The organism is Ardenticatenales bacterium (genome assembly GCA_020634515.1).
In the GTDB taxonomy this organism is placed as follows: domain Bacteria; phylum Chloroflexota; class Anaerolineae; order Promineifilales; family Promineifilaceae; genus JAGVTM01.
This window is the reverse complement of the sequence record JACKBL010000009.1, coordinates 1-115,343: the sequence shown is the minus strand read 5'-3', so window position 1 is coordinate 115,343 and position 115,343 is coordinate 1. Positions and strand designations below refer to the sequence as shown.

Below are 115,343 nucleotides of genomic sequence, written 5' to 3'. Positions count from 1 at the left end.
TGCCCACCCCCCCCGTCGTGTGTACGCCGCAAGCAGCGGAGCTGCCGGACCTGATCCCCTTGTCGATGGCGTATTCATTTGAGAACGCGACCTGTATGGAGCCGGGCGCGACCATGGGGGTGCGATTAACCTTGAAAAATGCGGGGGCGGTTCCCGCCGGCCCCTTTGTGGTCACGGTGAACGGCGTACAGCAAGTGGTCCAGGATGGTTTGGGGAGTGGCGAGTCGATCACTATCTTTGTCCCCGGTTATGCCGACCCCAGCGAGGTGGAAGTGGACAGCACGGCACTGGTGGAGGAGGTGGACGAGACGAACAACGTCCTGCAAATGCAGCTTCCCGTGCCAACGGCCCCGGTTCCCTGTACGCCAACGCCATCCGCCCATTTTCTCCTATCTCGTTTTCACCCCACCTAGTCTCTGCAATCCGTTCTCAATCTGTTCTCTTTCAGTAGCCCTGGCGGCAGGCGCAGGGCTGCTGATTGGTTTTGGTCTTCTCAGCTACCCAAAAGGAGTAAGTATGTTTTCTCGTTTACGTTATGCGGTTTTTGCCGGCATTTTCCTCCTCCTCACCGCCTGTTCCGCCAGCAAAACCCCCACCACCATCACCTTCATGACCTCCGGCGACCCCGCCGAACGCGACGCCTACCTGGAACTCGTCGCCGCCTTCGAGGAAGCCCACCCGGAAATCCACGTCGAAGTCACCCACATCCCCTCCGACAAAGATTACCGCACGCGCCTGGCGACCGACTTCGCTGCCGGCACGCCCATCGACATCACCTTGATGAACTACCGCCGTATCGCCGGTTTCGCCGCCGCCGGGCAGTTGGAGCCACTCGGCCCCTACCTGGACAAGAGCGACATCATCGCCGCGGACCAATTCTACCCCGTGCCCATGGAAGCCTTCACCTGGAACGGCACGCTCATGTGCCTGCCGCAAAATATCTCTAACCTGGTGGTGTATTATAACGAGGACATGTTCGACGCCGCCGGCCTGGCCTACCCCGCCGACGATTGGACCTGGGACGATTTCCTGAAAACGGCGGTGGCCCTGACACAGGACACGGACGGCGATGGCGTCGTTGACCAGTACGGCCTGGGCGTGGAGCCTTCGCTCTATCGCCTGTCGGCGTTCGTCTGGGAAAACGGGGGCGTCATCGTGGACGATACCGACAACCCCACCCGCCTCACGTTGACCCGCTTCCCCTCGCAAGAGGCGCTGCAATGGTTCGTGGACCTGCGCCAGGTGCATGGCGTGACTCCGGACCGCGAGGAAGAGGCCTCAATGGATAGTGAAAGTCGCTTCGTTGCCGGCACAATCGGACTCTTCCTCAACAGCCGCCGCGCCACGCCCACCTTCCGCGAGATCGAATCCTTCTCCTGGGACGTGGCCCCCATGCCCACCGGCAAGGTTGCTGCCAGTATGCTGCACAGCGACGGCTACTGCCTCTCCAGCGCCGCGAAAAACAAAGACGCCGCCTGGACCTTCATCGAATTCGCCAACTCCGTCGCCGGGCAGGCGATCATTGCCCGCACGGGGCGCACCGTTCCGTCGCTCATCTCCGTGGCGGAATCGGATGATTTCCTCAATCCGGGCCAGTCCCCCAGCCGCGGCTATGTCTTCCTGGACCAGGCCGCGATCCTGCGGCGCGTGCCCGTGATCAGCACCTGGGCGGAAATTGAAGGCACGGCGGACGAAGAGATTGAGCGCGCTTTCTACGGAGACATTTCCGTGGCGGATGCGGCGAAACTGGCAGACCAGCGCACGGAGGAGTATTTTCTCACGGGAATTTCCGCCGGCGTCGGGCCGTAGGCCTCATAGCCTGATATGACATTTTTCCGGGCAGCCGATGACGTGTGACACCTGACACGTCTGGCTGCCTGGCTTACGCTTGGGGTATGTTTGCCGGCATTGTCGCAGCCCTCCATGCCGGCAAAAAGCCAAACCATCACACGCCTGCCGTCGTCCGCACCCCCTCAACCGCGACGCGGCAGGCGTCCATCAACCGGTCACCATCCACCGATGGCGACTGCTACTTCGCCCCAAGGAGCTTCCCATGATACCTGATCTGGATAAACGGGCTGACCTGGCCGGTCCGGGCATTGGCAATTATGCCGAACTGGAACACATCCTGCCCCAGAATTATCGTTCTTTGCTCACGCCCAAAGAGACACAGCGCGCCATTTTCGCGGCCAAGAACTACATTGAGGAGCATTTATGCCGGCAGCTTAACCTCATAATGGTCACGGTCCCCCTCATCGTTGATTCCGAAAGCGGCGTCAACGACTACCTCGACCGCGACGGCTCCCGCACCCCCGTGCAGTTCCACATCTCCAACGATTACGACCAACACCCCATTGACGCCGAAGTCGTCCAGGCCGCCACCAAATGGAAGCGCATGGCCTTGCGCCAATTCGACATGCAGCCCGGCGAAGGCCTCTGCACCGACATGCGCGCCGTGCGCAAAGATTATTTCCTGGACCACGACCACAGCGCCTACGTGGACCAATGGGACTGGGAACAAGCCATCACCGAAGACGAGCGCAGCCTGGATTACCTCACCGATGTCGTCCAGCGCATCTGGCGCGTGATCAAAGGGGCGGAAATCTTCCTGCACGAACAGTTCCCCCAACTCAAAACCGACAAATACCCCAACCTCCCCGACGAACTCACCTTCATCCACGCCGAAGACATTCTGGAAATGTATCCCGACCTGCCGCGCAAGCAGCGGGAAACCATGATCCTGCAAGAATATCCCGCCGTCTTCATCTATGGCATTGGTTGGACACTCAAAGATGGCTACCCCCACGAAATGCGCGCCGCCGACTACGACGATTGGGTCACGAAAACCGTTTCCGCCGATGGACGCCCCATGCACGGTCTCAACGGCGACATCCTCGTCTGGAACCCCGTAACGCAGCGTCGCCACGAACTCTCCTCCATGGGCGTTCGCGTCAATTCCCGCTCGCTGGTGCGCCAGTTGGAAATCACCAACCAGCTTCACTTCCTGGGCATGCCCTACCACCAGGCCATCATCAACGGCGAAATCCCCCTCAGCATCGGCGGCGGCATCGGCCAGGCGCGCACGCTCATGCTCCTGCTGCGCAAAGCCCACCTGGGCGAAGTCAGCGTCACCGTCTGGCCCCAAATCCTGAAAGACATGTGCGCGGAGAAGAACATCTTCGTACTGGAATAGGTATTGACTTTCGCCCGGCTTGCGGCTACACTGGTGGCGTTATCGGATATTTTGACGCAATGTAAGGAGGTGCATGTATGTCAGCACAAGTGAGAAATGCTCTTGAATTGTGGAATGCCGGCATGCGTGTACCCACCACCGCCTGACGCTTTTTCTTCCCCCCCCCTTCTGAAAAGCGACCCTGGCCACGGTACATCATGTGCCGTGGCTTTTTTTGTGCCCCCGTCCAGCGCGGCAGCGGTATGATGCCGGCATTCCTCACTCACCACCCACCCCAAACACAAAAACAACCTATCGTTGGCCCCTGCCAACCAGAATGAGGAACCATCCGCAATGGATAAATACGACTACATTGACGAATACGAAGGGTACGAAGACCACTTCCTGCGCCAGAAGCGCGCCACACGACGACAGCGGCCAAACAGCAAACCCAAAGCCGCCAAAACACCCCTCACCGAAGCACCCGAAAGCGCCCTGCCAGAACGCGAACTCGACCCCTTCGCCTTCGATCCCACCTACATGCGCGACAAAAAAGAAGACAACCAGGAACGCATGTGGGTCATTCAACATCTACAAGGCTTCTACGAAGAAGAGTACATCACCGACGTACTCTACGATGTCAAGAGCGGCAAAGAGGCCTCCGTCTACGTCTGCGCCGCCCACGAAACGCTGGGCGTGCCCTACGTCGCCGCCAAAATCTATCGCCCGGCCATCTTCCGCAGCCTGAAAAATGACGCTCCCTACCGCGAAGGCCGCTTCAGCAGCCGCGAAGAAGGTCAGCGCGCCACCAACTTGCTCGACGGACGCACATGGCGCGCCGTAAAAAACCGATCTGGCTTTGGCAAGGACTTCCTCCTCGGCACCTGGATTAGTCACGAGTACCAGATGATGCGCGGGCTATACGAAGCGGGCCTGCACCTTCCCGAACCCATCGGGCACAAAGGCCACGCCATCCTCATGGAATACATGGGAGATGGGCGCACCGCCGCGCCGCCACTGCACTACATCCGCCTGGAAGACGACCAGGCGCAGCCGCTGTTTGACCAATTGTGGCAGGATGTGGTGCTGATGCTGAGCCACGACATCATCCACGGCGACTTCTCCGCCTACAACATTCTCTACTGGGATGGGAAAGCCAAGATCATCGACTTTCCACAGGCGGTCAATCCCTGGTACAACGCCAATGCACAGGCGCTGCTGGAGCGCGACGTGACGCGCCTCTGCCAATACTTCGCCCGTTATCATGTCATGGGGGCAGACGGCGCGCCACCCGACCCCATTTCAATGACGCACGAACTGTGGACGCGCTACATGGACAATGATTTGTAACCGCCATGCAGTGAGACGCACGAGCCTGGCGGGTTGCCCGCGCGGATGCCGTTTGTATGTGCGTCGCAGCGGCTGTCATTTTGTGGAAAAGCTGGGAATAATGCGGTACAGTGGAAGCATTATGCGCAATGGCGGCGCGCCGCGTCATACCGGCTCGCCGCCCCCACCACTGGAGAAAACCGTATGTTTCAGAGCCTGTCCAACAGTTGGCGTCTCGTCAAGGCCAGCGCCGCCGTGCTGCGCGCCGACAAGGAGCTGATTATCTTCCCGCTGATTTCCGCTATCGGCGTCTTGCTCGTGACGGCGACATTCGCCCTGCCCATGTTCTTCGCCGGTCTGTTTGACAGCCTGTTCTCCGGCGGCAGCAACGGCATTCTCTTCTACGTCGTGCTTTTTCTCTACTACGTGGTGCAATACACGGTCATCATCTTCGCCAATGCTGCCCTGGTGGGCGCGGCCATGATCCGGCTGGAAGGGGGCGACCCCACCGTAGGAGATGGCGTGCGCGTGGCGTTGGACCATTTCAGCCAGATCATGGGCTTTGCCGTCTTCTCGGCCACGGTGGGCATCATTTTGCGCGCCCTATCGCAGCGGGATGGCCTGGGGCGTTTCGTGGCCTCGCTGGTGGGCATGGCCTGGAACCTGGCCATCTTCCTGGCCGTGCCGGTGCTGGTGGTAGAAAATGTGGGGCCGTGGGAGGCGATTACGCGCAGCACGGCTTTGTTAAAACGGACATGGGGTGAGCAAATTGCCGGCAATTTCGGCGTCGGCCTAATCTTCATGTTCATCTACATCGCCCTCATCATTCTCGGCATCCTCGCCGTCATGCTCGCCATCCCCACCCAGACCACCCCCCTGATCATCAGCGTCGTCCTCCTCGTCATCTTCGCCTTCGTCCTCGTCGCCCTGGCCCAATCCACCCTCAGCGGCATCTACACCGCCGCCGTCTACCAGTTCGCCGCCACCGGCAAAACGGGCGACTTCTTCGACGAATCCCTGGTCAAAAACGCCTTCAAACAAAAGTGAGCGAACAACAAACAACCGTGAAAACGAACCTTCGCAGCAACTGCTCCGCCAGATTGGACCAATTTTCTCTTGAAATTGGTCCAATCTCCAGAGAGCGTTCGTAGTCACCACCCATTGACTATTCTCCCCATGTCCTGGCGGCGACAAAACAAAGCCCTCTCCCTCCTCCTGCTGGCCTTTATCCTCCTCGGCGCAGCCTACAGCATCGCCAACCCCCTGCACGAAGCCACGGACGAGCTGCGTCATTACCGCTTCGTGCGCACCCTCGTCATCCATGGCGCCCTGCCCATCCAGGGACAGGAGCCGTGCCGCTCCCAGAGCCATCATCCGCCCCTCTTTTACGTGTTGGGCGCCTTGGTCACGGGTTGGGTACAGGCGGACCACGACTTATGCGACACGCCGCCGCAGAATCCATTTTACGCCTATCGCTATTGGGAAGTCGGCGTAGACAACAAGACACAGTATCTACATGGCGCGGATGAGGCATTCCCCTGGCATGGCGACGCCCTGGCCGCGCACCTCATCCGCTTCCTCAACGTCCTCATCGGCGCGGGGACGGTTTGGGTGACGTGGGCGATTGGGCAAACCATCTGGCCGCGCAGACCGGGCATGGCCCTGGGCGGCGCCGCCTTTGTCGCTTTCAATCCCATGTTCCTGTACATGGCGGGCGCTATCAACAACGACGTGATTGCCGCCTTCAGCGGAGGATTGGTACTGCTGGCCTGTGTTCGCCTGCTGCACGACCCGCGCGGTCTCAGCCGGCGCTGGGGCGTCTGGTTGGGCGCGGCCTATGGGCTGGCGCTGATGAGCAAGTTCAGCCTGGCGGCGGCAGGACTGCTCATTGGCCTGACCGTGACCTGGGTCGCGTGGCGACGGCGGCAGTGGCGGCTGTGGTGGCAGGTGGCCGTCATCTCCCTGGGAGTGACGCAGTTGCTGGCGGGCTGGTGGTTCCTGCGCAACCAGCTTCTTTATGGCGACCCGACCGGGTTCCGCGAGTTGACGGAACTGTGGGGGGTGCGCGACCCGCGGCAGAGCTTTGCCCTGGCGGTGCTGGAGCTGCCCAATGCCTGGTCTTCGCTGTGGGGGCGGTTTGGTTTTGGGCAGATTCCGCTCCCGGAAGTGGTGTACACGAGCCTGCGCTGGCTGGTTGGGCTTGGTCTGGCGGGTGCGGCATGGGGGGCGGTACGGCGCAAGGGGCAAGATGCGGTCTGGGTTGGGTTGTTGGGACTGGATGTGGTGCTGTTTTTCCTGGTGCTGTTCAACTATATGCTGGTGAGTCCGGCGGGGGCGATGGGGCGGTTTTTCTTTCCGGGAATGCCGGCACTTTCCCTCCTCATCTTCTACGGTCTGCACACCCTCCTCTCCCTGGCCGCGCCACGATGGGACACGCGCATAGACACCCCCCTGGCCCTCACCGCCAACCTGGGCATGCTACTCCTCTCCCTCGTTGCCCTCGTCGGCTACCTCATCCCCGCCTACGCCCGCCCCCCCACTTTTGCCCCCGACGCCGTTTTGCCGCACCCCCTCTCCGCCCAATTCGACTACTTCGCCCGCCTGCGCGGCTACGACCTTAGCGCCACCGCTCTGGAACCGGGCGCGGCGCTGGACGTCACCCTCTACTGGGAGGTCACGGGGCAGCCTCCGGGCAATTTTCTTTTGTTTGTCCACCTGCTTGAGGAGGCCAACGACACCCTGGTGACGCAGCGGGACACGCATCCTGGCCTGGGCAACTTCCCCACCGGCCAGTGGCGACCCGGCGACCGCTTTGTGGACCACGTACGCCTCTACCTGCCGGAGACGGCCTACGCCCCCGCGCGGGCGACTGTGCGGATCGGCCTTTACGCGCCGGAAGGGTATCGCCTGGGCATCACGGACGGGGAGGGACGCGGATTAGGGGATGCGTTGTCGTTGGGGACGGTGGACATTGTGCCACATGCCGGCACAATGCCTAACGGTCAGGCGCAAAATTTCAACAATCAGGCCCGCCTGGTTGGTTACGACCTGAGTGCGCGCCTTTTGCCCGCTGCCGGCAGCCTCATCGTCACCCTCTACTGGCAACCATTGCCGGACGCGCAGCCGGGCAGTGTGATCCAGGTGCAGTTGTTGGATGAAGGGGGTGTGTCTCGTGGGAGTGGACAGATGCCGGCATTTTGGCAACCAAACCGGCCGTATCAAGTGGACATCACGCTGCCCCTAGACGCCGACATGCACGCGGGCGTCTACCAACCCGACCTGGCCCTGCTAGACGCCGACGGCCGCCGCCAGAATATCCTGGCTCCCGATGGACATTGGATTGACGACCACCTGCCGCTCTCCCGCATTCGCCTGCAAGCTGCTCCATCCGACTCGCCGTAACGCTCTCTGGAGATTGGACCATTATTACGCGCTCAATGGCCATTTTCACCGGAGAAAACGGGGCCAATCTGGCTTAGCCGTTACGCTTGGTGAATGTTTCGTGATGGACGTGCTGCGCGCGTTGACTTTGCGGCTGTTACAGGTATACTAGCGTCCATGAGTGGGAAAAACGACATCCCCAGCATGATGGAATATGCGAACGCACGCCCTGGCCGCGTGCGTTTTTGTTTTCTAACGTAGGAGCAGTCTAATGACTCCTGACCCATTCTTATGCAGAGGAGGCTAAGATATGGATTACGCCATGATTGGAAAGATCGAAAAAGCGAAAATGTATGCTGAGGAACGGGAGCAGCGCATTGACTTTGAATCTTTCCGGGTGCGAATTAACGGTGACAACAGTTCGCACTATGTTGAATACAACAGCGGCAACTGGCATTGTGATTGCGAATTCTTTGCCTCGCGCGGCCATTGCAGCCATACAATGGCCATGGAGCGCGTGCTGGAAAACATGGTCGAATTGGCTTTTTGAGTTCTTTTTACAGCAGGTTTCTTTCAGGATGCCCGGCCCGAGGTCGGGCATCTTTTGTTTTATCACCCGCGCACCCGCTATAATCATGGCTGTTCATCTTCCTGGAAGCGGCCATGACACGAGCCTGGCCGCAAACAGAGATTCCAGGAAGGTTGGCCGGGCCGGTCGGTATTGCGCCCGTCCCCTGAAGGCGAGTAACTATGAGGCGTGTTGTGACCATTGGCGGCGTTGCGTTCGATTTGCGGTTGACTTTCTTGATCATTTTTAGCACGATCGTGCCGATGGTGGACTATTACAATCACCGCATAACGGGCACGAAGGCGTATGACCGGTTCCTGCTGTACTTTGTCCTCTCGTTTTTGGTGGTGGTGCTGCTGCTGCGGGAACCGCCACGGGTGTATGGTTTTCAACTGGGGGATTGGCGCAAGGGTTTGTTTTACACGGTGGTGGGCTGCGTGGGGATGGGGGTGATTCTGTGGTTTGTGGCGCGAAATGCCGGCATGCAAACCTACTACCAGGCCAAAGCACCCGACAATCCCTGGCGGCTGGTTTATCTCACCGGCATAGACCTCTTCGGCTGGGAATTCATCTGGCGCGGCCTCATGCTGTTTGCCCTGGCGCGCTACTTCGGCCCCGGCCCTGCCATCCTGCTGCAGGCCGTCCCCTTCGCCTTCATGCACCTGGGCAAACCAGAAATCGAAACCCTGACAACCATTTTTGGCGGCATCGCCTTCGGGTTCGTCGCCTGGCAATCAGAATCCTTTCTCTACCCCTTTCTCATTCACTGGTTCATTGCCTCCTTCACCCAACTGATCGCTATCGGGAAGTTGTAACAGTTGGCGGAAGAGAGCGAGCCGGCGAATAGGCCCCATGAGATAAAGTCTATGTCTGATACGATCACCCTCACCTTGACCGGAATGGCCCACGGCGGCGCGGCGCTGGGGCGGGAAATGGGCGGCCAAAGTCGTGGCAGCCGCGTCATCTTCGTGCCATATGCCCTTCCTGGCGAGGAAGTGGAAGTGGAACTGGTGATGGTTAAGGAGCGGTATGCCCAGGCGCGGCTACAGAAGGTGCTGCGTCCCTCAGCAGACCGCGTTTCGCCGCCGTGTCCCTATTTTGGCGTTTGCAGCGGCTGCCATTTTCAGCACATTGCCTATCCGCGGCAATTGGCGCTGAAGGAGGAGGTGGTGCGCGATCAGTTGGGGCGAATTGCCGGCATAACGTCCCTCCCCCTCCTCCCCATCATCCCCAACCCGGAGCCATACGGCTACGCCAGCGACCTGACCCTCAGCCCGACCACCACGGGCGGCATGGGACTGTGGGCGGCCAGCGAGCGGCACGTCATTCCCGTGGATGACTGCCTGCTGCCGCGCCCCCCGCTGCGCCAACTATTGCAAGACGTAGACATGGCGCTACCCGATCTGCGCCGTGTGACGTTGCGGATGGGAGACGACGGGGCGCTGCTGGCGGCGTTGGAGGTAGAGGACGTGGAGCCGCCGGAAATTGGCGTGGATTTCCCGGTGTCCGTGGCGCTGGTGCTGCCAGATGGCACGGCGGCTAACCTCATTGGGGACAATTACGTGGTGCAGGCAGTTGGCGGACGCGATTTTCGCGTTAGCGCCGGGGCGTTCTTTTACTCCAGCCCGCCCATGACGGAAAAGCTGGTGCAAACGGTGCTGGCATTCGCAGACTTACGCGGGGGGGAGCAGGTGCTGGAGTTGTACAGCGGCGTGGGAACGTTGACGGCATTTCTGGCGGCGGCGGCGGACGAGGTAACGGCGATTGAAGCCAACGTGGATGCGGTGGCGGATATGGCGGTGAATCTGGAGGATGTGGATAACGTGTCGGTGTATGAGGGGGCGGCGGAAGCGGTTCTGCCCCTGTTGACGGTGCGGCCAGATGTGGTAGTGGTGGATCCGGGGGGAGGGGGAATGCCGGCATCCGTCCTCCAACCCCTCATCCAACTCAACCCCAACCGCCTCATCTACGTCAGTGATGACGTCGCCACCCTCGCCCGCGACGCCAGGCATCTCACCCGCGGCGGCTACCGACTCGCGCAAATCCAACCCCTCGACATGGAGCCACAAACCTTCCACATCCTCACCGTCTCCCTCTGGCAACCGCACGAAGGGTTCGCTCGGAATTAACTTTGGACTTTCCAATACATAAGAACCCTTCCAGCGCATCCGTCAATTCCCGAGCGAAGCCTTTATTAACGGATGCGCCCTCAGTAACCGTCCGAAAATAACTTCACCCTTTTGACGGACGGTTACTGACAAGCTCTCCGTACTCATTCACATCAAAGCTGAACAAAACAATAGCCACAATGTGGTTGACATACTCGGGCAAATCATCAAAACGGAAACGCTATTGGAACCCGCGCGCTTGCCAGGCAGCATAGAGGGCGATAGACCCGGAAACGGCGGCGTTGAGGGATTCCACCTGGCCGCGCATGGGCAGGCGCAGGATCAAGTCGCACTTCTCCCGCACCAGGCGGCGCAACCCCTCTCCTTCGTGCCCCACCACCAACGCCAGCGACATATCCAGATCAAGCTGCCCCAGTTGTTGCGCATCCTCCCCCATATCCAACCCCACCACCCACACGTTCCGCTGCTGTAGCCACTGAATCGTCTGCGCCAGATTGGTTTCGCGGGCAATGAGCAAATGCTCCGTCGCGCCCGCGGCAAAGGCCACCACATGCGGCGTGATGTCCGGGGCGCGCCGCTCCTGTATGATCACGCCGTGGACACCACACGCTTCCGCCGTGCGCAGCAACATCCCGATGTTCTGCGGCCCTTGCACCAGGTCCAGAATGAGCAAAAAGGGACGTTCGCGCCGCCGCGCAGCCAGGTCGAGCATTTCTTCCAGGCTGGCATAAGGGAAGGCGTCAGCTTCCAACACCGCTCCCTGATGGCTACTATCACCCGCCAGGCGCGTGAGCTGTTGTCTGTCGCTGTATTCGATGGGGAGACCACGGCGACGCGCCGCCGCTTCCAGGTCGGACGTCTGCGCTTTGGCCTGTCCCTTTTTCAACCACAACCGGCGTAGTGGCCGCCGCTCGCCGCGCAGGGCTTCCAGTACGGCATTGCGACGGAAAAGATATTCAGGCATAGTGAGGAATCAGTCGCCAAACTGGAGCCGTATGAGAAACTGCTCCGATCTGGACGTTCTCGTAAGTTACCGTCTAAAAACAACGCCCCTTTTCAGATTGGTTCATTCTCCAAGAATGAACCAATCTCGGGGGGAAATAGATTCTGGACGCTCACCAAGGGTGTTCGCCTGGTGGCTCACGCCAGTTTCCAGGTGGAACCATCCGGGCGGTCTTCGACGATCACGCCCAACGCCTTCAAAGAGTCGCGTATCTGGTCAGAGGTGGTCCAATCACGGCGCGCGCGCGCTTCGGTGCGCAACCGCAGCAGCAATTCGATCAGGCCCGCTTCCCGTTCGGCGCTGGCGCTGGCGGCCTCCGCCTGGTCGGGGATGATGCCCAGGACCTGTCCGCCAAGTTCGCGGTAGAGCTTGTCGAGGAGGATGAGGGAGGCGTGGTTTTGCGGCGTGGTTGCGTTCAACAGAATGTTCACCTGCCGCGTCAACTCTTGTAGGACGGCCAATGCGGCGGGGGCATTAAAGTCATCGTCCATCTTCTCAATGAACGCTGACCGCGTCTCCGCGGCCAACGCCACTACCTCCGCCGCCGCTTCGCCCGCCGGCGCAGACCGCATCTGCTGCCGCAGCAGCGAAACCGCCCCCCACAGACGCTGCCACCCCTTATGCGCCGCCTCAACCGCTTCGTTTGAAAAGTCAATAGGACTGCCATAGTGCGCGGAAAGCACAAACGTACGGATCGCCTCGGGCCGCCAGCGTTGCAGCGCTTCACCAATCGTCAGCGTATTGCCCAGGCTCTTGCTCATCTTCACGCCTTCCAGCGTCAACGAGCCGGTCAGCATCCAGTAACGGGCAAAGGGAGCCTCGTTTGCCGCTTCGCTTTGGGCAATCTCGCACTCATTGTGCGGGAAGATGTTGTCAATGCCACCACCGTGGATGTCGAAGGTGACGCCCAAGTATTTTCTGGACATGGCCGAGCACTCAATGTGCCAACCGGGAAACCCTTCTCCCCACGGGCTGTTCCAGCGCAAGAGATGATCCGGTTCGGCCCGCTTCCACAAGGCAAAATCGGCCGGATGACGCTTTTCCTCCAGCACGACCACCCGCGCCCCCTCTTCCAACTCCTCCACCACGCGCCCGCTCAACTTGCCATATTCCGTCGATTTGGATACGTCGAAATAGACGGATCCATTAGTCTCATAAGCATAACCGCGCTCGATCAACTTTTGCACCATTTCGATCTGCTCGGGTACATGGCCGCTGGCGCGTGGGCTGATGTCGGGCCGCCATACGCCCAGAGCATCCATGTTGTCGAAGTAAATTTTGGTGTATTTTTCCACCAATTGCATCGGCTCCACCGAGTCCTGCCGCGCCTTCTTGAGGATGCGGTCTTCGCCCGTGTCCAGCAGATGCCCCACATCCGTCACGTTTTGCACGTACAACACGTCGTAGCCGCGGAAGCGCAGGTAGCGGTTGACTACGTCAAAGTTGACATAGGTTTTGGCGTGACCAATGTGTGAGTAATCGTACACAGTTGGACCGCACACGTACATGTTGACTCTGCCGGCATACAAAGGAACAAACTCCTCTTTTTTGCGCGTCAGAACATTGTAAATCTGTAAGGACATAGCGTGACTTCTCCGCAAATGGAAAACCAATCGTTTATCGTTGCGTCCCCGTCTAAGTGACCATCTAAAAACAACTCCCCATTTTCAGATTGGTTCATTCTCCAAGGACGAACCAATCTGGGGGAGAACTCCATACTGGACGCTCACTAAGCGGAACATTCACCGCGGCGGCGGCGCAAGTGGGACCATTCGCCGCCGCCGACCCGGTTCTGCTGCGCGTTATTGTACCAGATTTAAGACGAGACAATGGAAAACCAATCACGTTCCGGCAGCACGCGATCAGACAACAAGGTGGCGTACTCAGGACGTTTCCAACGATGGCATCGCTTGTTCTTCACTCCTCAGTGAAATGCAAAACGCGCAATGTGTGCCCGTCGCCAATTGCGTCGCGTCAACAGGGACGCGCGAAAATCATGCGCCCCGCCGACGTTTGCAGCGTCTTCGTGACTACCACATCCACCAACTGGTTCAGCCGCGTTTGCCCATCTTCGACAACGACCATCGTGCCGTCGTCCATATACCCTACCCCCTGGCCGATCTCCCGCCCTTCCTGGATAATCTTCACGGCCAGCTCCTCCCCCGGCAGATAGATCGTCTTGATGGCGTTCGCCAGATCATTGATGTTTAACACGGTCACGCCCTGCAATTCGGCGACCCGGTTCAGGTTGTAATCGTTCGTCATGATCGGGCAGTGCAGGTGGCGCGCCAGGGCCACTAGCTTGCTGTCCACCTCGCGCACCTCGCTCACGTCCATATCCGTGACGCGCACGGGAATGGGCGACTCCTTTTGCAAGATATTCAGCAGTTCCAGACCACGCCGCCCGCGATTGCGGCGGATGGGGTCAGGGCTGTCAGCAATGTTCTGTAGCTCTTGCAGGACATACCCGGGAACGAGCAAAACATCGCGGATGAAGCCTGTCTTACTGATGTCCGTGATCCGTCCGTCAATGATCACACTGGTGTCCAACAGGATAACGTGCCCATCTTCTTCTTCCCGATGTTCTTCGCCATCGCGCACACTCATCAGGGGGCGCAGATCACGAATGAATGCCCATAGATCATGTTGTCGCGTGATCATGACGATAATGGCCAGATAACAAAAGAAGATGGCCGCCGCCAATGGGGACAATTGATTGAAGGGCACCGGCAGAGACTTAAGCGGGGCCGTTAGCAGCGCGGCGGCGGCCAATCCCAGGAAGACGCCGACGATGATGGCCGCCAGTCGTTCCGGTGGCATGTTGATGAGCCATTGACGAATGCGGCGCACCGGGCGCGTGGTGAAAGCAGGGGTAAGGATGAGGCCGATCAAAATGCCAATCAGGCCAAAAACGACACCGTAGACATCTTCAGGCGCGCCGAATAGCCGGGCCATCTGCTGGCCCAATAAGCCGACACCGAAGGCCGCCAGGATAGCGCCGATAATGCGAGCAATGAAATCAATACTGAATGATGGCATATTCTTCACACGGAGAAAGAACGCGGAAACCACGCTTCCATCCTTCTGTCAACATTTGGCGGGGCCGCGCATTTCGCCGCGGGCGACAGCCGAAAATTCGCCGCCTGCCGAAGCAGCTACATGCGCCAGATCACTTAGGGGGATGGGGATGAAATGCAAGATGGCCAACAAGTCAAAATAATGATGGCGAAGTGGTACCTGAGTAATAGGAATGAACGAAGAACATAGTAGCACAGTGACGACGAACAAGCAACAGCGCCGCACTTAAATGGTGCGCGGAGTATTCGTTTATACCAATGAGAAATCAGGAAAGTCTGGCGGATTTGTAATTATTAACGTTCTCTGGAGATTGGACCAATTTCACGCGCTCAATAACCATTTTCACCAGAGAAAATGGGTCCAATCTGGCTCAGGACTGACGATGAAATAAAGTACAGAATGGCATCATCAGTTTGAAGGAACGGTAAGGAAACAACTTCGTTGTCTTATTTGATTTCCGTTCCTGTGGGTTCGCTCGAAATTGACTTTGGACTTTCCAATACATAACATAAGAACCCTTCCAGCGCATCCGTCAATTCCCGAGCGAAACCGTTATTAACGGATGCGCCCTCAGCAGTTACGCAGATTTCTGCAATCTGGCCCGTCAACGAAAGTTTCGGACACCCCACACCTAAACGCCCAGACGCAGCAGCCCCAGAGCCACGTTCACGGCGTAGCTGAGAATGGCGATTCGCCCGTCATGCAAAGCGCGACGCAACTCTGGCAGCGAGACCCAATGGATGGCGTACTGCTCCAAGTCGTCGTTGTCGGGAAGGGCGACCTGGCGAGCAGCGCGGGCCAGGTAGAAGTGGCCTGTGCCCACGTAACGATTGGCGTCCACGACGAAGCTGCCCAGATGCTCCCATTCGTCGCTGTAGTACCCGGTTTCTTCAAGCAGTTCTCGCTGCGCTGCCGGCATTGGCGCTTCCCCAGGCTCCAAATATCCCCCCAACACCTGCCAACTTGACCGCCCCAGGCCGTGCTTATAGCCCGTGATCACCAATGCCTCCTCTCGATCATTTAGCACCACGGCATTGACATAATCACGCGCATGCACACGCGGCCAATCAGGAATGATGCGTCCATCCGGTAACAGCACCGTTTCCAGGTCTACGGTAACAAATGGGTGTTGCAAGGCTATCTCACTGCCAAGAATCGGCCATTTTTCATCCATGGAGAGCGTTTCCTTTACAAATCAATTGGGGATGCATTATGGACACAACATCAGGCGGCAAAAACAAGAAAGCCCACCCAATCAACAACACGATCAGGTGGGTGTCCGGGAGCCGCTATATGATATTAGCGAGGTGTGCCCCATAGGGGAATCGAACCCCTGTTTCAGCCTTGAGAGGGCTGCGTCCTGGGCCGCTAGACGAATGGGGCGGCACAACCAATGGCACAATCAGCGATAACTGCTAACTCCCTCGGGGGTTGAGCTTGTCGAAGCCCGTGTCAGCCCCGCGGTGCCCGTGACAGACTCAGGCAACGGGTCAGTCATCACAGCCAGCGCCAGAATTCTAGCATATTGTTCGCTCCGCTGTCAAAAAGGCGCTGAGCCTTTTCCTGGAAGCTGTTTTGACGCCAAATATGTATCTTCTCAATAAAGGGGGCGAAGTTGGTTGAGCCTGTCGAAACCAACGGCCTTCGACAAGCTCAGGCCGCGGTTCCCCCGAAATATCGAGAAGTTATCCAAATACCTTGAATGATGAGACGTTTTGGGCCTGAAATCGAGCTTCCGGAAAGGTTTGCATGCTGGCGCGCAAGCCTATACAACCACATCACGTCGCCGAATGAACAGGCGATAAATGAGAAAGGCGACGGCGGAGAGCGCCAGCCAGCCATGCTGGATGACGACGGCGCGCTGGCTCAAGGGCTGCGTGGTGACGACGGCCCGCCCTTGATAAAAGAAAGTGCCCAGGGCAAACAGAACGACGACGGAGGCGATCACCAGGAAGTCCATAAAAGGCAACGCCTCGAATGCGGGCGCGGGGCGCTTTCGATCCCGGCGCACGCTGAGGATGAACCAGGCCAGGATACCCGCCATCAGCAACAGGACGGCGATGTAGGTGATAGGGCGCACGCCGGCGGCTCCCGCGGCGCGATTGCTGATTTGGGGGATGATGAGCAGGTAGCCGATGGCCAGGGCATAGCCGATAACGCCCATACGCGGGTGGTCCCAATCCCGCGGCACGAGGCGATTGGCCAGGTAGAAGGTGAAAATGCCTTGCAGGAAAGGCCAGGCAAAGAAGAGGATGAAGAGGAATGCGCCCAGGTTGATGCCCAGCAGGGTGCGCCCACCATACGTTTGCGCGTTGATCAGGTTGTTGGTGATGAAGGTGGTGGGGTAGAAACTCCAGAAAAGGGAGAACAGAGCGATTTGCAGGTTGGTGAGTTTGAAACGGACGATCAGGTCTTCGAGGATGGCGTAGTAGCTGGTATAAATGCCGGCCATGAAGAGATAAAAAAGTGGGCGGCTGACGGTATAGGCCAATCCCCTCGCCGAATACTCAAATAGCAGGTTGAACAGGACACAATATAGGACAATACTAAAACGATTGGAGATGATTTTCATTGCATTTTCCTTATGAGATAAAGTTTGGCCCGGCAGGAAGCGCCCACATCATAACAGAATTGCGCAGGGGCCACAATCCCGCCACGCCCCCGTTTCGTGATTGTGCTTTCACGGCTATAATGATACTGGCTGATGACAGGGTCTTCACTGGCATTCACGTTTGCGGCTGGTGAGCTGGTTTGGTTGTGCCGGCATAACCAACTCACCCACTTACCCATGACCGCACTTCTCAACCCGGAGGCACATCTTGACCGACATTCGCTTCGACACCTATTATCGTTACGATGCCATCACCCGCTTCTTACAGGAATGGGCAGCCCAGTATCCGCGGCTTTGCCATCTGGAAAGCCTGGGGCAGAGCTACGAAGGGCGGGACATCTGGTTATTGGCGATCACCAACTTCGACACAGGCGCGGACACCGACAAACCCGCCTATTGGGTAGACGCCAACATTCACGCCACGGAAGTGGCCCCCTCATCAGCCGCCCTGTACCTGATACATAAGTTGCTGACAGAATATGGTACAGACGAGAAAATCACCTATGCTCTGGACAGCCGCACCTTTTACGTCGTCCCCCGCGTCAACCCGGACGGCGCGGAGTGGGCGCTGGCGGACAAGCCCAAATACATTCGCAGCAGCACGCGCCCCTATCCGCGCACGGATGCCCTGGACGGTTTTTACCAGGAGGACGTGGACGGGGATGGCCGCATTTTGCAAATGCGGATCAGGGACCCCCACGGCTCCTGGAAACCGCATCCTGACGAACCGCGCCTGCTGATTCGGCGCGAGCCGGACGATTTACCCGGCGGCGATTACTATCGCCTGCTGCCTGAGGGGGCAGTGCGCAACTTCGATGGCGTCACAATCAAATATGCGCCACCGGTGGAAGGATTGGACCTGAACCGTCAGTTCCCCGTGAACTGGACCCCGGCACAGTCCGGCGCGGGCGACTATCCGGGCAGCGAGCCGGAGACACAGGCGCTAATGCGATTTATCGCCGCTCATCCCAACATCACTGGCTCCGTCAGCTTCCATACCTTCAGCGGCGTGCATTTGCGCCCGCCAACCAAAGGCCCTGACAGCGAACTGCCGACGCAAGACCTGTACACGTACAAAACGATTGGCGACAAGGGAAAACAATTGACGGGGTATCCGGCCATTTCCGTGTTCCACGAATTCCAGTACGATCCCAAAGATTACATTAAGGGCACGTTTGACGATTGGATGTACGAGGTGCTGGGCGTGTATGCCTGGACAACGGAGATCTGGAGCGTGCAGCACCAGGCGGGGATCAAGGATTACAAATACATTGATTGGTTCCGTGACCATCCCGTGGAAGATGACCTGGCCGTGCTCAAATGGGCGGACGAGGTGCTGAAGGGAGAGGGGTACGTCAACTGGTATCCTTTTACACATCCGCAGTTGGGGGATGTCGAACTGGGTGGCTGGCACAGTTTCATCACCTGGCGCAATCCGCCGCCGCACCTGCTGGAGCAAGAGATCGCGCCCCTGGCTGATTTTTGCATCTTTAACTGCCTGGTATCGCCGAAGCTGGAACTTTTCCAGGTGGAGGCGGAATCACAAGGCGATATGCACCGGATTCGGCTGGTGGTACACAATACGGGTTGGCTGCCGACGAATGTATCGGAGCAGGCGTTGAAAATGAAGGTAGTGCGCCCGCTGGAGGTGGATATCAAGCTGCCTGAGGGGGCGCGGCTGGTGATGGGGGAGGCGAAGACAATGTTAGGACAACTGCGAGGGCGGGACCACAAGATGGCGGCGAGTTTCTGGAACAATGACGCAACGCAGGAGCGGGCGAAGGTGGAGTGGGTGGTGCAGGCGTCGGCGGGTACGGAGGTGGAATTGGTAGCGGGGCATCAACGTGCCGGCATTGTTCGCGCCACCATCACCCTCGGTCACACACAACCATGAGCTTACTTCACGGCCTCAACCAACCCCAATACCTCGCCGTCACCGCCCCCGATGGCCCCATCCTCGTCCTCGCCGGACCGGGCAGCGGCAAAACCCGCGTCCTCACCCAACGCATCGCCTACCTTATCCAGGAAAAGCGTATCCCCCCCTGGCGCATCCTCGCCGTCACCTTCACCAACAAAGCCGCGCGCGAAATGCGCCACCGCATCGAGGCCCTGCTGGGCGAACCACCGCGCGGCCTCACCATGGGCACATTCCACGCCACCTGCGCCCAAATTTTGCGCCGCGAAGCCCTCCACCTCCCCCACCACACCAACGACTTCGTCATCTTCGACACCGACGACCAGCGGCAGGTCATCAAACAAGCCCTACGTAAACTGAACCTCGACGACAAGAAGTTCCCCCCGGCCAAAATGCTCAACTACATCAGCGCCGCCAAGAACGAATTTATCACAGCGGACGAATACGCCGCCACCAACTACGTCTCCGAGGTTGTGCGGCGCGTTTATGCCTGCTACCAGGAGTTGTTGCAGGCCAACAACGCCATGGACTTCGACGATCTGCTCATGAATACGCTCCTCCTCTTTGACAACCAGCCAGACGTGCTGGCGAAATACCAGGAGCGTTATCTGCACATCCTCGTTGATGAGTTCCAGGACACCAACACAACCCAGTACGGATTGCTGCATCGCCTGGCCCTGGGGCATGGAAACATCTTCGTCGTTGGCGACGCGGACCAATCCATCTACAAATGGCGCGGCGCGGACGTGCGTAACATCAACCGCTTCCGTGAGCAATACCCCAACGCGCAGACGATCTTATTGGAGCAAAACTACCGTTCCACGCAGATCATTCTGGACGCCGCCAAGTCCGTCATCCAACACAACCGGGATAGGGTTCACAAGGATTTGTTCACGGACCGCGAGGGCGGCGCGAAAATCATTATCCGCGAAGCCTACGACGAACGGGAAGAAGCCGTCATTGTGGTGGATACCATTGCCAACCTGGTGCTGGAGGGATACGAGCCGGGCGATGTCGCCATCATGTATCGCACCAACGCGCAGTCGCGCGCGTTGGAAGAAGCGTTTTTGATGCGCAAACTGCCCTATAAACTCGTTGGAGCCACTCGTTTCTACGGACGGCGCGAGATCAAAGACATTATTGCCTATTTGCGCCTGGTGCATAACCCCGCGGACGCGATCAGTTTTAACCGGGTCATCAACACGCCGCCGCGCAGCATTGGCAAGAAGACGCAAGAACAGTTGCAAGACTGGGCGACGGCCAATGGCTGGCAGCCGGGTCAGGCGCTGGTGCGGTTGGTGACCGACCCTGATTTGCAGTATCCGTTCAATGGGCGCGCGTTGAAGGGGCTGCTGTCGTTTGCCACGATGCTGTACGAATGGACCATGCTCAGTGATGGCGCGGGCGTGGGAGAGATCATGGACCTGATTTTGCGCGATGTGGGGTATCGCGGCTATATTGACGATGATACGGAGGAGGGGGAGGATCGTTGGGGCAACGTGATGGAGTTGCGCGCGGTGGCGAATATAGACGAGGAGATTACGCTGCCGGCATTTCTCGAACAGATCGCCCTGGTTTCTGACGCAGACACCGTCGAGGAAACAACCAATGCCCCCACCCTCCTCACCCTCCACGCCGCCAAAGGACTGGAATTCCCCATCGTCTTCATCACCGGCCTGGAAGAAGGCATTTTGCCGCACGCCCGCGCCTTTGAAGATGGCGAGGAACTGGCCGAAGAGCGCCGCCTCTTCTACGTCGGTCTGACACGAGCCAAAGACCGACTCTATCTGCTGCATGCCTTCCGCCGCACCTCCTACGGCATGACGGAAACCGCGCAGCGTTCCGCTTTTCTGCACGAGATTCCCGGCGATTTGGTCGAAGGCGGGAACGGCGGCAGCCGCCCCACGCGCCGCGCCACCAGCCGCGATTGGCAATGGAACCGCCCCACACCCGCCGCTCCGGCGCGTCCTAGTCCTATCGCGTCATCGTCCAGAGAAAATAAAGAGCCGTCATTCAGCAAAACCACCACACGCTCCTGGAAGCGACCATCCAACCCAGTCACCTCTCGTGAACCCCGTCCGCAGCCGCCACCAGAACCCCAACGGCGTACCTACCGCACGGGGCAGCGCGTGCGTCACGCTCGCTTTGGCGAGGGTTTTGTGATTGAGACAAAGCGCACGGGAGACGACGAAGAGGTTGTAATCGCGTTTTCCAATGAGGGAATCAAGCGACTGGCCGCAAGCATGGCCAACCTTGAGCTGATCGAATAACCCTTTTGTGCCACAGCTCAAATTGCAAACGATACGGCACAAGCGCTTTCCTGATTCCGAATATTTGTGATGAACTACTTAATTGATGGTCATAACCTGATTGCGAAAATGCCCGGTCTGTCGCTGCAAGACGCGGACGATGAGGAAGCGTTGGTGCGACAGATACAGACGTGGGCCGCGGCGCGACGCAAGCGATATGTGTTGATTGTGTTCGATCAGGGGATAATTGCCGGCAAATCCGCACGTCTCTCCAATAATCGGGTACAAGTCTTCTTTGCCCCTGCCGGGCAAACGGCGGACAGTTTATTGGTGCGCCGCATTAACCAGGTGCAAAATCCACCAGAGCATACGCTGGTCAGCAGCGACCGCGCCATCATTTCCGCGGCAGCGGAACGGGGGATGCCCTACATCTTCGCCGAAGTGTTTGCCGCGCAAATGGAGGAAGAACGCCAGCCGCCACCACCGGAACCGGAGCAGCCAACGTTGAGTGACGCCGAGGTTGCCCAATGGATGGCCCTTTTTGGTCCCGTGCCCGAGCGTCCGCCACGCCCACCGCGCCGACGGCGACCAGAACCAGAAGCGCCCCCGGACGCTCCACCACCACCGCCCCGCGCCTATTCCGCGGCGGAATACAAGGCGGGGACGGCGGACATGAGCGCGGACGAACTGGCGGAATGGCTCGCTCTGTTTGGTCCGGAGCCAGAACCGGCATTAGACAAGCATCCGCGGGCGAAAAAGACGCCGCCGCATTCCGCTGCCGATACGAGTGCGCCCGGCGGTAGCCTGCATGTGGATGACGAAAAAAAGGAAGGACGCGCGCGCCTGACGCCAGAGGAAATGGAAATGTGGCTGAATGAATTTGGCGGCGAAGACCCGCGCCAAAAGCGTTGAGGCGGTCTGGCGTAACGGGCATGACGGCTTCTAATCCGCCTCTAAACTCCTGCCCATGAACGGTTTATTTTCTCACTCTATACTTCGTACAATTCTGGTTGGGTAATAGAGGAACTCCTCCCCCCCTAAACTGGCACGAGAGAAACGCGACTGGAACAACCCCCAACCAGAACCAGGCAATGCCTGCCCCTCCCTCGAATTGGGCGTTGACCGAAAAAGTTCAGGTACTCCCCTCCTGGTATCTGGACGCGAAAGAAACCGCCTCTGCGCCCTGCAGGGGTGGTTTTTTTTTGCTTGGGACGGGACGGATGCCGAATCGGTTGGGGCAATCTCTGAGATAGCGCCGATCTGGAAGTTGCATGATGGTCTCTTTCGTAGTCGCGCAATAATTTTGGAAGATTTTTGCAATTTTCCATCCGTGTGCTATACTGTATTCAGTTTCCTCAGCATTTTCTAACATTCGGCCTCCCATTGCTGTTTTGATCTCTCCTTTGGCCGGAAAACTTACGAAGAATCACAAGCAAATGAAGTGTGAAGATGGCAAGCAATGCCGGCATTTTCGCTTGGCTTATATGCGGGCTTTCGCATCGAGTTGACATCTTACTCTGTTCTTCACGCTTTAAGTTGGCGACTTGTCAGTTCACAAAGAACAATGAGGAGGTGGTGGTTCTATTCCCAAAATGATCTGAACCCTCAATTCCACTATCTTTGTTTCCCCTGAAATCTCACTGCCAGGTGAATATTCAGGCAAATGCTGTGCAAAACGTTCCTCGTCCACTGTAAACCATAGAAAGGAGAATAGCAACGTATGTTTAGCAAACGTGTATCATTGCTCGTACTGCTCGTGATGGTATTGGGCTTTGCCGCCTTTGCCTCGCACCAGGTTCGCGCCGACGCCGTCACCGCGACGGCCAATGCTGCCAAGAGTGGCGGGGCCGAATTCGGCGCCATGCCCACCGGTGGCTTGATTTGGGACTACGGTCCGACGACGGGCAGCCAGGGTGGCTGCTGGTCCAACTACACTGCCAGCCAGAACTTCGCCGAGGATGTCAATTTCGCCTCGGCCACCACCATCAACACCATCGTCATTTACACCTGTATCGCCCCGGTGCAGGGTTCAACCCTACACATCAAAGTGCGTAACGACGACGGCGCGGGCAACCCCAGCAATACCCTGCTCTACGATGCCGACGTGACCCCCCTCTCCTGGGTGGCCGATCCCGTCACCGGTGGCTATGCCGTCACCGCCGACCTGCCCGGTGGTTTTGCGGCCGCGGCCGGCGTAACCTACTGGATCGGTATGTCTGGCAACGGTTTTGAACTGGGGCAGTACTCCGTCCTCACCCCCGATGATGGCACAATGGCCCAATTCTCTGGCCCCACCTTCAGCTTCCACACCTCTGTCGGCGACCAGATGTTCCAACTCTACGGCGGCGGCGGCTGCGCTCCCGTCAGCACGAACGTTGGCCTGAACCCGAACCTCTCCTTGAGCGTCTCCACGGGTGACACCAACAAATACTGGCTGGTGCGCTTCTACTTCGCCAATGGCACAAGCAACACCGTACTGCAAACGGGTCTGCCCGGCTGCTTCAACCAGACCTTCAATACGCAATACGTGCCCACCAACCCGCCCATCACCTCCATCTGCTCCTTCGTCTATGACCCGGCCGTGCCCGGCGTCGTGGCCCAAAATTGCAAGCCCGTACCGTAATTGTGATTAGACCAATTTGCTCCGGTGAAATTGGTCCAATCGCCAAAGCGCTAACGGAAGAAGCGCCGACCATTTGGTCTCTCGGTCGGCGCTTTTTATCCCCCTTTGTTTTTTGCGAGATTGCCAGCGTAACGAAAATGCCGGCACGCGCTAGTATCCACAGCGATCTCTATACAACTGTCGTGCGTTTCCGAAATCCTGGCGTCTCGTTTTGTCTCTACTCACAGAAAGGAGAACAATAAGGTATGTTTAACAAGCGTGTTTCACTTCTCGTACTGCTCGTGATGGTATTGGGCTTTGCCGCCTTTGCCTCGCACCAGGTTCGCGCCGACGCCGTCACCGCGACGGCCAATGCTGCCAAGAGTGGCGGGGCCGAATTTGGCGCCATGCCCACCGGTGGCTTGATTTGGGACTACGGCCCAACCACGGGCAGTCAGGCCGGCTGCTGGTCCAACTACACGGAGAGCCAGAACTTCGCCGAGGACGTCAACTTCGCTACCGCCACGACCATCAACACCATCGTCATTTACACTTGTATCGCCCCGGTACAGGGTTCAACCCTACATATCAAAGTCCGCGATGACGCCGGCGGCGTGCCCAGCAACACCCTGCTCTACGATGCTGACGTGACCCCCCTCTCCTGGGTAGCCGATCCCGTCACCGGTGGCTATGCCGTCACCGCCGACCTGCCCGGTGGTTTTGCGGCCGCGGCCGGCGTAACCTACTGGATCGGTATGTCTGGCAATGGCTTTGAATTAGGGCAGTACTCCGTGCAGACCCCTGACAATGGCCAGATGGCGCAGTTCTCTGGCGCAACCTACGGCGGCATGACCGGCGTGGGCGACCAGATGTTCCAACTCTACGGTGGCGGCGGTGGTTGTGGTCCGGCGGCAACCAGTGTCTCACTGAACCCGAACCTCTCCTTGAGCGTGACGACGGGCAACAACAATTTGTATTGGCTGGTTCGCCTCTACTTCGCCAACGGCACGAGCCAGACCGCGGTGCAGACGGGCCTACCCTCCTGCTTCAGCAACACCTTCAACACCAATTACGTGCCGACGAATCCGCCGGTCACTTCGATTTGCTCCTTCCTCTATGATCCGTCGGTACCCGGCGTCGTGGCCCAAAACTGCGCGGCCGTACCGTAGTCCATGAGCGAACATTAGCGGGCGGATGTCTGGCGTTGGTGTAATCAAAACGATACGCCATCCCTTCTACAGACCAGACTCATTCGCCGCCGAACAGACATAAAGAAACGCACCTGCCAGATAACATTCTGTCGGGTGCGTTTTTCTTAGAGCAACTTCCGTTTCCCCTACATCAATAGGAGATACCAGATCATCATGTTTAGTAAACGTGTTTCACTGCTGTTGATCTTGTTCATCATGGTTCTGGCGGCAGCCGTCACCTCGCGGCACGTTCGCGCCGATGCGGCCACCACGGCGGTAGCCGCCGGCGACTTGCGCGGCGCGGATGCCGCGTTCGGAACCATGCCCAACGGCGGCCTAATCTGGGACTACGGCCCCACGACGGGCAACCAGGCGGGTTGCTGGTCTAATTACACCGCCGGCCAGAATTTCGCGGAAGACGTTAGCTTCCCCACCAACACAACCATCAACACGATTGTCATTTTTACCTGCATTGCTCCGCAGCAAGGCCAGACCCTACACATCAAGGTGCGGAATGATGACCACGCCGGCAATCCCAGCAACACGTTGTTATATGATGCCGACGTCGCCCCGACTTCCTGGGTAGCCGACCCCGTCACGGGGGGCTACGCGGTCACGGCCGACCTGCCTGGAGGGTTTGAGGCATTCGCCAACGCCATCTACTGGATTGGACTGTCCGGCAATGGCTTTGAACTAGGGCAGTATTCGGTGCAAACGCCCGATGACGGCCATATGGCCCAATTCGCCGGCCCCAACTTCAGTTTCCACACCGCCGTCGGCGACCAGATGTTCCAGTTATATGGCAGCGCCGGATGCGCACCGATTGATACGCAGGTGACGATTAACCCCAACCTCTCCCTCACCGTCTCCACGGGGAATACCAACAAGGTTTGGCTGGTGCGTTTCTACTTCGCCAACGGCACAAGCAACACCGTGCTGCAAACCGGGCTGCCCGGCTGCTTCAACCAAACCTTCAACACGCAATACGTGCCCACCAACCCACCCATCACCTCCATCTGCTCCTTCCTCTACGACCCGACCGTGCCCGGCATTGTGGCGCAGCACTGCGCTCCCGTGCCGTAGGGTAGCTATTTAGCCCGTTGCCTGCGCCTGCCGGAGGCAATATGGGCTGCGCCAGGCTCAGCCTACGAGAGGGTTAGCAGACACGTCGGCGGAATACACAGGTGGTGCGCCAGACCAGACACAAAGGCCACCGGCTACGGAGCCTGGTTCCGGTGTTGGCTGCCCCCTTTTTCCCAGCAAGACGTGAACCTGAAAGAGCCTGCCGGGCCTACGGTCTGGCAGGCTCTTTTTGCCGGCCCCGGCGTTTTGCGGCGTTTGTTTGGAACCGCGCCGCGTCTGCGTTAGACTATCGCGTGTGCAAGAAAAGAATGCCCACTCACTGACACTACCTGTTTTAGCCCTGACGCTGGGGCGCTGGTGCTTGAATACGGGCACGCGCATGGTTTATCCGTTTTTGCCGGCATTTTCCCGCGCCCTCAACATCTCCCTCCTGCAAGCCTCTCGCCTGGTCGCCGTCCGCAGCTTTGCCGGCATCCTCAGCCCCCTCTTCGGCCCCCTATCCGAACAACATGGCCGCCGCCCCATCCTCATCCTCTGCCTCATCGCCCTCAATGCCAGCAGCCTCCTCGTCCTCGTCGCCCCTGGTCCCGCCGCCTTCGGCATCGCCCTTATCCTCATCGCCCTCATCAAAGTCATCTACGACCCCACCCTGCAAGCCTACATCGGCGACGCCGTGCCCTATGCCAGCCGCGGGCGCATCATCTCCATCACCGAAATCTCCTGGTCCGCCGCCCTGCTCGTGGGCGCGCCCCTCGTCGGCTGGCTCATCGGGTGGCTTGGCTGGCAGGCCCCCTTTGTCGGACTGGGGCTGGGCGGACTGCTTGCCGGCATCATCCTCTGGCGCGTCATGCCGCCCACACCACCACGCACGACAGCAGCGCCGCGCCTGAGCGACGTGGGCCGTGTCGTGCGCCGCCATCCCGTCATCCTCGCCGCCGCCGCCTACACCCTCCTCCTCATGCTCGCCAACGACATCATCTTCATCGTCTATGGCGACTGGATGGAACGCGCCTTTGGCCTCAGCCTGGGCACGCTGGGCCTCGCCTCCGGCATCATCGGCGGCTCCGAAATCCTGGGCGAACTCAGCGCGGGTTGGGCCGTGGACCGCTTCGGCAAGCGCCCCGTCGTCATTAGCGCGGGCGTGGCCGGGGCGCTCGTGTACGCCCTTCTGCCCCTGCTCGGCGTTTCCCTCACCACCGCCCTGGTCATGCTGGCCCTCACCTTCTACTTTTTTGAAGTCACCGTGGTCGGCGGCATCCCCCTGCTAACCGAACTCGTGCCCCAGGCACGCGGCATCGTCATGTCCACCATCATGGCCGCCGCCGCCGTCGGGCGCGCGCTGGGAGCGTGGCTGGGGCCGCAAATATGGCTGCGCGGCGACCTGCGCGCCAACGGCATCACCAGCGCCGCGCTGGCGCTGCTGGCGATCCTGGTGCTGGCGCGCTGGGTGCGCGAAGCGCCGGACAACAGCCACGATTCACAAACATCTTCCCGGAAGCTGTTTTGAGACCAAGTGACTTGAACGGCGAGCTTCCGGGAAGGTCGTCAACGATTCACAACCATCTTCCCGGAAGCTGTCCTGAAGTTACGTGACTCGAACGGCGAGCTTCCGGGAAAGTCATCAACCACTTCTCAAGGAAATACCATGCCTGAATCTATTGACATGCTCATTCACGCGGCGGCGCAGGTGTGCGTCGTGCCCGCGCCCGATGGCCCGCAGCGCGGCCACGCCCTGGGGACACTCGGCGTCATTGAAGATGGCGCGGTGGCCGTCCACGCCGGACGCATCCGAGAGACCGGCGACAGCGCCACACTGCGCGCGCGCTACGCGGCGGAGATGACTATTGACGCCGGCGGGCGCTGCGTGCTGCCCGGCTTTGTCGATCCGCACACGCACATTCCCTGGATGGGGGACCGGGCAAACGAGTTTGAACAGCGGCTGGCGGGCGCGACATACATGGAGATTATGGCGGCTGGCGGCGGCATTATGTCTACCGTGCGCCGCACGCGCGCGGCCAGCCTGGCGGAACTGGTGGCGGATAATCTGCCCCGCTTGCGGCGGATGCTGGCGTATGGGACGACGAGCGCGGAGGCGAAGACGGGGTATGGGCTGGCGCTGGAGGCGGAGTTGAAGCAGTTGGCGGCGATGGCGGCCCTGAATCAGCAGCAGCCGGTGGAGTTGTCCATGACGTTTTTGCCGGCACACGCTATCCCCGCCGAATTCCATAACAACACCGACGCCTACGTCACCCACGTCATTGAGGAGATGCTGCCCGCCGCCGCCACCTGGGCCGCCGCCCAGCATGTCACCCTATTTTGCGACGTTTTTTGCGAGCAGGGCGTCTTCGATGTGCCCCAGACGCGCCGCATCTTCGCGCGCGCGCAGGAACTCGGCTTCCGCCTCAAAGTCCACGCCGACGAGTTCGTGGGGTTGGGCGGGACCGCCCTGGCCGTGGAAATGGGGGCCACCTCCGCCGACCACCTGGTACACACGCCCGCCGCGGACATTGCCGCCCTCGGCAGCAGTAATACAGTCGCCGTGGGGCTGCCGGGGACGCCTTTTGGCCTGGCGGAACGGGACTACACGCCGGCCAAAGCGATCCTGGCAGCGGGCGGGGCACTGGCGCTGGCCACCGACTACAATCCGGGGACCTGCTGGTGCGAATCCATGCAAATGGTCATCGCCCTTGCCTGCCGCTACATGGGATTGACGCAGGCGCAAGCCATCGCCGCGGCCACGGTCAACGCGGCCTACGCCATTGGGCGCGGAGAGGAGATTGGCAGCCTGGAGCCGGGCAAACAGGCAGACATTCTTATCCTCAACGTGCCCGACTATCGTCAGCTTGGCTATCGCTTCGGCGCAAATCTGGCGCAGACGGTCATCAAACAGGGCCGCGTTGTCGTTAGCAATATCCTGGACCTTTCTGGAAGCTGAGAGCTTCCAGGAAGGTGGTTGCCCCACCTTTTGCCGTGAGTATAATCCCCAAGAGCGGCGTGGGCGGGCAACTTGCGCTTTTGTCTATGTTGACCGGGTGACACGGATTGGGAATGGATCGGTCAGGATACCGGCAGCATCCCCCACAAAACGCGCGTCTGTAAATTCTACATCCACCAATGGATGCGTCACAAGGAAGCAATACGCATGAAATGGCAGCGATACATCGTCGGAATTTTGCTGATCGGGCTGTTGGCGGCCTGTGGCGACAAGAATAGCGCGGAAGACCCCACAACAGCCGTCGCTGTCGCCACCTCCAGCAGCGCCGCGGACATCACCCTTCCGCCGCCCGCCACCACCGTGCCTCCCAGCCCAACCTCTATTCCCCCTACGCCCACCCCCATGGAGCCGTTGGCCGCCGTGGTGAACGGGCAGCCCATTTTCCTGGCCTTTTTCGAGAAAGAATTGGCGCGCTATGAGCAAGGGCAGATTGCGCTGGGGTTGGCGCCGACGGCGGACACAGCGGCGGACCGCGCCACCGTGCTGCATACGCTCATTGAGCAAACGCTGATCGCGCAGGCGGCGGCGGCGCGGAATATCGCCATCACCCCGGACATGGTGACGCAGAAACTGGCGGAGTTGAAAGCGTCCGCCGTGGACGAGGCCAGTTTCCAGGCGTGGTTGCAGGCGAATCAATGGACCGAAGAGGAGTTCCGGGACGCGCTGGCCGTGGATATGCTCACGGAGCGGATGAAGACGGAACTCACCGCCGACGTGCCTTACGCCGTGCCGCAAGTACATGCCCGCTACATCCAGGTGAATGATGCCGCTTTGGCCCAATCGCTGCTGGAGCAGATTCGCGCCGGCGGCGATTTTGCGGACCTGGCACGGCAGTATTCGCTCGACCGACACACGGGCGAAAACGGCGGCGATCTGGATTTCTTCCCGGCGGGGACGCTGCTCGTGCCGGCAGTGGATCAGGCGGCCCAATCGCTGGAAGTAGACCAGGTAAGCGAGGTGATCGTGGCCGTGGGCAGCGATGGCAGCGAGACGTACTACATCATTCAGGTATTGGAAAAGGACCCGCAGCGGGCGCTGACGCCACAGCAGCGCGCGGTAATGCTGCAAGAGACGTTTGAGCAGTGGCTGGATGGCTTATGGGCCAACGCGGATATTACGCGATACGTGGATGCGGGTGGATAGCGAAGATGGCGAAATCAAGGCAATCTCGACAAACGAGAAGGCGGCGCGGCATTAGCTGCTTGAATGTGCTTTCGGTAATGGTGTTGGCGCTGACGGTGTTGGTAGCTGCCGGCATTTTCGCGTTCCTCACGCTCTCCGGCGGCCAACTGGACCTATCGCAACTCATCCCCACCCGCGAACAGCCGGCGCTGCCCACCGTGGGCGCGCTGGCAGCCTTGCCCACGACCATGCCTGGCCCCACCGCGGAGCGATTGCAGCCCACCTGGACCCCCTCTCCCTTGCAACCCACCGACACCCTCCCGCCATCTCCCACGCGCCGTCCCACGCTGGAGCCGTCCATCACCCCCACGCTGCCGCCGCCCACCCCCACGCGCACGCCTACACCCACGCCCACAGAGACCCCCACGGAAACCCCCACCGGTCCCACGCCCACGGCCACCAACACGCGCTCCCCGTTCCCCTTCACCAAATCTATTGACACCCCTACCTATCTGCGAAATTATGCGAATACCGCCGGCTGTAACTGGCTGGGCATTGCGGGCGAGGTTGTTGATTTGAGCGGAAATCCCGTTTCCGCCGGCAGCTACCAGGTACACGTCTGGGAAAGTGGCATTGACGCCCGCGTCGCCGTGGGCACGGCTCCTGCCTACGGGCCATCCGGATGGGAACAATTCGTCTTCGATTCCCCCATCATCCGCACCTACAACGTGCAGTTGGAAAGCTCCGCCGGCACACCGGTTTCGCAGGTCTACCAGGTGCAAACGCGCGCCAGTTGCAACGAAAATCTCCTGTTCATAATCTTCGTGCAGAATCATTGATGACTGGAGTCTGGCGAAGTCCATATGCGGTGGTCGGAGTCGCGGCTTTCGCCGGGTCAAACCGCCATATGTGGGCCGGCTGAGCCTCCACGCCAAAAACGCCAGTGTCCAGTTGATTTTTAGCATCTGCCACCTTCCCGGAAGTTGTCTTGATGCTATATGACTTGAATGACGAGAGGTTTGTGGCCTGTAGTTGCGCTTTCGGGAAGGTTCGATGACGCTTTATCTGGTTGGCACGCCGATTGGCAATTTGGAAGATATTACGCTGCGGGCGCTGCGCGTGCTGCGCGAGGTGTCGTTGATTGCCGCGGAAGATACGCGGCATACGGCGCGGTTGTTGCGGCATTACGACATTACGACGCCGATGCTCAGTTATCATGAGTATAGTTCGGCGCAGCGGTTGGCGGGGTTGGTGGCCCGTTTGCAGGAGGAGGATGTGGCGTTGGTGTCGGATGCCGGCATGCCCGGCCTCTCAGACCCTGGTTATCGGTTGGTGCGGGCGGCGTTGGATGCCGGCATTTCCGTCATCCCCATCCCCGGAGCCAGCGCCGCCACCACCGCCCTCATCGCCAGCGGCCTGCCCACCGACAGCTTCCTCTTCCTCGGCTTCCTTCCCCGCCGCCGTGCCGCGCGCCAATCCGCCCTCGCCGCCATCGCCACCTTGCCGCACACCCTCATCCTGTACGAAGCCCCGCACCGCCTGCGCGACGTGCTGCAAGATGTGCTGCACGTGCTGGGCGACCGCGCGCTGTGCGTAGGACGCGAGCTAACGAAAATGTACGAAGAAATCTGGCGCGGCAGCGTCAGCGCGGCGCTGCAAACGTTCACGGCGGAAGCCATTCGCGGGGAGTTTACGCTGGTGGTCGCCGGGGCCACGGCACGGGAAGAGGCTTGGGACGAGGCGGCAGTACGGGAGGCACTGGCGCGCGAATTGGCGGCCGGTTTTAGCCACAAGGAAGCGGCGGCCATCGTCGCTGCCGCCGCCGGCTGGCGCAAGCGAGACGTATACGCGCTGAAACACGAGACCGGCGCAGTCTGACAGCGCCAGTCTGGCTCCCGCTCTTATTGCACGCGATTCAATGTGAGCTGATATGGTCCGCCTTCGTCGAAAAACTCCTTGACGACGATGGTCCAGTCGCCGCTGCTGGTGAGGTTGAAGCCGCGTAGTTGCTCCGCTTCGCCGGCCAGGTTCAGATCCACGCGCGCCTGCTCTATTTCTTGTGGGTCGCGCAGGATGAGAACCAGGTCTCCTTTGCTGTCCGTGGGGGTGAGGTTCAGGCTGATTTCGGTGTCGGCAATGCCGGCAAAATGCCATACCGCCCCCTTTCCCGGCAAGAGCGTCCCCGTCACCGTCTGCCCATAGGAAATGCTCCCCACATCCTCCAGATTGTCATACCCCTTGGCCGTAATCGAAATCTCATATTCCCCGGCCTCGCCAAAGAACTCCCGCACCATGACGGCATACAGACCATCCGCCGGCAGCACCATCTCAATCATCTCCGTTTCGCCCGACAGATTTTCATCCTTTTGCGCCAGACGATGCACCTGTGGGTCCAGCAGCCAGATGTCCATATCCAGATTATCACCCAACGGCGACACCAGCACCGTCACCTCATCCCCCGCGCGTCCCTCAAAGAACCAGGCGTGCGCCTCGTTTTCGCGCAGCATCTCCCGTTTCACGTTGCCATAAACCAGGTCCCCCGCGTCATAAAAATTCGACGTGCTTTCGCCGCCCTCATCCAGCGCCAGCGTATAGCTGCCCCCTTTATCGGAGAAACTGCGAATCTGGAGCCGATAGGCGCCGGTCAGCGGCAGTTCCAAACCAACCAGGACTTCCGGGTCTCCGGCGAAGGTTTCGTCCTTTGTTGCCAGGGGTTGCCCATCCGGCCCCAGCAGTTCGAAGATCAGGTCAAGCTGGTTACTCAACGGCGTGAGCACGATGGAAATCAGTTGCCCCGCGTCGCCGTGGAATGTCCATACGGGGCGCGCCGCATCCGTCAATTCCCCGGTAATCACCTGCCCCAGCGCGATATCGCCGCCTTCGCTATATTCCGGCGTGGCGCTGAGCGACAGGGAGAGGGCGTAGCGCCCCGTCTCGCCGAAAAACTCGGTTACTTCGATGCGGTATTCGCCCGTTTCCGGGAGGGGAATGTCAAACATGACCTCCGCTTCCCCCGGCAGGCCGAAGTCGGCGCGGTCCAGGATGCCGCCGGCAGGCGTGAGCAGCAAGAGCGTGAGGTCAATGTTCGGGTTGTTGGGCAGGGCGGTGAGGGTGGCGTAGCCGCCGCTTTCGCCGCGGAAGAGCCAGATGTCCGTCTGGTCGTTGCTGAGCAACCCGGAGACCTCGGCTCCCGGTTGAATCTCGCCCTGGACGATGCGGCTGCCGCGATTGGGCACGGGGCCGGGCTGCCAGTCGGCTGTTGCCAGGATTTGGTCAAATGTGGGGGCGTAGGTGGGCCAGTTTTCCGCTTCCGCACCCAGGAGGAGGAGCAAGGGGGTGACAGCGTCGGGCGGGTAGACGAGGATGAGGCGCAGGTGGGCGTTTTCTTCTTTGCGGGCAAAGAGCGCCAGTGGATCGCGGGGAAGGTCGGCATAGGCAGCGGGGAGGCCGTTGAGGGTGGTGCTGTGGACGTTGAGGAGGATTTCGCCGCGCAGGGCAAGCAGGCGCAGGAGTTGGGCCAGGGCTTCGCCGGGGTCGGGGGGGAGTTTGGGGGTGGTGGCTGCCGGCATTGCCAGCAGAAACGCGCCCTGTCCAATCACCTCTTGCTCCAGGAGGCGGGTTCCCGTGTCCTTGCTATCCGCCAGCAGCAGGCTGTCCGCGCCCAACCGCGTCAACCACGGCTGTTGCCGTCCGCTGTCCAGCGCGACCCAGCCAGGCGGGCGCGTCAGGCGCAGGCTGGCGGTGGGCAGGTTTATTTGCACCTGGTTTGCCAGGTCCGTGACTGCGGTATCTTCGAGGGGGACGGTGGGGATGGGAGTGGGGGTAGCGGGAGCGGGAGATGCCGGCAAAAACGCAACCGCGGGCGTCGCTGTCGGGGTGGGGGCGCTTGCCGTCGGTGTGGAAGAGGGCGTGGCTGATTTAGTTGATGGCGCAGGGATGGCGCGACATGCCGAAACGGCAAGCAGCGCGACACCTGCCAGCAGACCTGCGCGGACTCGTTTACGCATGGCGTATTGGGACTGGCCCATCCAACGAGCGTGCCGTTGAAATGGACTGGCGGCAGCACACAATCCCGCGGTCCGCGGGTGATTGGAAAAGTGTCACGAACTCGCTGCGCTCTTTCGTCCGCATTCTGTGTACAGCGTGCGTACGTTAGGCACAAATGCCGGCACGCAAACAGCTTCCTTAGTAACCGCCCGAAAACAACTTCACACTTTTTACGGGCGGTTACTGACAAGCTGCCCGCACATTTCCGCTAATTTAATTGCGGGCAGCCACTTACTTCAGACCAGGAGTCGCTTCTGGCCCCGCCGGGGATGATGGCCTGCTTCTAAAGCAGACCACCAACGATAAGCAGGGTGGCGGCTGGTCAGGAACCTGGTTGCTGACGGTTTTACGGCTGTGGCAAATTCCAATCACCTCCCAAAATCACCAGAACATCATAATCACCCTCCGCTTCCGTGCCAGTGCTGACATTGAGCGGCGGCAACGACATGAGTTGTGTCAGATATTGTGTCGTGTGGGGGTGAAAGCCGAAGTCAATGATTTGGGTAGTGCGGTAGTCCGCTGAATCAGCGTTGCCAATCTCGGTAACGTTTATGTTAAACGATTGTAGATAGGCTTGCGTTTTGCCCGCCAGTCCAAACTGTGTTGTGCCATTCAACAGCGACACCCGCGCCTGTTCCTGCGCCATCAGCGCGGGCAGGTTTTCAATCACAGGCGTGGGAACAGCCGGCGGGACAAACAAACGATCACGCAGGTCGCGGATATTGTCACGAATCGGAACCAACACCTGTTGTCCATCAGGAGTCGTTTCCGGGTAAACGTAATTGTAATCAATTACGGCGGTTTGCAAACTATCGGGAGGAATGTTTTGTATCAACAGTGCCAGTTGAATCGCTTCATCCGGCGACATGTTGGTGCGCACGTTTTGCTGGAAGGTTTGCCACAAGCGCGGCGTCTGGGGAATAAGCTGCGGCAGCATATTCAGTTGCAGCACTTTGTTCCGCACGGCCAGCACGACTTCCTGCTGCCGCGCGGCGCGGTCAATGTCGCCCTGGGCCGTCGCGCGCGTGCGCGCATATTTCAAAGCCATCTGACCGTCGAGATGATGTTCGCCCGCGGTGAGGAAAAACGGGTCGTAGCCATAGCAACGGTCGGGATAGGTCTCATCCTCAATGTTTTCCGGTGGATGAACGTCCACGCCGCCGATCAGGTCAACAATCTCCACGAAGGCGTCGAAGTTGACCGTGACGTAGAAGTCCACGTTGATGCCTAAAGTGGCCTCAACGGTTTCCACAGCCAGGGCTGGCCCGCCGCCGGGATATTCGTAGATTTCCCCCAGGTAGTAGGCCTGGTTAATGCGGTCCACCTCAAACCCGGGGATTTCTACCCACAGGTCGCGCGGCAGGGAGAGCGTGGCGGCGGAGAGTCCCACGGGGTCCACGGTCAGCAGCATCATGGTGTCGGTGCGCGTCGGTCCGGTGTCGTCACACCGTTGATCGATGCCCAGGAGCAAAATGGTGACGCGCTCGTGGCCGGACCATGGTTTCTGGGAATCGATGTTCACGACGGGGAGGGCGGGGTCTGATTCGGTGATGCCTGGCGGGGGGAGGTTGCCATCGGGGGGGGATTGAATGCCGGCATTTCCCCCATCCACCACAAACTCAGGTTCGGTCACATCCCACGACGCCGCCATACCCTGCACCGTGCGATACAACCAGGCGGCGCTACCAAACAGGAGCGCAATGCCCAGCAAAACAAGCAACGCCAATCCCCACAGCGGGAGGCGGATACGGGGTGGCGGTCTTCTCGAACTTCTTGGGGCCATACGCAAATCGTCTGTCGTCCAGCTACAGGCTCACATGTGCGCGGAACTGCCTTCAACGGAACGGATGGAGCAAACCTGCCGGTTATTCTTTCATTGCCAAAACGTCACTGCTAACCCTCTCGTGGGCTGAGCTTTTATTGTAGCCCATATTGCCTTCGGCAGGCTCAGGCAAGGGGTTAAGCAGCCCAAAACACAAATGCCGCGTGTACCCGGCTCACGCTAGTATAACATGGGCAAAAGGCTTGACAAGCGAGACGAACTTTTTATAATGAGCCATACAAGAATATAAGCGAAAGCGTCAGACACACCACGTAAAAATGGTGCGTCTGGGCCGGGCCAGCGAGTCCATCGTGGCCCGGTCAGATCGGGACGAGTAGCTGTTGGGCCTGTTACAGAGCGTGGTGGTCAGAGGCTGAGAGCCACCACAACAAAGACAGCGGCCAAAACCCCCCGTGAGCGGTTTTCGGAACGCCTGCCGGCAAGTATGAAAATCCGGGTTGCTCCGTTAACGGCACACCAATAAGGGTCGTTCGCCTGTGTGGACGACTGAAAGTTGGGTGGAACCGCGAGGTAATTTGCACGCCAGCGCCCCAACACGGGCGGTGGCGTTTTTATTTTTACCGCCGGAGCCAATGTCAGGGAACTGGCCCGGTTTGCGTTCCGACCACTGTCCATCAACATTGTTTCCCCTGTTCTAATTTTGGAGGTTTGATGATGTCGGAAATGAACGAAGTTCCTTATGAGCAATCTGATCTGTACAGAATTCGCCATTCGGCGGCGCACGTGATGGCCGAGGCGGTGCTGTCCTACTTCCCGGAAGCGCGGTTGGCGATTGGCCCGCCCATTGAGGATGGATTCTACTATGATTTTGACCTGGGCAAGGATGAGAATGGGAAGCCGATTACGTTCTCGCCGGAGGACCTGGAGAAAATCGAACAGCGGATGAAGGAATTGCTGAAAAGCAATGCGTCGTTTGAGCAGTCTTCCAAGTCTGTGGCGGAGGCGGAGGCGTTTTTTGCCGACCAGCCGTATAAGCTGGAGCTTATTCATGAGTTGGCTGCCGGCAAAGTGGATGAAAACGGCAATCCCATCTCCGCGCCGGTGGAGCAGGTGGGCATTTATCAGCATCGCAACTTTGTGGACCTGTGTCGGGGACCGCATATGCCGGCAACGCGCTTCATCAAAGCCAACGCCGTCAAAATCCTGCGCACGAGCGGGGCCTACTGGCGCGGCGACGAAAACCGCCCCCAATTGCAACGCATCTATGGCACGGCCTGGCATAACAAAGTCGAACTGGATGACTACCTGCGCCGCCTGGAAGAAGCAAGACAACGCGACCACCGCCGCCTGGGCAAGCAGCTAGGGCTGTTTCACATCTCGGCGCTGGTGGGTTCTGGCCTGCCGCTGTGGCTGCCAAAAGGGACGATTCTGCGCGAATCGCTGGAGAGCTTCCTCCGCCGCGCCCAGGTGGAACGCGGCTATCTGCCCGTGATGACGCCGCACATCGGCAAGCTGGACCTGTACGTCACGAGCGGGCACTATCCCTACTACAAGGACAGCCAGTATACGCCTATTGATGTGGATGGGGAGGCGTTCCTGCTGAAGCCGATGAACTGCCCGCACCACATTGAGATTTACAAGAGTGAGCCGCGCAGCTACCGGGACCTGCCGCTGCGGTTGGCGGAGTTTGGTGCGGTGTATCGGTACGAAAAGAGCGGCGAACTGACGGGGCTGACGCGCGTGCGCGGCTTCACGGTGGACGATTCGCACCTGTTTGTGACGCCGGACCAGTTGGAAGATGAGTTTATTGAGGTGGTGCACCTGATTCAGTATGTGTTCCAGACGATGGGATTCTCTGATTTCCGCGCGCGCCTGGGCACGAACGACCCGAACAGCGACAAATATGCCGGCATGCCCGAAATGTGGGAGCGCGGCATCAACGCCATCAAAAAAGCCGCCGACAAAGTCGGCATCAACTACAGCGTCGAAGCCGGCGAAGCCGCCTTCTACGGCCCCAAACTCGATTTCATCTTCCGCGACGTCTTAAAGCGCGAATGGCAGCTCGGCACGGTCCAGGTAGACTTCCTCCTCCCAGAACGCTTCGAGCTGGAATACACGGGCGCGGATGGGCAGAAACATCGTCCCGTGATGATTCATCGCGCCCCGTTTGGCAGTATGGAGCGATTCGTGGGTATCCTCATCGAACACTTCAACGGCGCATTTCCCCTCTGGCTGGCCCCCGTGCAGGCCGTGATGATCCCCATCACGGACGACCACGTTCCCTACGCGCGCCAGGTGGCCGCGGAACTGCGCGGCATAGGGTTGCGCGTGGAAGTGGACGACAGCAACGCGCGCATGAACGCCAAAATCCGCGCGGCGCAGTTGCAAAAAGTGCCCTACATGCTCGTCGTCGGCGATAAGGAAATGGAACAAGGCGCGGTGGCCGTGCGTACGCGCAACAACGACAACCTCGGCCCCATGCCGCTGGCCCAGTTCAAAGAGCGCGCCGGGCAAATCCTGGCGCAGCGCGCCGGCGACCTGTAAATCATGGCCGGACGCGGACGAGCGCCAGGTGCGTGGAAACGACAAGAATCCGCGTACGCCCTGTTCGTCCGCGTCCTCCCTTTCACCTGATTCCGCCGATGAACGATGATAGTATCAGTCGTGTGACCCGCTCCAGAGCCGCGGCCCAGGCCAGCTATGATCGCCTGAGCCGTTGGTATGATTTGCTGGCGGCCAGCGAACATCGGCACATGATGGCGGGGCTGCGTTTGCTGCGCGTGCAGCCTGGGGAGCAGGCGTTGGAAATGGGCGCGGGCACAGGGCGTGGGCTGTTGGCGCTGACGCGGGCGGTGGGTGGCTCCGGCCATGTGTGGGGTATTGACCTTTCGCCGGGAATGATAGCCATAGCCCGACGACGACTGGGAGCGGCGGGGATGGCGGCGCGCGTGACGTTGGAAACAGGAGATGCGGCGCATCTGCCGTTTGCCGCCGAATCCTTCGACCTGGTTTTCATGAGCTTCACGCTGGAGTTGTTCGATACGCCGGAGATTCCCCAGGTGTTGGCGGAGTGCGCCCGCGTGCTGCGCCCGGGCGGGCGCTTGGGCGTGGTGGCGCTGGATTTGCCCGCGCGCCCTGGCCGGCTGGCGCGGACCGCCCTGCGCGGCTACGAATGGGCGCACCGGCGGCTGCCCACGCTCGTGGATTGTCGCCCTATCCCCACGCGACAACTGTTGGCACAGGCCAACTTCCACGTCACGCAATCACGGCAAAACCAGATGTGGGGCCTGCCCGTGGCTCTTGTTGTCGCGCACGCTCCGCCCCCTCCGGCAGATTCCTCCCTGTTTGCCGATTAAGGTTGGAGGGTCGGCGTGGAGGTGATGGGCAGGGTGACGGTGAGGGGGATGGTGGGCGTGGGGGTGTAGGTGGGTGTGGGGGTGGGGGTAGGGACGAAGGTGAAGTTGGCGGCGACGACGACGAAGTTGGTGCGTCCGGGGAGAACGTCCAGAGTGCGGCGGTAGGACGTGCCTTCAAACGAAAGGGTGAGCGTGTAGCGTCCTGCCGGCAAATCCCCCACCACAAAATTCTCTCGCCACACCTCATCCGGGTCCACACCCTCCTGGTACGTGCGCGTGCGCCGCGTCGTCGTATCCGCATCCACGGGATACAACGTAATATCCGCCCCCGGAATCATCACCCCCCGATTGTCCACAAAACGTCCCGCCAGCGTCCCCCAACCCTCATACGGCGCGAGCCACAGCAGCGGATTGCGCGTGTCATAATAGTTGTTATTTCCAATGCGCACTTCCAGGTGTAAATGCGGCCCGGACACCTCGCCCGACGCCCCCACCCCGGCAATCAACTCCCCCTGTGCCACGTGTTCGCCCACTTCGACGAACAGCTCCAGCGTGTGCGCATACAGCGTGAATACGTCCTGACCGCGCCACTGCCAGTCGTGCCGGATAATGACGGTGTTGCCGTAGTAGTTGATGCCGCTCCGCGGGTTGGGCAGCGACCCGGCCCAGATGACCTCCCCGCTGGCGGCGGCCAAAATCGGCGTACCGCTGGGATTGGGGAAATCCAGCCCGTGATGAATACGATAGGGTGCGTATTGCGCCAGCAGCACGTCGCTGCCGTAGGGGTAGTATTCGAGGTCGTAGTTGCGCGTGCCGGAGGGCAGGGGGCGGATGAGCCAGTAATGGTCGTCTGGGTGTAACGACAGGGGGACTTCGTAGGGGGGCGGACGCCAATCAGACGGGGGCGCGGGACCGGTATCTGGCGGCCACCGGAGTTGTGCTTGATCGGCGCGAATGCCGGCACTTAACCGGGTAGGCGTGGGCGTCAAGGGAGAAATCGTCGCCGCGAGGGCGCTGTCCGACGGCGGCGCATCGGAGAGCGGATGGGCGTCCTGGACCGTCGCGCGCAGGGGTTGGCCCGCCGCCAGAGTCATCGTTTGCGTGAGCGGGGGCGCGGCGCTGGTGGATAGCAGGCGGGGTGTGGTTGGCGTGCTGCCGGCGCAAGATACCATCACCGTGGCCGCGACAAGAAGGAGCAAACGGCCCATCCACTTCATTTATGGCACATCACCAAAACGCTCTTCCAGTTCCGCCGCGTCGTACAACTCCGCCATCGCCGCTTCCCAGGTAAGCCCCTCTTGCTTCTCGAAGTGCCAGAAGCGAATGCTGGGGAAATAGGTGCGCCAGGCGGTATCCGCCGGCACGCGCTGCCAGCCATAATCAGCCGCCAGCGTGGTCAAGTCTACATAATACCCCGCCGGAATGGCATCCTTCCACTTTCCCCCCTCGTCGTAGTAGCGGGCATCCTGCCCATAGCGCGCGCGAAAATCCCAAGGTAAGTCCCGCAGCGGCTCCCCTTGCGTGCCATCCTGCACCGCCGCCCGCAACATCACGCGCCAGAAAACCTGATAGCCGCGATCCTGCCGCAAAACTTCCACCTGCGGATCAAACGCCAGCACCGGACGATAACTGAGGTCAAACGCGCGCCCCGCTTTATTCCAGGTGCGCGGACTCTGTCCCGGCAGTGGCTGCCTGTCCAGCGGCTCAAACATACTGTCCAGTTGGGCTAAAAAGTCGAGTCCAGTTTCCTGCTGCGCGCGCGTGCGCAAGGCGGCGAAGGAATCGTCCACGCGGTCGCTCAGGTAGGGCGCCGGCGCGCGCACGGGGAGCGATTGCAGCAGATATGGGGGGCCAGCCGCGGCGGGGGGATCGACGATTTCCGTGTAGAGGGGGGCGAGCGGCGCTTCGTCGGGAAGGCGGGCGGCCAGTTCCGCCGGCAGGCGGTAGGGGGACCAGACGGGGTCTTCGATGAAGCCTTCGCCGGCAAAGGCTTGCGGGGCAATATTCCAGGCGGTGGTATTGCCGGCAATCAAATAAGTCCGCCCATTCCCCTCATGCACATACAAGATGGCCTCCCCATCGGGCGACCACGCCGGCTGCCGCCCCTGCCCCAGGCTCACCGGTTCGCCCGTCGGCGCATAATCCGCCAGCGCCGCCTCATACACCAGGTCAAACCCGCTGCTGTCGTCATCAAACGCGAGGAACCGACCATCGGGGCTGAAGCGTGGGTGGTCTTCGTGCCGGTCGGGGGAATGCGACACGTTGATGGCCGCCGCATCTTGCGCCGCGTCCAGGGGCATGATGAAGATGTCCTTGTTGCCCGTGCGCCAGCTTGTGAAGGCGACATGGCGACCGCCGGGCGACCAGACCGGCGAAAAATCAGGCGCGGGATCGCGCGTCAACTGGATGGGTTGGCCGGAGCCATCGGCGCGGGTGATGTAGATGTCCAGGTTGTCGCCGCGATAGGACTCGTACACCAGCCACTCCCCGTCGGGGGACCAGTTGGGGCCGCCGTCAAAGGCGACGTCATCGGTGAGGCGGCGCAGGCTGCCCTGGCGCAAGTCGAGGATGTAGATGTCCCAGTTGCCATCCCGGTGGGAGGCGAAGGCGATCTGGCTGCCGTCGGGACTCCAGGCGGGGTCGCGGTCGGCGGCGGAGTGGCTGGTGAGGCGCAGCGGGCGGGATTGGCCCACGGTGAGGGCGTATAGGTCGCTGTTGCCATCCTGCCGCATGGTGAAGAGGAGGCTGCCGCCGCTGAGGAGGTCGGGGGTGGGCCAGGGGGAGAGGGCGATGGTGGGCGCGGGGCGCGGGGTGTTGGTGGCGGTAGGCGTGGGGGGAACGGGCGTGGCGGTGGGTAGTAGGGGTGTAGGGAGGAGGGTTTGTGCCGGCATTCCACTTGCCAGCGAACGAGGCGGTTCCCGCGTGATCATGGAACCAAGCCCCACAAACACCAGATTCAGCGCAATCAGCCCGGAAGCCAGACGCAGCAAACGCAGCCGCCCGCGACGTCGCTGCCTTTCCCGCGTGGCCACATAGCTAAGCCCCGTATTCGCATCCGCCACAAAAACCGCATCGGCGGGTGGCCGCCGACGGCGCAGCCACAGCCGCCAGCGCGCGCGCAAAAGCGCTTGCCGCGATACCCAGCGCCGCCGCCACCGCTGGCGCGTGGGCGCGCCCGACTGCCAGCGTCCGCGCACCCAACCACGCAGCCCTCGTCCCAGCGGGGCCAGCAAAAAACGCCACAACGGGCGTAGGAGCAGCGGCAGCAGCAGGTAGCGAAAGAGCCAGCGGAGGGGGGTGGAAAGAAAAAAGAGGGGGGTCCAAATGAACCAGCGCAGCAGGTTACGCAGCGCCAATCCCATGCGCCCCACTAAACGCCAGATGGCGCGGGCGGCGGCCAGAAAGGGGCGCAGCAGCCACGCCAGGGGGCGCCACAGCAGGCGCAGCGGCGGACCCAGCACGCGCCAGGCAAAGCGCGGCAACGCCGCCCACTGGCCCGCCGAAAATCGGCGCGCCAGAAAGCGACGGGGACGCTGTACCGCTTTGTGGAGCCAACGAGGGGACATGTTTTACCCGCTGCCGTGCGCGCTTGTCCTGTCACCGATGAGAGGATGGATTTCGTTGCCTGACACACTTTCCCGGCAGCGCCAATCCCAACCAGAATCGTCTCATCATTTGAGCCATTCAACGTCGATGCAGCTTCCGGGAAGATGAATACTCATCATAATAGGTGGACAAGACGTAACTGCTAAGCCAGATTGGACCAATTTTCTCAGGTGAAATTGGTCCAATCTGCAGAGAGCGTTAGTAGTTACGACAAGACAAGATGATGTCGGTGCATGTTTTGTCAGTGTAGCATGGGGGTAGGCGTCGTCAAGGGAGTTGGGCGGGCGGGGTATGGTAAGTATGGACTATTGCCGGCACGCAGCGGCCGCGCCGGAGTGTTTTCACAAGGTCTTCACAGCGAAAAGGCGGCGTCTATGATATATCTGTGACCATTGTTCCGTTTGCGTATGCAGGGGCAATCAAGCCGTGCCAGATGCGAGCACCCTGACGCATGTATTTGAAAAAAGTTGGTAACTATATCCGGAGCCAGGTTTCTTGAGAAACAACACCGAAACGGATTAAACCTGGCAGGTCTTGCTTGAAAAACGGAATAGTCACAACAGTTGTTCGTTTTGGGCAGGTGCGTGACGATGGCGGCAAAAATACTGGTGATCGATGATGACGCGCACATGTTGCGCGTGTTGGACAGGATGCTGCGGATTTCCGGTTTTCAGGTGTTGCTGGCGAATACGGGGGAGGCCGGGCTGGCACTGGCGCTGGCGGATAGGCCAGACCTGGTGTTGTCGGATGTGACGATGCCGGGGATGACGGGGTATGAAGTGTGCCGGCATTTACGCGCCCACCCCGACCTCAACACCACGCGCTTCATCCTCTTTTCCGGCCTGACCGGGGGGCAAGAGCGCGCCGCCGGATTCGCCGCCGGCGCGGACGAATACCTCTACAAGCCCATTGCCCCCTCGGACCTGGTGCGCAAGATCCGCGAAGTCCTCGCCCGCCCCTGATTGGCCGGCGCTCAGGCAAATCTCCGCGCCATCTTCCGAATCGTGCTGATATTGCGCACCGTTGCCGCCGTGGCCAGCGCCTTCTCAATACGCGCCCCGGAAAACGCCGATTCCCCCAAATAACGCCGCCGCAACCAGAACACATGGTTCCCCGCGACGTGGAATAGGTCCACCTCGTTGGCCTGCGCCAACAGTTCCGCCTGGCGCGCCGCCGGCGGTTTCGCCCGCACAAAGGCCACGTATAACGTTACATCCTTCCCCTCCGCCGTATGTGGAAACGGCCAGGCATCGGCCAGCGCCCGCAGTTCGTCCGTCGTGCGCAGGAAGGTCGGCACGGCGTAGCCCAGCGCCTCCTGCAAATGGGCTTCGATGAGCTGCGCCAACGCGGCGGCATCCGCATCATCCACGTCAAAAACCACGTTGCCCGATTGGATGTACGTTTGCACGTTGGCAAAGAGGAGGTCGGCGAAAATCTGGCGCAGGGCCTCCATTTTCACGGTGCGTCCGCCGACGTTGATGGCGCGTAAAAAAGCAGCGTATCGGGTCAAAGAATTGACGACTCCTTTCCGTTTCGAGACGGTTCATGGAAGCTGCCGGGCTGTTTTTCCCGTTATTTGGCGAGGGTGGGGTGGTTAAATGCCGGCAGCATAGCATCCCAGAAAGCATTGTTTGTCCAGATTGCCGGCAATTTCAATTATAGCGATTTCGTGGGTTAAGCCCATTCTGCTCCTTCGAAAATGTAGGCTGATTTTCCAAATCGCCCGCCCGATTTGGAAAATCGGGCTACGACGGCACACCATTTTCATTCATGGTGGTCGGTGGCAGCCGGTGCAGTCTCCTGTGTAAATAGCTTGTAGGGCGGGTGGGCAACCCGCCCGTGGTGCGCCGCGGTGCGTGTCGTCTTCTCTGGAACAAGCCATGCCAAGCCCCTCTTCTGACGAGCCAGGGCGTTTTGCCAGGGATTTCGCCGCAAAAGCAATTCATATGGGGAATTGCCGGTTTTGAAGAGGGCGAGTTTCCAACTCGCCCTCCATGGTGTTTTCGAGAGTGGTTAGCGCGCCGTATAGGGCAGGTAGAGATGGTGGATGGTGACGACAAAGGTGGCGGCGGCGGTGTTGTTGTCGGTGTTTGCTTCGATGTCGTCCGGGTCGAGAGAAGTCACTTCTACCTGATTGACCAATACGGCGTCCCAGGGCGCATTATCCGCAACCTGCGCGACGATATCAAACTGCCACATGCCGCCGCCCCACATCGTGCCCCAATTCCATTGTAGCACGTTGCCCGGCAGAACGGTGGGTATCCACAGGTTGTTCCGGTTCCAGGGCGCGGTGGCTTTGATGAAGGTCAATTCTGCCGGCATTGTATCCCGCAAAACCGTCTCTGGACCACTGTCCCAGGGCCACGCGCTCATATTGCCAAAGCGGACCGTAAACGTGATGATCGCGCCCGGTCGCGGTTCGCCGGCGGATAGCCACTTCTCCACGTACAGGTCTGGTCCCGTGGTTGCCGTCAGCGAAGCAGCATTATCGGCCAGATGCACATCATCGGCCACGGGCGCATCCGCCATGTTAGTGAAACTCAGACCAGGGACGCCAATCAGGTCAGGACTGACATTGACGCGATAGTTGATGCGCGCCGCCTCGCCCGGATGCAGTTCGTCCAGCCAGAAGAGGAGCTGCTGCTCTCCCGTATGGTGCGTGACCGTGATCTGCGGACCATAATCCACCCACCAGTCGCCGTTCCAACTGACGCCCGCCGGATAATTATCCGTCACCCAGACGTTGCGCAGCGGGCGCGTGCCCACGTTTTGCAGCAGCAGGGCAAAGTCTAACCGGCTTTGCGACTCCCACCAATACGCCTTGTTCAGGCGCAGGTTGGGGCCGAGCGTCTGCGCGACGTCCGTGACGCAGGCGTGGTTATTGAACAGCACACTCTCCGGTCCGTCGGTGTACAGGTCGGCGCAGTTGGTTAGTTCTGTGCCGGCATTTACGCCCGCGCCAATCGCCAGCCGCAAATCAATGTCCACGTGGTCCGCCGGCTGCATCATCCCCAGATTCCAGGTGAGCGTTCCAGCATCCACGCTGTCCGGCGGGAAGAGCACATAATCCGGCCCCACCCAGGCCCAGGCATCCTTGAAAGTCGTGTTGGCGGGCAGCGTATCCACGAGCGTGGAAACGGCAGCCATGTTCCCTTCGTTCCATACATGCAGGTTGAACCCAATCTCACCGCCGGCGGTCAGCGTTCCCCAACCCCAATCTTGCGTAACGCTGCCATCCCAGCGTGGCTGACCAACCTGGCCCCAATGATGCAGGTAGGCGTTATTGTCCAGGTCGGCATCCACCGGAGCCGTGATCTCCACGACATTGGTCAACGGCGTGCCCGATTGCGCGCTATTGTCCAACAGCAAGCGCAGAATAATCCGGTCACTCCAATAGCCAGGGAGGGTTGGCGCTTGCAGGACGAGTTGACTCGCTGTGCTATTGTCCTGCCACAGGCCGTATTCGTTGGCGGAATACCAGGAGACGATGGTTGTGTGCGGCGGCAATGTGTCCACAATCGTGGCTGTGCCGCTGGGCACGGGGCCATTATTGCCATACCAGAGTTCGTAGGTAAAACTCTGGCCGGGGACGGGATCGCCCGGAATGATATACTTGACGATATGCAAGTCGGGCGTGCCCGTGGCGACCGTCACCTGCGCTTCGGCATGGTTGTTGGTCGCGTTAAAATCGTTGGGCGCGGCAATGTCCGCTTGATTTGTAACGACCGCGCCGGTGGGATTCATGTTTGTCAGCACCACCTCAAATGTGTCGTTCGCGCCCATCGCCACCGGGCCAAGCTGCCAGACGACCTGGTTCCCGACGACGGTGGGAACGACGCCGCTGCTGTCGGTGACGTAGCTGGTGTTGGCGGGCAGGGTGTCCGTGAGCCAGACGGTCGTGGCGGTGGCGTCACCGTCGTTGGTGTAGGTCAGTTGGAAGACCATGAGACCGCCCGGAGCGACCCTGTTGTTGCCATCCGCCCACTTTTCCACACGCATATCGGCAGCGGGCGCGTGGAAGACGTTAACCACCAGGTCGCCATCCGGTTCCCGGTAGTAGACGCCCACTTCTTGCCCCGGCTGGATGTCCCACTGGCCGGAGAAGTCACAGACGTAGCTCCCGCCAGCGGCGGGCACGTTGGGAATGGTCATGCCGGGGCCGCCTTCTTGCCAGACGGCGCAGGTGACGGGTAGATTGTCTGGCGCAAACCAGGGGGCGGAGATTGTGCCGGCAATTTTATCCGCGGTGACGTTCACATTTCCGGTAATTGTGCCCACGGGATCGACCGCCGCCGTCATGCCTGCCGACTCGGCAAAGACGCTATCTTGCGGGATAATGTCGATGGGCATAGGCTCCCACGGCCATGCAAACGAATAGAAATAACCATCGCCATCCGCCTGACCGGTGACGGTGGCGCGAAAGCCGCCGCTGTTGGTCACGGTGATGAGGACGGTGGCCCACGGGGAGGTTTCCACATAGGCCCAGTCATGACCGTAATTTACTTCCAGGTGCAGGGTTGTGAGAATGCCGGCATCTGCTTCAGCCAAAGCGGCGCTACGATCAAATGCCGCCGCCGGCCACGTCATCACCATTAGCGCCAACATAAGACCCGCGAGAACGCAGGCCAATCCCCAGAAAAGAATAGAAGGACGTCGCATCGTACACCTCTGAGGGCTGAGGATTAAAATTGAAGCGGGTTGGTCGTTGGTGGTTGATGGCCCGGTCGCCAGCGGGCCACGGAGCAGGTATCCACACGGACACCATGACAAACGCGATGGTCAGGCGCCGGCCTGGGGTATAAATGGGCCAGAAATTCGCCTGCTTGACATGGCAGCAATGAGGGTGGCAGAAGGCTCGTGGCGAGTCAGTAGGGCCTGACTGAAACTCCCGGGCGTATGCAAGGCATTACCCCACAAATACATTAGGCTTGCCCGGCGAGGGGGTGGAAGTGATCTTCGGCATGATTTTGGCCTGACGAATGTCACCCAATACCATTGAGTGGCGAGTGGCGAGTGGCGAGTGGCGAGTGGCGAGTGGCGAGTGGTTAGTGGCGAGTGGCGAGTGGCGAGTGGTTAGTGGCGAGTGGCGAGTGGCGAGTGGTTAGTGGCGCGCTTTCTCGTAGACCCGCAAACTCGCCCCTCCCGGACTCTCAAGGAGATGCTCAAGATGAGTGACTATGATCTGGTCTTGAAAAATGGTCTGGTGGTGATGGGAGAGGCGGTGGTGGCGGCGGATGTGGGGGTGATGGGGGGGAAGATTGCCGGCATTGCCCACCACCTCCACGGCACCGAAGAAATCGACTGCCAGGGACACATCGTCACCCCCGGCGCCGTGGACGTCCACGTCCACCTGCAATACCCCATCGGCCCCCTCACCACCGGCGACGACTTCTTCACCGGAACCCGCGCCGCCGCCCTCGGCGGAACCACCACCATCATCGACTTCGTCGAAGCCCGCCCCCAGCAACCCCTCCTAGACGCCCTCCACGAACGGCACATGCTGGCCGCCGAACGCGCCGTCATCGACTACGGCTTCCACATGACCATCACCCCCACGGACATCCCCAAACTGGACCAGGTCCCCGCCGTCGTCGCCGCCGGCTGCCCCAGCTTCAAACATTACATGGCCTACAGCTTCCGCCTCCACGATGGCGAACTCCTGCAATCCTTCCAGGCCATCCGCCGCGCCGGTGGCCTGCCCATCGTCCACGCGGAAAACTGGGACGTCATCCAAGCCCTGGTGCGGCAAAATCTGGCCGCCGGGCGCACCGAACCGCGCTGGCATCCCCGCAGCCGCCCGGCACTCATGGAAGGGGAAGCCGCCGGGCGCGTTATCAATCTGGCCGCTCTCGCGGAAACCCCCGTCTACATCTTTCACGTCTCCTGCCAGGCCGTCGTGGAACGCATCGCCGCCGCCCGCGCCCAGGGGCAGCCCGTCTACGGCGAAACCTGCCCCCAATACCTGCTGCTGGACGACAGCCTGTTTGAGCAGCCAGGCGTAGCCGGTGCGCTGCCCATTTGCTCGCCGCCGCTGCGCCCGCGCTCAGAGCAGGCACATCTGTGGGCGGCGCTGGCGCGTGGGGATTTGCAGGTCATCTCCACCGACCACTGCCCTTTCTGGCTGGCGGACAAAGCGGCGGCGTTGGAAGACTTCAGCCGCATCCCTGGCGGGGTTCCCTCCATTGAAAGCCGCTTTGCTCTCGCCTACACGTTTGGCGTCGGCGCGGGGCGTTTGTCACTATCCCAATGGGTGGCCCGTTGCTGCACAACGCCCGCGCAGTTGATGGGATTGACCCACAAAGGGCAGATTGCCGTCGGTTATGATGCCGATCTGGTCGTTTTCGACCCGCAATGGCCGGTAACGCTCTCCACGGAGACGCTGCACGAGAATGTGGACTGGACGCTTTACGCGGGTCGCCAACTCACCGGCTGGCCCCGGCACACGCTCAGCCGGGGGCGGTGGCTGGTGCGAGATGGCGCGTTTGTGGGGCGGCCGGGTCAGGGGCAGTTTGTGTGCCGGCATTTCTAATCCGCTATGTAACTACTAACGCTCACTGAAGATTGGACCAATTTCACGCGCTCAATGACCATTTTCACCAGAAAAATGGGGCCAATCTGGCTTAGCAGTTACTCCCCTATTGTCAATCTTAAAGGGTTCACCCAAAATCAACTTCGGACTATCCGACGAGCAAAAACCCTTCCGGCGCATCCATCGTTTCCAATCTTACATAAGGAGCGGTAAGGAAATGGCTTCGTCATCTGATTTGATTTCCGCTCCGTATGAAACGGAAATGCCGGCATTAAGCGCCTCCAGGTGGCCGTCCGCAATTAAGATAGCGGCTATCCATGATAGCGGCTGCTTGTCAGTAACCGTCCGTAGAAAGAGTGGCGTTATTTTCGGACGGTCAAAAGGTATGCTCCACTCCTTCCTGATTTCATCCTCCTGGGGCAAGTCCACCCCCAAAATCCCCACATCACGCTGTTTGTATCCGTCCGTGAAAAAGGTTACAATGCACTGCATGGCAAACGAACCTCTAACGAAAGATTTAGGCGGGGCAAAGGCGATTTCGCTACGCCAGGATTGGCGCGCGTTTTTGCACATGATTGTCGTCTTGTTCAAGCTACGCGTCGTGTCGCTGCTGCTGATGGCCGCCGTGGGCGGTGCATTTCTGGGCGCGGGGGGCTGGCCTGGATTATGGCATCTCATGTTGGTGTTAGGGGCCGGGGGTCTGGCGGCGTCCGGGGCCGCCTCCCTGAACCAATACCTGGAGCGGCACAAAGACGGGGCCATGGGGCGCACGCACAAACGCCCACTGGTGAATGGGGACATTCCCAATCCTCAATGGGTACTCTACGTTGGCACGCTCATGATCATCCTCCCCGTCCTGGCGACGTGGATGTTTAATCCTCCCCTGGCGTTTTTCTTACTCCTGGGGGCCATCATTTACGTGGGTGTCTACACCATCTGGCTGAAGCCGCGCACGCTGCTGAATATCATCATCGGCGGGGCAGCGGGTAGCGCGGCGGTGATGACGGGGGGGGCGGCTGTTGGAGCGTGGCGCGATCCTGGGGTGATTGTGCTGGCGCTGCTAATTTTTTTGTGGACGCCGACGCATTTTTGGAGCCTGGCGATCCTGTATCGGGATGATTATGTACGCGCGGATGTGCCGATGTTGCCGGCAAAAGTGACTGCGCACGAAGCCTCATGGTGGGTACTCTCACACACCCTGCCCACCGGCCTCGCCGCCATCGGCCTGGGTCTCGTCCCCGCCCTCGGCTGGCTCTATTTCATCCCCACGGCCCTGCTGACCATTGACCTGCTCTGGCGCAACATTCGCCTCATTCGCCAGACCACGCCACGAAACGCCAAATCCCTCTTCCTGGCCTCCAACATTTACCTCACCATTCTCCTTTTCCTCATCTTTGCCGACACACTGCTGCGCGGCATCTAACTCGTTTCCCATGTCGTTTTGGTCAGGCAAACGAGTCCTCATCACGGGAGCCACGGGCTTCATCGGCGGCGCACTGGCGCGGCGGTTGGCCGACGCGGGCGCGCATGTCACCGGCCTGGGCCGCAATCTGGCCGCCGCCACCCATTTGCGAGAGGCCAGCGTGATGCTACGGCAAGCGGACCTGCTGGATGCGGCAGCTATGCACGACGCCGTGGCCGGTCAGGATGTGTTGTTCCACGTGGCCGCCTGGCTCAGCCGCCGCCACGGTCAGGAATCGGAGGCGTATCGGCTGAATGTGACGGCCACGTTGGAATTGGTGCGCATGGCGAGAAATGCCGGCATTTCCCGATTCATCCACGTCAGTTCCGTCGCCACTTATGGACCACCCCGCGACGGTTCCATCAGCGAACAACAGCCCCTGAGCACCACACAACGCGACATCTACGGACGCACAAAGGCAATAGGCGAAACAGAAGCCCGTCGCCTGGCCCAGGAGATCAATCTCCCCCTCACTGTTGTCCGTCCCGGCATGGTCTACGGACCTCGCGCCCGCGCCTGGACCGTAAACATGCTCACGCTGGTGCAAAAGCGCACCCCCGTCATTCTCGGACGCGGTGATGGCTATGCCTGTCCCGTATACATTGACAACCTGCTGGATGGCATGTTGCTCGCGGGTTCCCAGACTGCCGCTGCCGGCAACGCCTTCAACTTCTGCGATCCCCCCATCACCTGGCGGCAATTCTTCACCTACTACGGCGACATGTGCGGCCGCCGCCCCGTCTCGCTGCCCCTGTTCCTCGTCAAACCCGTCATCCGCTACGTCCGCCCCGGCGGCATCACACCCGACCTGCTCGCCTTCTACACCGCCAAAGCCATCTACCCCACCACCAAAGCGGAACAACTCCTGGGCTACCGGCCGCGCGTGTCCATTGCCGAGGGCATGCGCCGCGCCGAACAATGGCTGCGGCAGCAAGGCTATCTTCCGCCCACCTGACGCCCCCCCCAAAAACGTCGGCCACCCCCATGCTTTTCCTCTATCTTCTCTTTGTTCTTCTGGTCGGCCTCCTCCTCTTTCTCCTTTTCTACTGGCTCATCATTGACACGGAAGGCGCCTTCCTGGGGCGGCGCGTCGTGGTCTGGCTTTACGATCTGACAGCTCACCGATACGATGCCATCAAGGAATTTGACACCGCGGACGAAGAACACCTGGTCGTCCGCCCCCTGATGGCAGCGCTGGCGGATTGTCCCGCGCCCGTGATTTTGGACGTAGCCACAGGCACGGGGCGGGTTCCCTTTGACCTGCTGCAACAACCCACATTCACGGGCACGCTCGTGGCCGTGGATGCCTCATCCCGCATGTTGGCCCAGGCGCGGCGGAAACTGGCGCCCTATGGCACGCGCTGTCAGCTCCGGCGGCACGCCGCCACGCCACTCCCTTTCCCTGACGCCCAGTTCGACGCCGTCACTTGCCTGGAGGCGCTGGAATTTCTGCCCTCCGACGAAGACGCCCTGCGCGAAATGACCCGCGTTTTGCGTCCGGGCGGCGTGTTGATGACAACGCGGCGCAAAGGAAGCGAAGCCCATCTGTTCCTACATCGCCACCGCTCCGAAACCCAGATGGTGCGCCTGCTGCAAGAGATGGGGCTGACGCAGGTTCATTGCCAATTGTGGCAAATCAACTATGATCTAATCATGGCGCGTAAATCACCAACCTGACGCACGTCTTGTCAACTACAATGTGATGGATTCCCAACACTTCCTGGAAACTGTATATGAGACGACTCTCGCCTGAGAATCAGCTTCCAGGAAGGTTCGCAACCAGATACAACCTCGATGAAGGAGTTTCCCTCATGCCCCGTTCGCACCCTGTCCACTGGTTTCACCTACTTCTGTTGCTCAGTCTGCTCGTCGTGGGAACGGCCCTGGCAGACGATACCCCGACCATAACGCCCCAACCGTTCCCCGCTCCCCAACTCCAACCCGTTGGCTGGCGCACGGAAACCGTGCCGCGCACGGGCGGCGGCTCTTACGTCCTCCTCATCATTTATCCAGCCACGGCTGCCGGCTACAACACACCCTTTGATCCCAGCCAGGGACCCTACCCCGCCGTTTCCTTTGGGCACGGCTTCTTCCAGCACCCAGACCGGTATCAGCCCACGCTGGAAGACCTGGCGGGGCATGGCTACATCGTGGTGGCGCCGGAATCAGAGTTGGGGCTGTTCCCAAACCACGCCCAGTTTGCCCAAGACCTCAGCGACGCCCTGACCTGGCTGGAAAATGAAAACAGCAATGCCGCCTCGCCTTTCTACCAGAGTGTGGACACCGCCCATTTTGGCCTCTCCGGGCACTCCATGGGTGGCGGAGCCAGCATCCTGGCCGCCGCCGCGGACAACCGCGTGAAGGCGGTGTTAAACATGGCCGCGGCGGAAACGAATCCTTCCGCCAAAGCAGCAATGGCCGACGTACACGTGCCCATCAGCCTGCTTTCCGGCAGCGATGATGCCATTGTGCCTTACGAGACGAACGGGCAGGAGATGTACAACAACGGCCACGCGCCGCGCTTGCTGCCCCTGCTGATCGGCGGCTATCATTGTGGCTTCCAGGATAATCCTTTCCCGCTCTTTTGCGACAGCGGCGCCATGGACGCGCAGACGCAGCTTGCCCTGACGCGGCAAAATCTGGTGGCTTTCTTTGGCCTCTACCTGAAGGGGGACCAAAGCTACTGGCCTTATGTATGGGGACCGTTTACGCTAAATAATCCGTTGGTTTCCGTGGAATCGGACCCGGGGATGATGCTGGCTCCGTTCGCGCAAACGCAGCAGGGGAATCCGGGCGTGACGCTCTCGTATACGGTGACGCTCACCAATGATGGAGAAGTGGCGGATAGTTATGGCATCTTCAAGGTGGGCAATCAATGGCCGACCGTGATCACGCCCAACCATACGCCATTGTTGAATCCGGGCGAGAGTGTGACGATTGGGGTGGCGGTGATTGTGCCGGCATCTGGCGGCAACCGCGACCTCCTCATCCTCAGCGCCCGCTCCGACAACGACGGCCTCACCCGCCAGGACGCCTACATCGTCAGCCGTCGCCCCTAACCTCACAAGGAACCCGCCATGAACGAACAAGACCGGGAAATCTGGGACTTCCTCCAACGACACCTGCACAGCATCTTCACCCGCGACAGCCAGACCTACCGCGAGACCACCGCCGCGGACCTCTCCCTCTACGAATGGTTCATCGTCCCCCACCGCCAGGACGGACTCGACTTCCACCTCTTCATGATCGACAACAGTTGGTCTGGCAAAACGGACAGCTACCGCTTCGATCTGCTGGAGCCATGCCTGCAACGATACGGCGACGCCGCCATCGTCAGCTACACCTTCATGCTCAGCACCGTCGTCGATGGCGCGATCACCCATCGCGCCCACAACGAAAGCCGCGTCCTGGTCAAATTCCCCGACGGCTGGAAGGTTGTTCACGTCCACAAGTCGCCCGCGGAAAAAAGTCCCATACAAAACCAGGAATAACATATGCTGGAGGAAAGATTTGCCGCAATCGAACTCGGCCCCATCGTCCGCCTGCAAATACAGACGCAGCCCTTACGAGTTGGCGACGGCGATGATCGCTGGTACGACATTCGCTGGCTTGCCGCCCTACCCGCGCTCCGCCTCACCACGGAAGGCATCATCGGCCTGGCGGATGGTCAGGAACAACTCGACGTCCACCATGTGGCCCATCCGCGGTCCCGTAGCGGACGCCCACGCGGCAAAGAAAACAGCATCTCCTTCAACGTTACCGCCCACTACACCCAGATAACGCGGCAGTATGGCGACCACATGTGGCCGGGAAGTGGCGGCGAAAACATCCTCATCGAAACCAACACCCCCGTTAGCCCCGCCGACTTCCAACGCGGCTTGCTCATACAGACGGCGGGCGGCCTCATCCATCTGACGCACGTCAACGCCGCCGTGCCCTGCGTGCCCTTTGCTCGTTTTGCCCTGCACAAGCCGCACCGCCCCGCCGTGGAGTTGGTGAAGAACGCGCTGGTTTTCCTGGGGGACGGCATGCGCGGTTTCTATGCGGCCTACGATGGCGCGCCGGTGGAAGTGCGCGTGGGAGACTGGGCGTATCTACTGTGAAAAACCGGGTTTTCGCGGAAAACCCGGTTTTTGAGGTTGTTTTTATCATGAGCGAGTCGGATTATGATTTGCACCGCCTGGAAGTATTGCGTTATGAGGTCCTGCCCCGGTTAAATGCCGGCAGTCCCGGCTATACCGGCGTGCGTCTTATTCTGCCTGAACAGGCTTCCGGCCACCAACTGCAAACCGTTATCCTCACCGTCGTTGACTGGCAAGGGCAGCCGTGCGCGATCTGCCGCATTCACGCGGAAACCGCCCCCACGGAAACACAACGCCTTGCGCCTGGACATATCTATGTCCGCGGGCGTAAAGAACAAGAAGGCGCGTTCTACGTGTTTGGGGGGACATTGGACACGGCGCGGTTGCCGGGCGAGGTGATCATCACCATCCACTCCGACGCGCCCGTGTTGGAATTAGCGCCCAGGCAGGAAACGCTGGCAAATCTGCTGGCGGCGGAGGCGGAAGGGTTGCTAGGCCAGGTGGAAGCGGCGCGGGGATGGCGGCGGGAGCAACTGCTGGAACGGCTGGCGGCGGCGGGAGCGCGGACTGTCTACCTGGCGGCCCTGCAATCGCTGCTGGCGCGCTACGAAACAGCCAAAGCCCTCAGCCCCCTGCACGCCGGCCTAATCGCCTTGCTGCATAGCGAAAAACAATGGTATCTGCAATCAGGGCAGTGGGGGACGCCCCAGCCAGACCTGGGTGCGCTGGTAACCATGCTATGACAACTTGGCGTATACTTCGTTGAGGGCGGGCGAGAGAATGAGTCGTGAATTGCATCGCCAGTTTGAAGGAGCGGTAAGGAGCCAACTTTGTTGCCTTATTCAATTTCCGCTCCGATGATTCTCTTCAGAGAGAATCTACATGGAACCCCATTCGGCGTAGGGGCGGGACGGCGCGGAAACTCCTTTGTCCAGGCAGGCAACCTATTCTCCGCGCCGTCTCGCCCTTATACCACCAGCTATCCAGATGATGCCCCGCCGTTCCGCCCCTGATTCCAGTGTGGGAAACGTGTTGTTCTTGATATTTTTGGACATCGGCTTTTTGGGGAGCGCTGTATCTGAGCGTGGTGCGTATCACGCGATAACTGGTGAGTCATATTTACTGGTTGAATTGGAGAAATGAGAATGCATCAACAAAAGAAGGTTTACAACGTAGGTATTGCCTTAATCTTTATGCTGCTAGGAGGAATTGTATTTGGAGGTGTGTATAGTGGTCAGTTCGGGGTCTGGTTGGACGCCTTGCCGGTGGAGAAATTGGGAATTTTCCGGCAACCATCGGCTGAGAATATCGTCTACATACCCTTGACGCAGGAGAGCATCCCCCTGACTTTCGCACATTCTGGACGGTACCGGATTATTTCGGAGGCCAGCAACGTCATTGCCGGCGATTTACACATTTATGATAACTCAACCGGGCAGGAAACCCCGCGTGTTATTGTTGATCGAATCAAGAACGATCCGTATGACACTGATCTGCTACGCGGCAACATCTTACTTGACTTTCAGATAGAAGCTCCTGGAACTTACGAGTTGCGGTTTGAAGGGAGAAAGCTGCCGGCAAATGATCCGTCGTTGGTACTATTCCCAGATTATACGCTCGTAAACCGCCAGCGCCTCATTCTGCTGTTGTTGTTGCCTATCTTCCTCATTGTAATTCTGCGGGGGCGGCTCTGGTCCAGGCTCCGGGATTCGTCCAAGTCTAAGGTGGAACAAGCAGCTAAACAAAACAAATGGGAGATGTTTACGGAAGACGATTCTGATTCGTGAGCAGCGTGGGCTTCAGAGGAAATTTCATGCGCGGCGATGCACCACCATAAATGACAATATCTTCCCGGAAGCTGCTCCCCAGGGCCATCATCCGTGACCAAGCTTCCGGGAAGATTATTTTCGTAGGAGAGAAGCGGCTAAACCTGACGCCGTCGCAGATGTTGCAATGGCATTAGTCAAAGCGACTGTTTCCAAGTCGAATTGCGATGAAAGACAGAAAGCGCATGTGGCGAGCCGTAGCTACTTCAAGTCTTCAAGCGTGAGATCTAGCGCCTGGGCGACGCGGGTTAGGGTTTCCATGGAACCCCGGCGCGCGCCTGATTCTAATTGAGACAGGTAGGCGGGGGAAATGCCGGCATTCTCCGCTAACACCCGCTGCGTCATTTGACGATAATTGCGCCACACCTTGATCGGATTCTCCCCCGCCAACAGCGCATCCACCACCACAGCCGGGACCAACTCCTCCCCCTCAGCCAAAGCCTGTTTCGCCGCATCATATTCACGAATATCCGCCAACATCTCCGCATCTTCTATCAGTTGCGTATAAGCATCGTAAGGGATCACTGCCCACTCTGGTTGACCGTCTCGCAAAATAATCTGCACGCTCATTGATACACCTCACCACGCGGGGCTATTCTCAAAACGAGAATGACCAACCGGTCATCTTGAATCTCATAAATCACGCGCCAATCGCCAATGCGCGCGCGATAACCTGGACGTCCCTGCAATTTTGTGACACTGCTATGAAAGCCATAAGGGTCCGCGGCTATCTGAGCAAGTTGTTTGCGAATGCGCTGCGATAAAACGGCCGGCGCTTTACGCAATGCTTTGGTCGCCTGTTTGCTGAAGACAAGGTCGTACATGCAAGAATTGTAGCAAATCGCAAATTCCATGCAAAACGATCAGTTGCAAAAAGCAAACAACTAACGTGAAAGACCGAAAAACCGGGTTTTTTGCAAAAACCCGGTTTTTACGACTATCGGCGGCGGCGGAGCAGGCCCGCGCCCAGGAGGAGGAGTGGGGCGATGAAGGCGGCGGTGCAGGGTCCGCTTTTGCCGGCAGGCGTTGTCGTAGAAGTGGTCTGGACAGATGGCGGCGTGGCGCTGGCGGCAGGTTCGCCGCTGGCCGTCGTCGGCTGCGGCGTGATGGGGGCAACATCCGCGTCGGGCATGATCTGATACGCCGTTTGCTCGTGTACCACCAGCACTTGCGCGCCCAATGCCAGGTACTGTCCCAGTTCGGGGAGGGTGTTGAGCAGGTCGAAATAAGCGTCGCTGGCGAAGGGCACGGGCTGGGGCGGCATCGTGTCCGCGTCAAAAGTGGTGTCCGTCCAGACACCGCCGCGGTAGACGAACGTTTTGCTGCCCACCAGCCGCACCATCTGCCGCGCGGCGACCGCTTCGCCATCGCCGGTGTTCAGGCCGGGCGCGGGTTGCGGTGCTTCCGCTTCGGAAAGCGCGCCGGCCATGGCGGCGGCATCTACCGCCGCGGAGCCGCTGGCTTCTTTGGGCGCGGCGAAGTCGGCGGCGGCTTCCTCCATCACCGACTCCCGTCCAAGCTGGCTGAAGATGTCGTTTTCCTCGATCAAGTAGCTGGTGTAGGGGGTGATGATGCCGTAGCGGATGCTCAGGTTGACCACGCTTTGCACCAGTTCCGCGTTCTCGCCATGCAGGCGGATTTCGTTGAGCAGGTGGCCGATGGCGCGGGTGGCCCAAAGGCGGGGAATAAAGTCGTCACCGCCGCTGTCGCGGAAGCGGTTGTCGCTGTAGGTGAAGGTTTGCGGCTGGCCGTTGACCTGGCCACTGAGGGTGATGGTGGCCGGGCCGCCCGCGCGATAACGACCGGCGATGATGAGTTGCGTGCCGGCAAAAAGATCAGGCAGCGTCGGCGGATACAACTGCTCCACCGTCACCCCATCCACTGTCAGTTGCACATCCGCCAGCACCGGCGTACTTACCTTGGCGTAGAAACCGCTCACCGCCTCGTCCACCGCCTGATTGGGGCGCACATAAGTCGTCGCCCCGCGATGATCCGCCGCCAGACTGTCCAGCAGGATCGTGTCCACGTCGTCCCCCACGCCAAAGGCAAACAGGCGCGCACTGCTGGGAGCCGCCTGGTCAACCGCATTGAGAAGCTGGGGCGTGTCTGTGATCCCTTCGGTCGCCAGCCCATCCGTGAGGAAAAGGATGGTCAGCGGGCGTTCCGCGTCACCCTGCCCCATTGCTTCCAGCAGGGCCAGGCTGATATTCGTGCCGCCCACCGCTTCCAGGTTATCAATGAAGCCGGCGTAATCCACGCGGCTGGTGGCGGGCGTCAGATCGGGCATGAAGGAACGCGCGCCCGTGCTGAAGGCGACGATGTTGTAGCGATCTTCCGCATTCAGATGGTCAATCACGTAGCGCGCGGCCACTTTCGCCTGCGCCAACTTTTGCCCTTCCATGCTGCCCGACGTGTCCAGCACGATGACGACATCTTTGGCGACGACTTCGTTCGGGTCCACCTCAATGCGCGGAGCCACCAACATGAGGAAAAAGCCATCTTGCCCCGCTTCTTTGTAGCTGAGGAGGTTGAGGCCGATATTTTCGGGGGAGACGGTGTAGTATAGCTCGAAATCCTGCTCCGGCGTGACGCGGCTGGCTTCGTAACCGACAAGAGCGTGGAATTCACCGTCGCGGTCCATGGAAACGGGATGGCTGGGAGAGTAGATGGCGCGAATGGCCTGCTGAGAGGTGAGGTCCACGTGGATGCTCTGTTCGTCCAGGGGGGTGTTGGTGTAAAGGTGGGTGGATTGGGGGTAGGTGAAGTGGAGGAGGCCGTTGTCGGCGGGCAAAATCTGGCTGTATTCGATCTCAATCCGTCGCTCGGCGCGGGCGGGGATGGGGAACACATTCGCCTGGATGGCGCTGCTGCCCACATACTCCAGCAGCGCGGGGTCGCGCAATTGGCGCACAATCTGGTCGTAGATGGCGCGCGCCTCATCTTTTTGCAGGATTTTGGCTTCGATGGGCGTGCCGTCTACCCACATGGTTAATTGGGAAACGGTTGCGCCAGGGGGCAGGGGAAAGAGGTAGGTTCCTTCCAGCATCCAGTCGTTGTCGTTGACGAATAGCTGGTCAATGTGGGTGGTGGCGACCTGGTCGGCGATGGTGACGTTGACGCGCTGGTAGGCGATACGCAGGCCGTCGAAATGCCAGATGGGGGGTTCGGGGGGGACAATGGGGACGGGTTCTTGGGCGGATGCCGGCATCACCCACCCCAACAAGCACAATAGCACAAACCACAACTTCTTCATCACTTTTTGCTCCTTTGATTGATGTGTAAATCTGTGAATCAGACGCCGGGGAGAAACGGAAAGTTCCCCCGCTCCTCCCCTTGTTACCCGGCCGCGGGTTCGGCAAAACTCGTAAAAATAGGAGGAATAAGGTACAATTCTATGGGTGAAATGCCACCCCTTTTTTGGTGGCATTTTTTTATTTTCCCGGATGCGTAGGAACGGAATTTAAGCAAGACAACGGAGTTGTTTCCTTACCGTTCCTTCAAACTGACGATGCAATTACGTACTTTATTTCATCGTCAGTCCTTATCCGGGGAAAAAGGCCCGGTTTTACTGGCCTGATAGCGAACGTGGAGGTTGCCTTGAACATCGGTACAGTCAGCAGCGTAGACATTAACAAGGAGATGCGGAACGCTTATCTCGATTACGCCATGAGCGTGATCGTGGCCCGCGCCTTGCCCGATGCCTGCGACGGCCTCAAGCCTGTGCATCGGCGCATTTTGTACGCCATGAACAGCATGGGCGTGCGCCCCAACTCCCCACACCGCAAGAGCGCCCGTATCGTGGGCGAGGTGCTGGGCAAATATCACCCGCACAGCGACGCGGCGGTCTATGATGCCATGGTGCGCATGGCGCAGGATTTCTCGCTGCGCTACCCACTGGTGGATGGGCAGGGCAACTTTGGCAGCATTGATGGGGATGGGGCGGCGGCCATGCGTTACACAGAAGCCCGCCTCAGCCGCATTGCCATGGAGCTGCTGCAGGATATTGACCAAAATACGGTTGATTTTGGCGAGAATTTTGATGGCAGCGAGAAGGAACCGTTGGTTTTGCCGGCACGTCTGCCAAACCTCCTCATCAATGGTTCCTCCGGCATCGCCGTGGGCATGGCAACCAACGTGCCGCCGCACAATCTGAGCGAAGTCTGCGACGCCATCTGCTACCTGCTGGACAACCAGGAAACCCAGGACGACATCACCGTTGAAGATTTGATGCAGTTCGTCAAGGGGCCGGACTTCCCCACGGCGGGCCTGATCGTGGGCACAGAAGGGATTCGCTCCGCCTATGCCACGGGACGCGGGCGCATTGTCATGCGCGCCAGGGCAACAATTGAGGATATGCCCGGAAAGTCGGAGCGGCAGCGCATCAACGTCACGGAAATCCCCTTCCAGGTGAACAAGTCGGGGTTGATTGAGAAAATCGCGGAGCTGGCCCGTGCCGGCAAACTTCCCGACATTTCCGACCTGCGCGACGAATCCGACCGGGACGGCATCTCCATCATCATCGAACTAAAACGAGGCACGCAACCCCTCAAAGTCCTCAACCAACTCTACAAACACACCGCCCTGCAAAGCACCTTCGGCGTCCAAATGTTGGCCCTGGTAGACCGCAACCCCCGCCTCCTCTCCCTGAAGCGGGCACTGCAAATCTACATCGACCACCGCGCCGTCGTCATCACCCGCCGCACCCAGTTTGAACTGGACAAAGCACGCAAACGGCAGCACATCCTGGAAGGCCTGCTCAAGGCCATCGAGTACCTGGATGCCGTTATTGAAACCATCCGCCGCGCCCCCGACGCCGACATGGCCAAAGAGCGCCTCATGGAGCGTTTTGGCCTCACCGAGCCGCAAGCCACGGCCATCCTGGACATGCAACTGCGCCGTCTGGCCGCCCTGGAGCAGCGCAAAATCGAAGATGAGTACAACGAAATCACCGCCCGCATCTCCTACCTGGAAGAACTGCTGGCCGACCGCGACAGAATTCTGGCCCTCGTCCGCGAAGACGTGATTGACCTGAAAGAAAAATATGGCGACGCCCGCCGCACGCAAATCGCTCCTGGCCTGGATGCGGAACTGCGCATGGAGGACCTGATCCAGGATGAGGATGTTCTGATCTCCATCACCCAGCGCGGCTACGTGAAGCGCACGCCGGTGGCCGCGTATCGTTTGCAGCAGCGCGGCGGCAAGGGGTTGATTGGGGCCGGACGGCGCGAAGAAGATGAACTGGCACACCTGTTTGCTGCCGGCACGCTCAACACCATTCTCTACTTCTCCAACAAGGGCAAAGTGTACGCGGAAAAAGCGTACCAGATTCCCGAACTGGACCGCACCGCCAAGGGCACGTCTCTCATGAACATCTTGCCCCTGGAACAAGACGAGCGCATCACCGTGGCCTTGCCCGTGCATAACTTCGACGACGCCGAATATCTGACGATGGTCACGCGCAAGGGGCGCATCAAGCGCACGGAAGTCGGCGCCTTCAGCAATGTCCGCTCCACAGGCCTGATCGCCATCAACCTGGAGGACGATGACGAGTTAGGCTGGGTGAAGATGACGCAAGGGGAGCAAGACCTGATCCTGGTCAGTGAACAGGGGAAGGGGATTCGCTTCTATGAAGGCGACGTGCGCGCCATGGGGCGCACCGCACAGGGCGTCTACGCCATGAAGCTGACGGACAACGATCTCATTGCCGCCGCGGATGTGGTGTTGGATCAGTCTGATTTGCTCTTGATCACGGAAAACGGCTATGGCAAACGCACCGACCTGGACGAATTTCGCACGCAAGGGCGCTACGGCCAGGGCGTGACGGTCATGAATCTGACGGATCGCCGGGATCGAATCGTGGGCGCGCGGGTGGTGCTGGAGGATGATGAGGTGACGTGCATTTCCGGTAACGGCATTATCTTGCGCACGCCGGTAAACACGATTTCCCGCCAGGGACGCTACGCCCAGGGCGTGCGCGTGATGGACATGAATGATGGCGATACCGTCGCTTCGGTGGCCGTTATCCGCGAAGGCCGGCTCTCCCGCGTGAATGATAGCGAGGAATAAGGTCAAAGGTGGGTATCCAGGTGCTCCCACCGTAAGCTCAGGCCACGAGTGGGGTAGCCGTTGCCTTGCGGGAAAACAGGTTGATACATTTGTGATGAAGTCGGAAAGCAGAAGGGCGTGTGGGCGGATAATGCCGCCCACACGCCCTTTTTTGTTGGCGGAAACGCGCGTCGGCGCTGTCATACCAATGTCTTATACGAATTGTGGGGGGTCCGGCTCATAATAAAGCGGAAGTTTGCCCGGTATGCCAAATCCGGCGATAGTTTTCATTTGCCCGATTTTCCTGTTTGCACGAGGAGTGTCCCTTTGTTACCCGATAACGTTACCCTGAAACAAGTGATCGGTCGCCCAGCTTCCATGGCGGAGTTGGGTATCCCGTCCGTAATCGTAACAGACCTGATTTATCGCCTGCTGTTTAGCGAGGGAGAGGTAACGGTAGCCCGCTTCGTCGAAGTGATAAAGATTCACGCCCAGCTTTTGGACGAGTTTCTGACGCGCATGAAGCAGGAACACCTGGTAGAAATTGCGCGGACGGGATCGTTGGGACGGCTCAGTTATGCGTATCGCCTGACGGATGAGGGGGGGGAACGGGCGCGAGATGCAATTGCCCGTTCACAATACATGGACGCGGCCCCGGTGGATATTGATTCGTATAATCGGGCGATCCAGCTTCAAACGCAGGAGTGGGCGCACGTGCGTCCGGCGGATGTGAAACGGGCGTTGCAGCATCTAATCTTGCCGGATACATTTCACCGACGCATTGGTCCAGCGGTAAATGCCGGCACTTCCCTCTTCCTCTACGGTCCCTCTGGTAACGGCAAAACCACCATTGCCCAGGCCATCGCCCGGCTTATTGCCGGCAGCACCCCCATCTGGCTCCCCTACGCCGTCACCGTCGGCGGCCACATCGTGAAGATATTCGACCCCCTCTACCACGAACCCGTGCCCCAGGACGAATTCACCAACGCCGAATTTGGGCGCGTAGATGCTCGCTGGGGCCTCTTCCAACGCCCCGCCGTCATGGTCGGCGGTGAACTGATCATGGAAGCCCTGGAAGTGCGCTTTGAGCCAATCGCCAAATTCTACGAGGCCCCCCTCCAACTCAAAGCCAACGGCGGCATGTTCCTCATCGACGACTTTGGGCGGCAGCAACTCAGCCCACAGCAACTTCTCAACCGCTGGATTGTCCCCCTGGAGAACCGCATTGACTTCTTGCGCTTGCAGTCAGGGCAGGTCCTGGAATACCCATTTCGCCAACTAATCGTCTTTTCCACTAACCTGGACCCCGGCGAATTAGTGGACAACGCCTTCCTGCGCCGTATTCAGATGAAAGTAGAAGTAACCGCCCCTGATGAGCGGCTCTTCTACCAGATTTTCAATAGCGCCTGCCAGCAGTATCGCGTACCTTTTGATAAGGATGGATTCCTCCACCTGCTCAACAAATGGTATCGTGAGCCGCGGCGGGAGTTGCAGGCGGTGCATCCCCGCGATATTTTGAAGACGCTGGTCTCCATCTGCAACTATGAAAGTACGCCCCCCCGCCTGACGCCCGATCTGATTGACGAGGCGTGCCAGAGCTACTTCGTGGAGATGCACCCTCACACTGCCTGATCGCGCCGCGACTACGGCTCAAACAGGTTGCTCAAGCCACGAATCACGGAGCCTTCGCCCTGGGTCTTGCCGCCCGCCGTCTGTGGAGCGAACGCCAGAATGCGGTCCGCCAGGCGGGAGAAGGGCAGCGATTGCAGCCAGACGCGCCCCGTGCCTTGCAGCGTCGCCAGGAAAATCCCTTCACCGCCGAACAACATGGACTTGAGATTGCCGGCACGTTGAATGTCATAATCAATCGTCGCCTCAAACGCCACAATACACCCCGTATCCACCCGCAGCCGCTCCCCACTCAGGCGGCGCTCTACAATCGTGCCCCCCGCGTGGATAAACACATTGCCATCACCGCGCAACCGCTGCAAGATGAACCCCTCACCGCCAAACAGCCCCACCCCCAACTTACGGTTAAACGCCACGCTCAACTCCGTGCCCAACGCCGCGCACAAGAACGAGTCCTTCTGGCAGATCAACTCCCCTTGCGCCTCGTCCAGATCAATGGCAATGATCTTCCCCGGATAAGGCGCGCCAAAAGCCACATGCTGCTTCCCCTGCCCCGCGTTGGTGAAGTGCGTAATAAACAGGCTTTCGCCCGTAATCGCCCGCCGCCCCACCGCCGCCAGCTTACCCATCAATCCCTGATCCGGGCGCGAGCCATCCCCCATTTTTGTCTCAAACGTAATTCCCTCCTCCATGTACATCATCGCTCCCGCTTCAGCAATCACCGTCTCCCCCGGGTCCAGTTCGATCTCCACAAACTGCAAATCATCACCCCAAACCTGATAATCCACTTCGTGACTCTTCATGTCATGCTCCTTGTGTGCGCCCACGGGACGAGATTGGACCATTTTCACCAGAGAAAGTGGGGCCAATCGGGCTTAAGGCACATCCGTTAATAGAGGCTTCGTTCGGGAATTGACGGATGCGCTGGAAGGGTTCTTGCTTGATGGATAGTCCAAAGTTGATTTTGGGCGAACCCTTCGCCGTTACTTAGTAATCGTCCGAAAATAACTTCACACTTTTTACGGATGGTTACTGACAAGCTGTCCGCACATTTCCCCTAACTTGATTGCGGACAGCCACTTAGTCTTTATGATACCGCAAATACGGCCAGTTGGGACCGCTTGCCCGGCAAAAGTAGCTTATCACCCTCCCGTCGCATACAATCAACGGTAGTTTAACGTTCTTCTCCTATCATGCCAGATAACAACACCCAAAACCCCGGTTTCTTCTTCCTCGGTCCCCAAACCGGGTTTTTCAGTATTCAGGAGAAACAGCCATGATTGCGCCCCTCAAAAGTTTACTCGATCCCATCTGGCAGCGCCGTTGGCAAACGCTTGATGACCGACTGCAATACGCCAGACAGCTTGCCCCCACCAGCGCGGATCCGCAGCTACTCGCACTCGCCGCGCTCCTCAACCGGCTGCATATCTTCGCCACCGGCCAGTTTCGCTTTTTCGTGGACGGCTTCACCACCGGGCGTTTCAACAACCTCACCCCGTTGCCTGGCTACCCCCTGGATTACGTCTTTCGCGGCGTGATCAACCAATCCTTCAACGACCTCCAGGTCATCGAATGGGCTATCGACCAGCGGCGCAACGGCTCCGACGCGATGCGCGACACCCTGGCCATCGCCGATCAGCTTGCCTTCGCTGCCTTGCAGCCCGCCATCCAGAGCGACCTGGTTCCCGCGGAAACGGCCGTCATCACCTATTTCGAGAAGTTCGCCTCCATTCGCATCATCCCTTACGCCAACGTAGCCCTCATCGGCATCCCCTTTAGCTGCGTGAGTACGCCTGAGGATTTCCTGGCGATTCCGCACGAAGTCGGCCATTACGTTTTTGGTCGCGCCAGTCGCGCCAATGGCAATGTACGCAAACTGCTCAACGACGACTATGGTCGGCAGCGACCAGACTACGTGAAAGCCTGGATTGAGGAAATCGCCGCCGATGTCTATGGCTGCCTCATTGCCGGTCCGGTGATCGCGCTCGATTTTCAAGATTTGCAACTCGAGAAGCGGCCCCAGAAGTTCAACGTGGATGATGGCGAACACCCCACGCCCATACTGCGGCCCCAGGTCTATCACAAAGTGCTGCATCACCGGCAATCGCCGTGGTCCGGCCCCCTGGACGCGGCCTGGACCTTCCGGCGGGAGCAGTTCAAGGTGCGGCATCAGGACAAAATCAAGGACCCGAATAAGTTCCAACCGGCAACGATGCCGGGCACGCTGCGCCCCGAGCAGGCATTGTCTGACGGCGTGGCGTTGAATTCGCAAGCACCGGTGGATTGGGTCATCAACGCTGTCTTGCAGCGGCTGGCATTGCGGATGGGGAATGATAACTGGTGGCAAGCGTTCCGTGATCTGCCCCTGGGCGATGTGCCGCCGGACCTGGATGCGACGCAAGTCAATGCGCATACCCTGGCGGCGATCAAGCGCACGATTTATGCCCCCGTCCTGGAACGCCTCACACCCGTTCCCCGACGACAAGCCCTTCCCAACAGCCCTCTGCCATCCATTCCGCCCCAAGATTGGCAATACATGCTCGACAACCTGGATGAGTATCTGCCCACATGGCCGGAACCTTTCTTCAAAGTTGAGCGCGGCCCGGACGATTGGTGGGTGAATGTCTGGATCGCCCGCGGCTGGAACACCTTTGGCAACGGGCAGTGGATTCAATAACCCAGGCGCGACGCTCTTCTGAGGAACGTCGCGCCTGGCGCGCCACATAGGGGTCGCTCGGAATTAACTTTGGCGGTTCTGATACAGAAGAACCCGGCAAGCGCATCCGTCAATTCCTGAGCGAAGCCCTCATAAACGGATGCACCCTTATGTTTGCGCCAGGCGCGCTTGCAGCGATGGCGTTAGCGGATGGTCGCGGTCGGCGGCCAGCGTGAGCGCCTGCCGCCAATAGGTCCACGCGGGCTTGACTTGCCCTATCGCCTGCCGCAAATCCCCCAACTGCGCCAACAAGAAGACTTGCCCCCACACGTCCCCTAACGCTTCGCACAACGCCAGGCTGCGCTCCGCCTTTGTCAGCGCTGCCGCATAATCCCCCAAGTCGGCATCAAGCTGGCACAGCGTGCGCAGCACCTGCGCCTGCGCCCGCCTGTCCCCCATCGCCTCAAAATAGTTCAATGCTTCCTCCGCGTGCCGGCGCGCCTGCGCCGGATCGTCGCCCCGTCGCTGATACACGGTTGCCAGATTGTAGAGAATAAACGCCAATCCGCGCTGATCACCCAATGCTTCGCACAAGGCCATTGCGCCGCGGCAGTGTGCCTCTGCTTGATCATATTCGCGCAAGGTGATGGCAATGGCCGCCAGCAATTGCAGCGCCTTCACGCGCCACGGCTGGTCTCCTAGCGCCTCGCAGATTGCCAACGCCCGGCGCGCCGCCTGCCGCGCCGTCTCGTGTCGGCCCGCCGCGTAATCAATGTCCGCCAGTTTGTAGAGTATGGCCGCCAGTTCCACCGTTTCCGCTTCCGCGTCCTGCCAGACGCGCAGGCTCTCCTGCGTGAGGGCGCGTGCGCGGGGCAGGTCCCCTTGCTCGCGGGCAATGTCCGCCAACTCATATTGAGCCAGAGACGCGCTGTGGATGTCTCCGCCGGCGACGAACCGGGCGCAGCCACGTTCCAGGTGGCTCTGGGCTTCGTCATAATCTCCCTGGCGCAGGCAGGCCCGCCCCCATTGGAGCCAGATGCGGGCGGCGGTGGCTTCGTCCGCTAAATGGGCGGTGGCTTCGTCCGCCCAGTGATATGCCTGGCGTGCCTCGTAGAAACGGCCGCGGGCAAACCAGGCAGGCGTGAGCGCCTCCGTGAGCGCCACTACCTGGGTCCATAGCGCTTGTTGATGTGCCAGCCGGACCGCGGCCAGCAGATTTTCCCATTCGGGTTGCAGGGCGGCAAAAGTCCGATGCTGCGTCTGGGCGAATGTCAGGTAATAGTTGACCAGCCGCGCGGCTCGGTGTTTGTTTTGTTCCATGCCGGCATTTAACTTCTCCCGCGCAAAATCAGCCAACAGCGGATGCATGCGGTAGCGGTCCGCCCCCTCTTCGGTGACGAGCGAAAGCGCGGCCAACGAGAACAGAGCATCTTCGGCGGTGGGCAGGTCGCTGTCTATGAGGGCGGCCACGGCGGCGGCGGTGAACGTGCGCCCACCAAAGAGGCCCAATCCGGCAAACGTGGCGCGCAAGGGGGCTTCTAGCGTATCCCAACTGACGTCGAAAGAGGCGCGCACGGCACGGTCAATGATTTGCAGCCCGAGGCGGTTTTGCGCGTCGCGCAGGCGGGCGGCCATGCTGAGCAGGGATTGACGCGAGCGGGAAGCGAGGCGTTGTGCGGCGATTTCCACGGCCAGGGGGAGTTGCTGCAAAAGGGCGCAGATTTCGTCGGCGGCTTCGACTTCCTGCAGGACTCGTTTTTCGCCGAGGATGCGGGCGAGGAGTTGCCGGCAATTTGCCGGATGCAGCACGTCGAGGGTAAGGACCGTGCCGGCAAGCGCGCGGGCGACCTCCATGTTGCGCGTGGTGAGGAGGACGGCGCAGGCGCCATCACCGGGGAAGAGGCTGTCCACCTGCGTTGTCTGCACGTTGTCAAGGACGATGAGGGCGTTTTTTTGCGCCAGGAGGCCACGCAGCGCGGCGGCGCGGCTGTCATGGTCGCTGAAGCGGGTGAGGTCCGCGCCATAGGCCTGTGCCCAACTTTCCATGATCGCCAGAGGGTTGCTCGTGCCGGCATTTGCCCACAGCACCCCATCCACAAAATCCTCCCGCAACTCGTGCGCCACCTGCACCGCCAGCGCCGTCTTCCCCACGCCCCCCATGCCCACCAACGCCACCACCCGCGGCCCCTCCACCCGCCGGCGCGTCGTCGTCAGCAATGCCGGCAGCAGCGACTGCTCCTGCTGCCGCCCCACAAAATGCGCCACCTGGCGCGGAGCCTGGAACGGCGCCGCGGGCGGCGAGGGCGTAATTGGCAGCACCGCCCCCGAGTCCGCTTCCGGCTCCAGTTCCCCCGCCAGAATCCGCGCATACAACGCCGCCGTCTCCGCGCCCGGCTCCACACCCAACTCCGCCGCCAACATCTCCTGGCACAGTTCATACTGCGCCAGCGCCAGGCTACGCTGCCCCGTAAGCGCCAGCAAGCGCATCAACTCGCGGTGGGCCTCCTCCAACCACGGCTCCAGCGCCAGCAGCCGGCGCAGGTGCTTGATGCCCGCCTGATACTCCCGCTGCTGCGCGTGATGCGTCGCCAGGCGATAGAGGGCGCGCAAAGCCATCTGATGCAGCCGTTCCCGCTGCGCCACCATCCACTCCTCAAACAGCAGCGCGTCGCGCAGGTGGAAATCCTCCAGAAACTCCCCCCGATACAGCGCCGCCGCTTCCGTCAACTGGGCCACGGTTGGCTGCGGGCGCTGCAAGCAATCCTGGAAATGGGTCACGTCCAGCACGCAATCGCTCTCGTGGTTGAAGGCCAGGCTGTGCCGCCGCACCAGCAGGAAATCGTCCGCCAGTGGGCGCAGCTTGGTGAGGGCTACGCGCAGGTTTCGCCGCGCCCGCTCCTCATCCATCTCCCCCCAGAGGAGACCCGCCAGCCGTTGGCGCGAGTGGGACTGCGCCGTCACGGCCAGGTAGAAGAGGAGCGCCTGCGCCTTGTTGGACACCAGGTCCGGCACGGGCAGGCCGTCCAGGGTGATGGTGGGTTTCCCCAACAGGGCCAGTTCGAGCATTGCCATAAAGCTTTTGAATCAATTAATCCGTAATTGCTATTCCCCGTTTCTGTTTTAACGATAGATCAGCGATAGCCAAACGATGGGGCGATAAGATGAGGACAGTTAAGTGAGCGTCCTGAAATCAGTTCTCCCCAAGATTGGTTTGTTCTCCAAGAATGAACCAATCCGCAGAGATGATGGAATCGGACAGAAAGCGCAACCTTCTCATTCCATTATAAGGAGGGCGGTCACAATGTCCAGCAACTCCTGCCCTATCAACTGACAACATCCAACTGACAACTGTTTTTCTCAGAGGTTTCTATGAACAGTCAATCTCTCACTTATCGGTCTTTTGTGCTGCGCATTTGGAAGGAGCGCGGCGGACCAAGCCAGGCGGCGTCCGTGCTTCGTTTTAGTTTGGAAGATGCCGGCACAAACGTGCGCCACGGATTCCAAAACCTGGACCAGTTGATTTCCTATCTGCAAAACGAACAAGGAGGACAAATGCTCAGCGATGATGCCCAGTAAGAACCTTTTCCGCTTCCCCTATTTCCCGTTGTTCGTCATCTGTTTATTGTTGATTGTCACCATTACTGAGGAGTAAAAACATCATGGGTTACTGCATGTTTGGTTTTCACGCAGGCGCAGGCGGCAACCGCCAGGGCATCGGCGACTATTTTCAGCAGTTGGACACGGCGGGGCGGCCTGCCGTGCTGAAGTCGGTAGACGACTATGGCGTCTGCCGCGAACTGGCGGCGCTACGGCAGCAAAGCGGCGTGCCGCACGTGATCGTCTTTCGGCGCAGCGGCGGCGCGTTTGAGCTGCCCAACTACAATTTGTCTCCGGCGCAGGCCGCCGCCGAGCATTGGCAGCGAATTGTGGACGCCCTACCGCCGGAATTCGTGGCAAACAATGACAAGGAACACGTCTGGCTGGAGGTGATTAACGAGCCGGACAAGAATCGGGCCGATTGGATCGGCCAGTTTATGACGGCGATTGCCCAGTTGGCGCTGGCGAATGGCTACAAGGTGGCCGGTCCGGGTTGGTCCACGGGCGAGCCAGAGCCGACCGACTGGCAGACGCCCGGCTGGCAGGCTTACTTGCAGCTTTGCGCACAGCATCCGGATCAGGTGGCCGTGGCGCTGCATGAGTATAGCCTGGATGCCGGCAACATCCTCGCGGGCAACGGGTCACTCATCGGGCGCTTCCAGCAGTTGTTCGACGTGTGCGACCAGGCCAACATCGCCCGCCCGTGCGTCCTGATCACCGAATGGGGCTGGGTGTACAACCATGTTCCCACCCCCGAACTGGCGATGGCGCACTTGAAGGAAGCGGCCAAAATCTACCAGCCGCATCCGCAGGTGTTGGGCGCGGCTATCTGGTACCTGGGGCACGGCTACAGCGACATCGCCAACAAGGCACAGAAGTTGATCGCGCCGCTGACGGGTTATGCCCTCAGCGACAGGTGGGATGATGTGCCGCCCGCGGTTTGCTCCGGCCAGCCACGTCTGCAATATGCGCGCACCTACCAGATATTGCACGACAGCCTCACGCCCGCCCAGGCGCGCGCCGTTTTCCAGGCCAGCCTGGGGGATAAGCGGACGGTGGGTTGGAGTTTTGATGATGCCGGCATTGGCGACCTGGATGACCGCCGCGTAGAAATCTTCGGCGCGCCCCAGGCCGACTGGCAAGAGATAGTGGACTGGTACGAAACCCACTATCCCGGCGTCACCGTCACCTTCCGTCCCGTTCCCGGCGAAGTGGGCATGGCCGTCACCTTCTCCACCTCGCCCCAGCCCTCCGATTGTCGCGGTCGGCCTCGCGTGCAATACACGCGCACCTACCAACTGCTACACGACAGCGTCAGCAATGACCAGGCGCTGCAAGTGTTTGAGATGGGGATGGTGCAGCGGCGGACGACGGGTTGGAGTATGGACGATGCCGGCATTGGTGACCTCACCCGCCGCACCATCGAAGTATACGGCTGCCCGCCCGCCGAGCAGGCCAACTTCATCCAGTTCTACCGGCAAAACTACCCCGGCAGCGTCGTCACCTTCAAGGAAATCGCCAATCTCGTCGAAGAATTCTGGCTGGCCCTACCCGTAGATCGCGCCCTCTTCGTCACCTCCCGCTTCAACGACCCCCGCGATTACGACAAGGACGGCATCTTCGACGACCGGCACGAAGGCGTAGACCTGGCAGCCACCGTCGGCGGCCAGCCCGTCAACGTCCTCGCCGCCCAGAGCGGCATCGTCACCCGCGTAGAACGGCGCAACACCGGCTACGGTCACTTCATCGTCATCCGACACGACTGGCCCAACGGTCAGACCTACTTCACCTGGTACGGCCATCTTTCCGAGATTGACGTGAACGTAGGGCAAACCGTGGCCATCGGGCAGCCCATTGGCGTTGCCGGCACAACGGGCAACTCCACCGGCATCCATCTGCACCTGAACTTGCAGCATATCGGCCACGGGCTACCCGGCTACGTCGAACCGGACGTGGTGGACCCACTGCCTTTCATTCGTGAAGGGCGGCGCGTGGGCGCGGGCGCGATTGTACAGCCCGTGAACGGCCAGGCGCTGTTTGGCCTGCACGCCACCGCCGACCCGCGCATCGCCCCCGGTGAGGCGGACGTGTTCAGTACGGCGCGCGTGGACCTGGTGAAGATCCTTTCCAATCTGGACCCACAAAGCATCCGCGACCTGATGGCGGCGCGACCCGCGGCCCGCTGGATCGTGCGCGCATTCCTCGACTTCGGCGGTCGGAACATCTCCCCACAGCAGTTCGTGACTGACACGCTCCCCGATACACGCCGCGCATTGGACGTGCTTGCCGGCAAAAATGCAGTCGTCGAGTTGCACAACGAACCCAACCTCTTCATCGAAGGGCTGGGCAGCACCTGGACCGACGGGCAGGCGTTCGCCGCCTGGTTCCTCGACGTCCTCAACCGCTACCGCGCCGCGCTGCCCGGCGTGCGCTTCCTTTATCCAGGGCTGTCGCCCGGCGGCACGGTGAACAACGTGCGCCGCAACGCCACCTCCTTCCTGGAGGAAAGCCGCGCCGCCGTGCAGGCCGCCGATGGCTTCGCCGCGCACATCTACTGGGCTATGGACTACCCCATGGACACGGCCCTCACCGTGCTGGATGGTTACCTCAGCTACCTCTCCACGCACAACATGGCGCAAAAACTCGTCTGGGTGACGGAGGCTTCCAACAACAAAAACACCGTCACGCTCCCCGCCAAAGCCGCCGAGTACGTCAACTTCTGGCAACAACTGCGGCAGCGGCCTACCGTGCAGGGCGTCACCTACTTCGTGGCCTCCGCCAGCAACCCGCAGTTCGCGGATGAGGTCTGGGTGGCAAACGGCCAAAGCCGGGGCATCGCCGAAGTCGTCGGTGCGCGCTAATACGTCAAGAAGAAACCGGGTTTTTGACAAAAACCCGGTTTCTTCGCAGTCCTACCCCTATCCCCCCTGGAGAAACCTGATGAACATTGACACGACCAAAATCGAATCCGCCAACAATGCGTTGATTGACTATCTTTTTGGCAATTTGCAGGATGGCCGCAACGAGGTGCGGCGGCTGCGCGTGAAGTTTGGCATCACTTACTACACGATTGTGGTGCTGTCGGTGATGATGTTTGTGGTGGGCGTGGGGTTGCTGAGCGTGCCGGCATTAAGCGCCTACCGCGGCCAGATCACCGAAATGAAATCCATCATCGCCGCCGGCTTTGGCATTGGGGACATCTTCCTCCTCTTCCTCCTCCGCCCCGTCTCCCGCCTGCAAAACCTCATGGGCGATATGGGCCAGATCACCATCGCTTTCAACAGCTTCCAGGCGCAAATGGCCCTGCGACTACTGCAAACGGACGCCGACCGGCGTGAGACCATCGGCGACGCCGCCAAAAGCATCAACACCGCCGCCCAAAACAGCATCAAGCTGATCGAAACCTACTTCGAGCTGGCCGAAACGGAAAAGCCCCCCCAACTTGCCCCCGCCTGAACAACCCGTAACCAAGAAACCGGGTTTTTGATAAAAACCCGGTTTCTCCGGTTTCTCCGCTTACAAGCCGCTCAACACATCCAGCATCTGCTGCTGGATGCGCCCATTGCTCATCACCACGGACATCGGCCCATCCGCCAGCGCAAACGGGCGGCCATCCATCATCATGGCCGCGCCGCCCGCCTCCCGCACCAGCAGCGCCCCCGCCGCCACATCCCAACTGTGCAGCTTAAACTCCCAGTACCCATCCAGCCGCCCGGCGGCCACGTAGGCCGTATCCAGCGCCGCCGCCCCCGCGCGCCGCACGCCGTGCGCCCGTTTCAGGAACGCCCGCGTCTGCTCCACATTGTCTAACGCGCTTGTCTGCCGGTCGTAAGGAAAGCCCGTCGCCAGCAGGCTGCGCCCCAGCGCCGTCTCCGCCGTCACCGCCAGACGGCGCGCGTTGTCGCCCTGCGTCAAAAACGCGCCTTGCCCGGCGATGGCCGTAAAGCATTCGTCCCGCGTGGGGTCGTAGATGACGCCCAGCACAGGCTGGTCCCCGCGCGCCAGCGCCAGCGAGACGCAGAAATGGGGGAAGCTGTGGGCATAGTTGACGGTGCCGTCCAGCGGGTCAACGTACCAGTGATAGTCGCCGCGCGTGGCGTGGTCGTTCCCTTCTTCGGCTACGATGCCGTGATCGGGAAAAGCACGCCGCAGCCGCGCCACAATCATCGTTTCGGCGGTGGTGTCATATTCCGTCACCCAATCGACGCCGCTGGTTTTGGTCTGGACCTGCTTCGGCTGTAGGAAGCCCGTGAGCAAATAGGCTCCCGCCTCGCGGGCAATCTCCACGGCTACGGCAAGTATTTCTTGTGCATCCATAAACGGCGGTTTCCTCCAATAGCGTGCGAAATGGCATTCCTGCAAGGAACGCCATTCCTGGAATCTCCAACCGCCATAGCTTAACACATTTGCTCATCGCCCCATAAATTGGGGCGGGCGCTTTTCCAGGAAAGCCTGCATCCCTTCGTGGGCGTCCGCGGTGGCCCACAGCGCGTAATATGTGCGTCGCTCAAACAGAAGTCCTTCGCGTAAACCTGACTCCAGGGCGCGTTCCACGGCTTCGCGGGCAAAGATGGCCGCCGTTTTACCGTAGGCGGCAATCGTTTGCGCCGCCGCCAGCGTCTCGTCCAGCAATTTGTCGGCGGGGATGACGCGGGCCACCAGCCCGGCGCGCTCCGCTTCCTCCGCCCCCATCATGCGCCCCGTGAGCAGCATGTCCATGGCCTTCGCCTTGCCCACCAGTTTCGTCAGCCGCTGCGAGCCGCCCATGCCGGGTATAAGACCCAGTTTGATTTCCGGCTGACCGAATTTGGCCGTGTCCGCCGCGTAAATCATGTCGCACATCATGGCCAGCTCGCAGCCGCCCCCCAGGGCGTAGCCGGCTACAGCGGCGATCTTCGGCGTGCGCAGGGTGGTGAAGGCGTCCCAGCCGGCGAAGAAATCTTCGTGGAACATCTCCATGTAGGATTTGGCGGCCAGTTCTTTGATGTCCGCGCCGGCGGCGAAAGCGCGTTCGTTGCCGGTGATGACGAAGCAGCCCACCTCCGGGTCGCGGTCCAGCGGCTGCATGGCGGCGACCATTTCCCGCATCACTTCCGCGTTCAGCGCGTTCAATACCTGGGGCCGATTCAACCGCACGATTACAACGCGCCCCTGGCGTTCGATCTGAATAGTCATAGTTTCCTCCTGGAACAGGGGTCAATAGATAGTTGAGGACGTGAAACTACCCCTCAATCAGCGTCATCCGCGTCAACTGTGATAAGTTTTGTCCTCGTTCTGAAACAAGGGTCAGTAGATAGTTAGGGGACATGAGACTATCCCTCAATCTGCGTCATCTGCGTCATCTGTGATAAGCCATCAAGAGTCCCAGATAGCCCCGTAGGCGGGAATGCCGCGGCTTTCCAGGCCGTAGACGACTTGCCAGGTGAGTTTCTTGTTGGAGATGCAGATGACGGCTTCGGCGTCGAATGCTTTGTAGGCGTCGTAGGCGAGTTTGACGAGGTCGGGGCGGCCATGCTCGTTGGTGTCCCAGATGAGGGCGTCGGGTTGTGCGGAGAGGATTTCGTCTACGAGGGCGTCGCCATAGGTTTCCCGGGGTGTGCGCGTTGACCAGACGAGAGATGCCGGCACTTCTCCGGCCAACAAGTGCGGTAAACAAGGACCAATGCCGCTGCCCGTCGCCACCCACACCACCCGCTTAAATAACCGATCGATATTTCCCACGCCCGCCGTCGGAATCCCCTTCACCCACACATGCGAAGGCACATCATCTATCAAATCCCCCGTCCAATCCCCGGCGCGGGAGATAGTGAGGCGGAATCCTTCCTGGCCCGGTGCCGGCACATTGGCAAAAGCGTGCCACTCCTTAAGCGGACTACGGCTAATGGTCGTAGACGACCCCGCGAACGGCGTCACGCCGTAGTTGAAGCGCGCCAGCGCCACATGGGAAGAGGGCGTTTCCATCTGTACGGGAACCTTACGCAGCCGCAGCCACGGGAGCGCAATGCTCACCGTGAGGACGAGGAGCATCCAGAAAGTCGGCGAGACGAGCAGGGCGCTGCCGAAGGAGACCGCCCCGCGCTGATCATTGATGAACAGGAGGCTCTGCGTCCAGAAAAGCGCCAGAGCCGTCCAGCCGCCCAACCGGTGCGAGAGTTCAAACTGATTGTGGTAACGGGCGCGAATGGAAGGCATCGCCATCACCACCATCAGCACCAACACCAGCAGCAGCCCGTACGTCACCACCACCGTCACCGGCGACACGCCGGGCAGCCCCCGCGCCAACGCCACCGTCAGCGCCCCCACAAATCCCGCAAACCAGAGCGTCCCCACCACGGCACCACCGACATGCAGGCCGCCAAAATGGTACACCTTGCCCAAAATCCAGCGAATTGACAACGGCCAGTGCGTGGGCGCGCTCGTCGCCAGCTTGAACAGCAGATTGATCACGACCTGCTGCCGGATGAGAATGGCCAGCGAGAGATTTGCCAGCACCAGGTTGGACAACATCCGCAAGGGCAACTGCCCGCTTGCCCACCAGCCGCCTCGGACCAGCCCCAATCCCAGGACGGTCAGATTGACCAGGGCGACCAGGGCAATCAGGCGATTGTAGTGCATCAACTCAGGACGCCGGCTGATACGGTTCCACAAGCCCTGCCGCGGCGGGAGACCTTTCTCCTCCGCTTGCGCGGGAATGGGTGTTTTCATCCGTTGACGGGGGAATTCCACATTCGTTGCCGTTTTTAGCATGGCGTCACCTCCAGCCATTCTTCTTGTTCTTGCATCGCTTCATCATACGCGGCGGCCAACCGCATCAGTGCCCGCTTGTCAATTTTGCCCCGGCTGGTGAGGGGGAGTTCATCCAGCGCCAGCACAAATTTGGGCGTGCAGTAGTAAGGCAGTGTAGCGGCCACCGCCTGGCGCGCGGCCTCCACGTCCACCGTGCGCGGAGATACGAACCCTACCAGGTTGCGGTTGTCCAGTTTCAGCGTCGCCGCCCGCTTGCAGGAGGGGACGGATTCGAGGGCAGCGGACACGGAATCCAGTTCTACGCGAAAACCGCGAATTTTCACCTGATCATCCGTGCGCCCCAGGTGTTCCAGTTCTCCATCGGGCGTCCAGCGGCCCAGGTCGCGCGTGCGGAACATGACGTGACCGTCGCCGAGAAACGGGTCTGGCCGGTATCGCGCGCGGGTCAATTCCTCGTTGCCGATGTAGCCGGCGGAGACGCACGCGCCGCCCGCCCACATCTCGCCCACTTCGCCGATGGGGCAAGGTTTCATGTTTTCGTCGAGGATGTAGACGGTATTGTTCGGGGTGGGTTTGCCGATCGTCAGCCGCTCGTTCCATGGTTGATAATCCTGCATGGTGTTCACGATGGTTGTTTCCGTGGGACCGCAGGCGTTGTAGAAGGTGCAGAACGAGGTCCATTTGTCGGCCAGCGGACGCGGGCACGGTTCGCCGGCTACGGCTACGACTTTGACGTTGGTGCATTGGTCGGCGTCGAAGGTGCTGAGGATGGAGGGGGTGGAGATAATTACGTCTACTTGCCGGGCTGTTTCCATGAAGTCTTGGCCGCGAATGATGAGGGTGGCGCCGTTGGAAAGGCTGCCGAGGATTTCCCAGGCGGCCATGTCGAAGGCGATGCTCAGGATTTGTCCTACTTTGACGCCGGGACGCATGCCCAGGTTTCCCGGTGCGGTGAGGAGGATGTTGCCGGCATTTCCATGTGTCACCCGCACGCCATTCGGCATTCCCGTTGTCCCTGACGTGAAGATGATGAAACACGTATGGTCGCGGCTGGGAGGAAATGCCGGCACAAATGGAGCCACATACGCCCGATCATCCACAAACGGCTCTTGCATCATCTCATCTACCGCCAGGCAAACACACCCCTCCGGCACCGGAATCAGATGGCGCAAATGGGAAAGCGTCAGAATCACCTTGATCCCCGCCGTCGCCAACACATAGCTAAGATGCGACTCCGGCGCCACGCCCACATGCTGCGGCGCATAAGCCGCGCCCGCCTTCAAGGTCGCCATGATGCCCACCACCATGGGGAGAGAACGCTGCAAGAACAGGGCCACATTGTCCCCCGGACGCACGCCAAGCTGCGCCAGCCGCGCCGCCAACCGGTTCGCCTGGCGGTCCAACTCCCCATAGGTGATGGTTTCCTCCAGGTGCTGCACGGCCACGGCGTGCGGGTCCGCGCCGGCGTGGGCCTCGAAGGCATGATGGATGCAATCATACGGCAGGGGCACAATCGCTCCCTGCCCAAAACGCTCAAACAGCACCTGATCAATCGGAGACAGGCCGTTGATGGCATTTTTTACGAAGGTTAAGCGATGGGGGGATGTATTCGGGCGCAACGGCAGGCGTTGGCGCGGCGTTTGAGGCGCGTATGCAGACCAGGTATCATAAAGAGGCTGAGGCACAACAAACATGATAATTCTCCTTGCTTGGGAGGCGCGCCGCACCAATGGTGCGTCTGCGCGCATACAGACTGCTTTGTTTGATAGCAGTAGTCTGCCCAAGACACCTTGCAGTCGGCTTAAGGGAAAATTACGGAGATATTACCCGTTGTCGGCACTCTGTTTTCTATTGTTGAGAATTGGCTCAGCGGAGGAAACAAAAAAGGCTGACCCTATGCGGGGCCAGCCTTCATCAAACACAGGTAAGGAGGTGTTTCGTCAGGCCATGAGGCCGGTGGGGCGGAATTTATAACCGTAAACAATCATTCCTTCGGGGCCATCTTCGGTCAGTTTGCGCGTCACCATTTCCACGGGCATGCCCATCTGCACATCCTCTGGGGCAATATCCGTCAATTGCGCCGTCACCAGCGGCCCTTCCGCCAGTTTCACCAGGGCAACTGTGTAGGGGGCGTAGCGCTCAAAGCCCGCGGGAGCATCGTAAATGGTCGTGTAAGAGAAGACCTCGCCGAGACCCGTAAAGGTAAACAGCTCTTTGGCGGGCGCTTCGCATTCCAGGCAAACATCGCGCGGGGGGAAGAGCTTGACCCCACAGCTAGGGCAGACTTCGCCCACCAGGCTGTATCGTTGTGTTTTTAGACGCCAATGACGTGAAACTTCCATTGTTTGATTACTCCTGAATCTACTGATGACCAGAATCAGATGATGTTCTGCTGCATCCTACATGGTTGTATTATGCACATCCATCCTTTCAGAAACTTTCATCACCGCAAAAAGACTCTCAAAAACTATCAGAGAAGATGATTTGCGCGGCGATCGGCCATTTTGGGAATGAGACAGGGGAATGGGGGAAGCAGTGTGTCAGTCAATGGTGAAGACGTGGGTGACGGCAGTGGCGCCGCTGCCGCCCAGGTTTTGCGTCAGGCCAACACGGGCGTGGGGAACCTGGCAATCGCCTGCCTGCCCGCGCAGTTGCAGGGCCGCTTCTACCGCCTGGTAGACGCCGGTGGCCCCGCCGGCATGACCACGCGCCTTCAGGCCACCAAAGGTGCTGATGGGCAGCACGCCATCGCGGGCGATCTGGCCGTCGCGGGCCAACTGCCAGCCCTGGCCGCGCGAGGCGAATCCGCATGATTCCAGGGCAAGGACGGAGAGGATGGTGTAGGCGTCGTGCAGTTCAAAGAAGTCTACATCGGCGGGGGTCAGGTTGGCTTTGGCCAATGCTTTTTCGGCGCTGCGCTGCGCGGCGGAGAGCCAGAGGATGTCGCGGCGGTCGTGGAGGGCGAGGGTGTCGGTGGCGAGGGCGCTGCCGGCAATTTTCACAGGTTGCGGGACCATATCCATCGCCCGCTCCTGGTTGGTTAGAATGACGGCGGCGGCTCCGTCCGCCAGGGGTGCCTGGTCAAAGAGGGTCACAGGCGAGGCCACCAATGGCCCGGAGGCGAATCGCTCCGCCTCAAGCTGGTTTCGGAAGAGGGCGCGCGGGTTGCTCGCTCCATTCCTGTGCGCGTTGACGCTGAAACCGGCAAAATCGGCCACATCCACGCCATAGGTGTGCATGTAGCGGCGCATCATGAGGGCGGCGAGGGCGGCGGGGGTGGCTCCCTGGGTAGCTTCGTAATCCTGGTCCAGGGTGGTTGCCAGGGCTTTGCCCACGGCGCTGCCCGTCTGGTCGGTCATTTTTTCCACGCCGACGACAAGAGCGGTGCGGATGAGGCCGCTTTCCACGGCCAGGACGGCCTGGCGCAATGCCGCCGCGCCGGAGGCGTCCGCTGCTTCTATGGTGATGGCTTCGCGCCCGCGCATGCCGGCAAAATCCGCAATCAACGCCCCCAAATGCTCCTGCCCACTCAGGCTGCCCGACAGCATATTGCCCACATAAATCGCGTCAATATCCGTCGTCGCCGCATCATCCAGCGCCGCCTCAATCGCATACCACGCCAGATGGCGCAGCGACGTGTCCCAATGCTCGCGCACGTCTGTTTGTCCAATACCGATAATGGATACGTTGCTCATAGTGGTTCGTCAGTTGATGGTTGATAGTTGGCGGTTGGTCCGATGTGGTGCGCTGCGTCGGGGAAACGGCTCTACGCCATTTTTAGCTTGTCACGATAGCGCGTGTAGGTAGCGTAATCAATGATCTGGCGGCGGGCAATGTAATCTTCCGTCTTGGGGGCACGGTCGCGCATCTCCAGGATGCGGTCCGTGACGCGGAAGGAAAAGGCATCGGAGCCGGCCCCGGAACCATAGCTGACCATCAAGATCAGGTCGCCCGGCTGGGCCACGTCCAGGGTAGCCGTGAGACCGATAACGGCGGAACCGGCATAGGTATTGCCGATGCGCGGGCTGAGCAGGCCAGGCTTGATTTGTTCTTGGCTAAAGCCAAGCATCTCCGCCACGCGCTCCGGGAATTTGGCGTTTGGCTGATGGAAAACGGCCCACTGGTAATCGTCGGACTTGCGCTCCAGGCCCTCCAGCAGCGCTTCCGCCGCGCCCATAATGTGCTTGAAGTAAGCGGGTTCGCCCGTGAAGCGGTCGCCGTGGGAAGGATAGTTGGCGTGCGCCCGCCGCCAGAAGTCCGGGGTATCCGTGACGAAGGAGTAGGAGCCTTCAATGATGGCCGCCGCTTCATCGGCGGGTCCAATGAGCATGGCCGCGCCGCCCGCCGCCGCCGTATACTCCAGCGCGTCTCCGGGGCGACCCTGCGCGGTGTCCATGCCAATGCTCAGGGCGTAGCGAGCCATGCCGGAGCCAACGAAACCGATGGCGGCCTGCATCGCTTCCGTGCCCGCTTTGCAGGCAAATTCCCAATCCGCCGCCTGCGTGTGGGGCACGGCCCCAATCGCCTCGGCGACGATAGTGCTGGTCGGTTTGACGGCGTAGGGGTGGCTCTCGCTGCCGACCCAGACGGCGCGGATGAGCTGCGGATCAATTTGCGCCCGGTTGAGGGCGTTGCGCGCCGCTTCGATGGACATGCTGACGACATCTTCATCCAGGCCGTTGACGGCTTTTTCCTTGATGGGAACGCCGCCCGTGCCGCCTGTCCACATCTTGCTCACTTCAGATGCCGGCAACCGGAAACGCGGCACATACGCACCATACCCCACAATCCCCACCGGCTTATCCGTCTTCATCAAACCTTTATCTAAGTCACTCATTGTATTTTCCTGTTACGCCAAGGCCTTCACGCCATTAGCCGAGGTGGCAACCATTTCATGCAAAATTTCTTTCGCCCGCCGCGCACGGATATTTCCCTCGCGCACCAATCGTTCCGCGATGGGCATTACCAGTTCACCAGGCGCGCCCACCGCCAGCGCCACCTGCCGCGCGTGCAGCCGCATGTGGCCGTGTTGGATGCCCGTGGTCGCCAGAGCGCGGATAGCCGCCAGGTTTTGCGCCAGCCCGACGCAGGCCATCACCTGCGCCAGTTCGGCGGCGGAGGCCACGTTCAGAATCTTCATGGCCACCTGGGCCGTTGGGTGGACCTTTGTGGCCCCGCCGACAATGCCCACAGCCAGCGGAATCGTCATTTCGCCATAGAGGTCGCCATCCTCGGTGGCGTGCCAATCCGTAAGAGCGCGATATTGACCGTTGCGGGCGGCGTAGGCGTGCGCGCCGGCCTCTATGGCGCGCCAGTCGTTGCCCGTGGCAATGCACACGGCGTCAATGCCGTTCATGATACCTTTGTTGTGGGTGGTGGCGCGGTAGGGGTCAACAATAGCGAAGGCGTTGGCCTCTTCCACCAGGCGGGCGACGATGGAGCCATCCTGCCCATCTTTGGTTGTGAGGGCGTCGGCGGGAATGAGGCAGCGGGCGGTTGCCAGCCGCCGATCCGTCAGGTTGGAGAGGATGCGTAAATGGGTGCGCCCGCCGCTGAGGTCGGCCACCAGCGGGGCCAATGTCTCCACGGCGGTGTTGATAGCGTTCGCGCCCATGGCGTCCAGGGTGTCGTAGAGGAGGTGTACCACCAGCATGGGTCCGACGGGCGTTTGTGGGAAAAGGTGCACTTCCACGTCTCGCGCGCCGCCGCCGCGGCGGACGATGCTTTCGCTGCTCTCGTTGGCGCACGCCATCAGGGCTTCTTTTTGCGCCAGAATACGGCGGCGGGCGGCTTCCAGGTCGGGTACGTCCAGTACCTGAATCTGGCCGATCATGATGGATTCCGTGGCCGTGGTATGGAAGCCGCCGCCCTGGCGGATCAGGTTGGCAGCATAGCTGACGGCGGCCAGCACGCTGGGTTCTTCCACGGCCATGGGAACCAGGTAGTCCCGCCCATTGATGCGAAAGTTGACGGCCACGCCCAGCGGCAGAGCGTGCATGCCGATGGTGTTTTCGATCATGTGGCTGGCCTGCTCGTTTGTCAGTCCTTGCTCCAGTAGAACTGTTTTGTCGGCGTCGCTGAGGCCGGCCCAGTCGGCGACGATATTCACCCGCTGTTCCAGCGAAAGTTTGTAGAAACCGGATAGGCGCGATGATTTTTTCACAGTGACTATTATCTCCTTCACCTCTCTGTTGTCTTTAGCGTGTATGCAACCCGGCTGCCTGACAAAAAAGAACACCGTGCGGTCAGGCACGGTGTTCTTTATAGTCGCTTTTTTCTGTCAAAATCTATCTAAATAGGCGATGTCTGGGGGGAATGGGTCAGGGGCGTTGTCCGTTGATGGTCATTGTGCCGGCATCTAGCCGCACATCCGTCAACTGTAAACCATCCGGCAGGCTGCTGATCAACTCCGTAATCGTCTCCCGCACCGACCCCGCCGCCAGGTCCAGCAACGGCTTGGGCACTTCTACATCGTTAATCGTCGCCGCCAGAATCTCAAACTGAAACGTCCCATCCGCGATATACGGGCGAAAAGAGGCCGTGAGCGGGCCTTGAATCGGACTGACGACGTTGCCCGTGAGGTCAATGCGGTCGGGGTAGAAGGTAAAAACAATGTCTTGCGTGGCGGGCGGGTCGTTGGCGGCAATGCGCGCTTCCTGGCGGGCCATGAGGGCGGCGTTCCATTCCTGGTCGGTGATGGTCACGCTGAAGGTCCCGTTTTCGTCAAGTTGCACATCGGCAAAGCGCGCCTTCAGCTCGTCCATGGTCACGCCCGCGGGCATGCCGGCAATAATCGTACTCACGGCGGCGGCCTGCGCTTCCAGCGTGGGAGCGGCGTCTTCCAATTGGGCCATGATGGTGGGGATGCTGGTGGCAGCGTTTTCCACGATCTCTTGCGCGGAGGCTTGCAGGGTGGGGGCGGCAGTGGCAACCTGGGCGGCGGCTGTGCCGGCAATGTCGCCCAACTGCTGCGCACCGGCAGCGGCGGTAGCGGCAGCCGTATCAAGTTTCTCCGTCGTATCGGGGGAGAGGGTAGAGATTTTCGCGCTGCTGGAACCACAGGCCAATGCCGGCAGCAACAACAACCCCATCAGCGCCAGAATCAGGAACTTAGACTTCTGCAACGTCATCTTCTTGCCTCGTTACCAGCAGCCATTCACTTCAAGCGATACGCAGCACTTTCAGCGAAAGCGCGCCCGTGGGACTGTTCACCCGCACCGTCTGCCCCACCTTCGCGCCCAATAGCGCCCGCCCAAACGGGGACTCGTTAGAAATGCACCCTTTCGTCGGGTCCGCTTCGTGAACGCCCACAATGTGGTACGTTTCTTCCTCGTCGTACCCCAATTCCATGATCGTCACGCGGCTGCCCACGCGCACTTTGTCGGACGGCCCCGAAGCCTCAATCACCTGTGCCCGGCGCAGCGTATCTTCCAGGTCACGGATGCGCCCTTCCATAAAGGCCTGGTCTTCCTTCGCCGCATGATAGTCCGCATTTTCGCTCAAGTCGCCCATGGCGATAGCCTTATGCAGGCGGTCGGAAATCTCCGCCCGTTTCTCGTCTTTCAAATAAGCCAACTCTTTGCGGATGGCCTCTAACCCTTTGGCCGTCAGGAAAACGACACCTTCATCTCTCATATCCACGCTCCGTATTTTCTTGATCACATCTCAGGCCCGGTCAGTCGGCCACAAACGCCTGAAGTTTACCAGATAGGTTTCCATGTCAACAAGTCGCCGCCCGTTATTTTCGCCAACTTCTCACCTGGGCGCAAAGTCAGCCGCCGGAAGACGTCATAGAATGGTCCCTTGCACGAACCGTTGTTTCGATTCCCGTATTCTCGCGCCTGCCGCCTGCCCGCCTGCCGGCATTCTCTTGCCATGCAACTCCTAAGCGCGTACAATGTTCGCAAAGCCACATAAACTTGAACAATCAATCGGGAGAGCGTTGCGGCAAATAGCATCCGCCTCCCTGGCAGCCGTTAAAGCGCCGCCAGGGGCGTGTCTTTTCGCTACCTGCCAGGCAACCGCCGAAGGGGCAAGCCGCCGTGGCGCGGTGAATCTCTCAGGCAAAAGGACCGTTTGGTTGGGCACTTCTGGAAAGCTGCCAGGCAGCGCCGAAGGGGCAAACCGCTGTGGCGGCGGTGAATCTCTCAGGCCCGGGAATAATGCGATGTGCCTTTGCGGTAGCCGATGGCTACCTTGCCCGCTCCCTCCCCGAACGACAGAGGACGCCAGCAACGTGTTTCTGGTTGCTTGCGTCCTTTTTATTTGCCATAGGCTCGTGTTGTGGGAACGAACAACCTGAGACTGGTTCCTTCTCCAAGCTGAACAGGCACCAACACGACCAACAACCAACTCTCAACCGCCAACTATTTTCAAAGGAGATCCCCATGACCAAAATACTCCCCGACCTGCTCTACACGGAAGATGACGAATGGGTCCGCGTTGACGGCAGCACCGGCGTTATCGGCATCACCGACTTCGCCCAGGACGCCCTCTCCGACATCGTCTACCTGGAACTCCCCGCCGAGGGGGATACGTTCGCGGCCGGCGATGCCTTCGGCGTCGTAGAATCGGTGAAAGCGGCATCGGATTTATACATGCCCATTGCCGGCACAATCACCGCCGTCAACGAAGACCTGATCGACGCCCCCGAAAAACTCAACGCAGACCCCTATGGCGCCTGGCTGGTTCAAATTGACATCAGCGATCCCGGCGAACTGGACGGCCTCATGGACGCCACCGCCTACCAGGCTCACTGCGACGCCCGCCATTAGAGGAGCGCGGGGCAAGTGGCAAATCGCCTCGCAAACCCGCCACCCGCAAACCGGAGAACCACACATGGCTACCCATTCCCCACTGGAAGCAACCGGCAACCGCGACCTCCTGCCGCCGCTTGACCATTTCATGTCCCGCCATCTCGGCCCCAGGTCCGCCGACGTAGACCACATGCTGGCGCGCCTGCACCTGGACACCCTGGATACGTTGGTGAACCAGGCCGTCCCCGCCACCATCCGCATGACGGGCGCGCTCGACCTGCCCGCTCCCCGCTCCGAATCCGAAATCCTCGCCGATCTGCGCCAACTCGCCAATCGCAACCAGGTTTTCCGCTCCTTCATCGGCCTCGGCTACTACAACACCCTCACCCCCCCCGTCGTCCTGCGCAATATCCTGGAAAACCCCGGCTGGTACACGCAGTACACCCCCTACCAGCCAGAAATCGCCCAGGGACGCCTGGAAGCCCTCCTCAACTTCCAGACCATGATCACCGACCTAACGGGGTTGGAAATCGCCAATGCCTCCCTGCTGGACGAAGCCACCGCCGCCGCCGAAGCGATGACCCTCTGCCTGCGCGCCCGCCCACGCAAATCCACCGCCAACGTCTTCTTCGTTTCCGACCGCTGCCACCCACAAACCATCGCCGTCGTGCAGACCCGCGCCGTCCCCCTGGACATTGAGGTGGTCGTCGGCGACCACGAGACGTACGATTTCACCCAACCCACCTTCGGCGCGCTCGTCCAGTACCCCACCAGCGACGGGGACATACTCGATTACGCCGATTTTTGCGCCCAGGCGCACGCGCACGACGCCCTCGTCGTGGTCGCCGCCGACCTGTTGGCGCTGACGCTGCTGCGCCCGCCCGGAGAGTTTGGCGCGGATGTGGTCGTGGGCAGCAGCCAGCGTTTTGGCGTGCCCATGGGATATGGCGGCCCGCACGCGGCCTTCATGTCCACCAGGGAAAACTACCAACGCCTCATGCCCGGTCGCCTCGTCGGCGTCTCCGTAGACGCCCAGGGCAAGCCCGCCCTGCGCCTCGCGCTGCAAACGCGCGAGCAGCACATCCGCCGCGACAAGGCCACCAGCAACATCTGCACGGCACAGGTGCTGCTGGCGGTGATGGCCTCCATGTATGCCGTCTATCATGGTCCGCAGGGGTTGACGCGCATTGCCCGCCGTGTTCACTTACTTGCCGGCATTCTCGCCCAACAACTGCGCCAACTCGGCTACACCCTCAACCACGCCCCCATCTTCGACACCCTCACCATCACCAACGGCCCCCGCCACCAGGATGCCATCGCCGCCGCCGCCCTCGCCCACCGCATCAACCTCGCCCTCCACGAAGACGGCCGCGTCGGCATTTCCGTGGACGAAACGACGACCACAGCAGATTTGCGCGACCTGCTGGCCGTCTTTGGCGCGGACGCCGCCGCCATTGACCTGGAAGCCGCCGCCGACAGCGTGGACATCGACTACGCGGCCCCCTTCCAACGCCAGACCGACTTCCTCACGCACCCCGTCTTCAACACCTATCACTCCGAGACGGAAATGGTGCGCTACATCCATCAGTTGCAAGCCCGCGACCTCTCCCTGGTGCATTCCATGATCCCCCTCGGCTCCTGCACCATGAAGCTGAACGCCACCACGGAGATGATCCCCGTCACCTGGCCAGAATTCGGCCAACTGCACCCCTTCGCGCCCGTGGATCAGACGGAAGGCTACCAGATACTGTTTAAGCAGCTAGAAGCGGCGCTGTGCGAAATCACCGGTTTTGCCGCCGTTTCCTTGCAACCCAACGCCGGTTCACAGGGCGAATACACCGGCTTGCTCACCATTCGCGCCTACCACCACGCCCACGGCGACGACCATCGTCACATTTGCCTCATCCCCAGTTCCGCGCACGGCACCAACCCCGCCAGCGCCGTCATGGCCGGCATGGATGTGGTCGTCGTCGCCTGCGATGATCATGGCAACATCGACGTGGACGACCTGCGCCAGAAGGCAGCGCGGCACCGCGACCACCTCGCGGCCCTTATGGTCACATATCCCTCCACGCATGGCGTCTTCGAGGCAGCCATCAAGGAAATCTGCCAGGTCGTACATGACAACGGCGGCCTTGTGTACATGGATGGCGCCAACATGAACGCGCTCGTCGGCCTCTGCCGCCCCGCCGAGTTTGGCGCGGACGTCTGCCACCTCAACCTGCACAAGACATTTTCTATCCCGCATGGCGGCGGCGGACCGGGGATGGGTCCCATCTGCGTCACGGAACACCTGGCCCCCTTCCTCCCCGGCCATCCACTGGTCAAAGGCGTAGGCGGCAGCCGCGCGATTGGTCCTGTTTCCGCCGCGCCGTGGGGCAGTGCCGGCATTCTCCTCATCTCCCACGCCTACATCACCATGATGGGCAGCGCAGGATTGACCCAAGCCACCCAAATCGCCATCCTCAACGCCAACTACATCGCCCACCGCCTCGACCCCTACTTCCCCGTCCTCTACAAAGGAGACAGCGGCTACGTCGCCCACGAATGCATTCTCGATCTGCGCCACCTGAAGGAATTCGCCACCGTGGACGACGTCGCCAAACGACTGATGGACTTCGGCTTCCACGCCCCCACCATGTCCTTCCCCGTGCCCGGCACATTGATGATTGAGCCAACCGAAAGCGAACCACTGGCCGAACTAGACCGCTTCTGCGAAGCAATGATCGCCATTCGCGCCGAGATGCGCGCCGTGGAAAACGGCGACCTAGACGCGAAGAACAACCCACTCACCGGCGCGCCACACACGGCGGAAGTCGTCGCCGGCGACGCCTGGGACCGCCCCTACTCGCGGGAGCAGGCCGCATTCCCCGCGCCCTGGGTGCGCGCACACAAATTCTGGCCCGCCGTCAGCCGCATTGACAACGTCTATGGCGACCGCAACCTCTTCTGTGTCTGCATCCCCATGGAAGAATACGCCTGATATTCCCCCAGGCGCGGCGCGCTTTAGCCGTTGCGCGCCGCGCCTGCCCCCCGACAACTGATTTTCGTCATGGGTTAGAGGTTACAATCGTAACTTTGCGCCCCTTCTCCCCTGATTTACCTTGTAAAGTGTACGAGGAACAACGTTCCTTCTCCAAGAATGAACCAATCTTGGGGAAAACTTGTCAGCGCCTGGTTGTTGGCCTCCTCCCCCTGGCCGTGGCCATCCAGACACACCCCATCCCTCCCTCATCCCCCCTAACCCAGCCCTCCCCAGACTCCCGGCGCCGGCTTCAGCCAGCAGCCCACTGAAGTGACGCCACCAACCCTTTACAAGGAGCCGATCATGCAAACCAAACGTGTTGTCATCTACGTATCCGCGCCGGAAATCCCGCGGCGGCAGCAGGTAGAGCGGCTCGTCAGCCGCGTCCTGGCCACCTATGACGATTTCCTCCTCGCGGAAGTCACCGAAAACCAGTTACTCACCTTGCAAAACCAGGGCTTCATCGTTGAGGAACAGCCACAGGCCTCCCAGATTCGCCTGCGCGCCGTGGAATTCGACACAGCGGAAGCCGCCGCCCAGCCCGCGACCCGCGCCGCCCTCACCGCCACCAACGGCGCGCGCGGCAACTACTGGCTGGTGCAGTTCGTCGGTCCCGTGAAGCCGGAATGGGGCGCGGCCATTCGTGACCTCGGTGGCGTACTGCACGACTACGTGCCCGAAAACGCCTACCTGGTGGAAATGAACGCCACCGTCAAAGACGCCGTGGCTCAACTCCCCTACGTCAACTGGGTTGGCCCCTACCAGCCCGCCTACAAGATCAGCCCGCTGCTGCGAGGCCGCCGCCGCCGCGCCGCCGCGCACGAGCTGGACACATTGGCCGTGGCCGTGGACACGTTCACCCCCACCCCGGAGGGCAACGTCTCCATTGTGCTGCATCACGCCAAAGATCGGGCCAAAATCCGCCGCGCCATCGCCCGCTTTGGCGGCGTGGTGGTCGAAGAAACGGCCACCACCCTCCGCGCCTCGCTCGACCTGGCTTTCGTAGACCAGTTGGCGCACATGCCGGAAATCAAATGGATTGAGCCGTACAGCCAACCCGTCCTCACCAACAACATCGCTGCGCAGATCATCAGCGTGCAGGAAGTGTGGGACGAACACGGGCTGGATGGCGAAGGGCAAATCGTGGGCGTGTCCGACAGCGGCCTGGACACCGGCGTCAATGACGCCACCATGCACGACGACTTCCAGGGGCGCATTGTAAACATCTACGACCGCGTGGGAGACGGCGCGCATGACGTGGCCTCCGGGCACGGCACGCACACCTCCGGGTCCGTGCTGGGCAATGGCACGTCCTCCAACGGCCTGATTCGGGGCATGGCGCCGGCGGCGCGGCTGGTGTTCCAGGCGATTGGCAACCAGTTCGACAGCCTCACCGGCATCCCCGCCGACCTGAACCAGTTGTTCCAGCAAGCGTACAACGATGGGGCGCGCATCCACAGCAATAGCTGGGGCAACCACCTGCACGGCCAGTACACGGTTGAGTCGGAGGACATTGACGAGTTCGTCTGGAATCACAAGGATATGGTCATCCTCTACTCCGTGGGGAACGACGGCGAGGATGCAAACAGCAACGGCGTGATTGACGCCGACTCGCTCAGCTCCCAATCCAGCGCCAAGAACTGCATCTCCGTGGGGGCGACGGAAAACAACCGCGCCACCGGCGGCTACCAGGGAACCTATCACGACTACTGGCCGTTTGACTTCCCCACCAACCCGATTCGGAACGACAACCTGTCGGACGACCCGCAGGGGATGGTCGCCTTCAGCAGCCGCGGCCCCACGGACGATGGCCGCCCCAAGCCGGACGTGGTCGCGCCGGGGACCAACATCCTCTCCGTGCGCTCCAGCGCTGCTTCCGGCAACGGCTGGGGCCTGCTGCCCGCCAGTGACCCCAACCGTCCCTTCTACATGTACATGGGCGGAACCAGCATGTCCACGCCCATCACGGCGGGCACGGTGACGCTCATCCGCCAGTTCCTGGCCCGCGTCCACCTGATGAATAACCCCTCGGCGGCGCTGATCAAGGCGCTGCTGCTGCACGGCGCCATGCCCATCACGGGGCAGTACACGCCGGCGGAAGTGGGCGCGGTTCCCGACAACAGCCAGGGGTGGGGGCGGGTGCATCTGTGCAACGCCCTCTTCCCGCCGTATCCCGTGCATTACCAGTTCTTCGATGATCCCGCGCTGGCGGTGGGCACGGGGCAGCAGCGCAACTTCACCTTCCAGGTGGTAGACAGCAGCATCCCCTTCCGCGCCACGCTGGTGTGGAGCGACCATCCCAGCAATCCGGCGGTCGGCGGCGGGCTGGTGAATCAGTTGCGCCTGGCCGTGATCGCCCCCAACGGGACGACCACGCAGGGCGCGCCGGCAAACAACAACGTGCAGCGGGTGCAAATCACCAACCCGCAGACGGGCGCGTACACCGTGCGCGTGACGGGCATCAACGTGGCCACGCAGGTGACGACGGGCGATTTGCAGGATTTCGCCGTCGTGGTCAGCGCCGGGCTGGTGTTTACCGACCTGTATATCCGCGACAACAACGCGGACACGGGGATGGAGCCGTCGCTGGGCACGCTCTACCTGTCGCCCGACATCTGGGTGAGCCTGACTAATGACCCGGCCACGTCGGTTCCTAATCCGGAGTATGGGCAGACGAACTACGTGTTTGTGCGCGTCCACAATCGCGGCTCGCAGGCGGCGAACAACGCCCAGGTGAAGTTGTACTGGGCCAAGGCGGGCACGAACCTGAGCCAGCCATACTGGAAGACGGATGGGATTAAGGTGAATGGGGTGGTGAGCCATGTGCGCACGATTAACGTCCCCGCGCACAGCGCCGCGGGAGATGGTGCGTTTGTCACCGTCTTTGAGTGGGAGCCGCCCAATCCTGCCAACTACACGGTTGATCCGGGGCACTTCTGCCTCTTTGCCACTGTGGAGCATCCCGACGACCCGCTGCGGCAGCAGGATGTGTCCGCCGTGCGCTGGGAGGATAACCTGGCGTGGAAGAATGTGAACGTGCAGGACGTAATGGTGAACGGGGAAACGAGCCTGGAGTTTTATGTGGCCGGGCTGCCGCACGCCTCCGCCGTGGCCGACCTGCATATTGACCGGCGCGAACTCCGCGGCGGCGTGGTGAAGCTAAAGCTGCCCACCCGCTATCTGGACGAGGGCGCGCCCACGAATTTGGAGCGGGTGTGGCTGTCGGACGGCGGGCGCGTCTGCGAGGTGCAGGTGACGGCGGCGACGACGGCGGACTTGCGCCAGATTCCCATGAAGCCGGGGGAAAACGCGCTGGTGCGGCTGGAGGCGAGTCTGCCGCAGGATGCGCCGGATGGAGAGGTGTTCCCCATCTTCGTGGAGCAGCGCATCAACGGGGCCGTCACGGGGCGGGTGACGTTGGTGGCGCGCAGCGTGGGCACGCCGGCCTACATCGGCAACCGGCGTAGCGCGGAATTGCACCTGGCGGATTGTGAATGGGTGCGGAATATGTCGCCGCGCAACAAGGTTCCGTACAATGACCTGGAGATGGCGCTGCGGCGTGGCTACAATGGCTGCCGCTTCTGCCTGCCGGAGTATGATCGCGGCTAATCAGAGAAACCGGGTTTTTTTCAAAAACCCGGTTTCTGTCGCCGTGCCGCCCGTCACCTGCGCCCATGCTGGCGACGCGGGCAGGCATCCCGCGCGGGATCGATATTCCGGTCGTGGGGATCGGTACTCTGGTGGCGGGGATCGGTGTTCCGGCGGCGGGGATCGGTGTTCCGGTGGCGCAAAAACCCGGTTTTTACGAAAAACCGGGTTTTTCAGTTCAGGTTGCCAGCTTTTGCCGCACGCGCTCCAGGGCCTGGCGGTCCTGGTTGGCGGAGGGGGAGCCGATGCGTTTTTGAATTTCCCATGACTGTTGCAGCAGGGGCAGGGCCTCGGCCAGCCGCGCCTGTTTTTCCAGCAGCAGCGCCAGGTTGAACAGGTGGATGCTCAGGTCGGCCACGTTGCCGACTGCGCGGGCAGTGTCAATCGCCTCCCGATAGAGGCGCTCCGCTTCCGCTTCGTTCCCTTCGGCTTTTTCCAGGATGGCCAACTGTCCCAGGGTGGTGGCAATGCCGGCACGATTCCCCAATTCCCGCTCAATCGCCAGGCTCTCCTCATACCGCCGCCGCGCCAGGTCCATCTCCCCCGTGGCCTGGGCTAAGATGCCTAGCTGGTGCAGGGAGGAGGCAATGCCGGCACGATTCCCCAATTCCCGCATCATCGCCAGGCTCTCCTCATACCGCCGCCGTGCCAGGTCCATCTCCCCCGTGTTTTGCGCTACGATAGCCAGGTTATGCACAAACGCCGCCACCTCCCTCTTGTCCCCCTCCGCTTCCGCCGCCACCACCGCCTGCTCCAGCCGCCGCCGGTTGCAGCCGCCGCAGCGTCTCCCGCGTTTCTTCCAACTGTGCCGCCGTCACTGCCCAACCCCCTGGCAATTCCCCCAACAATTGCAGGAACATCATGTTCAGGTCTTGCCTCTCCGCGGGCAGTTCCCCCCAGGCCAACACCGCCGCCAGCCGCTCCCCATCCACCGCCGCCGCCGCAAACGCCCCCAGCCAGCGGAACGCCCGCGCCGCGTCCGCGTCCGTCGCCGCCAGCCGCTCGTAGCTGAGGTCAAACGTGAGGGCCACGCTCTCCTCCTTCCCCGCCGCTCCCTCGTGCGCCAGCGTCCGCAACCGCCGCCCGTCCCGCAGGCGCGGCAGCAGCCAACCTGCCCCCTCCATGTCCGCCAGCGCCCCCGCCAGTTGCAGCGCCAGCGGCCAATATCCGCACAACTGCGCCACTTCCGCCGCCTGCGCCGCCGTCAAGCTCTGTGGCGCCAGTTCGAGCAGCAGTTTCTCCGCCGCCGCTTCCTCCAGCACGTCCAGCCGCGTCGTCGTCGCCCCCAACCGCCGCGCCACCGGCTCCTCCCGCGTCGTCAGCAGCAGCGCCGCTGCCGGTGGCCGCGCCGCTTGCAGCACCCGCGCCCCGTCCATCCACTCCGGGCGGGCGTCATCCAACACCAGCAGCAGCGGTCCCTTTGCCTCCTGCCGCGCCGCCAGCAGCCCACGCACCTGCGCCGCGCGCGCCCGCCGCCGCCGCCAATCCCCCCTCATCCTGCCCGCACAGCCGCGCCCACCCCGCCAGCAGCGGCAGCGGGTCCCCGCCCGCCCCCGCCAAATCCGCCCAAAACACCCCGCCGCGAAAATGGTCCTGCAACTGCGCCGCCAGCATCTGCGCCAGCGCCGTCTTCCCAATCCCCCCGCTCCCCTGCAACGCCGTAATCGCCTGCGGCCGCTCCGCCCGCGTCAACGCCCCCGCCAACCGCGCCAACTCCCCCTCCCGCCCCACAAAATGCTCTGGCGGCGCGGGCGCGGTGGGCAGCGTCTCCGTCAACTGCCGCCTCAAAATCTGCTGCAGTAGCACCTCCAATTTCTGCAAATAGGCGGCCTGTACCTCCGCGCGCGCCATCGCTCTATCGTCCAATGCGGCGGCAATGTGCTTCAGCATGTCACGGTTGGGCAGTTCGCGCAGCAAGTCATACTTCAAGTCCACCTGCGACAGCGCCAGTTCCAGGTTGTGCTTTTTCAATTCCCGCGCCAACAGCGCTTGAATATCTTCCGCCGTCAACGTTTTGTAGCCGGCTATTTGCGCCAACCACCCCGCCAACAAATCTACCCCGACCGCTTCCACCAGGCGCAGGAAAACGGGCGGTAGCAGAGCCAGCGCCGCGGCGCTGCCGCCGAAAATCTGGAAAAGCACGGCAGCGATGCTCGCATAAACAATCGCCTGCCCGCCTGTTTGCATGGCTCCCAACAGCCGCTCAACAACATCGGTATCGGCCTGCCTCCTCGTGACTTCCTCCACGATACTTCCTCCTCTCCGACGGCTGGCGTCATATCCCGCTGTAGGGCAATTCGCCGAATTGCCCGGACAAAACAACGTCCTGTCTTCTATCAAACGTGGAAATATGTGGCTATTATACCCAATACATTTGTCGAAAACGCCCCTCTCACGGTAGCAGATTACAAAAATCTCGAAGATTTTTGTAATCTTGGCCGGCAGCGTAATCCCGGTCGGGTAGCGTAGGGCAATTCGCCGAATTGCCCAGGACAAGACAGCGTCTTGTCCTACGACGGCAAGCGCCGCGCGGTCGCAGATTACAAAAATCTCGAAGATTTTTGTAATCTTGGCCGAACGGCTCATCGCATCACCCAGCGCAGGGCGCAATACGCCAGCCGTAGTCCGATTTTCCAAATCGGACCCCACCCCCGCGTAATCGCGGATTACAAGAATCTTGGAGATTTTTGTAATCTTGGTTAAACGGCTCATAACATTAACCAGTGCAAGGTGCGGTACGCCAACAGTAGTCCGATTTTCCAAATCGGACCGTACCGCCGCGTAATCGCGGATTGCAAAAATCTCGAAGATCTCTGTAATCTTTAGGTTCCGCCAGACCTTCCAGGTTGCCAAGTCCCGAAAGGTCGGCGTGGGGCGCTTCGGGGAAGGGGTTGGTACGGCAAGGGGTGTCCGATTTGGAAAATCGGACTACGCAATGGGTGGCCCCAGACCTTTCCGGTTTGCAAAACCTGAAAGGTCTGGGGGGATTATTGAGAGGGTCGGTGGCGGGGTTAGTTGTCTACCAGCAGTTTGTCAACGGCGGCGGAGAGTTGGGCCAGGTTGCGGGCGGGGTAGACGCGGTCGCAGTGGGGTTCGTAGAGGAGCATGTCGCTGTCGCCTGTGCCCCACTGGCGCGGCGATTCGGGGTTGAGCCAGATGAGGCGTTTGGCGCGCCGCTGCAGGTCTTGAATCAAGTCTACGCGCGGGGCGTTCCAACTGTTGCGCCCGTCGCCGAGGATGATCACGGTGGTGCGCCCGTCCACGGCGTCCAGGTGTTTCTTGAAGAAGGTCTCCAGGCTGTTGCCGAGGTCGGTGCGCCAGGGGCCGCCGGGGATGGCGTCACGGGCGTCCTGGATGGCCTTTTCCACGCGGCTGGCGTCCATCGCTCCCGTGATTTCCGCCAGGTCGCCGTAGAAGGCGAAGCTGCGGGCGCGGGAGACCTGGTCCTGGAGTTCGTAAACGAGGCGGAGCATGAATTCCACGGCAGCGCGCATGGAGTTGGAAACGTCGCAGATAAGGACGAGACTGGGCTTGAGTTTGTTCTTCTTAAAGCGGAGTTCAAAGGGGATGCCATCGTACCGCTGGTTGGCGCGTATCGTTGATTTGGCGTCAAACTTCCCTTGCGCGCCCCGCTTGCGGCGCAGCGCGGCACGGCTGCGCAACTGCGTCACCAGCCGCTGCACCTCCTTGCGTAGCAGATTCGCCTCCTCCGCACTCAACGCCTCAAATGATTTGTGCATCAAGTCCGGGCCATGAAGGCCATCGGGGCGGCGGTCCTGCTGCTCCGCCAACTGCTCCCCGATCTGCCGCCCCACCTGCTGCGCGATCTGCTCCGCCAGCGCCTCCCGATTGGCCTGCACCACGCCCGTGAGGCGCTCAATGGCCTCCTGGCTCATGCCCATGGCCTGCAACTGCGCCATCAACTGCTGCATCATCTCTTCCAACTGGGCAAACCCCATTTGGCGCAACATGCGGCGGGTGATCCACTTTCCTTCCTGTGGATTTTGCGCCCACTGCGCTCCGGCGCGGCGGGCTATGTCCTCCAGTTCCTCTTTTGTCGGTCCCTGGCCGCCGGTGAGCCAGTCCAACAACTGCTGCAAGCGTCCGCTCAAGGCCGACAGCGCCGCCTTGAGCATCTCCTGCTCGTCCGCGCTCATGTCCTCCAGGGCGTTTTGCAGCGGCGGGCCGCCGCTGCCGAAGTAGAGCGGGAACAGTTCATTGAAGGCGGTGAAGTCGTCCGCTTCCTTAATGAGGGTCGCCCGCAGTGATTCGCGGAAGAGGGTTTTGCTGCGCACGCCGAGGACGTCCATCGCCCGCAGCGCGTCTTGCGATTCCGCCAGGGAGACGCGCACGCCCGCCGCCCGCAGCCCATGAATGAATTCGATTACGCGATTGTCCATGAGGGGTGTCCTTTGGGGAGGAGAGTAGGGAGTTGATAGTTGGTAGTAACGGCCAACCGTCACCCTCAGTTGCTTCTGCCCATCATGCGGCGGGCTTTGGCGACGTCGGCTTCGTATTTGAGGAGGACGGTGATGGTGTTACGCAGGGTGGGGGGATCGATGCTATCGGCGTTGAGGGTGACGAGGGCGCGCGCCCAGTCGAGCGTTTCGCTGATGCTGGGGATTTTGCGCAGGTCGAGGTTGCGCAACTGCTGCACGATTTCCACGGCCTGCTGCGCCAGGTCGGGGCGCAGGTCGGGCACTTTCAGGCGCACGATTTCCAACTCTGTGCCCAGGCCGGGGTAGTCCACGTAGAGGAAGAGGCAGCGCCGCTTCAGCGCCTCGCTCAGTTCGCGCGTGTTGTTGCTGGTGAGGAGGACCATGGGTTCGTGCAGGGCGCTGATAGTGCCCAATTCAGGGATGCTGACCTGGAAATCGCTGAGGACTTCCAGGAGGAAGGCTTCAAATTCGACATCGGCGCGGTCGATTTCGTCAATGAGGAGGACGACGGGTTCGTGCGCGGTGAGGGCGGTGAGGAGGGGGCGGGGGAGGAGGAAGTTTTCGGAGAAGAAGACGTCTTCTTCTTGCGCCAGGCGGCGGGCGGCGTCGGCGAGGCTGCTGGCTCCGCCGACGATTTCGCCGATGCTGTCGCGCAATAATTGTGTGTATAGCATTTGTTTAGCGTACTCCCACTCGTAGAGCGCTTTGCTTTCGTCCAGCCCTTCGTAGCATTGCAGGCGAATGAGGGGACGGCCCAAGGCTTTGGCCCATACTTTGGCGAGTTCCGTTTTGCCGACGCCGGCGGGGCCTTCGGCGAGGATGGGTTTGCCGAGGGATTGGGCGAGGTAGACGACGGTGGCGATTTCCTCGGTGGCGATGTAGTGCTGCTGACCGAAGCGGGTCAGAACGTCGTTGATGTCGGTGAACATGTTTTTCTCCATGAGGCTGATCGGGATTGGATGAGGGAGGCGTGTCGGGGGACAAGTTGGGAACTCGTCCTACAAGTTTGCAAGGCGTTTTCCGCGTTTGTTTGATTGTAAAGCGGAAACCGCAAACGGCAAGTGCATGTGGGGGGATTTCACTGACTCCTCAGTAATGGGGCGGGTTTTGCCTGGCGATGGCTGCTCTTTGTCAGCCCTGGCGATTTGTTGGGGGGGGAAGAGGGTCACAGATTTCGCGGATTTTGTGGATTTTGTGGATTGGCGATTTGTTGGGGGAAGAGGACCACAGATTTTGCGGATTTTCGTGGCCAAGCGTGTGTGAATTTGCGTTTTTCTGCGTTGACTCCATGTCCTGAAGAGAGGCGGATTGACTTCTCTGACGGCCTGCTAGGTGGGCGCGGTGGCGCGTGTGAGGTAGAAGAGGCGGGATGCGGGGCGAAAGCCTAGCGAGCGGTACAGGTGGGTGGCGGCGGCGTTGGCGTCCCAGGCGGCAATGCGGGTGGCGCGGATGCCTTGCGCGTATAGCCGGTTGAGGGCCAGGAGTAGGAGTGCGCGCCCTAATCCACGGCGTTGATGTGCCGGCATTATACCCACCGGCTCAATCTCTCCTTCATCGAATGGCAACCGTCGCAGCCAGGCCACGCCGACCGGCTGCGCCTCATATTGGAGAAAGAGGAAGTCGGCAGCCGTCGCGCCCACGTGGTCCATCTCTGCGCGTACGTCGGCGTCCTCCGGGTAGGGCTGATGCCAGGGATGGGGGGCAAAGCTGGCGTCGTAGAGAGCGCGGAAATGGGGGATGACGGACCTCTCGGAGAGCGTGGCGACGGTGTAGCCGGGGGGGAGGGTGGGCGGGGGCAGGGCGTCCAGGGGCGAGAGGCGGAACTGGGTCTCGCTGTGTTCGAGGTGGAAGTGGTGGTGGGTGAGGAAGTGGGCGGCGGGTGTGTCGAGGGAGGGGACGGCGTGGTTGAGGTGGGAAATGCCGGCATTCCACGCCCGCCGCAACACAAATCGAAGCAATTGACTGCCCGCCCCCCCTCGCTGCCAACGCGGGGCAATAAACCCGTCAAGATCGGCAACGCCGGGCAGACCGGGCACGAGCGCAAAGCCGGCACAACCAATGATCTCCCCCTGGCGCAGCAGCACCCAGGTAGTGCGGCGCGACGTGGCCGGCAGCGGCGCGGCTGGGGAAAAGGTTTGGGCGAGCCGGCGCAGGACCGCCGCGTCGCCGGTGGTGTAAGGGCGAATCATCGTCATCATCAATCGCACCTTCGGACAACATGGGCGGCGCGTTGTTGACCATCAACCACCCATCGCCACCTATTCTATCCACTTTCCCCCATCCACCGACCCCTATTTTCTGGAGTTGTTGCCCCTTTTGCCACCTTCATTTAAGATCGGGGCCATGCATCCGCTCCTGGGCCGGTTTGGCCCATTTTTTCTGTACACTTACCAGTATGTGTGGGGACTGGGGATTTTGGGCGGATTGGCGCTGGCCTATGCCCTGACTCCGCGGCCACGACGAGCGGCGGATTGGTTTGATCCGCTGCTGCTGGGGTTAATGGCCGGCATTTTCGGCGGGCGCGTGGCCACGGTTGCGGTCCATTGGGATTACTACCGGGTGACGCCGGGCGAAATCTGGCTGGTTTGGCGCGGCGGTCTCAGTTATCATGGGGCACTGCTGGCGGCACTGGCGGGCATGTGGCTGTGGGATCGGTGGCGCGGTGGGAATTGGATGTGGAATGCCGGCATTCTCCCCCTCCTCCTCCCCCTCCTACACCTCACCGGCTGGTTCGCCTGCTACTGGCAAGGGTGTGGCTACGGTAAACTGGCCCTCCCCGGCCTGCTGGCTGCCGATTTGCCCGACAACTATGGCGTTTTTGACCTGCGCTACCAAACCCAACTACTGGGCATGGGTCTCAGCCTGCTCGTTCTGCTCCTGTCCATCTACGCCCGGCGGCGAAAAATGCCCCCGCGCAACTCGTTCTGGCTCACGCTGCCGCTGCTGGCGGGAACCAACCTGCTCCTCTGGCCCTGGCGTGGCGATCAAATCACCATCGTCGGTTTCTGGGTAGACGCCGCCCTGGTCATTGGCTCCTTGCTCGCGCTGCTTTTGGGCGGAAATGCCGGCAGCAAACAATCATAAAACCACGTCCCACTCCCCACGAAAAACCATTATGAACCTGAAAGTCGGACTCGCCCAAATCAACCCCAGGCTCGGAGACATCCAGGCCAACCTGGCCCTCCATCTAAAAACCATCGAACAGGCCGCCGACCAGGGCGTCGAACTCCTCATCTTCCCAGAGCTATCCCTCACCGGCTACCGACTACGTGACCTGGCCTTCGACGTTGCCCTCAAACCAGACTGGAAAAGCCCCATCTTCGCCCCCTTGCTAGAAGCCAGTCGGGACATTGACCTCGTGGTGGGCTTTGTCGAAGCCGACCGGCGGCAAAAATTCTTCATTTCCGCCGCCTACCTCTCCCGTGGCGAACTCCTACACATCCACCGCAAGGTATACCTGCCCACCTACGGCATGTTTGACGAAGGGCGGTACTTCGCCTGGGGCGACCAGATTCGCGCCTTCGATACCCGATTTGGGCGCGTGGGCATCCTCATCTGCGAAGATTTCTGGCACATGAGTCCTCCCTACCTCCTCTGGCTGGACGGTGCGGACATCCTCATCCTCACCTCCGCCTCCCCAGGACGCGGCGTGGCCACGGAGCAGAAAATCGACAGCGCCCGCTGGGTGGAACACATCAACCAGGCATATGCCAGCATCTTCACCAACTTCGTGCTACATTGCAATCGCACCGGCTTTGAAGATGGCGTCACGTTTTGGGGCGGGGCCACCGTCTATGACCCAGAAGGCAATCTTGTTTGCCAGGGGCCATATTACGAAGAGACCATTGTCACGGCGCGGTTGGACCTGAACCAGCTACGGCGCACGCGCGTGCGCCTGCCGCTGCTGCGCGATGAACGCACCGGGCTGACGCTGCGCGAACTGACCCGCATCACGAACAACGGCGGGTGAAATCGAGAAGTTGTTCGCATATCGGCGGCAACAGTCGGAACCCTCACGTCCAAAAGGGACGACAAACCTCTTCGTAACCCGCAACTCGTAATTGGGTACGCTTACCATGCACATCGCCATCAACACCGCTTCCCTCAACCCCGCCACGCCCGCGGCCTTACGCCAGGCAAAAGTCCTGGGTTTCGATTATGTGGAGATCAATCTGCAAAATGCGGAATTTGGCTACGATTTTCGCCGCAAGCCCGGCGCACGTTTCTATCGCCAGTTGCGGGCGCAGGTGGAGGAACTGGGATTATCCGTCTGGTCCACGACGGCTGTGCCGCTGACGCAGCCGCAGATGTTTTTTGAGCGGGCGCGTAGGGATATTTTGCTGGGTGGGGCGGTGGCTGCCGGCATTCTCGGCAGCCGCGTTTTTGTCACCCAACCCGCCGACCTGTTCACCGGCGAAATCGCCTTCAACATCTACATGAACGAAAACACCGCGCCGCCCACCATCGAAGGATACGACGAAGCGTGGGTGCAATGCGTCAACCGGCGCGTGAATCCGGCCCTTGTCAACGCGGACTACTGGCTGGGCATCCCGCTGACGAACCAGATTGAGCGGATGGCGCGGATCACCACGGACCTGGCGATTGGTTGGGCGATGGATGTGCCCCAGGCGCTGCATCGGCGTCCGTTGGGCGATTGGCTGGCGGCGCTGGACGAACGGCTGGCGGTGGCGTACATTTATGATCTGGATGAAGCGGGGCGCGTGGTGGCTCCGGTCGCGGCTGGTTGGGCGGATTGGCTGCCCCGGCTGGCGCAAACGCGGTTGAAGTGTGTGGTGATGCGTGCCGGCATTCACCAAACAGCAGCGGAAATTGCCGGCAGCCTGGACATAGTACGTCGGGCTTTTTGAGGTATGAGGTGTGAGGTATGAAGTATGAAGAGGGGTCGGTGGACCCGCTACTTCCTGATGAGGAAAGTCTGCCCGAAGGGCATAAATCAGGTTTTGTCACAGTGGTGGGGCTGCCCAATGTGGGCAAGAGTACGCTGCTGAATACGCTGCTGGCGCAGAAGATCGCCATTGTCACGCCGCGCCCACAGACGACGCGCGCGCGCCAGTTGGGGATTCTGACGATGCCCACGTATCAGATTGTCTTCGTGGATACGCCGGGCTTGATCAAGGCGCCGCGGCATAAGTTGGATGAGTTTATGCTGGAGGCGGCTACGGAGACGTTGACGGATGCGGATGTGATTTTGTGGGTGGTCGATGCCGGCACACCCCCTGGCGCGGGGGATCGAGCCATCGCCGCCGAACTGGCCCCCCTTGCGACCAACACCCCCGTCATCCAGGCCCTCAACAAGAGCGATCTACTCGCCCCGGAACAGGTCATCCCCACCTGCGAAGCGTATCACGCGCTGCTCCCCGACGCCCGCTGGATTCTCATCTCCGCCGCAAACAATCGCGGCTGCGACGAACTGCTACAGATGCTGGTTGACGCCCTCCCCTCTGGTCCGCGCTACTATCCCGCCGACCAGGTGACGGATACCTATCTGCGAGACATCGCCGCCGAAATGATCCGCGAGCAAGTGCTGCTGCAAGTGCGCGACGAAATCCCCTACGGCGTTGCCGTGCAGATTGAAGCGTTCAAGGAGCGGGAGAATGACGTCACCTACATCTCCGCCAACATTTTCGTCGAGCGAGACAGCCACAAGAAAATCGTGATTGGCGCGAAGGGGGCGCAGTTACGGCAAATTGGCGCCGCCGCGCGCCGCCAGATTGAGCAGATGATAGAGGGCAAGGTTTTTCTGGAGCTTTGGGTTAAAGTGGAACCAAAATGGCGGCGCAGCGAACAGGCGCTGCGAAAATTCGGGTATAGCAAGAAGAATTGAAAGCTTCCCAGTAACTACTAACGCTCTCTGGAGATTGGACCAATTTCACGTGCTCAATGGCCATTTTCGCCAGAGAAAATGGGTCCGATCTGGCTTAGCGGTTACGCTTTCCAGGTCCATATGCAGTACAAGAGAGCCTTTTTTGCCGTGTAATAGACGCGCAGAGGGCACTTTGCCAGAGCGGCTACATGATGAAACAAATCTACCGAACCCGTATTTACCTGATAGCAGTTGTGTTGGCGTTGGTTTTGGCGGGATGCCGGCAGGAACCGGAACAAGCCGCGCCCACAACCAGCCCCACCGAACCCGCCCCCGCGACGCCGACGGTAGATGCCGGCATTCTTTCCCCCACCGCCGCCACACCGCCCTCCTTCGTCACCATCGCCATCGACGCCCCCTTCCCCCCTTTTGAAAACATCGACGAATTTGGCTCCATCGTCGGCTTTGACGCGGACGTGATGGCCAACATCGCGCCCCAAGCCGACTTCGACTACGAATTCGTGATCACCAGCTACGACCAGGGCTTCCTGCGCAGCGTCGCCAACGGCGAATTCGACGCCGCCATGTCCGCCCTCGTCATCCCCGACACCCCCCCAGAAGGCATCACTTTCACCACACCTTACCTGGAACTGGGGCAGGTCCTGGTAGTGCGCGCCAACGAAACCACCCTCCAGAGCGCGGCGGACATCCAGCCGGGCACGCCCATCGGCGTCGAGGAGAACAGCAGCGGCGCGGAAACCGCCCAGGCGCTGGGTATCACCGCCGCCGACCTGCACGTCTACGACACCATACCCGCCGCCCTCCAAGCCCTGATCGATGGCGACGTGGACGGGGCCATCATCGACAGCGACGACGCCGACCACTTCACCACCACCTACTACCAGCAGTTGAAAATCGCCGGCGGCAGCGGGCGCGATGCCTGGATCAGCAGCAAAGCGTACGGCATCGCCGTGGCCGACGGCAACGAGGCGCTGCGGGAATCCCTCAACGAAGCCATCACCCAGGTGCGCGACGACGGCACGATAGACCGCCTGGCGCGCGCCTGGCTGATCGAAGATGATACCATCCGCGCCGGCGAATCCCTCATCGGCACACCCGCCAACGAACTGGTCATCGGCATCAGCGGCGCGCTCAACAGCCTCGATCCGGGCGACTTGCAGCCCGACCTGATTAGCTGGGAAATTAAGAGCAATACCATGGGTGGGCTGTTCTGGAATACGGGAGAGAACGAGTTAGTGCCCTTGTTGTTTGACAATCTAACGCTATCGGAAGACAAGAAGGAGTACACCTTCCGCCTGCGCGATGGCCTCATCTTCCCCGATGGCAGCAACCTGACCGCCGACGACGTGCGCTGGTCGGTGCTGCGGTCGGCGCGCCTGGGCAACTGGCTGGTCAACGCCTTCCTCAAGGACGAGAATGGGGATGGCTTTGCCGACGAAGACGCCGTGACCGTGGTCGATCCGCTCACCGTCAAGTTCGTGCTGGCCGCGCCTATCTCCTACTTCCCCAGCCTGCTGGCGACGCCCCCATACTTCGTGATCAGCGACGAATGCTTCTCGCCCAACACCGACCCCGCCAGTACGTGCGGCGGCATCGGCCCCTACACAATTCAAGAGTGGATTTCCGAGGAGAAGTTGCAACTCAAGGCCAATCCGCAGTGGCCCGGTCCCGCGCCCGCTTTTGAGAACATCCAGGTGCGCTTCTATCCTTCCGCGCAGCGGATGCGCGAATCGCTGGCGATAGGGGCCATTGACGTGGCCTGGACGGGGCTGTCGGATACAGACCTGCTGGACCTGCGCCCGGTGGCGGACTATCGCTTTTGGAGCGGACCATCCGACTTCAAGAGTTACCTGATTTTTGTGCAGGACAAAGCGCCGTGGAACGTGCCGCAAGTGCGGCAGGCGGTGGCCTACGCCGTAGACAGGCAGACGCTGGCGACGGAGGTGTTCCAGGAAACGCGCACGCCGCTCTACAGTCCCATTCCCGATGGCGTGCCCGGGCACGCGCCGACGCAGCCGGCGCGCAATCTGGACGAGGCGCGCCGCCTGCTGGCCTTCGCCGGCTACACGCCCGACCGTCCGCTGCCCATTACCATCTGGTACATCAGTGATGGGCGGTACACGGATCGGGAGGAGGCGTACGCGAATGCGATCAAGAGCCAGTTGGAGGAAACGGGCGTCTTTCAAGTAACGCTGCAAGGCGCGCCGTGGGATGTGTTCCGCAACGAGAAGGCGGCGTGCAATTATCCGGCGTACCTGATGGGCTGGCCATCACCGAATCAGCCGGTGGCTTATTCCGATGCGATGAGCTGGCTTTACTATTTCCTGCGCAACACGGATACGGTTTGCTCGAATTACCAGAATCCGGAGATGGACAGATTGTTGGGTGAGTTGGAGGGGCTGGACCCGCTGCAAGTGGATTTGCGGCTGGCGAAGTATGGGGAGATTCAGGCGTTGTGGGCGACGGATTTGCCGGCATTGGACCTCACCCAAGCGCCACGCACCGCCGTCGCCCTGCCTGCCGTCAAGAACGTTGTCATCGACGACCTGGGCCTGATGCATTACGAGGTGTTGACCAAAGGAGGCGGGTAATCTTACTCGTCTTCTTTGGTCAGTCGTTTGGCGCGGGGGCCAACGATGCGCTCCGTGCCGTCGAGTAGCCGTTTGATATTCGGACGCAGCGCCCAAAGCACGACCAACAGCGAGGCAATGCCGGCAACCAGGTAAGCCGCCGTCGAATCCACCCCGGTCGCGTAGCGCACGCCAAACACCACGGGAATAATCACGGCCATCGCCATCGAAGCCACGGACGCGATCCCTAATCCCCGCAGCAAGCCCACCATCACGGCCATGCTAATCGGCAGCATCGGCCACCAGAGCGCAGCCGACCATCCCACGTTCGGCCCCGTGCCCGCGCCCCCGGCCCATTTGATATAAATGGACCAGTTGTGCCCGATTACGGTAAACAAGCCGGCCACCGCCTGCGCCCAGGGGAGCCATATCTGGCTGTTAAACAGGGCGCTGACGATCCAGACGGCCGTCACGCCCTTGAGAACGTCGCTGAGCGATGTGAGGATGCCCGCCCCCAGGCCCGCCGCGCGGAAGGAGTTGGTTCCCCCGGTACGTCCACTGCCAACCTGGCGCACGTCCACGCCGCGAAACAGTTTCACGTACAGATAGCCGAAGGGAATGGCGCCCAGCAAGTAGCCGACCAGGGCGGAAGTGGAGAAATATAACACGTTCGTCATCAGACATTACCTCGTTTCAAGGCTGGCGCAGTTCCCAAGACTGCTCCGGTCCAGGGTGCGTGTCACTCATCATTTTTGTCACGTTCAGCCGCCAGCGGCCTTGCGCGCATAAAGGCCGCATGGGGAAAGCGTATCGCAACCTCTACGCTTTACTAAAACACGCGCTGCCGCATATGGTTACACCATATACCAGGTTACTTCGGTCACGTTCATGTGGCGCCAGGCGAAGACGCGCACCTGGGGCTGCGCGGCTTGCGGCCAGGCAATGATCACGTGCAGGATGTCTCCTGCGGGCAGTTGCGCCAGGTCGGTGGGGGAAAGGGCGGCGGGACCGTGGGGATGGGAGTGGTAGATGGCCAGGGGTTCTTCGGCGGCGGCGGCGATGGCGTACAGGGCGTCGATTTGCGCTTGTGGCTCCATGCGGAAGCAGTGTGGGTTGGGGGAAACGTTGGGGATGGGAAAATGCCGGCACGCCACACCCTCCCGACCACTAAGAAAGCCACACGCTTCTGCCGGCATCGCCGCCGCCACGTGCGCCATCATCTCCGCAAAAACCTCCGCGCAAATTCGTAAATCCATCGCGCAAAAAAGAGGTCGCATGACGCGACCTCTTCACACAATCAACATGCAACAGAAAACGTGAGCAGGCCTCCTACTTGTGGATGCCGCCCTCCGTCAGCTTACGTACATCCAGGATGCGGTCCGCCTCCTCCGCCGTCAAATACCCCTTCTCCAGCACCACCTCGCGCACCGTGCGACTAGAGGCCATTGCCTCCTTCGCCACCTCCGCGCCCTTCAGGTAGCCAATGACCGGATTCAGCGCCGTCACCAGGATAGCATTCTTTGCCAGCCAGCCCGTCGCCTTCTCCGGGTTGGCGCGCAGACCACGCACACATTTGTCCGTAAAGGCGCGCACGCTGTTGATGATCACATCCATGCTCTGGAACAGGTTATAAGCGATAATGGGCATCATCACATTCAACTCAAGCTGCCCCGCCTGTCCCCCCATCGTCACCGTCAGGTCATTGCCCATCACCTGGAACATCGCCATGTTCAACATCTCCGCCAGCACCGGATTAACCTTGCCCGGCATGATGGACGAGCCGGGCTGCACGGCGGGCAGGCGGATTTCGTCCAAACCCGTGCTGGGGCCGGAGGACAGCAGCCGGAAATCGTTGGCAATACGAATCAGGTCTTGCGCCAGGGTGCGCATCGCGCCGCTGAAATGCACCATGTCGCCCATGCTCTGCATCGACTCAAACAGGTCGTCCGATTCCGTCAGCGCCAGCCCGGAAAGACGGCTGAGCGTCGCCACCATGCGGCTGTGATATTCGGGATGGGCGTTCAGCCCCGTGCCCGTGGCCGTGCCGCCAATACCCAGGCGGCGCAGTCCATCCGCCGCCGCCGCGATTTTGTCCCGATCTCGCCGCACCGCCCGCGCATATGCGCCAAACTCCTGCCCCAATCGCACGGGCACGGCGTCTTGCAAGTGGGTGCGCCCGCTTTTCACCACGGCATCGAATTCCTGCGCCTTCTCCGCCAGCGCCGCCGCCAGGTCGTCCAGCGTTTGCAGCATCTCGTCCAGCCGCCAGAGGCAGCCGAGGCGAATGGAGGTGGGGATGGTGTCGTTGGTGGATTGGGCCATGTTCACGTGATCATTGGGATGCACGGGCTTAGGGGCGGCGTCGAGGCCAAAGCCGAGGATTTCGTTGGCGCGGTTGGCAATGACCTCGTTGATGTTCATGTTATGGCTGGTTCCCGCGCCGGCCTGGATGGGGTCTACAACAAACTGTTCGCTCCACTGGCCGTCCAGCACTTCATCGGTGGCGACCATGATCGCCTGGGCAATGGCGTCGCCGGTGATGGTTTGCTCCCCTATCACGCGGTCATTGAAAAGTCCGAGGCCGGCATTGACTTCGGCGGCGGATCGTTTGATGATGGTCATGCCCCAGACAAAGGCGGGGTATGGTTTAAGCCCGGTGATGGGGAAGTTGTGGATGGCTCGTTGTGTTTGCGCACCCCAGTAGGCGGATGCCGGCACTTTCACCTCCCCCAACGAGTCTTTCTCAATGCGAAATGCTTGATCTGCACACATGACTAATTTTGCTCCTACCAGGCAGCCTGTCATAGATTGCCTGAAAAATGGTCTCAAAAAAACGTAACGGCCAAGAAGCGGAAATTATATAAGACAACGAAGTTGTTTCCTTACCGCTTCTTCAAACTGGCGCTGCAATTCGAGTCTTATTTCAGCGCCAGTCCTAACCCGCTTGTGGGCTGAGCGTGTCGAAGCCCATGTTCAACCCGAAGAGCGTGAAAAACTCCAAAAGCTCATCAGGCGGGCTTGTGGGCTGAGCGTGTCGAAACCCATGTTCAACCCCACATAGTCGACGACTGGCTCAGGCAACGGGTTCGTCATCACCTAAACCAGGCAAATGAAAAAAGCCGAATTAGCTAACGGATTTCGCCAGCTAATTCGGCTTTTAAGAGAGCCGACCACAATCACAACAGTCGGCTACCAGATTGCACCTGTGGCAAACATCAATTATCCAACGCGCCGTAACCCGGCCCCATGGAGTAAAAATCGTAGTTGGCAGGAATATCTTCCGTCAGGTCCAAGATTTCGCCACCGGCCAACTGCTTGGCATTCATGACGTTTACTTCGTGCCCCTCGATTTCACCTTTCAACGGCACCCCATCAGGGAGCAGTTCCTTCGTATTGGCAATCCACTGCCCGGGCTGCGCCTTGTAATCAAAGGGCACATCTTCTTCGGGGAAGATCGCCTCGTAGGGGCATTCGGGCACGCACGCGCCGCAGTCAATGCACGTGTCGGGATCAATGTACAGCCAGGGCCATTCTGCTTCCGGCTTGCCCAGAACCATACACTCTACCGGGCACACATCGACGCAAGCCGTATCGCGCAGGCACAGTCTGGTGACGATATGGGTCATAAGATTTGTCTCCTTGTTGTTACGAGAGTGACTGACGGACCGCAAGCGAAGCCAGCAGTCCGATTTTGCTATTATACACTACCCGGCCACGGCTGCCTTGTAATTGGCGGCAACCTGATCCCAGTTTACAACATTCCACCAGGCGGCAAGATAGTCGCCGCGACGGTTCTGGTAATGGAGATAGTAGGCATGCTCCCACACATCCACGCCCATGATCGGGGTATTGCCCTCCATCAAGGGCGTATCCTGATTGGGGGTGGAGTTCACGGCCAGGTTGCCGGCCCCATCTACGTAGAGCCAGGCCCAACCAGAGCCAAAACGGGTAGCTCCCGCTTTCGTAAATGCTTCCTTAAAGGCGTCAAAACTACCAAACGCGGCCTCAATAGCCGTGGCGAGATCGCCCGTGGGCGCGCCACCGCCGTTTGGACTCATGATGCTCCAAAACAGGGCGTGGTTGGCGTAACCGCCGCCATTGTTGCGAACGGCCATGCGAATATCCGCCGGGATGGCATCCAGGTCGCTTAACAGTTCAGCGATGCTTTTGCCGGCCAATTCAGGATGATTGGCAAGAGCGTTGTTCAGATTGTTGGTATACCCGGCGTGGTGTTTGTCGTGGTGAATACTCATTGTGCGCGCGTCAATATGCGGCTCCAGAGCGTCCTCAGCGTAGGGAAGAGGGGGGAGTTCAAATGCCATTGTGTATCTCCTTTGGCTGCTTCGTCAGTCGATCAGTGGGGCAAAACCACTCTCCTTTTGACGGGTAGGTGAATGGTTGTTAAGATCGTCCCGTGGGCTTAAACAAGTCCATTCTAACGATTGTAAACTGCTTTGTCAACCGGGGTGGCGGTGTCGTCATCTCTGGGAAAAGGGCATGAAAAATCCTCCGCTGTCCCCTTATCTGGTGCTGGCCGTGGGCATTCTGGCGGTTTCCATCAGCGCCATTTTGATTCGTTTTGCCCAGGGAGATGCGCCTTCGTTGGTGATTGCCACGGGGCGGACGACGATTGCGTCACTACTGCTGCTGCCGTTTTGCCTGCGGCTGCGGCGCGAGGAGCTGCGGCGGCTGCGGCGTGGGGATTGGTTGCTGGTGCTGTTGGCGGGGGGGTTGCTGGGGGTGCATTTTGCCAGTTGGATTTCGTCGCTGGCGTTCACCACGGTTGCCAGTTCGACCGTTTTGGTGACGACTTCGCCGCTGTGGGTGGGGATGGCTTCCCCGTTTTTGCTGCAAGAGCGCGTGCCGCGGGCGTTGAAGATAGGCATCGGGCTGGCGCTGGTGGGGAGCGCGATCATTGCGTTGTTGGATAAGGGGGGCGGCAGCAGCGGCAGTCAGCCGTTGTGGGGGAACTTTCTGGCGTTGGTGGGGGCGTGGATGGCCGCCGCGTATTTTATTATTGGCCGACGGCTGCGCGCTCACGTGTCGCTATTGACGTACACGACGGTGGTTTATGGCACGGCGGCGCTGTTTTTGCTGGTGATGACGGCGCTGCGTGGCTACCCGCTGCTGGGGTATGCGCCGGGGACGTATGTGTTGTTTTTGTTGATGGCGTTGGGGCCGCAGTTGGTGGGTCATTCCTCATTCAACTGGGCGCTGGGGTTTTTGCCGGCATCTTACGTCGCCATCACCCTCGTCAGCGAACCCATCGGTTCCAGCCTGCTCGCCTTCTTCATTTTTGGCGAAGCGCCCGGCTGGAATACGTGGGTTGGTGGGGGGTTGATTATTGCCGGCATTCTCGTCGCCACCATCCACCCCCAAACCTGACCCCCGTCTAATCAAAGCCAATCGAGAACATCGTCTCCAGATCGTGCCGCGAAAAAACGCGGAAAGCAATCAGCGTCTCCGAATCCAAAATCCCACTCACCTGCAACATCTGGTTCGTGACCACATCCGCCAGGTCCTCGTTATCCCGCACGCGCAAAATCGCCACCAGATCGTGCTGCCCCCCCACCGAATACACCTCGCGCACCCCCGCCAGTTCCGCCAACTGCTGCCCAACGCTGTTAATCCGCTGCCGCTCCACCTTCAAAAGCACAATAGCCGTTACCATCTTATCGGTCCTCCTGGAGAATCCTCGTCCGTTTTCCGTAACTGCTAACCCTCTCGTGGGCTGAGCCTGTCGAAGCTTAGGCTGAGCCTGTCGAAGCCCACCTTCCCTTCGACAGGCTCAGGCAGCGGGTTAAGTAGTTACCGTTTTCAGTTGAATATTTACAGTTGGCCGAATGCCGACTGCGTCGCACGCCTACTATTAAACCAGTATCCCCACACAAAACAAAACGGACAAACGGCCCGCACTTCTTTGCTACGCCATTTTTATTGTGCTAAAATGCGCAATCATCACATCTCGTCCAGGTGGAGGAATCGTTTTGAACAAAAATACGCTGCGTAACTGGGGAATTGTCGTTATCCTGCTCATTTTTAGTGGTCTGGCGTCCGTTGGTTGGCCGATATTGCGCGGTCAGCTCAGCGGCGGCGCGCGCATTGAGCGCGTGCGCCCCCCGGAACCGCCAATAACGCTCTCGCTTCCTGAGCTTGTGAGTAAGCGAGTGCCGGCATCTATGCTCAACGAGGCCGGCAATTTGGAGATGGAACCGCCCATCGCCCTCGCCGTCCTCGCCGCCATCGCCATTGGCGGCATCGCCGTCACCGGCGGCCTCATCGCCTTTGCCTACACATTGATTGACCGCGGCGTGCAAAACGCCAAAGCCAACGAAACCTTCCAGGCAACGCTCAACGAACTGGACAAGCGCGAGAACGAGCGCGTCAAAGCCACCCGCTCACAAAGACCCAGCAAACCCATTCCCTCACACGCCATGCCCCGCTGGTCCGTCGTCAGCACCTCCCTCATCTTCATCGTTTTCGCCATTTTCATTAGCACCGCCCTCAGTGAATCCTTCTTCCCCGAAGGGGAAATCATCACGGGCAATGGCGGCATCCTTAACCCACATACGCTCTTCATCTTGGGTGGCGTCGCGCTGACGGCCATTGTGTTGGGGCTGGTCTTCCGGCCGCAGTTGTTATTGAGCGCGCAGAAAGGGGAAGATGCCGGCATTCCCTGGGACACCATCTACGTCATCCTCACCGGCGTTATCTTCATCATCATCGGCGTCGGCCTCATCTTCTGGGTTCGCTCCCTCGCCCTCGCCGCCGGCTAACCTCCCCCATTTATCGCCACGATCAACAAAGGCTTGCCCCCACCCGGCGGCAAGCCTTTTTTCATCCCCCTGATCCACCAACCACTAACTGTCCCCCCATGTACACTATAGCCGTCAAACGAACCTTCATCGCCCAACACTACCTCATCGGTGGCGATTGGGGCGCGGAAAACGAACCGCATTCCCACCACTACGCTCTGGAATTACAACTAACCGGCGATAGCCTGGACCAACACGGCTATCTGGTGGACATCGTAGACATCGAAGCCCACCTGGACGCCATCGTCACCGTCTATCAAGACCGGCTGCTGAACGACATGCCCCCCTTCAACCCCGATGGTCGCCCTCTCAACCCCAGCATCGAGCATTTCAGCCGCATCCTCTGTCACGCGCTTATTGCCGGCATCCACGCCCCCCACCTCACCGCCATCACCGTCAAACTCTGGGAAAACGACATCGCCTGGGCCGGCTACACCCTCCCCCTCCCCGCCCCTCACTGAAAAACGATTGCGCCATGCACATCGGCCTCCTCATCTACGGCTCGTTGGACACCCTCACCGGTGGCTACCTCTACAACCGCCTCATGGTCGAAGCCTGGCGCGCCAACGGGCACAAAGTCACCCTCTTCTCGCTCCCCTGGCGTAACGATGTCTCCCACCTGACCGACAATTTTCGCTACACGTTCTTCCGCCGTCTGCAGGCGGCGCGGCTGGATGTACTCATCCAGGATGAACTGTGCCACCCGTCGCTGCTCTGGTTAAATGGGACGTTACGCCGGCACGCCCCCTACCCCATCCTCTCCCTCGTCCACCTCGTCAAAGCCAGCGAACGCCGCCCCCCCTGGCAAAACCACCTCTACCGCCGCCTGGAGCAACGCTACTTCCAGACCGTAGACGGCTTCATCTACAACAGCCAGGACACCCGCCGCCTCGTGGAAAACATGCTGGCCGCATCCCCGCCCGGCATCGTCGTCTATCCCGGGCGCGACCACTTCACCCCCTTGCCCGCCCAACCCGCCGCCGCCGACCATCCCCTGCGCCTCATCTCCGTAGGCAACGTCGTGCGCCGCAAGGGGCTACACACGCTGCTGGCGGCGCTAGCCCGCCTGCCCCAAACCAACTGGCATCTCACCGTCATCGGCAGCCTCACGATGGAGCCGGACTACGTGGCCGATCTGCGCGCCTTCCTCCGCGCTCACGATCTCGGCGCGCACGTCACGCTGCTGGGGGTTGTACCCAATGCCGGCATTCCCCCCCACCTGGCCGCCAGCGACCTCTTTATCATGGTGTCACAGTACGAAGCCTTCGGCATCGTCTACCTGGAAGCCCTGGCCGCCGGACTACCCCTCATCGCCTCCACCGCCGGCGCGGCCGGCGAAATCATCCGCCACGGCGTGGAAGGATTCTTGCTCCCGCCAGAAGACCCCGCCGCCCTCGCCGCCCTCCTGCGCCCCCTGCTCACCGACCCCGCCGCCCTCCTTCCGCTCCGCCGCGCCGCCCGCGCCCGCTGGCAGCACTTCCCCACCTGGGCCGAAGGCGCCGCCCAAATCGCCCAATTCGCCCAACAACAATCAATGCCCCTGCCATTGCCCCGCCACCCTCATTAACCGTTCCCCCATTCCCCCATTCCCCCATTAATGATCACGCCCCGCCACTCTCCCGGCTGCAACGTCCCCAACGTCCATTTACCCACAGACCAGCGAACCAACCGCAGCGTAGGATGTCCCACAGCCGCCGTCATCCGCCGCACCTGGCGGTTGCGCCCTTCGCGGATAGTCAGCGAGAGCCAGCAAGTGGGGATACTGCGCCGTTCGCGGATAGGCGGGGTGCGCGGCCAGATGGCCGGCGGGTCCATGCGCGCCACCCGCGCCGGGCGGGTGCGCCCGTCGCGCAGGTCCACGCCCCGCGCCAGGCGCACCAGCGCCGCGTCATCCGGGATGCCCTCCACCTGCACCCAGTACGTCTTGGGCAGCTTATGGCGCGGGTCACTGATCTCATGCTGCCGGCGGCCCGAATCCGTAAGCAGCACCAGCCCCTCACTATCGTAATCCAGCCGCCCCGCCGCATACACATCCGGCACGGGGATGTAGTCCGCCAGCGTGGGGCGCCCCTCGCGGTCGGTGAACTTACAGAGAACGTGGTATGGTTTGTTGAACAGAATTAGTCGAGCCATAAGCGTGTGCGCATGGTAGGTTAAATGCCGGGTGATGGAGCAGACGATTGCCCCGCCTGTCAAGTATACGTGGCTCCGCCCCCCACCGCCACGCCCCGCGCGCCACCTGCCAACCCCTCCGTAGTCCGATTTTCCAAATCGGACACCCCTTGCCATACCACCCCCAATCCGTAGTCCGATTTTCCAAATCGGACACCCCTTGCCATACCAACCCCAATCCGTAGTCCGATTTTCCAAATCGGACACCCCTTGCCAACCAACCCCTTCCCCGAAGCGCCCTCCGCCCCCGCGTGCCCCCTGCATCCGGTCAGTACCACTAG

91 protein-coding genes, 1 tRNA gene and 1 riboswitch (1 of these 93 running past the window's edge) are annotated in these 115,343 nt (G+C 60.6%); of the genes, 51 read left to right on the top strand and 41 right to left on the bottom strand.

What is annotated here, in order from left to right; all coding sequences use genetic code 11:
- The 10 genes from H6650_20655 to H6650_20610 form a co-directional block, all read left to right on the top strand.
- Positions 1 to 413, top strand: partial view of a hypothetical protein gene (locus H6650_20655; GenBank protein MCB8954425.1) — the 3' portion only. It extends 406 nt beyond the left edge of the window; only the last 413 of its 819 coding nucleotides appear in the window; its start codon lies off the left edge, out of view; the stop codon is at positions 411 to 413.
- Between the two features lie 103 nt (positions 414 to 516).
- Entirely contained in the window at positions 517 to 1,809 is a 1,293-nt protein-coding gene (locus H6650_20650) for a sugar ABC transporter substrate-binding protein (GenBank protein ID MCB8954424.1), read from the top strand.
- Positions 1,810 to 1,853: 44 nt separating this feature from the next.
- Positions 1,854 to 2,057, top strand: a complete 204-nt coding sequence (locus tag H6650_20645) for a hypothetical protein (protein ID MCB8954423.1) — start codon at positions 1,854 to 1,856, stop codon at positions 2,055 to 2,057.
- Positions 2,054 to 3,193 carry an aspartate--ammonia ligase gene (locus H6650_20640; GenBank protein MCB8954422.1) on the top strand — a complete coding sequence of 380 codons (1,140 nt, stop codon included), beginning with the start codon at positions 2,054 to 2,056 and terminating at the stop codon, positions 3,191 to 3,193. Before H6650_20645 ends, H6650_20640 begins: the two co-directional genes overlap by 4 nt.
- Before the next feature lie 333 nt (positions 3,194 to 3,526).
- Positions 3,527 to 4,522 carry a hypothetical protein gene (locus H6650_20635; protein ID MCB8954421.1) on the top strand — a complete coding sequence of 332 codons (996 nt, stop codon included), beginning with the start codon at positions 3,527 to 3,529 and terminating at the stop codon, positions 4,520 to 4,522.
- A gap of 183 nt (positions 4,523 to 4,705) precedes the next feature.
- Positions 4,706 to 5,548, top strand: coding sequence for a hypothetical protein (locus H6650_20630; GenBank protein MCB8954420.1), 843 nt, complete (start codon positions 4,706 to 4,708; stop codon positions 5,546 to 5,548).
- A 129-nt stretch (positions 5,549 to 5,677) separates the two neighbouring features.
- The gene (locus H6650_20625; protein ID MCB8954419.1) at positions 5,678 to 7,903 is read left to right on the top strand and encodes a phospholipid carrier-dependent glycosyltransferase; all 2,226 of its coding nucleotides are present in this window, start codon (positions 5,678 to 5,680) and stop codon (positions 7,901 to 7,903) included.
- A 289-nt stretch (positions 7,904 to 8,192) separates the two neighbouring features.
- Positions 8,193 to 8,432 carry a hypothetical protein gene (locus tag H6650_20620; GenBank protein ID MCB8954418.1) on the top strand — a complete coding sequence of 80 codons (240 nt, stop codon included), beginning with the start codon at positions 8,193 to 8,195 and terminating at the stop codon, positions 8,430 to 8,432.
- A gap of 200 nt (positions 8,433 to 8,632) precedes the next feature.
- A complete protein-coding gene (locus H6650_20615; GenBank protein ID MCB8954417.1) occupies positions 8,633 to 9,265 on the top strand; it encodes a CPBP family intramembrane metalloprotease in 633 nt (210 codons plus the stop codon).
- A gap of 51 nt (positions 9,266 to 9,316) precedes the next feature.
- Positions 9,317 to 10,579 (top strand): class I SAM-dependent RNA methyltransferase, encoded by a 1,263-nt coding sequence (locus H6650_20610; protein ID MCB8954416.1) that lies wholly within the window; start codon positions 9,317 to 9,319, stop codon positions 10,577 to 10,579.
- A 220-nt stretch (positions 10,580 to 10,799) separates the two neighbouring features.
- On the opposite strand, the gene rlmB is transcribed toward H6650_20610, so the two are convergent.
- The 6 genes from rlmB to H6650_20580 all read right to left on the bottom strand — a co-directional run bounded on the left by rlmB (position 10,800) and on the right by H6650_20580 (position 17,232).
- Positions 10,800 to 11,543 carry a 23S rRNA (guanosine(2251)-2'-O)-methyltransferase RlmB gene (rlmB, locus tag H6650_20605; protein ID MCB8954415.1) on the bottom strand — a complete coding sequence of 248 codons (744 nt, stop codon included), beginning with the start codon at positions 11,541 to 11,543 and terminating at the stop codon, positions 10,800 to 10,802.
- A 176-nt stretch (positions 11,544 to 11,719) separates the two neighbouring features.
- Positions 11,720 to 13,165, bottom strand: a complete 1,446-nt coding sequence (locus H6650_20600; protein MCB8954414.1) for a cysteine--tRNA ligase — start codon at positions 13,163 to 13,165, stop codon at positions 11,720 to 11,722.
- 391 nt (positions 13,166 to 13,556) lie between these two features.
- Positions 13,557 to 14,621 (bottom strand): TRAM domain-containing protein, encoded by a 1,065-nt coding sequence (locus H6650_20595; GenBank protein ID MCB8954413.1) that lies wholly within the window; start codon positions 14,619 to 14,621, stop codon positions 13,557 to 13,559.
- Between the two features lie 670 nt (positions 14,622 to 15,291).
- Entirely contained in the window at positions 15,292 to 15,834 is a 543-nt protein-coding gene (locus H6650_20590) for an NUDIX hydrolase (protein ID MCB8954412.1), read from the bottom strand.
- 136 nt (positions 15,835 to 15,970) lie between these two features.
- A tRNA-Glu gene (locus H6650_20585) sits at positions 15,971 to 16,043 on the bottom strand.
- A 382-nt stretch (positions 16,044 to 16,425) separates the two neighbouring features.
- Positions 16,426 to 17,232 (bottom strand): hypothetical protein, encoded by an 807-nt coding sequence (locus H6650_20580; protein MCB8954411.1) that lies wholly within the window; start codon positions 17,230 to 17,232, stop codon positions 16,426 to 16,428.
- 247 nt (positions 17,233 to 17,479) lie between these two features.
- On the opposite strand from H6650_20580, the gene H6650_20575 reads away from it, so the two are divergent.
- The 11 genes from H6650_20575 (at position 17,480) to rsmI (ending at position 32,305) form a co-directional block, all read left to right on the top strand.
- Positions 17,480 to 19,165 carry a carboxypeptidase gene (locus H6650_20575; GenBank protein MCB8954410.1) on the top strand — a complete coding sequence of 562 codons (1,686 nt, stop codon included), beginning with the start codon at positions 17,480 to 17,482 and terminating at the stop codon, positions 19,163 to 19,165.
- Positions 19,162 to 21,456 carry a UvrD-helicase domain-containing protein gene (locus H6650_20570; protein ID MCB8954409.1) on the top strand — a complete coding sequence of 765 codons (2,295 nt, stop codon included), beginning with the start codon at positions 19,162 to 19,164 and terminating at the stop codon, positions 21,454 to 21,456. Before H6650_20575 ends, H6650_20570 begins: the two co-directional genes overlap by 4 nt.
- A gap of 69 nt (positions 21,457 to 21,525) precedes the next feature.
- A complete protein-coding gene (locus H6650_20565; protein MCB8954408.1) occupies positions 21,526 to 22,347 on the top strand; it encodes an NYN domain-containing protein in 822 nt (273 codons plus the stop codon).
- A gap of 808 nt (positions 22,348 to 23,155) precedes the next feature.
- Positions 23,156 to 24,058: a hypothetical protein gene (locus H6650_20560; GenBank protein ID MCB8954407.1), complete on the top strand. Its 903-nt coding sequence runs from the start codon at positions 23,156 to 23,158 to the stop codon at positions 24,056 to 24,058.
- A gap of 245 nt (positions 24,059 to 24,303) precedes the next feature.
- Entirely contained in the window at positions 24,304 to 25,206 is a 903-nt protein-coding gene (locus H6650_20555; GenBank protein ID MCB8954406.1) for a hypothetical protein, read from the top strand.
- A 195-nt stretch (positions 25,207 to 25,401) separates the two neighbouring features.
- Positions 25,402 to 26,310, top strand: coding sequence for a hypothetical protein (locus H6650_20550; GenBank protein MCB8954405.1), 909 nt, complete (start codon positions 25,402 to 25,404; stop codon positions 26,308 to 26,310).
- A gap of 295 nt (positions 26,311 to 26,605) precedes the next feature.
- Positions 26,606 to 27,817: an MFS transporter gene (locus tag H6650_20545; protein MCB8954404.1), complete on the top strand. Its 1,212-nt coding sequence runs from the start codon at positions 26,606 to 26,608 to the stop codon at positions 27,815 to 27,817.
- Positions 27,818 to 27,955: 138 nt separating this feature from the next.
- Positions 27,956 to 29,245, top strand: a complete 1,290-nt coding sequence (locus H6650_20540; protein ID MCB8954403.1) for an imidazolonepropionase — start codon at positions 27,956 to 27,958, stop codon at positions 29,243 to 29,245.
- Positions 29,246 to 29,452: 207 nt separating this feature from the next.
- Positions 29,453 to 30,448: a SurA N-terminal domain-containing protein gene (locus tag H6650_20535; GenBank protein MCB8954402.1), complete on the top strand. Its 996-nt coding sequence runs from the start codon at positions 29,453 to 29,455 to the stop codon at positions 30,446 to 30,448.
- 5 nt (positions 30,449 to 30,453) lie between these two features.
- Positions 30,454 to 31,266: a hypothetical protein gene (locus H6650_20530; GenBank protein MCB8954401.1), complete on the top strand. Its 813-nt coding sequence runs from the start codon at positions 30,454 to 30,456 to the stop codon at positions 31,264 to 31,266.
- A 214-nt stretch (positions 31,267 to 31,480) separates the two neighbouring features.
- Positions 31,481 to 32,305, top strand: a complete 825-nt coding sequence (gene rsmI / locus H6650_20525; protein ID MCB8954400.1) for a 16S rRNA (cytidine(1402)-2'-O)-methyltransferase — start codon at positions 31,481 to 31,483, stop codon at positions 32,303 to 32,305.
- Positions 32,306 to 32,328: 23 nt separating this feature from the next.
- Here rsmI and H6650_20520 read toward each other — a convergent pair whose 3' ends face one another.
- Positions 32,329 to 34,434, bottom strand: a complete 2,106-nt coding sequence (locus H6650_20520; GenBank protein MCB8954399.1) for a hypothetical protein — start codon at positions 34,432 to 34,434, stop codon at positions 32,329 to 32,331.
- 386 nt (positions 34,435 to 34,820) lie between these two features.
- The gene (locus H6650_20515) at positions 34,821 to 36,257 is read right to left on the bottom strand and encodes an LCP family protein (protein ID MCB8954398.1); all 1,437 of its coding nucleotides are present in this window, start codon (positions 36,255 to 36,257) and stop codon (positions 34,821 to 34,823) included.
- Between the two features lie 723 nt (positions 36,258 to 36,980).
- Between H6650_20515 and H6650_20510 the strand changes: the two genes are divergently transcribed.
- Both H6650_20510 and H6650_20505 read left to right on the top strand, forming a co-directional pair.
- Positions 36,981 to 38,801: a threonine--tRNA ligase gene (locus H6650_20510; GenBank protein MCB8954397.1), complete on the top strand. Its 1,821-nt coding sequence runs from the start codon at positions 36,981 to 36,983 to the stop codon at positions 38,799 to 38,801.
- A gap of 98 nt (positions 38,802 to 38,899) precedes the next feature.
- Positions 38,900 to 39,613: a methyltransferase domain-containing protein gene (locus H6650_20505; protein ID MCB8954396.1), complete on the top strand. Its 714-nt coding sequence runs from the start codon at positions 38,900 to 38,902 to the stop codon at positions 39,611 to 39,613.
- Here H6650_20505 and H6650_20500 read toward each other — a convergent pair.
- Positions 39,610 to 40,812, bottom strand: a complete 1,203-nt coding sequence (locus H6650_20500; GenBank protein ID MCB8954395.1) for a peptidoglycan DD-metalloendopeptidase family protein — start codon at positions 40,810 to 40,812, stop codon at positions 39,610 to 39,612. The genes H6650_20505 and H6650_20500 overlap by 4 nt on opposite strands.
- An 18-nt stretch (positions 40,813 to 40,830) precedes the next feature.
- Entirely contained in the window at positions 40,831 to 43,179 is a 2,349-nt protein-coding gene (locus tag H6650_20495) for a TolB family protein (protein ID MCB8954394.1), read from the bottom strand.
- 630 nt (positions 43,180 to 43,809) lie between these two features.
- Here H6650_20495 and H6650_20490 point away from each other — a divergent pair.
- Entirely contained in the window at positions 43,810 to 44,181 is a 372-nt protein-coding gene (locus H6650_20490; GenBank protein ID MCB8954393.1) for a response regulator, read from the top strand.
- 11 nt (positions 44,182 to 44,192) lie between these two features.
- Here the strand turns inward: H6650_20490 and H6650_20485 are convergent, their stop codons facing one another.
- Both H6650_20485 and H6650_20480 read right to left on the bottom strand, forming a co-directional pair.
- On the bottom strand, positions 44,193 to 44,729 hold the full coding sequence (locus H6650_20485; protein MCB8954392.1) for a DUF1697 domain-containing protein: 537 nt from the start codon (positions 44,727 to 44,729) through the stop codon (positions 44,193 to 44,195).
- A gap of 503 nt (positions 44,730 to 45,232) precedes the next feature.
- Positions 45,233 to 47,878, bottom strand: coding sequence for a DUF11 domain-containing protein (locus H6650_20480; protein ID MCB8954391.1), 2,646 nt, complete (start codon positions 47,876 to 47,878; stop codon positions 45,233 to 45,235).
- Between the two features lie 508 nt (positions 47,879 to 48,386).
- Here H6650_20480 and hydA point away from each other — a divergent pair.
- On the top strand, positions 48,387 to 49,748 hold the full coding sequence (gene hydA / locus H6650_20475; protein MCB8954390.1) for a dihydropyrimidinase: 1,362 nt from the start codon (positions 48,387 to 48,389) through the stop codon (positions 49,746 to 49,748).
- Between the two features lie 195 nt (positions 49,749 to 49,943).
- Here hydA and H6650_20470 read toward each other — a convergent pair whose 3' ends face one another.
- Complete coding sequence (locus H6650_20470; protein MCB8954389.1) at positions 49,944 to 50,339, bottom strand: hypothetical protein; 396 nt, start codon at positions 50,337 to 50,339, stop codon at positions 49,944 to 49,946.
- On the opposite strand from H6650_20470, the gene cyoE reads away from it, so the two are divergent.
- The 8 genes from cyoE to H6650_20430 all read left to right on the top strand — a co-directional run bounded on the left by cyoE (position 50,332) and on the right by H6650_20430 (position 57,079).
- Positions 50,332 to 51,171 carry a protoheme IX farnesyltransferase gene (cyoE, locus tag H6650_20465; GenBank protein ID MCB8954388.1) on the top strand — a complete coding sequence of 280 codons (840 nt, stop codon included), beginning with the start codon at positions 50,332 to 50,334 and terminating at the stop codon, positions 51,169 to 51,171. The two genes, H6650_20470 and cyoE, sit on opposite strands and share 8 nt — an antisense overlap.
- Positions 51,172 to 51,181: 10 nt before the next feature.
- Positions 51,182 to 52,165, top strand: a complete 984-nt coding sequence (locus H6650_20460) for an SDR family NAD(P)-dependent oxidoreductase (GenBank protein ID MCB8954387.1) — start codon at positions 51,182 to 51,184, stop codon at positions 52,163 to 52,165.
- Between the two features lie 29 nt (positions 52,166 to 52,194).
- Positions 52,195 to 52,887 carry a methyltransferase domain-containing protein gene (locus H6650_20455; GenBank protein MCB8954386.1) on the top strand — a complete coding sequence of 231 codons (693 nt, stop codon included), beginning with the start codon at positions 52,195 to 52,197 and terminating at the stop codon, positions 52,885 to 52,887.
- Between the two features lie 134 nt (positions 52,888 to 53,021).
- A complete protein-coding gene (locus H6650_20450) occupies positions 53,022 to 54,269 on the top strand; it encodes a dienelactone hydrolase family protein (protein ID MCB8954385.1) in 1,248 nt (415 codons plus the stop codon).
- A gap of 18 nt (positions 54,270 to 54,287) precedes the next feature.
- Positions 54,288 to 54,701, top strand: a complete 414-nt coding sequence (locus H6650_20445) for a nuclear transport factor 2 family protein (GenBank protein MCB8954384.1) — start codon at positions 54,288 to 54,290, stop codon at positions 54,699 to 54,701.
- Between the two features lie 3 nt (positions 54,702 to 54,704).
- Complete coding sequence (locus H6650_20440; GenBank protein ID MCB8954383.1) at positions 54,705 to 55,313, top strand: hypothetical protein; 609 nt, start codon at positions 54,705 to 54,707, stop codon at positions 55,311 to 55,313.
- A gap of 47 nt (positions 55,314 to 55,360) precedes the next feature.
- Entirely contained in the window at positions 55,361 to 56,035 is a 675-nt protein-coding gene (locus H6650_20435; GenBank protein MCB8954382.1) for a hypothetical protein, read from the top strand.
- Between the two features lie 402 nt (positions 56,036 to 56,437).
- Positions 56,438 to 57,079, top strand: coding sequence for a hypothetical protein (locus tag H6650_20430; protein MCB8954381.1), 642 nt, complete (start codon positions 56,438 to 56,440; stop codon positions 57,077 to 57,079).
- 240 nt (positions 57,080 to 57,319) lie between these two features.
- Here H6650_20430 and H6650_20425 read toward each other — a convergent pair whose 3' ends face one another.
- The 3 genes from H6650_20425 to H6650_20415 form a co-directional block, all read right to left on the bottom strand.
- Positions 57,320 to 57,688 carry a helix-turn-helix transcriptional regulator gene (locus H6650_20425; protein MCB8954380.1) on the bottom strand — a complete coding sequence of 123 codons (369 nt, stop codon included), beginning with the start codon at positions 57,686 to 57,688 and terminating at the stop codon, positions 57,320 to 57,322.
- Positions 57,685 to 57,942: a type II toxin-antitoxin system RelE/ParE family toxin gene (locus H6650_20420; protein ID MCB8954379.1), complete on the bottom strand. Its 258-nt coding sequence runs from the start codon at positions 57,940 to 57,942 to the stop codon at positions 57,685 to 57,687. The genes H6650_20425 and H6650_20420 overlap by 4 nt, the downstream gene beginning before the upstream one ends.
- Before the next feature lie 113 nt (positions 57,943 to 58,055).
- A complete protein-coding gene (locus tag H6650_20415; GenBank protein MCB8954378.1) occupies positions 58,056 to 60,374 on the bottom strand; it encodes a VWA domain-containing protein in 2,319 nt (772 codons plus the stop codon).
- A 341-nt stretch (positions 60,375 to 60,715) separates the two neighbouring features.
- On the opposite strand from H6650_20415, the gene gyrA reads away from it, so the two are divergent.
- Both gyrA and H6650_20405 read left to right on the top strand, forming a co-directional pair.
- A complete protein-coding gene (gyrA, locus tag H6650_20410; protein MCB8954377.1) occupies positions 60,716 to 63,184 on the top strand; it encodes a DNA gyrase subunit A in 2,469 nt (822 codons plus the stop codon).
- 306 nt (positions 63,185 to 63,490) lie between these two features.
- Positions 63,491 to 64,795 carry an ATP-binding protein gene (locus H6650_20405; protein MCB8954376.1) on the top strand — a complete coding sequence of 435 codons (1,305 nt, stop codon included), beginning with the start codon at positions 63,491 to 63,493 and terminating at the stop codon, positions 64,793 to 64,795.
- A gap of 11 nt (positions 64,796 to 64,806) precedes the next feature.
- Here the strand turns inward: H6650_20405 and H6650_20400 are convergent, their stop codons facing one another.
- The gene (locus H6650_20400) at positions 64,807 to 65,595 is read right to left on the bottom strand and encodes a TIGR00266 family protein (protein MCB8954375.1); all 789 of its coding nucleotides are present in this window, start codon (positions 65,593 to 65,595) and stop codon (positions 64,807 to 64,809) included.
- A 473-nt stretch (positions 65,596 to 66,068) separates the two neighbouring features.
- Between H6650_20400 and H6650_20395 the strand changes: the two genes are divergently transcribed.
- Complete coding sequence (locus H6650_20395) at positions 66,069 to 67,469, top strand: hypothetical protein (protein MCB8954374.1); 1,401 nt, start codon at positions 66,069 to 66,071, stop codon at positions 67,467 to 67,469.
- 147 nt (positions 67,470 to 67,616) lie between these two features.
- On the opposite strand, the gene H6650_20390 is transcribed toward H6650_20395, so the two are convergent.
- On the bottom strand, positions 67,617 to 70,520 hold the full coding sequence (locus tag H6650_20390; protein MCB8954373.1) for a tetratricopeptide repeat protein: 2,904 nt from the start codon (positions 70,518 to 70,520) through the stop codon (positions 67,617 to 67,619).
- Positions 70,521 to 70,817: 297 nt separating this feature from the next.
- On the opposite strand from H6650_20390, the gene H6650_20385 reads away from it, so the two are divergent.
- The 3 genes from H6650_20385 (at position 70,818) to H6650_20375 (ending at position 74,501) form a co-directional block, all read left to right on the top strand.
- Positions 70,818 to 71,024: a hypothetical protein gene (locus H6650_20385; protein ID MCB8954372.1), complete on the top strand. Its 207-nt coding sequence runs from the start codon at positions 70,818 to 70,820 to the stop codon at positions 71,022 to 71,024.
- Positions 71,025 to 71,107: 83 nt separating this feature from the next.
- Positions 71,108 to 73,906 (top strand): M23 family metallopeptidase, encoded by a 2,799-nt coding sequence (locus H6650_20380; protein MCB8954371.1) that lies wholly within the window; start codon positions 71,108 to 71,110, stop codon positions 73,904 to 73,906.
- 79 nt (positions 73,907 to 73,985) lie between these two features.
- Positions 73,986 to 74,501, top strand: coding sequence for a hypothetical protein (locus H6650_20375; GenBank protein ID MCB8954370.1), 516 nt, complete (start codon positions 73,986 to 73,988; stop codon positions 74,499 to 74,501).
- 60 nt (positions 74,502 to 74,561) lie between these two features.
- On the opposite strand, the gene H6650_20370 is transcribed toward H6650_20375, so the two are convergent.
- The 10 genes from H6650_20370 to greA all read right to left on the bottom strand — a co-directional run bounded on the left by H6650_20370 (position 74,562) and on the right by greA (position 85,427).
- Positions 74,562 to 75,362 (bottom strand): inositol monophosphatase, encoded by an 801-nt coding sequence (locus H6650_20370; GenBank protein ID MCB8954369.1) that lies wholly within the window; start codon positions 75,360 to 75,362, stop codon positions 74,562 to 74,564.
- Positions 75,363 to 75,455: 93 nt separating this feature from the next.
- Entirely contained in the window at positions 75,456 to 76,220 is a 765-nt protein-coding gene (locus tag H6650_20365; protein ID MCB8954368.1) for an enoyl-CoA hydratase/isomerase family protein, read from the bottom strand.
- Positions 76,221 to 76,400: 180 nt separating this feature from the next.
- Entirely contained in the window at positions 76,401 to 77,750 is a 1,350-nt protein-coding gene (locus H6650_20360) for a hypothetical protein (protein ID MCB8954367.1), read from the bottom strand.
- Positions 77,751 to 77,785: 35 nt separating this feature from the next.
- Complete coding sequence (locus tag H6650_20355) at positions 77,786 to 79,486, bottom strand: amino acid adenylation domain-containing protein (protein MCB8954366.1); 1,701 nt, start codon at positions 79,484 to 79,486, stop codon at positions 77,786 to 77,788.
- Positions 79,487 to 79,732: 246 nt separating this feature from the next.
- Positions 79,733 to 80,134 (bottom strand): Zn-ribbon domain-containing OB-fold protein, encoded by a 402-nt coding sequence (locus H6650_20350; GenBank protein MCB8954365.1) that lies wholly within the window; start codon positions 80,132 to 80,134, stop codon positions 79,733 to 79,735.
- 198 nt (positions 80,135 to 80,332) lie between these two features.
- Complete coding sequence (locus tag H6650_20345) at positions 80,333 to 81,487, bottom strand: thiolase domain-containing protein (GenBank protein ID MCB8954364.1); 1,155 nt, start codon at positions 81,485 to 81,487, stop codon at positions 80,333 to 80,335.
- A 71-nt stretch (positions 81,488 to 81,558) separates the two neighbouring features.
- Complete coding sequence (locus H6650_20340; protein ID MCB8954363.1) at positions 81,559 to 82,629, bottom strand: hydroxymethylglutaryl-CoA synthase; 1,071 nt, start codon at positions 82,627 to 82,629, stop codon at positions 81,559 to 81,561.
- A gap of 12 nt (positions 82,630 to 82,641) precedes the next feature.
- A complete protein-coding gene (locus H6650_20335; GenBank protein MCB8954362.1) occupies positions 82,642 to 83,976 on the bottom strand; it encodes a hydroxymethylglutaryl-CoA reductase, degradative in 1,335 nt (444 codons plus the stop codon).
- Positions 83,977 to 84,112: 136 nt separating this feature from the next.
- A complete protein-coding gene (locus H6650_20330; GenBank protein ID MCB8954361.1) occupies positions 84,113 to 84,922 on the bottom strand; it encodes an LmeA family phospholipid-binding protein in 810 nt (269 codons plus the stop codon).
- 31 nt (positions 84,923 to 84,953) lie between these two features.
- The gene (gene greA / locus H6650_20325) at positions 84,954 to 85,427 is read right to left on the bottom strand and encodes a transcription elongation factor GreA (protein MCB8954360.1); all 474 of its coding nucleotides are present in this window, start codon (positions 85,425 to 85,427) and stop codon (positions 84,954 to 84,956) included.
- A gap of 287 nt (positions 85,428 to 85,714) precedes the next feature.
- A riboswitch (glycine riboswitch) is annotated at positions 85,715 to 85,877 on the top strand.
- A gap of 302 nt (positions 85,878 to 86,179) precedes the next feature.
- Between greA and gcvH the strand changes: the two genes are divergently transcribed.
- The 3 genes from gcvH to H6650_20310 all read left to right on the top strand — a co-directional run bounded on the left by gcvH (position 86,180) and on the right by H6650_20310 (position 93,182).
- Positions 86,180 to 86,566 (top strand): glycine cleavage system protein GcvH, encoded by a 387-nt coding sequence (gene gcvH, locus H6650_20320; GenBank protein ID MCB8954359.1) that lies wholly within the window; start codon positions 86,180 to 86,182, stop codon positions 86,564 to 86,566.
- Between the two features lie 64 nt (positions 86,567 to 86,630).
- The gene (gene gcvP / locus H6650_20315) at positions 86,631 to 89,531 is read left to right on the top strand and encodes an aminomethyl-transferring glycine dehydrogenase (GenBank protein MCB8954358.1); all 2,901 of its coding nucleotides are present in this window, start codon (positions 86,631 to 86,633) and stop codon (positions 89,529 to 89,531) included.
- A gap of 345 nt (positions 89,532 to 89,876) precedes the next feature.
- The gene (locus H6650_20310) at positions 89,877 to 93,182 is read left to right on the top strand and encodes a S8 family serine peptidase (protein MCB8954357.1); all 3,306 of its coding nucleotides are present in this window, start codon (positions 89,877 to 89,879) and stop codon (positions 93,180 to 93,182) included.
- Positions 93,183 to 93,399: 217 nt separating this feature from the next.
- On the opposite strand, the gene H6650_20305 is transcribed toward H6650_20310, so the two are convergent.
- The 6 genes from H6650_20305 to H6650_20280 form a co-directional block, all read right to left on the bottom strand.
- Positions 93,400 to 93,963: a tetratricopeptide repeat protein gene (locus tag H6650_20305; protein ID MCB8954356.1), complete on the bottom strand. Its 564-nt coding sequence runs from the start codon at positions 93,961 to 93,963 to the stop codon at positions 93,400 to 93,402.
- Complete coding sequence (locus H6650_20300) at positions 93,911 to 94,717, bottom strand: hypothetical protein (GenBank protein ID MCB8954355.1); 807 nt, start codon at positions 94,715 to 94,717, stop codon at positions 93,911 to 93,913. Before H6650_20300 ends, H6650_20305 begins: the two co-directional genes overlap by 53 nt.
- On the bottom strand, positions 94,614 to 95,468 hold the full coding sequence (locus H6650_20295; GenBank protein ID MCB8954354.1) for an AAA family ATPase: 855 nt from the start codon (positions 95,466 to 95,468) through the stop codon (positions 94,614 to 94,616). Before H6650_20295 ends, H6650_20300 begins: the two co-directional genes overlap by 104 nt.
- A gap of 764 nt (positions 95,469 to 96,232) precedes the next feature.
- Positions 96,233 to 97,621 carry a VWA domain-containing protein gene (locus tag H6650_20290; protein MCB8954353.1) on the bottom strand — a complete coding sequence of 463 codons (1,389 nt, stop codon included), beginning with the start codon at positions 97,619 to 97,621 and terminating at the stop codon, positions 96,233 to 96,235.
- Between the two features lie 65 nt (positions 97,622 to 97,686).
- Complete coding sequence (locus tag H6650_20285) at positions 97,687 to 98,589, bottom strand: MoxR family ATPase (protein MCB8954352.1); 903 nt, start codon at positions 98,587 to 98,589, stop codon at positions 97,687 to 97,689.
- A gap of 399 nt (positions 98,590 to 98,988) precedes the next feature.
- Positions 98,989 to 99,858: a GNAT family N-acetyltransferase gene (locus H6650_20280; protein MCB8954351.1), complete on the bottom strand. Its 870-nt coding sequence runs from the start codon at positions 99,856 to 99,858 to the stop codon at positions 98,989 to 98,991.
- Between the two features lie 145 nt (positions 99,859 to 100,003).
- Between H6650_20280 and H6650_20275 the strand changes: the two genes are divergently transcribed.
- From H6650_20275 to H6650_20255, 5 genes are all read left to right on the top strand, one after another.
- The gene (locus H6650_20275) at positions 100,004 to 100,744 is read left to right on the top strand and encodes a prolipoprotein diacylglyceryl transferase (GenBank protein MCB8954350.1); all 741 of its coding nucleotides are present in this window, start codon (positions 100,004 to 100,006) and stop codon (positions 100,742 to 100,744) included.
- A gap of 31 nt (positions 100,745 to 100,775) precedes the next feature.
- Entirely contained in the window at positions 100,776 to 101,630 is an 855-nt protein-coding gene (locus H6650_20270) for a carbon-nitrogen hydrolase (protein ID MCB8954349.1), read from the top strand.
- A gap of 91 nt (positions 101,631 to 101,721) precedes the next feature.
- A complete protein-coding gene (locus H6650_20265; protein ID MCB8954348.1) occupies positions 101,722 to 102,528 on the top strand; it encodes a hypothetical protein in 807 nt (268 codons plus the stop codon).
- A gap of 17 nt (positions 102,529 to 102,545) precedes the next feature.
- On the top strand, positions 102,546 to 103,505 hold the full coding sequence (gene era, locus H6650_20260) for a GTPase Era (protein MCB8954347.1): 960 nt from the start codon (positions 102,546 to 102,548) through the stop codon (positions 103,503 to 103,505).
- A gap of 188 nt (positions 103,506 to 103,693) precedes the next feature.
- Positions 103,694 to 106,096, top strand: a complete 2,403-nt coding sequence (locus H6650_20255) for a transporter substrate-binding domain-containing protein (protein ID MCB8954346.1) — start codon at positions 103,694 to 103,696, stop codon at positions 106,094 to 106,096.
- A 2-nt stretch (positions 106,097 to 106,098) separates the two neighbouring features.
- Here H6650_20255 and H6650_20250 read toward each other — a convergent pair whose 3' ends face one another.
- From H6650_20250 to H6650_20230, 5 genes are all read right to left on the bottom strand, one after another.
- On the bottom strand, positions 106,099 to 106,752 hold the full coding sequence (locus H6650_20250; protein MCB8954345.1) for a glycerol-3-phosphate acyltransferase: 654 nt from the start codon (positions 106,750 to 106,752) through the stop codon (positions 106,099 to 106,101).
- A 177-nt stretch (positions 106,753 to 106,929) separates the two neighbouring features.
- Positions 106,930 to 107,352, bottom strand: coding sequence for a Mov34/MPN/PAD-1 family protein (locus H6650_20245; GenBank protein MCB8954344.1), 423 nt, complete (start codon positions 107,350 to 107,352; stop codon positions 106,930 to 106,932).
- A gap of 52 nt (positions 107,353 to 107,404) precedes the next feature.
- On the bottom strand, positions 107,405 to 108,847 hold the full coding sequence (locus tag H6650_20240) for an aspartate ammonia-lyase (GenBank protein ID MCB8954343.1): 1,443 nt from the start codon (positions 108,845 to 108,847) through the stop codon (positions 107,405 to 107,407).
- A 443-nt stretch (positions 108,848 to 109,290) separates the two neighbouring features.
- Positions 109,291 to 109,701 (bottom strand): ferredoxin family protein, encoded by a 411-nt coding sequence (locus H6650_20235; GenBank protein ID MCB8954342.1) that lies wholly within the window; start codon positions 109,699 to 109,701, stop codon positions 109,291 to 109,293.
- Positions 109,702 to 109,779: 78 nt separating this feature from the next.
- The gene (locus H6650_20230) at positions 109,780 to 110,397 is read right to left on the bottom strand and encodes a superoxide dismutase (GenBank protein MCB8954341.1); all 618 of its coding nucleotides are present in this window, start codon (positions 110,395 to 110,397) and stop codon (positions 109,780 to 109,782) included.
- A gap of 175 nt (positions 110,398 to 110,572) precedes the next feature.
- Here H6650_20230 and H6650_20225 point away from each other — a divergent pair, with 175 nt between their 5' ends.
- The gene (locus tag H6650_20225; protein ID MCB8954340.1) at positions 110,573 to 111,460 is read left to right on the top strand and encodes a DMT family transporter; all 888 of its coding nucleotides are present in this window, start codon (positions 110,573 to 110,575) and stop codon (positions 111,458 to 111,460) included.
- Between the two features lie 7 nt (positions 111,461 to 111,467).
- Here H6650_20225 and H6650_20220 read toward each other — a convergent pair whose 3' ends face one another.
- Positions 111,468 to 111,746, bottom strand: a complete 279-nt coding sequence (locus tag H6650_20220) for an Lrp/AsnC ligand binding domain-containing protein (GenBank protein MCB8954339.1) — start codon at positions 111,744 to 111,746, stop codon at positions 111,468 to 111,470.
- 316 nt (positions 111,747 to 112,062) lie between these two features.
- Here H6650_20220 and H6650_20215 point away from each other — a divergent pair, with 316 nt between their 5' ends.
- The 3 genes from H6650_20215 (at position 112,063) to H6650_20205 (ending at position 114,457) form a co-directional block, all read left to right on the top strand.
- Positions 112,063 to 112,851 (top strand): hypothetical protein, encoded by a 789-nt coding sequence (locus H6650_20215; protein ID MCB8954338.1) that lies wholly within the window; start codon positions 112,063 to 112,065, stop codon positions 112,849 to 112,851.
- A gap of 98 nt (positions 112,852 to 112,949) precedes the next feature.
- A complete protein-coding gene (locus H6650_20210) occupies positions 112,950 to 113,351 on the top strand; it encodes a 6-carboxytetrahydropterin synthase (GenBank protein MCB8954337.1) in 402 nt (133 codons plus the stop codon).
- 14 nt (positions 113,352 to 113,365) lie between these two features.
- A complete protein-coding gene (locus tag H6650_20205; GenBank protein ID MCB8954336.1) occupies positions 113,366 to 114,457 on the top strand; it encodes a glycosyltransferase family 4 protein in 1,092 nt (363 codons plus the stop codon).
- On the opposite strand, the gene H6650_20200 is transcribed toward H6650_20205, so the two are convergent.
- Positions 114,454 to 115,023, bottom strand: a complete 570-nt coding sequence (locus tag H6650_20200; protein ID MCB8954335.1) for a pseudouridine synthase — start codon at positions 115,021 to 115,023, stop codon at positions 114,454 to 114,456. The genes H6650_20205 and H6650_20200 overlap by 4 nt on opposite strands.
- Positions 115,024 to 115,343 lie beyond the last annotated feature (320 nt).

Coding starts and splice junctions, on each gene's coding strand:
- H6650_20650 (MCB8954424.1), top strand. CDS start 517: ATGTTTTCTCGTTTACGTTATGCGGTTTTTGCCGGCATTTTCCTCCTC.
- H6650_20640 (MCB8954422.1), top strand. CDS start 2,054: ATGATACCTGATCTGGATAAACGGGCTGACCTGGCCGGTCCGGGCATT.
- H6650_20635 (MCB8954421.1), top strand. CDS start 3,527: ATGGATAAATACGACTACATTGACGAATACGAAGGGTACGAAGACCAC.
- H6650_20630 (MCB8954420.1), top strand. CDS start 4,706: ATGTTTCAGAGCCTGTCCAACAGTTGGCGTCTCGTCAAGGCCAGCGCC.
- H6650_20625 (MCB8954419.1), top strand. CDS start 5,678: ATGTCCTGGCGGCGACAAAACAAAGCCCTCTCCCTCCTCCTGCTGGCC.
- H6650_20620 (MCB8954418.1), top strand. CDS start 8,193: ATGGATTACGCCATGATTGGAAAGATCGAAAAAGCGAAAATGTATGCT.
- H6650_20615 (MCB8954417.1), top strand. CDS start 8,633: ATGAGGCGTGTTGTGACCATTGGCGGCGTTGCGTTCGATTTGCGGTTG.
- H6650_20610 (MCB8954416.1), top strand. CDS start 9,317: ATGTCTGATACGATCACCCTCACCTTGACCGGAATGGCCCACGGCGGC.
- rlmB (MCB8954415.1), bottom strand. CDS start 11,543: ATGCCTGAATATCTTTTCCGTCGCAATGCCGTACTGGAAGCCCTGCGC.
- H6650_20600 (MCB8954414.1), bottom strand. CDS start 13,165: ATGTCCTTACAGATTTACAATGTTCTGACGCGCAAAAAAGAGGAGTTT.
- H6650_20595 (MCB8954413.1), bottom strand. CDS start 14,621: ATGCCATCATTCAGTATTGATTTCATTGCTCGCATTATCGGCGCTATC.
- H6650_20590 (MCB8954412.1), bottom strand. CDS start 15,834: ATGGATGAAAAATGGCCGATTCTTGGCAGTGAGATAGCCTTGCAACAC.
- H6650_20580 (MCB8954411.1), bottom strand. CDS start 17,232: ATGAAAATCATCTCCAATCGTTTTAGTATTGTCCTATATTGTGTCCTG.
- H6650_20570 (MCB8954409.1), top strand. CDS start 19,162: ATGAGCTTACTTCACGGCCTCAACCAACCCCAATACCTCGCCGTCACC.
- H6650_20565 (MCB8954408.1), top strand. CDS start 21,526: ATGAACTACTTAATTGATGGTCATAACCTGATTGCGAAAATGCCCGGT.
- H6650_20560 (MCB8954407.1), top strand. CDS start 23,156: ATGTTTAGCAAACGTGTATCATTGCTCGTACTGCTCGTGATGGTATTG.
- H6650_20555 (MCB8954406.1), top strand. CDS start 24,304: ATGTTTAACAAGCGTGTTTCACTTCTCGTACTGCTCGTGATGGTATTG.
- H6650_20550 (MCB8954405.1), top strand. CDS start 25,402: ATGTTTAGTAAACGTGTTTCACTGCTGTTGATCTTGTTCATCATGGTT.
- H6650_20540 (MCB8954403.1), top strand. CDS start 27,956: ATGCCTGAATCTATTGACATGCTCATTCACGCGGCGGCGCAGGTGTGC.
- H6650_20535 (MCB8954402.1), top strand. CDS start 29,453: ATGAAATGGCAGCGATACATCGTCGGAATTTTGCTGATCGGGCTGTTG.
- H6650_20530 (MCB8954401.1), top strand. CDS start 30,454: ATGGCGAAATCAAGGCAATCTCGACAAACGAGAAGGCGGCGCGGCATT.
- rsmI (MCB8954400.1), top strand. CDS start 31,481: ATGACGCTTTATCTGGTTGGCACGCCGATTGGCAATTTGGAAGATATT.
- H6650_20520 (MCB8954399.1), bottom strand. CDS start 34,434: ATGCGTAAACGAGTCCGCGCAGGTCTGCTGGCAGGTGTCGCGCTGCTT.
- H6650_20515 (MCB8954398.1), bottom strand. CDS start 36,257: ATGGCCCCAAGAAGTTCGAGAAGACCGCCACCCCGTATCCGCCTCCCG.
- H6650_20510 (MCB8954397.1), top strand. CDS start 36,981: ATGAACGAAGTTCCTTATGAGCAATCTGATCTGTACAGAATTCGCCAT.
- H6650_20505 (MCB8954396.1), top strand. CDS start 38,900: ATGAACGATGATAGTATCAGTCGTGTGACCCGCTCCAGAGCCGCGGCC.
- H6650_20495 (MCB8954394.1), bottom strand. CDS start 43,179: ATGTCCCCTCGTTGGCTCCACAAAGCGGTACAGCGTCCCCGTCGCTTT.
- H6650_20490 (MCB8954393.1), top strand. CDS start 43,810: ATGGCGGCAAAAATACTGGTGATCGATGATGACGCGCACATGTTGCGC.
- H6650_20480 (MCB8954391.1), bottom strand. CDS start 47,878: ATGCGACGTCCTTCTATTCTTTTCTGGGGATTGGCCTGCGTTCTCGCG.
- hydA (MCB8954390.1), top strand. CDS start 48,387: ATGAGTGACTATGATCTGGTCTTGAAAAATGGTCTGGTGGTGATGGGA.
- H6650_20460 (MCB8954387.1), top strand. CDS start 51,182: ATGTCGTTTTGGTCAGGCAAACGAGTCCTCATCACGGGAGCCACGGGC.
- H6650_20455 (MCB8954386.1), top strand. CDS start 52,195: ATGCTTTTCCTCTATCTTCTCTTTGTTCTTCTGGTCGGCCTCCTCCTC.
- H6650_20450 (MCB8954385.1), top strand. CDS start 53,022: ATGCCCCGTTCGCACCCTGTCCACTGGTTTCACCTACTTCTGTTGCTC.
- H6650_20445 (MCB8954384.1), top strand. CDS start 54,288: ATGAACGAACAAGACCGGGAAATCTGGGACTTCCTCCAACGACACCTG.
- H6650_20440 (MCB8954383.1), top strand. CDS start 54,705: ATGCTGGAGGAAAGATTTGCCGCAATCGAACTCGGCCCCATCGTCCGC.
- H6650_20435 (MCB8954382.1), top strand. CDS start 55,361: ATGAGCGAGTCGGATTATGATTTGCACCGCCTGGAAGTATTGCGTTAT.
- H6650_20430 (MCB8954381.1), top strand. CDS start 56,438: ATGCATCAACAAAAGAAGGTTTACAACGTAGGTATTGCCTTAATCTTT.
- H6650_20425 (MCB8954380.1), bottom strand. CDS start 57,688: ATGAGCGTGCAGATTATTTTGCGAGACGGTCAACCAGAGTGGGCAGTG.
- H6650_20420 (MCB8954379.1), bottom strand. CDS start 57,942: ATGTACGACCTTGTCTTCAGCAAACAGGCGACCAAAGCATTGCGTAAA.
- H6650_20400 (MCB8954375.1), bottom strand. CDS start 65,595: ATGAAGAGTCACGAAGTGGATTATCAGGTTTGGGGTGATGATTTGCAG.
- H6650_20395 (MCB8954374.1), top strand. CDS start 66,069: ATGATTGCGCCCCTCAAAAGTTTACTCGATCCCATCTGGCAGCGCCGT.
- H6650_20390 (MCB8954373.1), bottom strand. CDS start 70,520: ATGGCAATGCTCGAACTGGCCCTGTTGGGGAAACCCACCATCACCCTG.
- H6650_20385 (MCB8954372.1), top strand. CDS start 70,818: ATGAACAGTCAATCTCTCACTTATCGGTCTTTTGTGCTGCGCATTTGG.
- H6650_20380 (MCB8954371.1), top strand. CDS start 71,108: ATGGGTTACTGCATGTTTGGTTTTCACGCAGGCGCAGGCGGCAACCGC.
- H6650_20375 (MCB8954370.1), top strand. CDS start 73,986: ATGAACATTGACACGACCAAAATCGAATCCGCCAACAATGCGTTGATT.
- H6650_20370 (MCB8954369.1), bottom strand. CDS start 75,362: ATGGATGCACAAGAAATACTTGCCGTAGCCGTGGAGATTGCCCGCGAG.
- H6650_20365 (MCB8954368.1), bottom strand. CDS start 76,220: ATGACTATTCAGATCGAACGCCAGGGGCGCGTTGTAATCGTGCGGTTG.
- H6650_20360 (MCB8954367.1), bottom strand. CDS start 77,750: ATGAAAACACCCATTCCCGCGCAAGCGGAGGAGAAAGGTCTCCCGCCG.
- H6650_20355 (MCB8954366.1), bottom strand. CDS start 79,486: ATGTTTGTTGTGCCTCAGCCTCTTTATGATACCTGGTCTGCATACGCG.
- H6650_20350 (MCB8954365.1), bottom strand. CDS start 80,134: ATGGAAGTTTCACGTCATTGGCGTCTAAAAACACAACGATACAGCCTG.
- H6650_20345 (MCB8954364.1), bottom strand. CDS start 81,487: ATGAGCAACGTATCCATTATCGGTATTGGACAAACAGACGTGCGCGAG.
- H6650_20340 (MCB8954363.1), bottom strand. CDS start 82,629: ATGAGTGACTTAGATAAAGGTTTGATGAAGACGGATAAGCCGGTGGGG.
- H6650_20330 (MCB8954361.1), bottom strand. CDS start 84,922: ATGACGTTGCAGAAGTCTAAGTTCCTGATTCTGGCGCTGATGGGGTTG.
- greA (MCB8954360.1), bottom strand. CDS start 85,427: ATGAGAGATGAAGGTGTCGTTTTCCTGACGGCCAAAGGGTTAGAGGCC.
- gcvH (MCB8954359.1), top strand. CDS start 86,180: ATGACCAAAATACTCCCCGACCTGCTCTACACGGAAGATGACGAATGG.
- gcvP (MCB8954358.1), top strand. CDS start 86,631: ATGGCTACCCATTCCCCACTGGAAGCAACCGGCAACCGCGACCTCCTG.
- H6650_20310 (MCB8954357.1), top strand. CDS start 89,877: ATGCAAACCAAACGTGTTGTCATCTACGTATCCGCGCCGGAAATCCCG.
- H6650_20300 (MCB8954355.1), bottom strand. CDS start 94,717: ATGAGGGGGGATTGGCGGCGGCGGCGGGCGCGCGCGGCGCAGGTGCGT.
- H6650_20290 (MCB8954353.1), bottom strand. CDS start 97,621: ATGGACAATCGCGTAATCGAATTCATTCATGGGCTGCGGGCGGCGGGC.
- H6650_20285 (MCB8954352.1), bottom strand. CDS start 98,589: ATGTTCACCGACATCAACGACGTTCTGACCCGCTTCGGTCAGCAGCAC.
- H6650_20280 (MCB8954351.1), bottom strand. CDS start 99,858: ATGATGACGATGATTCGCCCTTACACCACCGGCGACGCGGCGGTCCTG.
- H6650_20275 (MCB8954350.1), top strand. CDS start 100,004: ATGCATCCGCTCCTGGGCCGGTTTGGCCCATTTTTTCTGTACACTTAC.
- H6650_20270 (MCB8954349.1), top strand. CDS start 100,776: ATGAACCTGAAAGTCGGACTCGCCCAAATCAACCCCAGGCTCGGAGAC.
- era (MCB8954347.1), top strand. CDS start 102,546: ATGAAGTATGAAGAGGGGTCGGTGGACCCGCTACTTCCTGATGAGGAA.
- H6650_20255 (MCB8954346.1), top strand. CDS start 103,694: ATGATGAAACAAATCTACCGAACCCGTATTTACCTGATAGCAGTTGTG.
- H6650_20250 (MCB8954345.1), bottom strand. CDS start 106,752: ATGACGAACGTGTTATATTTCTCCACTTCCGCCCTGGTCGGCTACTTG.
- H6650_20245 (MCB8954344.1), bottom strand. CDS start 107,352: ATGCGACCTCTTTTTTGCGCGATGGATTTACGAATTTGCGCGGAGGTT.
- H6650_20240 (MCB8954343.1), bottom strand. CDS start 108,847: ATGTGTGCAGATCAAGCATTTCGCATTGAGAAAGACTCGTTGGGGGAG.
- H6650_20235 (MCB8954342.1), bottom strand. CDS start 109,701: ATGACCCATATCGTCACCAGACTGTGCCTGCGCGATACGGCTTGCGTC.
- H6650_20230 (MCB8954341.1), bottom strand. CDS start 110,397: ATGGCATTTGAACTCCCCCCTCTTCCCTACGCTGAGGACGCTCTGGAG.
- H6650_20225 (MCB8954340.1), top strand. CDS start 110,573: ATGAAAAATCCTCCGCTGTCCCCTTATCTGGTGCTGGCCGTGGGCATT.
- H6650_20220 (MCB8954339.1), bottom strand. CDS start 111,746: ATGGTAACGGCTATTGTGCTTTTGAAGGTGGAGCGGCAGCGGATTAAC.
- H6650_20210 (MCB8954337.1), top strand. CDS start 112,950: ATGTACACTATAGCCGTCAAACGAACCTTCATCGCCCAACACTACCTC.
- H6650_20205 (MCB8954336.1), top strand. CDS start 113,366: ATGCACATCGGCCTCCTCATCTACGGCTCGTTGGACACCCTCACCGGT.
- H6650_20200 (MCB8954335.1), bottom strand. CDS start 115,023: ATGGCTCGACTAATTCTGTTCAACAAACCATACCACGTTCTCTGTAAG.